The sequence below is a fragment of the Nostoc sp. DedSLP04 genome (assembly GCF_034530775.1).
GTDB lineage: Bacteria > Cyanobacteriota > Cyanobacteriia > Cyanobacteriales > Nostocaceae > Nostoc.
Window position 1 is genome coordinate 1 of sequence record NZ_JAVRCL010000005.1, and the last position, 115343, is coordinate 115343.

General features: G+C 41.8%; 85 protein-coding genes and 5 pseudogenes (1 of these 90 running past the window's edge). 35 read left to right on the forward strand and 55 right to left on the reverse strand.

Annotated features, from left to right (window positions below; genetic code table 11):
• Positions 1-213: 213 nt before the first annotated feature.
• Positions 214-924 carry a ribose-5-phosphate isomerase RpiA gene (rpiA, locus tag RMX89_RS04205; protein ID WP_322688036.1) on the reverse strand — a complete coding sequence of 237 codons (711 nt, stop codon included), beginning with the start codon at positions 922-924 and terminating at the stop codon, positions 214-216.
• A gap of 238 nt (positions 925-1162) precedes the next feature.
• Between rpiA and RMX89_RS04210 the strand changes: the two genes are divergently transcribed.
• A complete protein-coding gene (locus tag RMX89_RS04210) occupies positions 1163-1840 on the forward strand; it encodes an S-layer homology domain-containing protein (protein WP_322688037.1) in 678 nt (225 codons plus the stop codon).
• A 30-nt stretch (positions 1841-1870) separates the two neighbouring features.
• Here the strand turns inward: RMX89_RS04210 and RMX89_RS04215 are convergent, their stop codons facing one another.
• The gene (locus tag RMX89_RS04215; protein ID WP_322688038.1) at positions 1871-3202 is read right to left on the reverse strand and encodes a hypothetical protein; all 1332 of its coding nucleotides are present in this window, start codon (positions 3200-3202) and stop codon (positions 1871-1873) included.
• A gap of 671 nt (positions 3203-3873) precedes the next feature.
• On the opposite strand from RMX89_RS04215, the gene RMX89_RS04220 reads away from it, so the two are divergent.
• The 4 genes from RMX89_RS04220 to RMX89_RS04235 all read left to right on the forward strand — a co-directional run bounded on the left by RMX89_RS04220 (position 3874) and on the right by RMX89_RS04235 (position 10400).
• Entirely contained in the window at positions 3874-6717 is a 2844-nt protein-coding gene (locus tag RMX89_RS04220; protein ID WP_322688039.1) for a DUF3131 domain-containing protein, read from the forward strand.
• 399 nt (positions 6718-7116) lie between these two features.
• Entirely contained in the window at positions 7117-9111 is a 1995-nt protein-coding gene (locus tag RMX89_RS04225) for a glycosyltransferase (RefSeq protein WP_322688040.1), read from the forward strand.
• Positions 9112-9286: 175 nt separating this feature from the next.
• Entirely contained in the window at positions 9287-10000 is a 714-nt protein-coding gene (locus RMX89_RS04230) for a PIG-L deacetylase family protein (RefSeq protein ID WP_322688041.1), read from the forward strand.
• 73 nt (positions 10001-10073) lie between these two features.
• Positions 10074-10400, forward strand: a complete 327-nt coding sequence (locus RMX89_RS04235; protein ID WP_322672423.1) for an STAS domain-containing protein — start codon at positions 10074-10076, stop codon at positions 10398-10400.
• Between the two features lie 42 nt (positions 10401-10442).
• On the opposite strand, the gene RMX89_RS04240 is transcribed toward RMX89_RS04235, so the two are convergent.
• Positions 10443-11630 carry a SpoIIE family protein phosphatase gene (locus tag RMX89_RS04240; protein WP_322672424.1) on the reverse strand — a complete coding sequence of 396 codons (1188 nt, stop codon included), beginning with the start codon at positions 11628-11630 and terminating at the stop codon, positions 10443-10445.
• 150 nt (positions 11631-11780) lie between these two features.
• On the opposite strand from RMX89_RS04240, the gene RMX89_RS04245 reads away from it, so the two are divergent.
• Entirely contained in the window at positions 11781-12209 is a 429-nt protein-coding gene (locus RMX89_RS04245; protein ID WP_322688042.1) for an anti-sigma regulatory factor, read from the forward strand.
• A gap of 20 nt (positions 12210-12229) precedes the next feature.
• Here the strand turns inward: RMX89_RS04245 and RMX89_RS04250 are convergent.
• From RMX89_RS04250 to RMX89_RS04325, 17 genes and pseudogenes are all read right to left on the reverse strand, one after another.
• Positions 12230-13903 (reverse strand): annotated as a pseudogene (locus RMX89_RS04250) (ATP-binding protein); the annotation flags it as partial.
• 45 nt (positions 13904-13948) lie between these two features.
• Positions 13949-14683 (reverse strand): annotated as a pseudogene (locus RMX89_RS34440) (PAS domain-containing protein); the annotation flags it as partial.
• A gap of 5 nt (positions 14684-14688) precedes the next feature.
• The gene (locus tag RMX89_RS04255) at positions 14689-15213 is read right to left on the reverse strand and encodes a Rab family GTPase (RefSeq protein ID WP_322686754.1); all 525 of its coding nucleotides are present in this window, start codon (positions 15211-15213) and stop codon (positions 14689-14691) included.
• 50 nt (positions 15214-15263) lie between these two features.
• On the reverse strand, positions 15264-17444 hold the full coding sequence (locus RMX89_RS04260; protein ID WP_322688044.1) for an OmpA family protein: 2181 nt from the start codon (positions 17442-17444) through the stop codon (positions 15264-15266).
• A 125-nt stretch (positions 17445-17569) separates the two neighbouring features.
• Entirely contained in the window at positions 17570-18205 is a 636-nt protein-coding gene (locus RMX89_RS04265; RefSeq protein WP_322672429.1) for a hypothetical protein, read from the reverse strand.
• Positions 18206-18436: 231 nt separating this feature from the next.
• Positions 18437-23149, reverse strand: coding sequence for a response regulator (locus RMX89_RS04270; RefSeq protein WP_322688045.1), 4713 nt, complete (start codon positions 23147-23149; stop codon positions 18437-18439).
• Between the two features lie 228 nt (positions 23150-23377).
• Positions 23378-24721: a hypothetical protein gene (locus tag RMX89_RS04275; RefSeq protein WP_322688046.1), complete on the reverse strand. Its 1344-nt coding sequence runs from the start codon at positions 24719-24721 to the stop codon at positions 23378-23380.
• 592 nt (positions 24722-25313) lie between these two features.
• Positions 25314-25526 carry a CopG family transcriptional regulator gene (locus RMX89_RS04280; protein WP_094351406.1) on the reverse strand — a complete coding sequence of 71 codons (213 nt, stop codon included), beginning with the start codon at positions 25524-25526 and terminating at the stop codon, positions 25314-25316.
• 56 nt (positions 25527-25582) lie between these two features.
• Positions 25583-26257 carry a response regulator transcription factor gene (locus tag RMX89_RS04285; protein ID WP_322688047.1) on the reverse strand — a complete coding sequence of 225 codons (675 nt, stop codon included), beginning with the start codon at positions 26255-26257 and terminating at the stop codon, positions 25583-25585.
• On the reverse strand, positions 26254-27678 hold the full coding sequence (locus RMX89_RS04290) for a HAMP domain-containing sensor histidine kinase (protein ID WP_322688048.1): 1425 nt from the start codon (positions 27676-27678) through the stop codon (positions 26254-26256). The genes RMX89_RS04285 and RMX89_RS04290 overlap by 4 nt, the downstream gene beginning before the upstream one ends.
• Positions 27679-28480: 802 nt before the next feature.
• A complete protein-coding gene (locus RMX89_RS04295) occupies positions 28481-28936 on the reverse strand; it encodes a VOC family protein (RefSeq protein WP_322688049.1) in 456 nt (151 codons plus the stop codon).
• A gap of 34 nt (positions 28937-28970) precedes the next feature.
• On the reverse strand, positions 28971-29972 hold the full coding sequence (locus RMX89_RS04300; RefSeq protein WP_322688050.1) for a glutathione S-transferase family protein: 1002 nt from the start codon (positions 29970-29972) through the stop codon (positions 28971-28973).
• Between the two features lie 139 nt (positions 29973-30111).
• Positions 30112-32163, reverse strand: coding sequence for an amylo-alpha-1,6-glucosidase (locus RMX89_RS04305; protein WP_322688051.1), 2052 nt, complete (start codon positions 32161-32163; stop codon positions 30112-30114).
• Positions 32164-32348: 185 nt separating this feature from the next.
• Entirely contained in the window at positions 32349-32990 is a 642-nt protein-coding gene (locus tag RMX89_RS04310) for a GNAT family N-acetyltransferase (RefSeq protein ID WP_322672438.1), read from the reverse strand.
• 200 nt (positions 32991-33190) lie between these two features.
• A complete protein-coding gene (locus tag RMX89_RS04315) occupies positions 33191-34009 on the reverse strand; it encodes a PD-(D/E)XK nuclease family protein (RefSeq protein ID WP_322688052.1) in 819 nt (272 codons plus the stop codon).
• A gap of 90 nt (positions 34010-34099) precedes the next feature.
• A complete protein-coding gene (locus RMX89_RS04320; protein WP_322672440.1) occupies positions 34100-34327 on the reverse strand; it encodes a hypothetical protein in 228 nt (75 codons plus the stop codon).
• An 81-nt stretch (positions 34328-34408) separates the two neighbouring features.
• A complete protein-coding gene (locus RMX89_RS04325) occupies positions 34409-34648 on the reverse strand; it encodes a hypothetical protein (RefSeq protein ID WP_322688053.1) in 240 nt (79 codons plus the stop codon).
• Between the two features lie 801 nt (positions 34649-35449).
• On the opposite strand from RMX89_RS04325, the gene RMX89_RS04330 reads away from it, so the two are divergent.
• The 5 genes from RMX89_RS04330 to RMX89_RS04350 all read left to right on the forward strand — a co-directional run bounded on the left by RMX89_RS04330 (position 35450) and on the right by RMX89_RS04350 (position 45485).
• Positions 35450-35998 carry a PadR family transcriptional regulator gene (locus RMX89_RS04330; protein ID WP_322688054.1) on the forward strand — a complete coding sequence of 183 codons (549 nt, stop codon included), beginning with the start codon at positions 35450-35452 and terminating at the stop codon, positions 35996-35998.
• Between the two features lie 64 nt (positions 35999-36062).
• On the forward strand, positions 36063-39527 hold the full coding sequence (locus RMX89_RS04335) for an efflux RND transporter permease subunit (protein ID WP_322688055.1): 3465 nt from the start codon (positions 36063-36065) through the stop codon (positions 39525-39527).
• 327 nt (positions 39528-39854) lie between these two features.
• Entirely contained in the window at positions 39855-40076 is a 222-nt protein-coding gene (locus tag RMX89_RS04340) for a hypothetical protein (RefSeq protein WP_322688056.1), read from the forward strand.
• A 132-nt stretch (positions 40077-40208) separates the two neighbouring features.
• Positions 40209-41555: an efflux RND transporter periplasmic adaptor subunit gene (locus tag RMX89_RS04345; RefSeq protein WP_322688057.1), complete on the forward strand. Its 1347-nt coding sequence runs from the start codon at positions 40209-40211 to the stop codon at positions 41553-41555.
• 402 nt (positions 41556-41957) lie between these two features.
• Positions 41958-45485, forward strand: a complete 3528-nt coding sequence (locus RMX89_RS04350) for an NB-ARC domain-containing protein (protein ID WP_322688149.1) — start codon at positions 41958-41960, stop codon at positions 45483-45485.
• Positions 45486-45548: 63 nt separating this feature from the next.
• Here RMX89_RS04350 and RMX89_RS04355 read toward each other — a convergent pair whose 3' ends face one another.
• The 3 genes from RMX89_RS04355 to RMX89_RS04365 form a co-directional block, all read right to left on the reverse strand.
• On the reverse strand, positions 45549-45752 hold the full coding sequence (locus RMX89_RS04355; RefSeq protein WP_322686769.1) for a hypothetical protein: 204 nt from the start codon (positions 45750-45752) through the stop codon (positions 45549-45551).
• Between the two features lie 10 nt (positions 45753-45762).
• Positions 45763-46326, reverse strand: coding sequence for a peptide deformylase (gene def, locus RMX89_RS04360; protein ID WP_322672448.1), 564 nt, complete (start codon positions 46324-46326; stop codon positions 45763-45765).
• Positions 46327-46952: 626 nt separating this feature from the next.
• Positions 46953-47240 (reverse strand): Mo-dependent nitrogenase C-terminal domain-containing protein, encoded by a 288-nt coding sequence (locus RMX89_RS04365; RefSeq protein WP_322672449.1) that lies wholly within the window; start codon positions 47238-47240, stop codon positions 46953-46955.
• A 383-nt stretch (positions 47241-47623) separates the two neighbouring features.
• Between RMX89_RS04365 and RMX89_RS04370 the strand changes: the two genes are divergently transcribed.
• From RMX89_RS04370 to RMX89_RS04380, 3 genes are all read left to right on the forward strand, one after another.
• Positions 47624-48526, forward strand: coding sequence for an ABC transporter permease (locus tag RMX89_RS04370; RefSeq protein WP_322688058.1), 903 nt, complete (start codon positions 47624-47626; stop codon positions 48524-48526).
• Between the two features lie 438 nt (positions 48527-48964).
• Positions 48965-49774: a DUF3598 family protein gene (locus RMX89_RS04375; protein WP_322688150.1), complete on the forward strand. Its 810-nt coding sequence runs from the start codon at positions 48965-48967 to the stop codon at positions 49772-49774.
• A 72-nt stretch (positions 49775-49846) separates the two neighbouring features.
• Positions 49847-51364, forward strand: a complete 1518-nt coding sequence (locus tag RMX89_RS04380) for a BamA/TamA family outer membrane protein (protein WP_322688059.1) — start codon at positions 49847-49849, stop codon at positions 51362-51364.
• A 105-nt stretch (positions 51365-51469) separates the two neighbouring features.
• Here RMX89_RS04380 and RMX89_RS04385 read toward each other — a convergent pair whose 3' ends face one another.
• The 18 genes from RMX89_RS04385 to RMX89_RS04470 all read right to left on the reverse strand — a co-directional run bounded on the left by RMX89_RS04385 (position 51470) and on the right by RMX89_RS04470 (position 75391).
• Complete coding sequence (locus tag RMX89_RS04385; protein WP_322688060.1) at positions 51470-52147, reverse strand: hypothetical protein; 678 nt, start codon at positions 52145-52147, stop codon at positions 51470-51472.
• A 263-nt stretch (positions 52148-52410) separates the two neighbouring features.
• On the reverse strand, positions 52411-52716 hold the full coding sequence (locus tag RMX89_RS04390) for a site-specific integrase (RefSeq protein WP_322688061.1): 306 nt from the start codon (positions 52714-52716) through the stop codon (positions 52411-52413).
• A 196-nt stretch (positions 52717-52912) separates the two neighbouring features.
• Entirely contained in the window at positions 52913-53662 is a 750-nt protein-coding gene (locus tag RMX89_RS04395; protein WP_322688062.1) for a hypothetical protein, read from the reverse strand.
• A gap of 679 nt (positions 53663-54341) precedes the next feature.
• A complete protein-coding gene (locus RMX89_RS04400) occupies positions 54342-55520 on the reverse strand; it encodes an ABC transporter permease (protein ID WP_322688063.1) in 1179 nt (392 codons plus the stop codon).
• An 80-nt stretch (positions 55521-55600) separates the two neighbouring features.
• Complete coding sequence (locus tag RMX89_RS04405; protein WP_322688064.1) at positions 55601-56872, reverse strand: efflux RND transporter periplasmic adaptor subunit; 1272 nt, start codon at positions 56870-56872, stop codon at positions 55601-55603.
• 75 nt (positions 56873-56947) lie between these two features.
• The gene (locus RMX89_RS04410; RefSeq protein ID WP_322688065.1) at positions 56948-58159 is read right to left on the reverse strand and encodes a glycosyltransferase family 2 protein; all 1212 of its coding nucleotides are present in this window, start codon (positions 58157-58159) and stop codon (positions 56948-56950) included.
• Positions 58160-58300: 141 nt separating this feature from the next.
• Complete coding sequence (locus RMX89_RS04415) at positions 58301-59431, reverse strand: glycosyltransferase family 2 protein (RefSeq protein WP_322688066.1); 1131 nt, start codon at positions 59429-59431, stop codon at positions 58301-58303.
• Positions 59428-60600 carry a glycosyltransferase family 2 protein gene (locus RMX89_RS04420; RefSeq protein ID WP_322688067.1) on the reverse strand — a complete coding sequence of 391 codons (1173 nt, stop codon included), beginning with the start codon at positions 60598-60600 and terminating at the stop codon, positions 59428-59430. Before RMX89_RS04420 ends, RMX89_RS04415 begins: the two co-directional genes overlap by 4 nt.
• 26 nt (positions 60601-60626) lie before the next feature.
• Positions 60627-61766 carry a glycosyltransferase family 1 protein gene (locus tag RMX89_RS04425; RefSeq protein WP_322688068.1) on the reverse strand — a complete coding sequence of 380 codons (1140 nt, stop codon included), beginning with the start codon at positions 61764-61766 and terminating at the stop codon, positions 60627-60629.
• A gap of 69 nt (positions 61767-61835) precedes the next feature.
• Entirely contained in the window at positions 61836-63038 is a 1203-nt protein-coding gene (locus tag RMX89_RS04430; protein ID WP_322688069.1) for a hypothetical protein, read from the reverse strand.
• 2 nt (positions 63039-63040) lie between these two features.
• A complete protein-coding gene (locus RMX89_RS04435; RefSeq protein ID WP_322688070.1) occupies positions 63041-64237 on the reverse strand; it encodes a hypothetical protein in 1197 nt (398 codons plus the stop codon).
• Between the two features lie 5 nt (positions 64238-64242).
• A complete protein-coding gene (locus RMX89_RS04440) occupies positions 64243-65511 on the reverse strand; it encodes a hypothetical protein (RefSeq protein ID WP_322688071.1) in 1269 nt (422 codons plus the stop codon).
• A gap of 16 nt (positions 65512-65527) precedes the next feature.
• The gene (locus RMX89_RS04445; protein WP_322686786.1) at positions 65528-66223 is read right to left on the reverse strand and encodes a carbohydrate deacetylase; all 696 of its coding nucleotides are present in this window, start codon (positions 66221-66223) and stop codon (positions 65528-65530) included.
• 56 nt (positions 66224-66279) lie between these two features.
• Complete coding sequence (locus RMX89_RS04450) at positions 66280-68091, reverse strand: ABC transporter ATP-binding protein (protein ID WP_322688072.1); 1812 nt, start codon at positions 68089-68091, stop codon at positions 66280-66282.
• Complete coding sequence (locus RMX89_RS04455) at positions 68088-69878, reverse strand: ABC transporter ATP-binding protein (RefSeq protein WP_322688073.1); 1791 nt, start codon at positions 69876-69878, stop codon at positions 68088-68090. Before RMX89_RS04455 ends, RMX89_RS04450 begins: the two co-directional genes overlap by 4 nt.
• A gap of 96 nt (positions 69879-69974) precedes the next feature.
• On the reverse strand, positions 69975-70541 hold the full coding sequence (locus RMX89_RS04460; RefSeq protein ID WP_322688074.1) for a hypothetical protein: 567 nt from the start codon (positions 70539-70541) through the stop codon (positions 69975-69977).
• Positions 70542-70565: 24 nt separating this feature from the next.
• Positions 70566-72650 carry a glycosyltransferase gene (locus RMX89_RS04465; protein ID WP_322688075.1) on the reverse strand — a complete coding sequence of 695 codons (2085 nt, stop codon included), beginning with the start codon at positions 72648-72650 and terminating at the stop codon, positions 70566-70568.
• 401 nt (positions 72651-73051) lie between these two features.
• Positions 73052-75391: an NACHT domain-containing NTPase gene (locus RMX89_RS04470; protein ID WP_322688076.1), complete on the reverse strand. Its 2340-nt coding sequence runs from the start codon at positions 75389-75391 to the stop codon at positions 73052-73054.
• Positions 75392-76479: 1088 nt separating this feature from the next.
• Here RMX89_RS04470 and RMX89_RS04475 point away from each other — a divergent pair.
• From RMX89_RS04475 to RMX89_RS04495, 4 genes are all read left to right on the forward strand, one after another.
• The gene (locus RMX89_RS04475; protein WP_322688077.1) at positions 76480-76947 is read left to right on the forward strand and encodes a DUF4870 domain-containing protein; all 468 of its coding nucleotides are present in this window, start codon (positions 76480-76482) and stop codon (positions 76945-76947) included.
• A 169-nt stretch (positions 76948-77116) separates the two neighbouring features.
• A complete protein-coding gene (locus RMX89_RS04480; protein WP_322688078.1) occupies positions 77117-78214 on the forward strand; it encodes a Gfo/Idh/MocA family oxidoreductase in 1098 nt (365 codons plus the stop codon).
• Positions 78215-78221: 7 nt separating this feature from the next.
• Positions 78222-78467: an HNH endonuclease gene (locus RMX89_RS04485; RefSeq protein WP_322688079.1), complete on the forward strand. Its 246-nt coding sequence runs from the start codon at positions 78222-78224 to the stop codon at positions 78465-78467.
• 207 nt (positions 78468-78674) lie between these two features.
• Positions 78675-78896 carry a hypothetical protein gene (locus tag RMX89_RS04495; protein WP_322688152.1) on the forward strand — a complete coding sequence of 74 codons (222 nt, stop codon included), beginning with the start codon at positions 78675-78677 and terminating at the stop codon, positions 78894-78896.
• A gap of 180 nt (positions 78897-79076) precedes the next feature.
• Here the strand turns inward: RMX89_RS04495 and RMX89_RS04500 are convergent, their stop codons facing one another.
• The gene (locus RMX89_RS04500; protein WP_322688081.1) at positions 79077-81818 is read right to left on the reverse strand and encodes a DUF3536 domain-containing protein; all 2742 of its coding nucleotides are present in this window, start codon (positions 81816-81818) and stop codon (positions 79077-79079) included.
• A 532-nt stretch (positions 81819-82350) separates the two neighbouring features.
• Here RMX89_RS04500 and cax point away from each other — a divergent pair.
• Both cax and RMX89_RS04510 read left to right on the forward strand, forming a co-directional pair.
• Complete coding sequence (gene cax / locus RMX89_RS04505; protein WP_322688082.1) at positions 82351-83442, forward strand: calcium/proton exchanger; 1092 nt, start codon at positions 82351-82353, stop codon at positions 83440-83442.
• A gap of 305 nt (positions 83443-83747) precedes the next feature.
• On the forward strand, positions 83748-84884 hold the full coding sequence (locus tag RMX89_RS04510) for a serine/threonine-protein kinase (RefSeq protein WP_322688083.1): 1137 nt from the start codon (positions 83748-83750) through the stop codon (positions 84882-84884).
• Between the two features lie 426 nt (positions 84885-85310).
• Here RMX89_RS04510 and gndA read toward each other — a convergent pair.
• Positions 85311-86732: pseudogene (gene gndA / locus RMX89_RS04515) on the reverse strand (NADP-dependent phosphogluconate dehydrogenase); the annotation flags it as partial.
• 215 nt (positions 86733-86947) lie between these two features.
• On the opposite strand from gndA, the gene RMX89_RS04520 reads away from it, so the two are divergent.
• The gene (locus RMX89_RS04520) at positions 86948-87685 is read left to right on the forward strand and encodes a Ycf66 family protein (protein ID WP_322688084.1); all 738 of its coding nucleotides are present in this window, start codon (positions 86948-86950) and stop codon (positions 87683-87685) included.
• A gap of 55 nt (positions 87686-87740) precedes the next feature.
• On the opposite strand, the gene RMX89_RS04525 is transcribed toward RMX89_RS04520, so the two are convergent.
• From RMX89_RS04525 to RMX89_RS04545, 5 genes and pseudogenes are all read right to left on the reverse strand, one after another.
• The gene (locus RMX89_RS04525) at positions 87741-88160 is read right to left on the reverse strand and encodes a hypothetical protein (protein ID WP_322672479.1); all 420 of its coding nucleotides are present in this window, start codon (positions 88158-88160) and stop codon (positions 87741-87743) included.
• Positions 88153-88371 carry a hypothetical protein gene (locus RMX89_RS04530; protein WP_322672480.1) on the reverse strand — a complete coding sequence of 73 codons (219 nt, stop codon included), beginning with the start codon at positions 88369-88371 and terminating at the stop codon, positions 88153-88155. Before RMX89_RS04530 ends, RMX89_RS04525 begins: the two co-directional genes overlap by 8 nt.
• Before the next feature lie 296 nt (positions 88372-88667).
• On the reverse strand, positions 88668-89249 hold the full coding sequence (locus RMX89_RS04535) for a pentapeptide repeat-containing protein (RefSeq protein ID WP_322688085.1): 582 nt from the start codon (positions 89247-89249) through the stop codon (positions 88668-88670).
• 285 nt (positions 89250-89534) lie between these two features.
• Positions 89535-90560 carry a diguanylate cyclase gene (locus RMX89_RS04540; RefSeq protein ID WP_322688086.1) on the reverse strand — a complete coding sequence of 342 codons (1026 nt, stop codon included), beginning with the start codon at positions 90558-90560 and terminating at the stop codon, positions 89535-89537.
• A 967-nt stretch (positions 90561-91527) separates the two neighbouring features.
• Positions 91528-91679: pseudogene (locus RMX89_RS04545) on the reverse strand (copper chaperone).
• Between the two features lie 272 nt (positions 91680-91951).
• Between RMX89_RS04545 and alaS the strand changes: the two are divergent.
• From alaS to RMX89_RS04580, 7 genes are all read left to right on the forward strand, one after another.
• Complete coding sequence (gene alaS / locus RMX89_RS04550; RefSeq protein WP_322688087.1) at positions 91952-94594, forward strand: alanine--tRNA ligase; 2643 nt, start codon at positions 91952-91954, stop codon at positions 94592-94594.
• A 435-nt stretch (positions 94595-95029) separates the two neighbouring features.
• Entirely contained in the window at positions 95030-96265 is a 1236-nt protein-coding gene (trpB, locus tag RMX89_RS04555; RefSeq protein ID WP_322688088.1) for a tryptophan synthase subunit beta, read from the forward strand.
• A gap of 31 nt (positions 96266-96296) precedes the next feature.
• Complete coding sequence (locus tag RMX89_RS04560) at positions 96297-97454, forward strand: class I SAM-dependent methyltransferase (protein WP_322688089.1); 1158 nt, start codon at positions 96297-96299, stop codon at positions 97452-97454.
• A gap of 135 nt (positions 97455-97589) precedes the next feature.
• Positions 97590-97871, forward strand: a complete 282-nt coding sequence (locus tag RMX89_RS04565) for a hypothetical protein (protein WP_322672486.1) — start codon at positions 97590-97592, stop codon at positions 97869-97871.
• Positions 97872-98305: 434 nt separating this feature from the next.
• Positions 98306-98836, forward strand: a complete 531-nt coding sequence (locus RMX89_RS04570; RefSeq protein ID WP_322688090.1) for a CAP domain-containing protein — start codon at positions 98306-98308, stop codon at positions 98834-98836.
• A gap of 627 nt (positions 98837-99463) precedes the next feature.
• Complete coding sequence (locus RMX89_RS04575; protein WP_322672488.1) at positions 99464-100012, forward strand: CAP domain-containing protein; 549 nt, start codon at positions 99464-99466, stop codon at positions 100010-100012.
• Between the two features lie 89 nt (positions 100013-100101).
• Positions 100102-100731: a ribonuclease H-like domain-containing protein gene (locus RMX89_RS04580; RefSeq protein ID WP_322672489.1), complete on the forward strand. Its 630-nt coding sequence runs from the start codon at positions 100102-100104 to the stop codon at positions 100729-100731.
• Between the two features lie 577 nt (positions 100732-101308).
• Here RMX89_RS04580 and RMX89_RS04585 read toward each other — a convergent pair.
• Positions 101309-101755 (reverse strand): annotated as a pseudogene (locus RMX89_RS04585) (rhodanese-like domain-containing protein); the annotation flags it as partial.
• A gap of 1084 nt (positions 101756-102839) precedes the next feature.
• Positions 102840-102977, reverse strand: a complete 138-nt coding sequence (locus RMX89_RS04590; RefSeq protein WP_322672490.1) for a hypothetical protein — start codon at positions 102975-102977, stop codon at positions 102840-102842.
• A gap of 36 nt (positions 102978-103013) precedes the next feature.
• On the opposite strand from RMX89_RS04590, the gene RMX89_RS04595 reads away from it, so the two are divergent.
• Entirely contained in the window at positions 103014-103721 is a 708-nt protein-coding gene (locus tag RMX89_RS04595; RefSeq protein WP_322672491.1) for a response regulator transcription factor, read from the forward strand.
• 193 nt (positions 103722-103914) lie between these two features.
• Here RMX89_RS04595 and pdxA read toward each other — a convergent pair whose 3' ends face one another.
• Positions 103915-105048 (reverse strand): 4-hydroxythreonine-4-phosphate dehydrogenase PdxA, encoded by a 1134-nt coding sequence (gene pdxA / locus RMX89_RS04600; RefSeq protein ID WP_322688091.1) that lies wholly within the window; start codon positions 105046-105048, stop codon positions 103915-103917.
• 205 nt (positions 105049-105253) lie between these two features.
• Here pdxA and RMX89_RS04605 point away from each other — a divergent pair, with 205 nt between their 5' ends.
• The 6 genes from RMX89_RS04605 to RMX89_RS04630 all read left to right on the forward strand — a co-directional run bounded on the left by RMX89_RS04605 (position 105254) and on the right by RMX89_RS04630 (position 110098).
• The gene (locus tag RMX89_RS04605; protein ID WP_094344256.1) at positions 105254-105358 is read left to right on the forward strand and encodes a PetM family cytochrome b6-f complex subunit 7; all 105 of its coding nucleotides are present in this window, start codon (positions 105254-105256) and stop codon (positions 105356-105358) included.
• 281 nt (positions 105359-105639) lie between these two features.
• Positions 105640-106638 (forward strand): SDR family oxidoreductase, encoded by a 999-nt coding sequence (locus RMX89_RS04610; RefSeq protein WP_322672493.1) that lies wholly within the window; start codon positions 105640-105642, stop codon positions 106636-106638.
• Positions 106639-106767: 129 nt separating this feature from the next.
• Positions 106768-107685 carry an NAD(+) kinase gene (locus tag RMX89_RS04615; RefSeq protein ID WP_094352564.1) on the forward strand — a complete coding sequence of 306 codons (918 nt, stop codon included), beginning with the start codon at positions 106768-106770 and terminating at the stop codon, positions 107683-107685.
• A 331-nt stretch (positions 107686-108016) separates the two neighbouring features.
• On the forward strand, positions 108017-108703 hold the full coding sequence (gene nblR, locus RMX89_RS04620; RefSeq protein WP_099103317.1) for a response regulator transcription factor NblR: 687 nt from the start codon (positions 108017-108019) through the stop codon (positions 108701-108703).
• Positions 108704-108854: 151 nt separating this feature from the next.
• Positions 108855-109361, forward strand: coding sequence for a DUF192 domain-containing protein (locus tag RMX89_RS04625; RefSeq protein ID WP_322686806.1), 507 nt, complete (start codon positions 108855-108857; stop codon positions 109359-109361).
• A gap of 509 nt (positions 109362-109870) precedes the next feature.
• Positions 109871-110098 carry a DUF2949 domain-containing protein gene (locus tag RMX89_RS04630; protein ID WP_292736094.1) on the forward strand — a complete coding sequence of 76 codons (228 nt, stop codon included), beginning with the start codon at positions 109871-109873 and terminating at the stop codon, positions 110096-110098.
• Between the two features lie 311 nt (positions 110099-110409).
• Here the strand turns inward: RMX89_RS04630 and RMX89_RS04635 are convergent, their stop codons facing one another.
• From RMX89_RS04635 to leuS, 4 genes are all read right to left on the reverse strand, one after another.
• On the reverse strand, positions 110410-111564 hold the full coding sequence (locus RMX89_RS04635; RefSeq protein WP_322671398.1) for an alanine--glyoxylate aminotransferase family protein: 1155 nt from the start codon (positions 111562-111564) through the stop codon (positions 110410-110412).
• 1213 nt (positions 111565-112777) lie between these two features.
• Positions 112778-113119 carry a DUF5615 family PIN-like protein gene (locus tag RMX89_RS04640; protein ID WP_322688092.1) on the reverse strand — a complete coding sequence of 114 codons (342 nt, stop codon included), beginning with the start codon at positions 113117-113119 and terminating at the stop codon, positions 112778-112780.
• Positions 113120-113122: 3 nt separating this feature from the next.
• The gene (locus RMX89_RS04645) at positions 113123-113449 is read right to left on the reverse strand and encodes a DUF433 domain-containing protein (protein WP_322688093.1); all 327 of its coding nucleotides are present in this window, start codon (positions 113447-113449) and stop codon (positions 113123-113125) included.
• Positions 113450-113632: 183 nt separating this feature from the next.
• Positions 113633-115343: the 3' portion of a leucine--tRNA ligase gene (leuS, locus tag RMX89_RS04650; protein WP_322688094.1), read on the reverse strand. 935 nt of this gene lie beyond the right edge of the window; only the last 1711 of its 2646 coding nucleotides appear in the window; the start codon falls outside the window, past its right edge; the stop codon is at positions 113633-113635.

Genomic DNA, 115343 nt, shown 5'->3' on the forward strand with positions numbered 1-115343 from the left:
AGACTCTTGTGGGTCTTAGTTTCTAGCCAACGATTCGCACATCATCTTCAAAGTCAAGCGATATTAGACATTTGGTGAAAAAGAACGTAGAGCCGTAGCAGTGCTACGTCTCTACAAGGGTTATGGATAAAACATAATTGATTTGTGGAAATATCATTGCTTAATTTTGGATTTTAGATGTCTCTAAAATCCAAAATCTCAAATCCAAAATTATTACAGTTGCCGCACTAATGGCTGACCATCTTTGACTTCGCCAATTAAAACTAAATCGACACAGTTAACGAAGATACCATTTTCCAGAACACCGGGAATGTTATTCAATGTCTTTTCTAGTCCGGCTGGATCTTCGATGGAGTCAAACCTGACATCTAAGACAAAGTTGCCTTGGTCAGTGATTACTGGCCCAGCTTTTTTTACACCCATGCGGAGTTCTGGTTTACCACCGAGTTTTTTAATGGCATTGGTTACAGGAGTAATTGCCATTGGAATCACTTCCACGGGCACAGCAAAACTAGAACCTAAGCGGTCTACTAACTTGCCACTGTCTACCACGACGATGAACTGTTCTGCTAGGTAGTCTACGACTTTTTCGCGGGTATGTGCTGCACCACCGCCTTTAATCAAATTCTTTTGCGGATCGACTTCATCTGCACCATCAATGGCAATATCGATGCGGTCAATAGCATCCAAGGTGGCGAGAGGGACACCGTACTGCTTCGCCAGCACTTCTGACTGAAACGAGGTAGGTATACCAATGATATCTTTGAGTTCGCCCGACTTGAGGCGATCGCCTAAAAACTGAATCGTATATGCTGTAGTTGACCCCGTACCCAATCCGACAATGGAACCCGATTTGACCAGGGCGGCGGCGGCTTTGCCAACTTCTTGCTTCATTAACTTTACGGGATCTGCTGTCATTCCCAAAACTCCTGAAAAACTGACTATAGTCCATAGTAGTGGGCGGATAACGCCAAAACATCAAAGGTAAAAAACAAGTTTTTGCTGATTTCCACTCTTTTGATGATGAAAACCAGCTCGCGTATTACGTAGCTATGCAACATCGCCTAGCCCAAATTCGTCATTAATTAACTGAGATTAAGTTTTACGTTCACCTCAGTAACGTAGTTTTTTCAATTCCCGTTAGCAGCTACAAGTGGTTATTATGATCCGTCAGCTTTCAATTACTCTCTCTTTAATGGCAGTACTACAAAGCTTGCCAGCAATTGCTCAAGTACCAGAATCTACTTCTGAAATACCAGCTGATTCCATTCAACAGGTAACTGCTGTCAAATGGATGACAAATTTTCCCGATGGCAAATTTTATCCCGAAAGGTTAGTGAGTCGGGCAGAATTAGCCTCGATTATGGTAAAAGCCTTTCGCCTAGATAAAAGAGAAGCTGTTACCAAAGAAAATTTAACTATTCCAGATGTTCCTCGTTCTTATTGGGCATTTAATGATATACAGACAGTCCTAAAAACTGACATCATGAAAGGCTATCGGGGTAATGAATTCTTTCCTAACCAAAAAGTGACAAGGGCAGAAGCTCTGGCTATTTTCGCCCAGGCTTATGGTGTATTTCAATTTCCTGATGCTGCTGTAAATGAGATTCTGGCTTCACATCCAGATGAAAAGTCTATCCCAACTTGGGCAAGAAAAGCGATCGCGACAGTAGCTACTGAGGGATTTCTGAATACAGATGCTCAAGGTAATATTTCTCCATTAAAACCCGTAACCCGTGGGGATATGGCTTATGTATTGAGTAAATATTTGCAACGACAACAGCAACAACCCGAAACACCAGAAGTTCCGATGATTCCAAATAGCCCACAATCACCCTAGCTAGACTTTTTCTAGCCGACGTACTTAAAATCAGTTTTGACCCGGATTTTTATACTTGTCTCGAAGTTGGCGAAGAAGATATACGGAATTAGACTGTGTTGGTTGCTGCAACACATTATTCCCATAATTAGTTTGTGGTGGTTGTGTAGGTTGTTGCAAGCCATAATTCCCATAATTAGACTGTGGTAGTTGAGTTGGTTGTTGCAACACATTATTCCCATAATTAGTTTGTGGTATTTGGGTCGGTTGCTGCAAGCCATAATTCCCATAATTAGTTTGTGGCAGTTGGGTTGGTCGCTGCAAGCCATAATTTCCATACCCTACAGGATTTGTGGGTGTGACAACACTTTGACTCGGACTTTGGCTAGAGTAAGGTACAGTATTACTTGGTGCTACATTAGGGACTACTTGACCGTTATTTAAATTAGTGTAGGTATTGTAGGGATTTTGCGGTAAGTTCGTACCCGTACTTAACCCATTATTAGGGACTACTTGACCGTTATTTAAATTAGTGTAGGTATTGTAGGGATTTTGTGGTAAGTTCGTACCCGTTGATGTGTTACCTGTCCCAGTAGTTAACCCAGTGTTTGGTAGAGAATTCTGACTGGTTAAGCTATTGCTGGGTGGCATTAAGGTTGTTCCTGGAGCGGAAACTTGCCCTACAGCATTTGTCTGAGTTGCAGTGGTACCACTGAAGCTAGACAATTTCTGGTTTGTCGATTGATTAAGCGCTGCTTGCAGAGGGTCGATAGAGAGAGAATTTTGATTCTTATTGGTTTGATTAGTGAATCCAACACCCAGGTTAGAAGATGTTTGGTCTCCCCCTGTTGGTTCAGACGCCGTATTTAAGGTTTTAAGACCTAGAAACGGGTTATTACTATCAACTGTTCCAGTACGCAATAAATTGTCTGTTTGTTGAACAAAGGGATTTTTTGCGGCTGGGGAGCTGTCGCCGTTAACACTTAAACCAGGATTTAATTTGGTATTATTAGCAGACTTTTGTTTGTTGATGACATCATCTAATAAGCCTTTGCTCTTTTTTGCCTCAGTCTGTTGTTCAGGCGCATTTGCCGTTGATGAAAGAGTTCCTTGCTCAAAGTCATTAAATAAAGCTGGCAGGTTATCAATATCTGCTGCAATAGCTTTGTTTTCTTCTGACAGGGAGGAATCAGCAGACTTTTGTAAAACGACTGGTTTTTTTTGCTTATAAGCGAAAATATCTGGGTTTGACCAGTATTCCCAGGTTGCTAGCCCAACTACAGATAAAAAAATCGCAGTTCCCCAAAAACCAGGCCGCCCTAGATTCCATAACCTGGCTTTGAGATAGCGTAAGTAGGCGGGAGGATAATGACGATGTGGCATGGGATTTGCTAAGTGAGATTTACTATAAATTGGTAAAATTCAACGGAAGAGGCATTGCTGTTTGATGCTTTTATTGCCTGGGAAGGAAATATCTCAACTAAAGTTCGATTGTGATTTCATCGTAACTTCTCAAGAAATTATTAGTTATAAGTAAGTCAAAAATTTACTAATCACTATTTTAAACTAAACGGTTTAGTCTAAAAATTAATTTTGAGTATCTTAGCTGCGATCGCCCCAACTTTCATTTTCCCTATTTTGATTTTCTACAGGACTAGGACTAACAACTCATCGATGGTGCTTACCGAAGAATGGATAGCTACTGCGATATCTACAATATTCACCTTGGGCAGCAGAGGTGGCATCTCTGCGGTAGAAATATTTAAAATAGTTAATTACAAATAATTACTAACTGTAATTATTTGTAATCTATACATATAGAAATAAATTTTCTCTATAAAATCTCTTTTTCGGCAAAATACAAACTTCTTCCGTATATAGTCCCCATTTAAGGAAACAGTATAGAAAATTTCCGTATAATTCACCCTGATTTCCAGAATTTTTCCGAATATCATTTACTAGCGCTACTTGACTCATTCAATACATCTCTATTTATGAATATAGCTGTACAGATGTGCTATGACGTTGCTAAGTCCTAACTCTTTCTTTGCATTATGATATACAAACCCCCTCAACAAAAGCTGTTGAGATGGATTGCATTGTTCCTAATTGGAACATTTCTGCAATTTTTGTTTTACATCCCGACACCAGTCTTATCTCAAAATTCCAATAGCTGTAGCAATATTACAACCCCGCTCACATCTGAAGAACAAACTTATGCTCGTGCGGCTTGGCAGTATTTTGTCAAAAATTATCAGCCAGCAACGGGATTTACCAATTCTACTGGGGGTTATCCTTCAGGTACACTCTGGGATATGGGTAACTACCTGATGGCATTGAATGCTGCACGATGGTTGAATCTTACCGATCAAGCAGACTTTGATTCCCGCCTCAATAAGTTTTTGACGACTCTTAGCAGTCTAAAGTTATTTGAAGATGCTTTGCCCAATAAAGTCTATAACGCAGCCACTGCACAGATGGTTGATTATGGTAACAATCCACTAGAGCGTGGTCTTGGCTGGTCTGCTTTGGATGTTGGGCGGATATTGGCTGCGTTTGATGTCATCCGTACCTGCCATCCGCAATATAATGACTGGCTCAAAGGAATTATAGCGAAGTGGCAGGTGGCGCGATCGCTCAAAGATGGACAACTTTTCGGCGCGACTGTTCTCCCTGACAACAAAACCTTACTAGTGCAAGAGGGACGACTCGGCTACGAAGAATACGGCGCTAGGGGTTATCAACTTTGGGGTTTCTCTGCACCCAAAGCTATTGCTTTAGAACCATTTAAGTTAGTTGAAATTAATGGTGTGCAAATCCCTGTTGATAGCCGTGACTTTCAAAGTACCAACGCTAATAATTACGTTGTGAGTGAGTCTTATATCCTTGATGGGATTGAATTTGGCTTGCAAGGTGAATTAGCTGATTTTGCTGCTAGGGTTTTAGATGTACAAAAACGGCGTTTTGATACCACAGGTCAGTTAACTGCGGTAACAGAAGATAATATCGACCAAGCACCTTATTTTCTCTACAACACCGTTTACGCCAACGGTACAAACTGGGCAACTATTACCGATACCAATCAACCTTATCCACAGTTTCGCAGCCTCAGTACAAAAGCTGCTTTTGGCTGGCGCTATCTATTTCCAGATAATGCTTATGCCCAAAAAGTTTTTGATGCAGTCAAGGATCTTCGCAGTCCTGATGATAGCGGTTACTATGCTGGCATCTATGAAGAATCAAAACAACCCAACAAAGCTTTAACAGGTAATACGAATGGGTTAATTTTGGAGATTTTATACTATAAGGCTAAGGGAAATCACCCTTTAATTGCTTCGGCTTCTGCGAGTGTGTCTACTAGCAAGCCTAGTGAAAATACCTCTGGTGCAACACCTGTAAATCAACCGAATTCTACTGGCAAACCTAGTGAAAATGCCTCTGGTGCAACACCTGTAAATCAACCGAATTCTACTGTTACGACTCCGATCGCAACTTCTAAACCTACAGAAGTTGCTGTTGCACCTATTCCACCAGTGGATAGTCCCCAGTCATCATCTAACCTGAAACTAGAGCGATCGCTAACGCCTGTTGAACGACGCTATGCAGAGGCGGCTTGGCGATACTTTCAAGCGAATTATCACGCCAAGAGTGGGCTGATAGACGATCGCAGTGATTTTAAAGGTGCAACCCTCTGGGGATTGGGAGATTATCTGGCAGCACTCCATGCAGCGCGATCGCTCGATACAATTACCCCTAAAGAATTTGACCAGCGCACCCGCCATCTCTTAGGAGCTTTGACAAAATTACCGTTATTTGCTGGGGAATTGCCAAGTCGGAGTTATGATACGCGATCGCTCCAACCAATCGATTATGGTGGTAATCCAGTTCCCGAAGGAAACGGTTGGTCAGCTTTAGATTTGGGTAGAATGCTGGCAGCGCTTTACAACTTAAAAAGCTGTCATCCAGAATACACGGCTGCCGTAGATAAAATTGTCCTGGATTGGTCATACTTGCGTGTGGTGCGTGAAGGTATTCTCTCCAGTGCCACCGTTACCAAAGAAGAAGATGGGCGATATCTCACCCGCGTTAACCCCGAAATCCGCTTGGGTTATGAGGAATATGCCGCTCGTGCTTTTCAATTATGGGGGTTTAATCTCGATCGTTCTGCTATTGGAGGTGAATATCAAACTGCCTCAGTGGAAGGATTGAAAGTCCCAATTCAACGCCATCGCACAGATACTAATTCTAAAGTTAACCAATATACAGTTAGCAATCCTTTTGTACTCTATGGATTGGAGTTTGGATTAGATCCAAAAATGCGATCGCTCTTTGAACCAATTTTTCAAGCGCAAGCTGAACGTTACCGTCGCACGGGCACTCTCACAGCCTCAGCCACCACCTTGATCGATCGTAAACCTTACACTGTCCACAGTACAATTACTGGACAAGGAGAGTCTTGGGTGGCTTTAGGAGATGATGGTCAACCAGTACCAAAGGGGCGATTGGTAAGTACAGCAGTAGCTTTTGCCTATAATGCCCTGCTTCCAGACAATAAGTATAGTCAACAGTTACAGGAAGGAACGACTGACTTATATAATCCATTAGTTGGATTTTATGAGGGCTTCTACGAAACCACCGGCAAAACGGCAGTTGGTTTTACCAGCAGCACCAACAGTATGATTTTGCAATCCTTACTATACAATGTGACAAATCGACAACCCTTAATTCGTCCGATTACTACTATGAACTCCCTTTGGTGGCAGACAGTTACTAAGGGAAATTCTGGGCGAGGTCTACCAAACAGCGCCACACAACAAACCAAGTTAACTTCTGATAGTTCTGGAAGTTACTGGGTTTCAGATAGTGAAAAGACTCATCTAGTAACTGGCACAAAATAACACAACCAAAACCCTGATTTTCAGGTAAGAGCAATTCATAAAATTGCTCCTACAGTCTGTAGTTTTGTATAGGACTCATATTTGATTGCGTGAAAAAAACTCAGTACAGCTTTATTCCTTCTTCCCAGTCCCCATTACCCCTTATCCCCAGAGGGGGCCCCACCATCCCCAGTCCCTAGTCCCTACGATTAATTCAGAAATCAAATCAGATTGCTATATAAGTCCTAGTAATCCAAAATCCTTGTAGAGATGTAGCAATGCTACGTCTCTACATCTAGATTTGTAGCTCAATTCAGCAACGCTAATTTTGGATCGAGCGAGAAAATTTGTTAGTCGCAAATTTAACTAGGGAATACTTATGTTGATGAGGATGCAGATACATTAACTATTGGTACTAAGATGGCTTCAGTTTCTCTAACAAACTTTCCTGGTAACAGCCGCTCATTACTCAAAAAAAGAACGCTGTTATTTCGTTATTTAGCAGAAATCAATTTAATTTTTGGTATCTGGTATTTGCAATGGCGCGTCACCCATTCGATCAATTTTGATGCCCTCTGGATTTCTATTCCTTTGCTGATAGCCGAGATTTACAGTTATTTCGGTGGCGTCATGTTTGTAATTGGGTTGTGGCGACCTTTAGTCAGACAAATTAAGTCTCTCGACCAGATGACCCCACCTATACCCAGAGCCGACTGGCCAACAGTGGATGTATTTGTAACCTGTTACAATGAGCCGTCGAAAATTGTCGAAGAAACTGCCAAAGCTGCCTTAGCAATGGATTATCCGCCCATCAAGTTACGCGTTTATGTGCTGGATGATGGGAACTCGGCTGAGATGCGAGCGATGACAGAAAGATTGTGTATTGAAGATTTGCAGTCCCCACAATTACAGCTAGAAGCGGAACGGATTGATGCAGAACATGCTGGATTGTTAGAGCGTTTGAAGCAACTGGAAAATCTGACACCTAATACTCAAGCTGCCGAACAATGGCTGCAAACATCATCAGAATCAGTGGTGAACCAGCCTGCGGTTGGATTTGTGCAAAGTTTGCGATCGCTGATTCTTTGGCTACCTCCGGCTCACCCCAATATTAGCGATTCTCTGACAAAGACGCTACGCGATCGCCTAATTATTGAACGGAAAGCTTTAGAAGAAGCTATTTACAAAAAAGAACTAGAACTAGTTGATCTGGCTCGTTTTCGTTACATTGCTCGTCCGAAGACGCCTGGTGTTGCACATCATGCCAAAGCAGGCAACATCAATTATGCAATTTTTTCTGGAGAAACGTCAGGAAATTTTATTGTTACTCTAGATGCTGACCACATTCCCAAGCGAAATTTTCTCAAGCGAGTTCTGCCTTATTTCTACACCTATAATCTTTTAAACGGAAAATACGACCAGAATCAAATTGCTTTTGTACAGACCCGCCAGGATTTTTACAATATTCCTCCAGGCGATCCTTTTGGACATCGAGCAAATTTATTTTATGGGCCACTTCAACAAGGCAAAGATGGCATGAATGCTGCGTTTTATACAGGTACAAATGCGATTCTCAGACGTGAGGCATTAGTTAGTGTAGGACTGCAAAATTTTGCTGATGATTTTGCTAAAGATGAAAAACGTTTAGATGAATTTGATTTAGTTGGTGGGGTATCCAGTAATAGCATTACGGAAGATATGAATACAGCCATGCGTCTGCATAGTGCTGGCTGGAAATCTATTTATCACAATGAACTTTTGGCAGAAGGTTTAGCACCAGACGATCTCAGTTCTACTCTTAAACAACGGCTACGCTGGGCACAAGGAACTATCCAAGTGCTAGTGAGGGAAAATCCTCTAACCAAATCAGGGCTAACGTTTTGGCAAAGGTTGCAATATTTCAAGACGATGTATAGTTATTTCTCTGGTTTTGCAACTCTGGTTTTTATTTCTTGTCCAATTATCTATTTTTTTACGGACATTGTTCCAGTTAGAAGCTACGGGTCTGACTTTGCCATACATTTTTTTCCAGCTTTTATTATTAACCGTCTGACTTTCCTTACAGCTACTTGGGGCATTCCAGCTAGAGAAGTATGGCGTTCTGAACAATATGCGATCGCTTTATTCCCCTTATTAATCCAAGCTGTATGGAGTGTGTTCACAGGACAAAAACTCAATTTTCAAGTCACACCTAAGCAGCGACAATCCGGGATTTATCTCCGGCTTGTTTGGCCGCAGTTGGTTGTTTTTATCCTTACCATTTTGGGGATGTTATGGAGCCTTTACCAATTCGCTATTGGCCATTTAAATAATCCTGATGTTCACCTGCTCAATAGTGCATGGGCTATTTATAATTTATTACTTTTGTGGGCGATCGTCCGCGCATCTGTTTGGCAGCCTCCAAAAGAGGTTTAAAAGTTAAGTAATACCATTTTGGATTTTAGATTTTAGATTTTGGATTGTGAAATCTCCATTGGATAAGTGTTTCAGTTTTCCATCTGTCGCAATCATTTTTAAAATTGGTATAAGAGGAGTGAGCAGAAGGAAGAATGACTAGTGACTTATAAATCCAGCCTAGAAAAAAACAGCTATGAACACTCATTCAGACTCAAAAAATTTTGGTCAGCGAACTGTCTTAACAATTTATGCTCATGCTGATGATGAAGTTCTACCTGCTGCTGGTACTCTCAGTCTGATGTCCAAAGCAGGATGGAATGTTCGTTGCTTAATTTTGACTGATGGTGGTCTTTCTAGTTCGCCTGTTAAGGGTACACGTCATCAAGAAGCAGATGCAGCTGGCAAAATCATCGGTGCAACTTACGAGTTTCATGCACTTGAGGAGTGCAATTTCTCCACACAAGTAGTGATTAAAGTTACTGAAGAAGCTCTTGGGCGTTGGCAACCGGATCTGATTATTACTCACGCACCACAACCTGAAAAATATGGGCATAGAGATCATGAAGTGTGTGCGATCGCAGTTTCTAATGTTGCTACCCGCAAAAATATACCCTTGTGGTATTCAGCACCACCTGTTTTTTTGCGAGGTTTTGAACCCAACTTTTTTGTGGATATCACCTCTGTAATTGAGGAAAAAGTTGCAGCGATCGGTTGTTATGAATCAGAGTTAAATAAAGCATTTATGCAACTTGATGCCATACTTGTTCTGTCTCGCTTCTGGGCACGTGAGTTAGGTCAAAAAGACGGCTATTTTGAAGCTTTTGAAATTTCTCGGCAATGGGTTGATGCTAGCTTTTTTATGGCAATCGCAAATAATAGTCATCAAAAAGTATTAAAACAAAACTAATTGTAGATTTTATCTATTGCAGTTTGCCTTAATTCAATGCCAAAATATAACTACATAATAAGGTAACAAAACCATGAATTTGAGTGTGAAAGTCCTAGAAATATCGGGAATTTTAGATGGTATTAGAGGTAACGAACTACGTCGTGAAGTTAGCGGTATGCTGGCAAATGGCGCTGATATTTTGTTAATCGATATGAAAGAAGTAAAGTTTATTGATAGCTCTGGTTTAGGTGCTTTAGTATCAGCAATGCAAATGGTACGAGCTGCTAAAGCTAAACTGTTTGTTTGTTCGATCAGCGATCAAGTCAGGATGTTATTTGAACTGACGAAAATGGATAGAATTTTTCAAACTTTTGCTGACAAAGATGACTTTTATCGTCAAGTATTAGCAACACAATAAGGTGTTAAGCAATCCAAATTTAAGTATGTATAGCTGACTATTTTAACCAAAGTTAACTTTTACTAAAGATAAGTCATCATCAAGATTATCTTGAGTACTTAAGGTGAGAATCTTTGTTAAGAGTTGATTGAGGTTGCAGGTATTTCCAGTAGATTTACTTAATAAGTCAATGAATGCATCGATTCCCCAAATTTTACCATCTGGCTGATTAATTTCATAAGCACCATCACTAAAAATGTATAAAGTGCTGTTTTCTTCAACCTGAAAAACAGCATCCTCAAATTTAACTTCAGGCAAAAAACCAATTGGTAAATCTAAAGAAGTTAGCTGTTTAACTTCAATGTTGTTTGTGGAGGTATTAGATAACAGTAAAGCTGGGGGATGTCCGGCGTTGGCATAAACGAGTTGACGTTTCAGGCGGTGATAAACTCCATACCAGATTGTAAAGTATTTATCACCGTGCTTACTCATTTGGAAAGCATGATTGAGAGCTTTTAGGACTTCACTTGGTTGACAAAAGTTAGTGTTTGGTAGAGATTGCGATCGCAAAACATTCTGTACGGATACCGATAGGAGGGCAGAACCCACCCCATGACCAGATACATCTAACAAATAAATTGCCAAATGATCCTCGTCAATCCAATAATGGTCGAAGCAATCGCCTCCTAGCTGCGCTGAGGGAATAAACAGATTTTCTGTAGTTACTGCTCCTACAAGCGGTGAGGGTAAAAGCGATCGCACATAATCAGCGGCCTCAGCCAATTCGGCTTCCAAAATTTGCTTTTGAGTTTGCAAATCCTGATTGAGTGTCTCCAAAGCTTGCTTTTGACTTTGCAAATCCTGATTTAGCTGGTGTAACCTTAGTCCTGCTCTTACCCGTGCTTTCAATTCATTCATCTCTATTGGTTTGGAGATAAACTCATCCGCTCCCGCATCAAGTCCTCTAACTCTATCTTCTTCCTCTCCTCGAGCTGCTCCCCTAGCTGTCAATAGAATAAAAAAAGTAGTTGCCAATTCTGGATCTGTTCTAATTCGACGACACACTTCTAACCCATCTACCTGTGACATCATCCAATCACAGATAATCAGGGCAGGATGTAGCAGTTGTGCTTGGATAATTCCTTCTTCACCATTGCTAGCTACAGTAGTCTCATAACCCTGCCTTTGGAGTGTGCTTTTCAGTACTGCTCGCACTGTCGGGTCATCATCAATAACTAGAATTTTAAACATAAATTACAGTTTACTAAGTAAAATGATTGATAAATAGTTGCTTTAATTTAAGTTATATGCAATTTAGTTTTTAATGTATAGTAAAAATACTCAAATTAAATAATCTAATTAACGAATATGATGATTCCACGATATTTTATTAGTTAAGAAGTGAATAATAAAATTTATCTCAAAGTCAACACAGACCTGACAGTTTCACCTCAAGTTTTGTCTTGGTTCGAGCAGATGAATCAACCACCTATTCTCGATCAAGAAATTTGGTGGCAATGTCAAACGCTGATGATGGAAGGCTTTACTAACATTGTCGAACATGCCCACAAAAATTTACCTATTGAAACTCCAATTGAGATGGAAGCTGTGCGGTTAGATGAATACATAGAAATTCGCATCTGGTCTCAAGGCGAACCATTTGACTTAGAACAGCAATTGCGCCAAACATCTGAATTTGAGGATAACAATCGAGAGCGCGGCCGGGGTTTAAAAATTATGTCCGCCATTGCCGACAAATTGAGTTATGAGCCGACAGTAGATAATCGTTACTGTTTATTTATTAGTAAATCTTATAAAAAATGTCTATGATTGCAGTAGGGAGATCGTGACTACTGACTGATGATTAAAAACTCTTGGATGCGTTTAATAAAATCTTCTAACTCTACAATTAAGTTAATAGTACCTCGACGCTCTTGATTGCTCGCTAATTGTTCTAGTTTTTCTGCTGCCAGATACATAGGTGTAACTCCCATATTGGCACTAGAACCTTTAATTTGATGGACTTGGAGCGCTATTTGCTCAAAGTCATAATCTGCGATCGCTATTTTAATGACTTCTAGACGAGGTTGAATATCTTCAACAAATATTTGTAGTAGTTCTAATTCAAATTCTGGGTTATTTTCTGAAAGTTGATGCAATCGTTCCCAATCAATTGGGAGTTCAACTGAACCAACATTTGTTGTCGAAACTGTCTGCTTTGTGGCAGCTGTTTCTTTTGCCTTGAATATTACATTTCCCCAATACTCTAACGTCGCGGCCAAAGTTTCTTTCATCACCGGCTTGCTCAAATAGTCGTCCATTCCAGCATCTAAACACATTTGTTTGTCTTGTTTCATTGCATTAGCTGTCATTGCAATTACTACAGGACGACGACCACTAGCAAAGCTGCTTTCTTGGCAACGATGAATTTGTTTTGTGGTTTCTAAACCGTCGAGAATCGGCATTTGACAATCCATCAGAATTAAATCATAAGGAATCTTTTCTAATAGTTGCAACGCTTCTTTTCCATTATTAGCAACATCAGCACTATAGCCTATATTTTTGAGTTGCTTCAAGGCTATTTTCTGATTCACTAGATTATCTTCAGTTAAAAGAATTCTTAATTTATATAAATCAGGAGACGGGGAAGCAGGGGACGCAAAGACGCTCTTATGCGGAGATAATAAGAATAATTTCTGACTTTTGAGAGCCAGTTGCTCCATATGTGAAGACTCGATCGCTTTTGGGATCTCTTGTTGGGAGAAGACCACACTGGCTCCTGCTGACTCCTCTGGAATAACAGAAGCGGCAATCGTAAAGTAAAATGTACTACCTGCATTAAATTCACTTTCAACCCAAATTCTGCCACCCATTAACTCGCACAGTTGCTTACAGATAGCAAGACCTAAGCCAGTACCGCCATACTGTCGAGTAATGGAAGAGTTAACTTGACTGAAAGCTTTAAATAAACGCTCTAGGCGATCGCGTGGAATTCCAATGCCTGTATCTTTAATACTAAACTGAATTTCGTCAGGATTTGCAGCAGAAGAATGATTGATATCGCTATTATTGCGGATTCTAACTGAAACTTCTATACTTCCAGTTTCGGTAAATTTAATCGCATTACTGATTAAATTAATCAAGACTTGGCGCAGTCTGGTGATATCTCCCACAATCATAGTAGGAAGTTGAGGACTATCTAAAAATGTGAGTTTTAAACCTTTTTCTCTAGCTGTAGGCGCAAGCAGATAAAAAGCCTCATGAATGCAATTTCGCAAAGCAAAAGGTTCCTCTTCAAGTTCTAAGTTACCCGATTGGATTTTGGATAAGTCAAGGAAATCGTTAATAATTTTAAGTAAGGAATTTCCACTGGTGTAAATGGTTTCAACAAAATCTTGCTGTTCAGCAGTCAATTCAGTATATTGCAACAAACCGGCCATACCAATTACCGATGCGATGGGAGTCCGAACTTCATGGCTAATCATCGCTAAGAATTCCTGTTTAGCAAGTTCTGCCTGCTTTCGTTCAGTCATATCTCGCAAAATGTAAACGTAACCTTGAAAATGTTCAATTTCTGTCTTGACAATTGAGGATGAAAAAGCTATTGGAATTGTTTTACCACTTTTGGTATAACAAACGGTTTCTACTTCTTTTACTAAAAAATTTATGTCTTGACTGTGAGATATATCAATATCATCAATTATCAATGGATATTTATTGGCTTCTTCAATAACTTTTGCGATCGGTTGACCGATGAGTTCTATTTCGTTGTATTGCAATAAGATTTGTGCGGCATAATTCATTTTTTTGATCTCGCCTGATAGTGTTGTCACTAACAAGGCATCCGCCATTGATGTCACAATTTGGTCAATGTATTGTTTAGAAGCCTTTAAGTTACGTAATAAAAGATTTGCTTCATTTGCACCTTGAAATAAAGATTGTTCAAGCACCATCCGTTCTGTCGCATCTTCGACAACAATGGTTAGTCGATTTCTAGAATGGTCTTCTTGGAGATTATTAGTAATACAAATGTCAATATATAAAGGAGAAGGCGTATCTTGCGATCGCATAATTCCTTTTAATTCAAAATTATCTTGTTCTCCCTGGATAATTGCATCAAAAACATCTTCCAGTCCCTCTAATTCTGGAAACACAATCCGAACATCCTGACCTAGCTTTACTTCATTAGGAAGCTCGGCAAAATGATTTAATCCCAAAGACATCTCTAGAATTTTGAACTTTTCATCAATTATCAAATATTCAATGCCACATACAGCTAATAGGTTTGTAAAAAATGAATTCATCTTAATTAAATTAAACGAGTGGCTAAAGCTTGAAATATTTTATCAACATTATTACCAGTTTTAGCTGAGGTTACATAAGTGTCTAATATATTAGCTTGATTAGTAAATTGATGCATTTCCCGAATTTTTTCTAAATATTCGGCTGCAATCATATCTGATTTGTTCAGTGCAACAACAATATAGCTGTTAGGATTAACAGCTAAAAAAGTTTGAATATGCTCTTGGATATGATTGAGGGTTTCTGCTTGTGTCACATCACCGACTATCACAGCACCTTTAGAACCTTGAAAATAATTTTTAGCAACTGCTTTAAACTTATTACTACCTTCAATATCCCAAATTATTAACTGTAAATTTGGTTCAACAAGTAGCTCTTGTTTTGAAATAGTAACCAATTTACGAGAGATTTTTACTCCTACAGTTGAAAGGTATTCATCACTAAACTGACACTCTACAAATTGCCGAATCAGACTAGTTTTACCAACACCAAAATCACCAAATAAGCATATTTTTTTAGAGATTGTAGACATAATTTAAGGAAAGTAGAGAATGTTTTATCAAAATCATAACTACTATAAACTTAAAATTGCTTGTTTATCGCTTCTAGAGCGACACAACGACTTAACCACAAAGGTTGAGTTTCATCAATTCCTGGTGGTAAATTTGTCCTACCAATGACCTGTAGGCGAGATGGCTTGATGCCTAATTTAATCAGTGCTTGTTGTACAGCCTTTGCTCGCGCCAGTGCCAATTTTTGAGATTTGTTCGCGCCAGTACGGTCACTATAACCAATGATTTTTAAATGCTTATTTGGGTGCTGTTCGAGGAAAAACTTGACCTGTTGAACCTTGTACGCTAAATCTACTCTCATTAAATTAGCTGAGTTGGGTTGAAAGTAAAATCGAACTTCAATCTGTGGGGGTTCTACTCGCACCGCACTAGACACAGATTTTACGCCGGGAATTTGCGCAAATGCATTCGCAATAATCTGAGCATCTGCAATTTGGTTGACAGTTCCTTCAACAGCTACTTTACCAGCGATATATTGAGCGGAAATTGCTATATCGTTAGTCTGATTTAAAACTGCTGTAACTCGTTTGACTTCAGCAGCAGCTAATACGGGATCTGCTGGTACTTCTACCAATAAAATTTGATTGTCAATCAACCAATTAGGAGAAGTGATTTTGACAGTTTGCTCGGCTTTTTGGCGAAGAAGTTGATTAGGTAATCGTCCTGTTAGTTTTATTTTGTTGTGTTCTACTTGTACAGTGAGCCGATATACGGCTAGTTCTGGAACAGAAGTTAGAGCCAACGAAGTTTGATTTTCAATGGAATGTATAACTGCACTACGGTATTGCCAAATACCCCAAGGAATGAAAATGGTACTTATAAATGTTAAGATTAATAGCTGTAGTGGCGAGATTTTCGCTTTATTTTTATCCTGAATATCTGAATTCTTTAGCTTTTCTAGAAGTGTATGAATTTCAATAGGAATTAAATCAGGATCGCCGTCAAATTTTTTAATTAGATTACCATAATTTTTAACAATTTTGCTGAATGCTTGCCGCATTTTCCAAATAAAGTTTTTGCTTGGCTCTCCTCGTACAACAATCGCTAAATAACAGTATCCGGCAACTTCTAAAATTATTTTGGATGTTCCATATTCAATTGCATCTAATTCTGTTATGCTTCCAGATTGATTGATACAATCATTGGCAAAGCTACGAATTGCTGTCAGCATTCCTGCTACCATTTCAGCCTCTAGCTGCTCTACATGAGAGTGCTGAATATCTGAGATAACTAAACCAGATGTTTTATGAATCAAGAAAATGGCTTGAATTGTAAATGGCAGAGCTTCTTTAAGAATTAATTCTGCTTCCGAAACTCCCTGGAGCTTGGCACGAATTTTACGTTTAATACCTTCAACGCTGAGGGTTTCTTCAACTTGTCGGTTAATGGCACGGATTGTCTCTGCCATATATTTGGCTATGGTACTACCAATAACTGGGTAGAGTGCATCCACGACAATATTCTGCTCAATTTCAATTTGCTTTTTTATGGCTCGTCCCATTGCCGGAGCGATCGCATCTGAAACTTCTTCTGGAGCTATAATAATTTGCTGGGAAATAGCTAGAGGAATTACAGGTGCGATCGCTGTACTCATGCTAAATTTATCTTGTTCTGTGCGATTGCGGATAGTCTCATCAATGATCGGAGCAATTATTTGAACAATTTCCTCTCTTGACTCTGTAATCTTCAGCTTTAAAAGTTCAGAAATCCACGGTAGTAATAGATTTATTAACTCTTTAGGGTCATAAATTTGATGCTCTATTTTTGTTAATTTTTGTTCCAACTTATCGGTAATATTGTTTATTTCTGTTAGTTCATATCCGACTAATATCTCCCGTAATTTTTGCAATGCATCTTCTGAGTTGTCTAATTTTTCCTCAAATTCTGTAAATATTTCAATAGATTCTTCTAATTCTTCTTGATTAGTTTGTGAGTAATTAGATATATCTTGAGGAAAATTAAAATCCGATTCTAAATAAGCTTCACATACTTCTAATGTTACTGGAGGAAGTTGCATTAATTCAATTTCTTCTGGAATATACTCATTACTATTATCAGTTTCTGATGGTAATAAAGGAGATTGCTCAGGGGATTCGATAATGTTGAGATCGATAAGCAAATGCAGCAAATTGTCAAGCTGCACAGCTGTTTCTGACTTCAACTCAACAGATTGAGAAACCGAATTTTCCACCTGAGTTATCCTTTTTAGAGTGCTGAGTTAGAGGTTGTGAGTTAGAGGTTATGAGTTTGGAGTCATTATCTCCTTCATATCTCTTTACTTTCTGACTTGATTATGAATTTAATTCTGCTGTACTGTTAGAGTGAGTTAACACTTACTTTTGATAACTTTGTAGTTTCTAAAAGCGGTACAGCAGTATATTCATCGCTGCGTTCATTGGCTGCTTCTCGCAATTTAGGAATAAATTCAGTTTCTTTCAGACGCATTCCCAAGGCAAACAAAGTTTCAGCCATATCGTCTTTAGAAACTTTCGTATCTGTCAGCTGTGAGAAGCGCCGATCTATTTCTTCTAAAATCAGATCCCGTAATGCCGTAACATCATCTTGTAATTGGACTTTAGTTTGAAAGATTTCATCTCGAATCGAGGTAGTTTGGCTATCTAAGGTTTCATCAAGCGACTGAACGCTGCTAGAGAACTTTTTATTAAGTCTATCAACCTGTTGCCGTAAGTCAAGAGTTTCTTCTTGAGTTGCGAGGTTCAGTGATTTCAGCTTTTTATCCAGCGACTCAAATCCCGCTTTTAGTTCGGCTGAAAAGTTGGACTTGAGTTGCTCAACATGCAATCGTGTCTGTTGTTGCAGGAGAGATACATCTGACTCCAGCTTGCTAAATCGATTTTCGTACTCTCTTAGCTGGGTTCCAAGAATAATATCGCGGATCTGATCGATATTACCAAGTCTTTCTCGTACATCGTCTCTACTCATCTGACTCATTAGGAAAACCTCACTTTTTGGGAATCAATTGGGAATAATAGATAGATGATGTATTTAACTGATATTTAGGCTAAAAATTCTTAGCTTATGATGCAGCTAACTCACCGAATATACTTTGTTATTATTCCCAATCGGTTAGAATTTCTATCTTTAAAATAGAAAATTAATAATGAGGAATGTAAAATAAGTATTTTTCATAAGTTACTCAGAAAAAGCGATCCAGTGAATTTATTAAGAAATATTATTATTTAAGGTTGTGGCGTTACTATCTTGACAATTAAAAAAATCTTGGATGCGTTTAATAAAGTCTTCTAACTCTACGATTAAGTTACTAGAACCTCGACGCTCTTGGTTATGAGCTAGTTGTTCTAGTTTTTCTGCTGCCAGATGCATGGTTGTAATTCCCATATTGGCACTAGAACCTTTAATTTGATGACCTTGGAGTATTATTTGCTCAAAGTCATGAGCTGCGATCGCTATTTTAATTAACTCTAGACGGGGTTGAATATCCTCAACAAATATTTGCAGTAGTTCCAATTCAAATTCTGGGTTATTTTCCGATAGTTGGTGTAAGCGTTCCCAATCAATTGGGAGGTTAACTGCACCGACATCTGTTGTCGAAACTGTTTGTTCTATGGCAGTTGTTTCTTTTGCCTCGAATATCACATTTCCCCAACGCTCTAGTGCTGCCGCCAATTTTTCTTTGATTACTGGCTTGCTCAAATAGTCATCCATTCCGGCATTTAGACACATTTGCTGGTCTTCTTTCATGGCATTAGCTGTCATTGCAATTACCACCGGACGATAACCACTAGCAAAGTCGCTTTCTTGCCAACGATGAATTTCTTTTGTGGTTTCTAAACCATCAAGAACTGGCATTTGGCAATCCATCAGAATTAAATCGTAGGGAATTTTTTCTAATAGCTGCAAAACTTCTTTCCCATTACCAGCAACATCAGCACTATAACCCAGACTTTGGAGTTGCTTCAAAGCAACTTTCTGATTCACCAAATTATCTTCAGCTAAGAGAATTCTTAATTTGTGGTAGTTAGGAGAATAATAGTTGCGGTTGTTTTCAGAATTTTTCAGTTTTAAATCCTGACTTCTGACTTCTAACTCCTGAATTATGACTTCTGTCTCCTCTTCTGGCTGCGTTCCTAAAATAGTCATCATGGTATCGAGGAGTCGGGACGGCTTAATCGGTTTGACTAAATAAGCCGCAAATCCTATTTTTAGCGCTCGTTGGATTTCATCGCGTTGATTAGTAGAGGTAAGCATAATTAAAGGTAGCCCAGCGATCGCTGAATTTGCTTTAATTTGTTCTCCTAAAGTCATGCCATCTATTTTTGGCATCTGCATATCAATCACAGCTATGTCATAGAAATTTTTTTGCTTGGCGGCTTCTTGAATAGCTTTGAGGGCAGTAGTAGCCGAGGCTGCTTGATCCACCAGCATTCCCCAACGAGTAGCTTGATGGTAGATAATTTTGCGATTAGTAGCATTATCATCCACCACTAACAAGCGGCGATTGAGCAAAAGTTCGCGTTCGCCTTCTAAAGAAATAGGGTCGAGTTGCTTGGCGAGAGTTACTTCAAACCAAAACTTAGATCCTTTCCCCAAGCGACTTTCTACGCCCATTTCTCCTCCCATCAAGCTTACCAGTTGCTTACAGATGGCTAATCCCAAACCTGTACCGCCATATTTGCGGGTGGTGGAAGCATCTACTTGGGTAAATGGCTTAAAGAGTTTGGATTGATCTTCAGGGGTAATGCCAAGACCGGTATCTACGATCGCAAAATAGATGGTGGCTGTAGTCAAGGAAAGCGTACGCAATTCTGCTCGTAATACTACCTCTCCCTTGCTGGTGAACTTGATTGCATTGCTAATCAGGTTCATAAGAATTTGTCGCAAGCGGCCGGCATCGCCTTGGAGGTGGGTGGGGACGTTGCTGTAAATTAATCCTGCAATTTCTAATCCCTTATCATGGGCTGAGGGAGCCAATAATTCCAATACTTCTTCTACACAGGTAGATAAGTCAAAATCTAGAGTTTCTAGTGCCATTTCCCCAGCTTCTAGTTTGGAAAGATCCAAAATTTCGTTGATTAGGCTTAAGAGAGCATCGCCACTAATACGAATTGTCTCCATAAAATCTCGCTGCTCGGAATTTAGGGGAGTTTCTAACATTAAGCTTGTCATCCCCAATACAGCATTCATGGGAGTCCGAATTTCATGACTCATGTTGGCCAAAAAGGCACTTTTGGTTTGAGAGGCTAATTCAGCTTGGTGACGAGCAATTTCGAGTTCTCGTCGTTGTTGAGTTTCTGCATCTAACATTTGGGCTTGGGCTAAGGCAATACCTACTTGATCGGCTATTTGGCGTAAAAGATGAGTTTCAAAGCTAGACCATTGGCGGGAACTGCCGCACTGATGGACAATCAGCAAACCGCAGAGTTCTTCTTTGACAAGAATGGGTATGACTAAATTACACTGGACTCCAAATTGTTGCAGTAATTCGAGATGATTTTTTTGGACTTCAGCTATATCCAAGTCAGCAAGTCCCAGATTCGGTTTTTGACGGTACTGTTGTAGATAGTACTGCTGGATGTATTCGGCTTGAAAGTAAGCATTGACTAGCTGTTTCTCTTTAATTGCTAGCCAGCCAGAAATTACTGCCTCAACCACGGTAGCTCCAGAGCCATCAGCCAAAGGCTGATAAATCAAAACTCGATCGCTATGGAGAATTTTTTGAACCTCGGTGACAGTAATTTGGAGAATTTCTTTGATTTGCAAAGACTGACGAATTTTGAGGGTAATTTCAGTAAATAGTTGCGATCGCAAGTTTTGACGTTGGAGTTGTTCTTCTGCCTGCTTGCGCTCAATAAACTGCCCTACTTGCTCGCCAATCAAATTCATGACTTTTGCCAAATCTGGGTCAGCTTGCTGGATTTTATGGCTAAAGCAGGTAATCACACCGATGATTTTTTTACCACTACAGATCGGAAAACCGAAAGCTCCGTGCAGTTCTGCTTCGGCAGCGATTTGAGAGCGGATAAAATTCCGATCTTTAACGACATCAGCGATCCAAACAGGTTCAAGACTAGCCCAGACACGGCCAGGCAGCCCAATTCCTGGTGCAAATGTAATCAGCCGACTGAGGATGTCAAACTCTTGCATCTCAAAGGAGATTTTATACCATGAATTTAGCAAAGACAGTAGATTTGCTCGCCCATCTACTATCCAAAATTCACTAAAATCCCATCCCAAACTTTCGCAGATTCCTTGCAAGATTTGGGGCATGGCTTCGTTGATTGTGGCTGACTCTGCTAAGATCCGGGTTGTAACATACTCTGCTTTCAGATGCTGTTCAGTTCGTTGGCGTAAGCGAAGTTCTTCAAAGACATCGCTGATGTCAATACCTGTAGCAACAATGTATTCAACGTGCCCCTCATAGTCTTTCAAGGTAGTGTTAGTCCAAGAAATGAGCCGCCGGCTGCCATCCTTAGTTACCCAATAGTTTTCGTATTCTTTGGGCGCTTCACCAGATCGCAACTGCTCAAAAACTGCTTTCACCAGCTCTACCTGTTCGGGAAGTAGAAATAGGTTCCAGAAATGCCTTCCTTTCACCTCATCAAATGAGTAACCAGTAATTTGTTCGCAAGCTTGATTGAAGCGAACGATTTGCCCTTTCGTGTCAAGAACTATTACTAAAGCGCTGGTTGTATTCAGGACTGCTGAGATAAAGTTGCGCTCTTGATTCAGTGTTTCCTCTGTTAATTTCCGCTCTTTTCCTTCACGGTAAATAAAGTAGTAAACTATAGCCAGAATCAAAAAACTTAGACAAATTGCGATCGCCAGTGTCAAAACTGTGTTGTTAGCACTGGCTTTTGCAGCTTGTGACTGTTGTTGAAGCAACCTTCTATCCTGATTTTCTATCTCATGAACGATCTTGCGGATATCATCCATGAGATGTTTTCCTTGATTTGTCTGGATTACCTGCAACGCCGCCTCAAATCCCTGATTTTGACGCAGGTATATAGTCTGCTTGAGTATGGCAAGTTTTGCAGCTATCAGAGATTCAAGAGTTGCGAACTGCTTTTGTTGGTTAGGTTGATCTGCAATTAAATCCTTCAGTTTTACAATTTTGCGATCGATGTTTCCAATTACTGCTTGATAAGGTTCTAGATAACTTTCTTGTCCAGTGAGGATGTAACCGCGTTGTCCAGTCTCAGCATCTTTCATCTCAGACAGTAATTCTTCTAGTTGATTGATTTTCTCTTGGGTTATTTGTACTTGCTTATTCGTATCAATCAATATATGTGTGTTTTGATAAGAAATCACGCCAATCAAAACTAAAACTGCCGATGCTAACCCAAACCCTCCAGCTATCCTTTGAAAAAATTGTTTGCGTGTCTTCTGGGACTGTTTGCGTGTATCACTTGCCAATACCAAACTTGCTAAATTGCGGCGCATTTCTAATTGCTTAATTACCTGGCGACCAATAATTCGTAATGCTTCAACTTGTTCTGGAGAGAGGTTTCTTGGTACACGATCGATTACACAAAGTGTTCCTAGTGCATATCCTTCAGGGTTAGTTAGCGGTACTCCAGCATAAAACCGAATATTTGGGTCAGAGGTGACAAGGGGGTTTGTTGCAAACCTTTCGTCAGCTGTTGCATCAGGTACAACAAAAACTTCAGGTTGCAGAATAGCATGGGCGCAGAATGCCAAATCACGGGGTGTTTGTAGGGCATCCAAACCGACTTTTGACTTGAACCACTGACGATTAGTATCAATTAAGCTGATTAAGGCAATGGGAGTTCCACAAATATATGAGGCTAAACGGGTGAGGTCGTCAAAGGCTGCTTCCGAAGGAGTGTCGAGTATTTTATACTGCAAAAGAGATTCAATTCGCTGTGTTTCGTTATCAGGTAATGGTGCTTTCATTCTCCAGCCTTATACCATTTTGGATTTTAAAAACAGAATTCAGAATGATGAATTCAGAATTCAGGAGTTAGAAATTAGAAGTTAGAAATTAGAAGTTAGAATTAAAAATACTTTAATAGTCAAAGTTTGTAACTTTCAAAAAATCAAAAAATCAAAAATATATAGAGCTTGATTCTATATTCATTCTGAATTCTGACTCCTGAATTCTGACTCCTGAATTCTTTTTTGTTAAAATTTGACCCGCAACTGTCCTGTGAAGGAATTACCACCGTAGGCGCTTCCACCAGTTTCTTGATTGCGGACATTACTAAAGCTATAGCCCAAGTCTGCTTCTATACTGGGCGACAGTTTTACCGTACAGCGCGTTTGATAGGTATTGGCGTTGTCAAATTCTCCTTTAAGTCGCTGTCGTCCTAAATTGGCAGCGAGGCGACAGCGTAAGAAATTAGCAATATCTCCTTCCCAAGCTACCTCACCGTTGTAAACTAGGAAATCTGGTGGAGAAAAATAACCGCTTGTGCGTTCTAAATCGCGATCGTAACTCCAAGTAAATAAGTTAGCTGCCAAAGAAAATTGTCCGAACTTGCGCTCTAACCTACTAAAAGATTGCACCTCGGAATTACCATCGTTATAATTACCCAAACGCAATGACGAAAACAAGCTGGTATTACGGTCAATCTGCCAGTATAAATCAGGGCCAAATCGCCAAGCAGTAATTTGATTGTCTAAAGTTCGAGCGTTAGATTTATAAGGCCCTTGTTCTAAATTACCTGATATTATTGCTGCCGATAGCAATCGACCTGATGACGAAACTCGCGGCGGCGAAATGGGAGCATCCACTTTAACATTGAGATTGATCGCTGTGGGTAAACGATTGAACACATCGACTCCGGCTGCTGTTTGTAGAGTTAGTTGTCCAATTTTTCCTTGCCATCCAACTTGCAAAGGAAAATTGGTAATTGATTCAACACCGCGTTGCTCAAAGAAGTTAAAACCTGTCTTGAAAAATATTTTATTGCCATTTCTCAATCGAAACTGAGCTGTTGGTTCTAGGAAAAAATTTGTTTGGCCAAAGTTGTCTGTCTCATAGTGATAGTCTGTATCAATACTTTCCAAAACTGCATCCGGCGTTTTTGCTTCAGTGGCAGTTGTTGGCGGACTAGAATTCTGCTGTGCTGGTTCGGGTAGCGATCGCGGACTAGAATTCTGTGCTGGTTCGGGTAGCGATCGCGGACTAGAATTCTGTGCTGGTTCGGGTAGCGATGGTGGTAATCGCAAATCAGGATTGAAGTTTTCCGGTGCTGCCAGCAAAATAGGTGTTAGTTTTAATCGATAGGGGAGTGGTTTTGAGTATTGTGCTGACTCAGAATTTACTGTGGTGACTTGCTCAGTCAATCCTAAAGGTGATTTCCAGGTCTGATGTGCTTGGGCTGCTTGTAATTTAGCTTCTGATAATATCCAAATACCTACGCTACAGATTACTCCCAATTGAATCTGTAGGCATCCCAAAAGAAATACAGCGTACAAACTATATCGAGAAACAAAGAGATAAGGTCTTAAACTATATACCATCGGTTAATACTATATTTGTAAATGCAAAACTTGCTGCCAAATAGTTTTCTGGCTGCTAGCTGATGTATTCGGGCTGGAATTATGATGCCCATAATCGATGCTTGTTAAGACATAAGAAAGGCAAAAAGCGTAAAGGCATTAATTTGGCGGGATATAGAAGTTCCCAGGTGCATAAAGTACATATCAAAACCCCACCCCCAACGCCTCTCCTTGGTGAAAAGAGGGGTTGGGGGTGAGGTTAAGCTGTAGCTGATTCTGATTAGGAAACGCTAGACATCTTGCAAAAGTAAATTTTGCAAGATGTTGGGGAAAGATTAAAGGGAAAGGGAAAATTCCATCCTTTCCCCTTTAGAGGATGTCTGAAAAGTTTTTTTTGTATACATCTAACCCTTGGAGATCCCCATAAATCCCCCTTAATAAGGGGGACTTTAAGACTCTTATTCCCCCCTTTTTTAAGGGGAGCCAGCGCGGTCTTGGGGGTTTCCCCCATGAGCGACTGGCGTGGGTTAGGGGGGATCAAGAAATATTTGATACTTCTCAGACATCCTCTTACCCCACTTCTGCAATAAGTCTGCTATATTCGAGTCGATAGTTAGTGTGATTTTGACGAACTGCCAACAGTGATTTTTGAGTCTGCTGTTCCCATCTCAGAGTTTTCAGCATTGTCAACCTCAAGACTTCGGAGCAATTCTCGAATTACATCTGTTGCTGGTCTTCCTGTGAGAGTACAGTATTGTTCAAGTTTCTTCATTTCCTCGGTTGTGAGATTTACTGTCAGTCGTTTAACCGCCCATTTTTTCTTCATAATTTTCTTTTATCTTGAATATGTTGCTTTTTCTCGAAATCACCAAGTCATTACGATTACTCCCGTAGTGCATAGCCTACACCACGGACTGTATGAATCAAACGTCTTTCATTATTTTCTTCTAACTTGAGTCGCAAATAACGAATATATACTTCAATAATATTAGAATTACCCATGAAATCGTAACCCCAAACTTTCTCTAAAATTTGATCTCTAGTAAATACTTGACGAGGATGTGAAAGGAGATATTCTAATAAGTCAAATTCTTTTGCTGTTAACTGAATGCTTCGTTTTTCCCGAAATACTTCACGAGTGCGCCGATTTAAGCTTAAATCTTCAAATTGCAACAAATCCTCGTCTGTTTCTTGCGTGCGCCGGAGATGAGCGCGAATTCTAGCTAATAGTTCCTCAATGCTGAAGGGCTTAACTACATAATCATCGGCTCCTGCATCTAATCCGGCGACGCGATCGCTAACTTCATCTTTTGCTGTCAACAAAATCACTGGTACTGTACTACCTGTTGTTCGCAAACGCCGACAAATTTCTAAACCCGTCAACCCTGGAAGCATCCAATCCAGAATTGCTAAATCTGGTGAGGAGTCTCGCGCCAGAGTCAAGCCTGCAATGCCATCATGAGCAACACTTACTCGGTATCCTTCGCTATTAAGCTCTAATTCGACAAATCGCGCCAGTTTGACTTCATCTTCTACCAAAAGGATATGTGCTGTCATATATATATAGGTAAACTGATTGTAAACATACTCCCTTCTCTTAACTTTGATTCCACACTGACACTACCCCCCATCCCTTCTACAAGTGTCTTAACAATCGATAAGCCCAAACCACAACCCCCAGTATTATGAGAACGAGATTCATCTACACGATAAAATCTCTCAAATATCCGTGCTTGCTGTTGCAAAGGAATGCCATAACCTTTGTCACAAACTTGAATAATAGCTCGATCTTGAAGCCGAGCTAACTTAAAAATTATGGGTGTGTCAGCATTAGAATACTTAATGGCATTATCAATTAAATTTAATAATACTTGTTTAAAGCGACTATAATCTGCTTTGATCTCAATTGGATAAATTTCTGATTCGATTGTAATTGTGCGATCGCTATATTTTTTTGCCATCATGACAACTTCTTCAACCAAGTCATTCAGCACATAAGATTTCATTTGAAAATATAAGTAACCACTATCTGCACGTGCTAGATCGAGTAAATCTTGTAGTAGGCGGATAGTGCGTTCAGCTTCCGATGCCGCAGTTTCTAAAGCTTCTTGTTGAGTTTGGGTTAAGTTATTCTGCCTTCGCAAGACGCTTTGCAAATAACCATGTACAATCGTTAAAGGTGTGCGTAATTCATGGGAAACATTACTCACAAATTCTCGCTCTTGCTCCCATGATTGAGAAAGGCGCGATAACAGCATGGTTAAAGTTTGAGCTAATTCTTTAACTTCACTGGGTGCATTATCAAGATATAGCTGTGCTTGTCCTAAATCTTCAGCAGAAATCACAGAAGCCATTTGATTTAGCTGGCGCAAAGGTTGCAGAGAACGCTTAATGTACAATGCGATCGCAGCAGTTAAAACAATAATTGCCAAAGCACTAGTAATACCTAAACTCTGCACCATTACGATAAACATTTTCTGTTCGCGGGTAATATCCTTGACTACAAATAACTCACCCAATAACTTACCCTGCACTTGCACATAACTACCACATAAAACAAAATAGCTTTGGTTTACTTTGTAAACTTGTGGTTTAATCGGCATCTTTGTCAGAGTCATTAACTCAGCTATCGTAGCATCAGATAATAAATCCAAAGTGGTAGATTTTGCTAAAATTTTATTATCAGGACTTTTTAGCCATAATAATATATTGGTATTTGCTAAATTATTAATAGCCTTTTGCAACCCAGTTTCAGGTTGCATCATTTCACTATAAATTTGCACATCTTGCGGCAAACGCTTGGCAATTTCTTCTATATTAGATTTATGACTATCAACTAAAATTTGCTGCATTTTCCAACTAGTCCATGTAGCAAGGCTACCTAATACCAGAGCGGAAAATGATGCAATACCAACCATCAGGCGTGATTGTAAGGAAAATGGATCTATATTTATCCCAAATTTTATGATTTGCTTCACTGTTACGGTTGTGTTTAAATGTTTAATAAAACTTAAAAAATAAAATCATATTGGTAAATGTAAAGTTACTGTTAGAGGTTGTTTTAAAAGTGGTTGCCTGTGATTTTAGGCACTTATTGATCCCCCTAACCATCCTTAAAAAAGGGGGCAAAACCTTTCAAAATTTCCCTTAAAAAGGGGGATCTAGAACATTTCGCTACCAAGAAGAGAATTTTTCAAACATCCTCTTAACAGCTATATTTTTAGTTATAGCTGATTTTAACTTACCTCTGTTGCATACTGACAGTGAAAAGTGCAGCCATTCCCAAAAGATTGCTAAAATTTTTATTTAATTGCCATCTCAAATCCGCTAATTTTTGTCTAATAATAATCTAAACGCATTTACTAGTAATTAAATTAATTTCTGCTGAGAATTACCTGAAATTTTTAATCCTCGAAATTGATTTCGAGGCAGGATGGTAACAACAAACCTTTTTCATGAAGGCGAGAGAGAATCAGATTTGGATATATTTATAGAAATTTGGCAGGTTTGTTTTGCAAGTCGATTTCGACGATTTCAAAAGGAACACCTTTTTCGCTCAGGATTAAGCGAAGAAGGTGTGCAGAGACACAAAGCTGCACTGTAAATTTGGATTTTAGCCACAGAGACACTCTTTATATTGGGCAAAACAATTGGCTGCGATCAAAATATGATAAATCATGATTATTTTCTCTGAATGCGATCGCAAGTTGAAAATAAGCAGACGAAATCGACACTATTAATTAACTACAAACAGCGAAGGGGACTAACGCTAACTTCAACCTATTGATTGATAGTCTCTAGATATGGCCGCGGTTGGTGAAAACCCTGGAGTGAAGCATCGACGATGAGGCAAACTTCGATATGCATACCATCAGGATCGGAAAATGATAAGTTAAGTACTGGGCCAAGGTCAGCGATCGCGCCATCACTCACACCTCGATCTATGAGTTTGCGGCGGATAATCTGAAATGCTGATTCTGTTGGGGCATTCAAAGCTAAGTGGTCGATGTGTCCCCGTGCAAACATATCCGGCAATCCAGAACTATGAATATTATTAGGCATCTCTGCTACGTGAAGCACACTCTGCGATCCAGCTAGCAGAAGTGCGTGACGAAAGGCTGGAGTCGTCTCTTGAAAGATTACTGGCATCTCGAATACATCAGTATAGAAGTCGATAAAGCGGTCGATATCTGCTGTCACCACTGCAACATGGTGGATACCTGATACAAGGCTCATGGTGTTACTCCAGTTAGATTGTGCAATTTCTTTTCTATGAATAGGGAGCGATAACTTCTCTACGAAACGCCTTAGTGAAGCGCTGGCGATCGTGCTGTTGGTCAAAATCAACGATCGGCCCCTTCGGCACAATTCGATTTGGATTAATATCAGTCATACTCATGTAATAGCTGCGCTTGGTATAGTCTAGATTGCAAGTCGCTTTGAATGGCTGACGCTGATATAGGTCTAGTAGATAATTCCAGAGATTTGGATAGTCAATAATTCGCCGCAAATTGCACTTAAAGTGACCGTAATACACTGAGTCGAACCGATACAGAGTAACAAACATACAAATATCGGCTTCGGTGAGTTGATTGCCACATAAATACTGCTGCTTGCTCAGAATCACTTCCCATCGATCTAAACTCTCGAAGAGTTCAGTTACCGCATCTTCGTAGGCTGCTTGTGAAGTCGCAAAACCAGCGCGATATACACCAGCATTGATTGGCAGATAAACTGCATCAATCGTTTCATCAATCTGATGCTGTAGGTCGCGTGGGTATAAGTCTATTTTTTGTGTTGCCAATTCCCCAAACTCTACATCAAACATCCGCATGATTTCGCGAGATTCGTTATTGACGATTGTTTGAGTTTGCTTATCCCACAACACGGGAACAGTAACTCGTCCTGTGTATTTAGGATTGGCTTTCAGATAAATCTCTTGCAAATATTGAGTGTGATTCACCCAGTCAGGAATAGCTCCCGGTGCTTCAGAAAACATCCATCCCTTGTCGCTCATAATCGGATCGACGATAGAGACTGAGATTACATCATTCAAACCTTTGATTTCTCGCATAATTAAAGTGCGATGCGCCCACGGACAGGCTAAGGAAATGTAGAGGTGATAGCGCCCTGCTTCTGCCTTAAACCCACTAGAACCATCGGCGGTGACGCGATCGCGAAACGTTGTCGCCGTTTCCTTGAACTTACCGCTAGGATCTGATTTATTCCTATCGGTTGTCCATTTGCCTTCGATCATCATTCCTGACGGCATATTTTCCTCTTAACACTAAAGCGTGTCTATAAACTTTTGAGAATTACTTCAGCATTACGTCTTGCCTTTTCTGAAGGATGTTAATTTCTTAAAAATTCTTGACAAAATCGACTTTGCAGATAGACCACGGTTTCCCGTATCAACTCGCTGTCGCCAACCAAGCACGCAAAACCTCTGCCACTGTCCACGCTTGGGCAATACATCCCCGTGGAGTCATCGGGGCATCACCATCAAAAATTTCGCTGAGACTGCCAACACCGTGCGCGTTCAGGTGATTAGCCATTGGTTCCAAAAATTGACGAGCCTGTTCGGGATTTTTGTAGACACGCAGGTGTGCTAAGACGAATGGCCCCAACAACCAACCCCAAACCGTTCCCTGATGGTAAGCTCCATCACGTTGATACTGATTGCCACCATATTTACCCTGAAATTGATAATAATCGGGGGCAAGCGATCGCAATCCATAAGAAGTCAGCAGCGATCGCCCGCAAGCTTCCACCACACCCTTCTGCTGGACAGGTGTGAGCGGACTTTCTGGTAATGACACAGCAAATATTTGGTTAGGACGTAGCAACCCATCATCACCATCAGGACTGTCTAAAACGTCATAGCAATAACCTGTCTCTTCATTCCAGAAGCGAGAAAATCTATACTTTGCCCGCTCTGCCATTGCTTCATACTCTTGGTGTGGTTTACCAAGCTGACGGGCGAACTTTGCCATTGTCCGTAAAGCATTGTACCAGAGGGCGTTAACTTCAATCGGTTTGCCAATTCGGGGCGTAACTACCCAATCATCAACTTTGGCATCCATCCAGGTCAGTTGTACGCCTGCAACGCCTGCATAAAGTAAGCCATCGGCGGCATCGAGATGGATGTTGTAGCGTGTACCGCGACAGTGCCAATCAATGATGTCTGCAAGTATGGGAAAGAGTTCACTTAGCAAAGTATCATCCTCTGTAGCGCTGTAGTAAGCGCGGACTGCTTCAAAGTACCAAAGTGTGGCATCGACTGTATTATATTCTGGTTGCTCGCCTGCATCGGGAAAGCGATTAAGTAACATTCCCTGGTCTACGTATCTGGCAAAGGTGCGAAGAATTGAGCGTGCTACCTCTGGACGACCAGTGGAAATTGTCAAACCAGGTAAACTAATCATGGTGTCGCGTCCCCAGTCGCTAAACCAGTGATAACCAGCGATGATGGTTTTGCCGTAGGGGTCTTCTGGCAATGAGCGATCGACAATAAACTGGTCAGCAGCTAGTACTAGATGGTCGATCCAGCTAGGTGATTCTTTAATTTTCAGGGGTCGATTAGTTTTCCAAAATCCTGTTAACTTCTGCTCTTGAGCGCGACGTAACTTTAGTGCAGCTTCACCGTTGAGATTTGGTTGTTTTTCTGTGCTGGCTACAAAGGCGATCGCTTCCCCAGGATTCAGTGTAACTTCAAAAGTGGCGGCGTGGAGGTGGTCTTCTCGATCTCTCAATCCCCGATAGCGTTCAACTGCCAAGTCAAAGCCATGATACCAATTATGAACAACAGATGTACTAACACGTGAAATGCTGCGTAGCTTGCCGCCGTAGGCATCGCCTTTAGGTGAATCACTCAGTAGATATAGTGGTACAGCACCCGGATAAGCAGTTACACAAATCCCCTGTTCCACCTCCTCAACAGACATCTGCCAACCATTGCTTTGAGTATCGCTGTGATAATCGCGGTAGTTGACTATTGCTTTGAGCGTCAACTTTAGCGGTTGAGTGGCACGACGCAAAGTATACTGAACATAAGTTGTATTAGCGCCTTGTTGCATCCACACCCGTTTTTCTAATAAGGCATCGGCAATAGCAAAACGCCATACAGGAATTGTACCTTCTAGAGAAAAACGTTCAATATGCTGATAACCGTGCGGACTGACAATACCATCTGCCCAACGATTAGTGTCTAGAGAATAAGAGCGAGCCTCCTGCAAAGGAGCTGCGCTAACGCCATACAATACAGTTTCATCTAGTTTTGTCAGCATTAAAGTGCGACCCAAAGGTGGTTTCAATGCTGCTACCAATAGTCCGTGATAGCGGCGAGTCAATAAACCAGCCACAGTCCCAGAAGCGTAACCACCAATACCGTTAGTAACTAACCACTCCCGCGATTCTGCAATGTCAAGATTGCCGCAGATTTCTCGCCCAAATTCTATACACATAAGTCACACCACTTTGCTCTAAATTCAAAATTCACAATCGCCATCATGCTTTTCTCTCTGCGTTTTCTATGCGTCTACGGTTTAAAAGTCATTTATTGAACTACAGAGGCGCAGAGAACACGGAAAAAAGAGGAATTCTTGTCCAAAAATTTTACCCAAATTGAAAGGGCTACTCCTAACTTTTGTTAGATTGGGGATTGATCCTCAGTTATTTGAGATTCACTCACTAGAGGATTGAGGACGACTTCATTTGCTACACTATCAGCTTTACGGGCACGAATTGCTGGACGCGATCGCCTGTAACCTGCTCTTTCAGCTTTTTGGTGTTCGTAATCAATCAATCTGCCATAATATTCATGCTTGCTTAAATTCATCGACAAAAAAATATGCTGGCGGATATTACCAAAACCTTTGCGATTAAAAAACTTTAATGCTGAAGTATTGGTGGGGTCAGTATCTACCAGCATAAACCGCGCCCCATCTTCAATCATCCGAGCGACAACTTTATCAACCAACTTGTCTGCAACTCCCCGACGCTGATATTTTGGACTAACTCCCAGCCATAAAATATATCCATAAGTCCAGGATGCTTTGGTGATGATAGTTCCCAAAACGAATCCTGCTAGTTCCCCGTCTGTTTCAGCCACAAGACAGTATTCTGGATCGGTGTTATAAAGTCCAATCACTTCCCATTCATCCCAGGTGCGGTATAAATAAGGATATAAATCGCTGGTAAATAACCCTTCTCCCAAGTGATAAACGGGAGCAATGTCATCAATTCCTAATTCGCGTACATAAATTGCTTCAGTTTCATCAAAAGTTGACATAAATTTAGAAATTGTGATTTATTTACTATAGATATGTTGTTGAATGAAAAAAAAGAGCATTTACCGAATCTAGCTTTTTAAATCAAAATGCTTTCAAATGTTTTAGAGTTAGAAAAAGGACTTTACATTACTTTTTAATTTTCCACAAGACTCTACAGATATAAGGAATCTGTTTTAGCAACCAAATCCTGCGGATAAAATCAAAGTGAGACTTCTTGAATACTGTCAAAATTTGGCAATGAGTCTTTCACAGCTTCTTCAGTTGCTTGTGTGCGTAGTTTACCGTCGTAGGCATCGCACCGTTTGGCAAACTGACAATAATCACAGTTTTTGCTACCCTCCACCACTTGGGGAAACTGCTGGTTATTTTGATAATTTTCCAACCAATGAGTTAACTGACTTAATAGTTGATTAAGTTTCTTTCCTGTTTGTGCGTGTTGAGCAGTACTGTAATTAAATTTAATATTTTGCGGTTTGCCCTCAGATTGGACAAACCAATAAGTCATAGAAATCTTTTCTGGCAAATAATCGCTAGTTTCTGCCAAAACATACATATAAAGCCGTGTTTGCCAGTTTGATTCTAACTTGCGTTTGTTGGGTGGTTTAGGATAAGTTTTCCAGTCGAGAATTTGCGCTTGTTGGTTATCTGCAATCAATAAATCATAGATAACTGTGAGCAAATAATCCTGAACTTGCAGAGTCCGGTAGTGTTCGCTTTCACGGAAAGTTTGATTATCAGATGCAGCCGTTAAAATTTCTGGCGCTGCATCAGCAAAACCTAGCATCCAGCTTTGCAGTTGAGCATCTGCTTTCAGGAAACTATCAATTGGCAAACCCATTTCTCGCTGCTGCATTAGCAAGTGAAAACGACTACCCAAAGTTTGCCGTTCTTCTTGTTCTGGATTTGAGGGAGAATTAAGTTTTTCGAGATAGGTATGTTGAAATTTACGCGGACAAGCTTCTAGTAGGTTAAGTTGTCCTTGAGAAAGTCGCAATAGTTGAGTGGGAGTTGACAGCATTCTTCTATTTTAGAAGTAAATTATAATCTGCAACTCACCTTTGGCAGACTATCTGTAAAAAACAGGTATTTTTTACTGCCTTTACATCTGCTATTTCAACTCGTCTCGATCTACCTCATCGTGGCGATCGTCGGAATGTTTACTTTTTTCTTGAGACTTGATTGAGCCAAAGCTGTAGGCTATAGCTATTTTAACGATGTCAAAATATGCTGGGTGATTAGCTTTGTTAACGATCGCCAAAGAAATTGACCCTGCCACTAAGATTACTAAAAGTGGCGAAAATGTTTCTACTCCAGAGCCGTTGTTGTTGTTAGACATGATACGATCTCCAAGTGAAAAGTTACGAAGCCTTTGGCTGACCTTCACTCAGCTAAAGGCTATTTATGGTCAGTATGAGCTTTAACCCCAAGACTCGAACATCATGGCGATCGCAAATAGACAGACTAGGAAAATCGCTATCTTCGCAACCCACGATCGTAAACTTGCGGATAAAAGCATCCCAACTATTGCATTTGCCCCAAAAGTGTGAGACACAACAAAGGCTATTCCCAGCCCCAGCAGCCCCAGCAGAAAATATTTGAGTCCTATACAAAACCACCTGAACAACAGATTATCGTTATCTTTGAGACTGGGTTTCATAGTTTTTTTCCTGTTTTGAAAGTTGAATCTAGGTAGCAGTTTGCGCTCCCCCGACCACACTAAAGAAACAGCAAATCTCCACAGCTTTGCTCCCACCAAGTCAAGGTAGACAAAAGTCCTACTCCTGAGTGGAGTGGGAATACCAATCAAAGGTGGTCTTGATATTTGCAGATGATGAAAAATTAAGCTCTTTGATGAATTTCCAGGGCATCTGGATATCAAAAATTAGGCGCTCAATGCGCGTAATTGCATAGAAGGCGTACTACGCACATTGAACCCTCGAAATTCCTACAGGTAACTTGTATACAAATTGCCTGTTTCAGAATTTACAGCTCCAGTCTTTGCCTTTATGTCTTACTCACTAAGTTCCTTTTAATTCACCCTTAACCTACTAGGTTACCGCGGTTTCTACTACTAACTATAAAGTCACTTAGTTTCTAAGTCAAGTAACTATCAGTAACTAAGTTACTTAGTCAAACTGTAGAGAAAATTATTTAAACAGCTGGGTATTGGGGACTGGGGACTGGGAAAAAGTTTTTTAAAATTTGGTGGTGAGAAAAAGCCCCCACCATAATTTTTCGATTTGACACCCAATCCCTAATCCCTAATCCCCAGTCCCCAGTCCCTTTTACCTACCTTTTGTGAGGTGCGCATCTCACTCGCTCGTAACTAGCCCACAGGTAACTTATGCGGCTTGGCCTTTACGGTATGACAGAGAATGCTGACAATTGAACCTTGGGTACTTGGCTAAAAAAGCTCAATTTGATATTGTTGATCGACATATCAGATTGATATATCAAAATGCTGAAGTTGGCAGTATTAGGTTTATTACAGCGAGAACCATTAAACGGTTATCGGCTCAAACAGCAACTAGAGATGTTTATGAGTTGCAGTATTTGTGTCAACTATGGCGCGATTTATCCTTTGCTGAAGCGCATGGAAGAACAAGGTGAAGTGATTTTATGTGCAGAACAAGGAGAAGAAGGTGGGCAGTGTGGAAAGGTATATGAGATTACACCCCTCGGCAAAAACACTTGGTATCAAGAGATGTTGGCATATCCTCATGAAAGTTGGGTGAATATGCGATCGCGATTTCTAATCAAATTTTTTTTCTTTGGTCATTTATTACCTGAAGAACGAGTGCGGTTAATTGAACATCGATTGATGTCATGTCAGTTACGCCTTGCAGAGAAAAAAGCACTGGAAGTTACTGATGATTTATATCAAGGGAAAGTGCGAAGGCGTGCGGTTGAAGTCATCAAATCAGAAATTGAGTGGCTAGTTGAGCAACTCCAAACAGAACAACTTCAATTAGCTCAAACGCCAACCTCAATCAAGAGTGCTGAGTGATGAGTGATGAGTGATGAGTAAAACAGCCATAACACCAAAAACTTTTGAAGTATCCTAACTAATTATGTGGATCGTCAAAATTGCTTTACGTCTTCCGTATACATTCGCGATCGCAGCTTTGATGATTGTGATTCTGGGTGTAGTGACGATATTTAGTACACCAGTTGACATTTTTCCTGCAATTAACATTCCGGTTGTCAGCGTAGTTTGGACTTACACTGGAACCACATCTGAGGAAATGGCACAGCGGATCGTCACCATTAGCGAACGCGCCATGACAACAACTGTTGGTGACATCGAACACATTGAGTCTCAATCTTTGAGTGGTGTTAGTGTCGTCAAGGTTTTTTTCCAACCCAACGCTAATATCGCCTCAGCAGTTGCTCAAATTACATCTGTCAGCCAAACAATTCTCCGCCCTTTGCCACCTGGGATTACACCGCCATTCATCATTCAATACAACGCTTCTTCGGTGCCGATTATCCAGATGAGTGTCAGTAGCAAAACCTTGCCGGAAGAAGCACTCTTCGACTATGCTACCAACTTCGTTCGCACCCAATTAGCAACAGTGCAAGGAGCGAGTATACCTCTGCCCTATGGTGGTAAACCTCGGCAAATTATGGTTGATATCGATCCCCAAGCGATGTTGGCTAATGGCATTTCTGCCCAAGATGTGACTAATGCTGTCAGTGCCCAAAACCTGGTTTTGCCGGCAGGTGATATGAAAATAGGCGATCGCGACTTCGCCGTACAAATCAACAATAGTCCAAATGTGGTGGCAGCCCTCAACGACTTGCCAATTAAGCAAGTTAATGGTACTGTCATTTCCATTCGTGATGTCGCGCAGGTAAGAGATGGCTTTGGTGTGCAATCGAACATTGTACGTCAGAATGGCAGGCGATCGAGCTTACTTAGTATTCTTAAAAGTGGCAATGCCTCAACCATTGATGTGATCGAGCGAGTCAAAAAAACTTTGCCTCGCATCCAATCCACCTTGCCCCCAGAACTGAATTTATCATTTTTGTTCGATCAATCTATATTTGTGAAAGCTTCTATCGAAGGCGTTCTTAAAGAAGGATTGATTGCCGGGTGTCTCACTGCGTTGATGATTTTAATTTTCCTGGGAAGTTGGCGCAGCACTTTAATTGTAGCCGTATCGATTCCTCTCTCGATGCTAGTTTCAATTATTGTGATGAGTCGTTTGGGACAAACTTTCAACATCATGACTTTAGGTGGTTTGTCCTTAGCTGTTGGGATTCTGGTAGATGATGCCACAGTCGAAATTGAAAATATCCACCGAAATCTCGGACAAGGTAAACCCATCAAGCGAGCAATTTTAGATGGGGCACAGCAAATCGCTACTCCAGCACTTGTAGCAACATTATGTATTTGTATTGTCTTTGTGCCGGTCGTGTTTCTCAGTGGAGTAGCAAAGTACCTATTTGTCCCCCTAGCGATGGCGGTAGTATTTGGGATGCTTGCTTCTTATGTGCTATCTCGGACTGTAGTCCCGACAATGGCAAGCTATCTTTTACCATCCGAAGCAGACTGGCATAGAGAAAACGAGGAGCATAATGGTAATAACAACCATCATCTAGATTCACCAGTTCAAAATAATAATGGTAACAACAGCCATTATATAGATTCGCCAGTTCAAAATAACAATGGTCACGGCGATCGCCACAGCCATTCGCTAGTCGAAATCCATGATAATCGCGATCGCCACACCCATTCGCCAGTCCAAAATAATAATGGTCACGATAACCACCACCAAACAGAAGAAGCAGCAACGACAACTGCCAAACCTGTGAAGAAAGATTGGATATGGCGGCTACACGAAAAATTTAACCAACAATTTGAGAAATTTCGCAGTTGGTACTACAACGTCCTAGCCTCAGCATTAAGTCACCGCCGCATAGTCTTTGTGCTATTTGGTGCTTTTATCGTCAGTGCAGGAGTTTTGTTGCCATTCGTCGGTCAAGACTTTTTCCCGGAAGTCGATGGTGGTCAGTTTAGCCTCCATGTTCGAGCCTTACCTGGTACTCGTTTGGAAGAGACAGAAAAAATTGTTAGCCAAGTTGAAGGGGTTATCCGCCAAACTGTACCGAAAGAGAATCTCTCTCTAATTCTGGATAACATCGGCTTACCCACCAGTGGCATTAACCTTACTTATGGCTACAACGGCGCGACAATTGGACAGGCTGATGCTGATATTCTTGTCTCCCTAAAAGAATCTGGTGAAACTTTTTCTTACGTCAAGGAACTCCGCCAGAAATTGAAAGCGACATTTCCCAGCTACACCTTCTTTTTTGAGCCGGCTGATATTGTGACTCAAATTCTCAATTTCGGTTTGCCTGCTGCTGTTGATGTGCAAATATCTGGCCCTCTGAAAAACTCAAAAGCCAACTTTGAAATTGCCCAACAAATCGCCGCGCGGATGACGCGTATTCCTGGGGCTGTAGATGTACATCTCCAACAAGTTGTTGATGCTCCCAAATTACGTCTTGATGTCGATCGCACCGAGGCTCAACAATTGGGTATGACCCAGCGTGATGTTGCCAATAGCGTCCTCACTTCCTTAAGTTCAAGCGGTCAAGCTGCAATCAACCAATGGCTCGATCCCAAAAAAGGCGTGAGTTACACCCTGGCTGTACAAGTTCCCCAATATAAACTTGACTCTATTGATAGTCTAAAAAATACGCCAGTTGGCAACAGTCAAACTGCACCCCAACTTTTGGGTAATTTGGCTACTGTCAAACGCGACACAGTGATGCAAGTTGTGAATCACTACAACATTCAACCAGTTTTCGATATCTACGCTAACTCCTCTGGTCGTGACCTTGGGGGAGTTGCCGGCGATGTCAATCGAATTATCGCTGATTATCAGAAAAAATTGCCTAAGGGAAGTCAGATTAATGTCCGGGGGCAAGTGCAAACGATGAACTCTTCCTTTCTGGGACTTGGTTTAGGACTTGTGTTTGCAATTGTGTTGGTTTACTGCTTAATGGTAGTGAACTTCCAATCTTGGCTCGATCCCCTGATTATTATGATGGCACTGCCAAGCGCCTTAGCAGGGATCGTTTGGATGTTGTTTGTCACCCGCACCACCCTGAGCGTCCCTTCCTTAATGGGTGCAATTATGAGTATAGGTGTGGCAACATCGAACAGTATTTTAATGATTACTTTTGCGAATGAGCAACGTGTAGAAGGAGAAAATGCCTATAAAGCAGCCCTAGCAGCAGGTTATACAAGGTTGCGTCCGGTGTTGATGACTGCCTTAGCCATGCTGATCGGGATGGTGCCAATGTCTCTAGGTCTTGGTGAAGGTGGCGAACAGAATGCACCCTTGGGTCGCGCTGTAATTGGCGGTTTGTCAGCTGCAACAGTCGCGACTCTAATCTTTGTACCTGTTGTATACAGCATTATGCGGCGTCAACCACCTCGTCTTATTGATGAGGATGATGACGATTTAAATTTCTCCGATTCACGGACAGCATATTCGTTGTCATCATCTCAAGGCAAGTCATAGACATATTTTAGGAGCTACGGTGTACACATAAATCTTTTAAAGTTAACGTGAGTTCGACGAGTGCTATTTTGACCTCTCCCCCAGCCCCTCTCCTTGGAGGAGCTACGGTGTACACACAAGTCTTAAATAGCTGAAAAACCCAAGGTTTTACCCCACCCTAACCCTCCCCTTGTAAAGGGGAGGGAACAAAATATCTGATTTCCCCCTTTTATAAGGGGGGATTAAGGGGGGTAATTCGACTTGTGTGTACACCGTAGCCTTTTAGGAGAGGGAGAGGTTTGTCGAACTCACGTTAAAGTTACTACGTAACGTAGGGAAGATTAATTTTTGCAGATCAATGCAACAAAGGTGCAGGTCAATGCAATAAAGGTGCAGGTCAATGCAATAAAGGTGCAGGTCAATGCAACAAAGGTGCAGGTCAATGCAACAAAGGTGCAAGTCGATGCAATCAAAGGTGCAAGCCAATGCAATAAAGGTGCAAGCCAATGCAATAAAGGTGCAAGCCAATGTAATAAAGGTGCAAGTCAAAAACTTGTGTGTACATCGTAGCGGAAAGGGTTTTTTCTAAGCTGCTTTCCCCTTTACCCCTTACCTGAATGGCACTTCTGCAAGAAGTCTAATAATGGTAATGACTCTAGCTGCTAAATTTCTGCAAATTAGATAATACAGGACAGTTTACCTATGGATTCTCAGCATCGTCCATCTCCTGATTCTGAACAACAAACGACTTCTAGAAAACACAGGCGCGGCATCGGTGGTATTGGTTGGGGTATAATTGGTGCTGTTTTTTTTGGTAGCTTACTAGCGATAGGTATTCTACCCCGATTAAGCCAAAAGTCAGAATTACAAGCAGCAGTCAAGGAAGCAAGCACAGTACCCTCAGTTAACGTAATCGCTCCCCGTCGCGCTACTGGTGCTACGAAACTGGAACTACCTGGCAGTGTTGTAGCCCAGAATCAAACGACCATCTACGCTCGCAGTACTGGGTATTTACGGCGGTGGTATGCAGATATTGGCGATCGCGTCCGAGCCGGTCAGTTGTTGGCAGAAATTGATTCACCAGACACCGATCAGCAAGTTCTGCAAGCGAAGGCAGAGGTAGTGCAAGCACAAGCCAATGTATCTCAAACTCGTGCTAATTTAGCTAAAAGCGTTTCTGATTTGAAGCAAGCCCGCGCTAATTTATTGATCGCCCGTCAGAGCTGGCAGCGCTGGCAAGTTCTTGTCAAGGAAGGTGCAGTACCTCAACAAGATGCAGATACAAAATATGCTACATATCAAGCTAATCTTGCCAGCGTTGAGGCAGCACAAAACACTATTAATTCTGATTCTGCCAACATCAAAGCAGCACAAGCTAACGCCTACGCAAGTCAAGCAAACTTCCAGCGTAATACCGTCTTGCAGTCTTATAAGAAAGTCACTGCTCCTTTTGCAGGAGTGATTACTGCACGTAATGTCAATACAGGTGTTTTAATTTCAGCAGGTAATGGCAACACCAGTACCAGCAACACTAACACTAACAATAGCAGCCTTTATACTATTGCTGCTTATGACAATCTAAAGGTAAATGTGAGTGTTCCACAAAGTTTATCACAGTCACTTCAAACTGGACAAACAGCACAAATTACAGTCAGAGAGTTACCCCAACGAGTGTTTACGGGTAAAGTAGTGCGTACTAGCAACGCTATAGATCCAACTACTCGCACTTTACTGACACAATTAGAAGTACACAATTCAGACGCGACGCTGCGACCTGGGATGTATGCCAATGTCAAATTTGCCATTAACCGCACTAATCCTCCTTTTGTTGTGCCGGATAGTGCCTTAGTTGTTAATGCCGGAGGTACGCAGGTAGCAACTGTAACCAAAGACCACACAGTGCATTATCAAAAAGTTGCCGTTGGGCGAGATTATGGTACTGAAGTTGAAATTACATCAGGTTTGACAGGAAATGAATCGCTCATTGCCACTCCTACGGTTGATGAGACAGAGGGTTTACGCGTGCAGCCAGTTGCAGAAAAAAAGTAGGTCGGCGTAAGGATAAGGCAGGGAGCAGGGGGAGCAGGGGGAGCAGGGGGAGCAGAGGGGCAGCACTTCGGCTTCGCTCAGTGACCAGGGAGCAGGGAGATGACGGGACAAGGGGACAAGGAGATAAACAAAACTCCTAACTGCTAACTCTTAACTCCTAACTCCTAACTGCTAACTGCTAACTGCTAACTGCTAACTCCTAAACTCAGCACTGTTTAAGTGAGGTACACTAAACTCAGCCACGCGATCGCTCACCCCGTCAAAGAAAAAACGACAAAGCCCAAGAAAGCATTCCCAGAGCAGCAAATGTCTACCCCCAAATATTGAAGGGATACTGGATTGGCAGTAATGTTATCTCACTGTGTGAGATAACATTGGTTTGTAATGTGTCTTTGTGTGAGTATGAGTGTCATTCCCGAAAACGTTCTTTTGGCTTTAGCCGAAAAACGGTGCTTGTCTAACAGCGAGATCGAAGTGTTTTTATATGCTGTTGAAGGACAATCGCCAAATGCGATCGCGAAAGAATTGGCAATCAGTGCCGAAGCAGTACGCAAAAGATTAAGCGAAGTTTACAAGAAATTTAATGTTATTGGTAGCGGCCCAGGTAAGCTCACTAAGTTACAGCAAGTTATAGAATCTGAGTATCAAGCATCTTCAGAGACTGAGAAATCGATTACCCAAAACCGTCAAGATTGGGGTGAAGCGCCTGGTGTCTGCTTTTTTCGGGGACGCATAGCAGAATTGTCTGGGCTAACGCAGTGGCTCATTAAGGATAACTGCCAACTAGTGGCAATATTGGGAATGGGGGGAATCGGCAAAACTGCTTTATCTGTGAAACTCGCAAAGGAAGTTCAGGAGAATTTTGAGTATTTGATTTGGCGGAGTCTCCGCAATGCGCCACCCGTCGCAGAGATGTTGGCAAGCCTAATCGGGTTTTTATCTGATGAGAAAGAAACAAATTTGCCAGAAAGCGTAGATGGTAAAGTAACGCTGCTGATTCATTATTTACGAGAGCATCGTTGTCTTGTGGTATTTGACAATACAGAGACAATTTTACAAGAAGGCGATCGCGCCGGACAATATAGACAAGAATATGAAGATTATGGTCAACTACTTAGGCGGGTAGGGGAAGAACTACATCAAAGCTGTTTGGTGCTGACATCTCGTGAAAAACCAAAAGAATTTGCTTTTTTAGAAGGAGAAGCATCACCAGTCAGAACATTATTGTTAATTGGCTTAGGAGAAACAGAAGGTCAAGAAATTCTCCAAGATAAAGGGTTATTTGGCTCACAACAGGAATGGGCCAAGCTAGTTGAGAAGTATTCAGGTAATCCTTTAGCGTTAAAACTAGTTTCTGAGCCTATTCGGGAGTTATTTGGTGGTGATATCGCTGCTTTTCTAGCTGAAGGAGAGATCATTTTTGGCGACACCCGAAATTTACTAAACCAGCAATTTGAGCGGTTGTCAGAGATCGAAAAAGAAATAATTTATTGGTTAGCAATCAAGCGCAAGTTAGTTTCTCTAGACGAGTTGCTCAATGATATTGCGCGTCCTTTGCCCAAAAGAGAAGTGATGGAGGCGCTAGAATCACTGCGGAGGCGATCGCTAATTGAACAAAGAACAGCACTTTTCACCCTCCAATCTGTGGTCATGGAATATATCACCGACCAACTGATTGAACAGATTTGTGACGAAATTACCACTCGTAATATTAGACTATTTACGAGCCATGCTTTAATGGAAGCGACGGCCAAAGATTATATTAGAAACACTCAGATTACCCTGATTATTAAACCAATTATAGATAGGTTATCAACTATTTTTAGATATGCTAAAAATATTGAACATCATCTATATCAAATTTTATTGTCCCTGCGACAGATTCCCCAAACAGCAGGATATGCAGGTGGAAATCTGTTAAATATTCTTTGTCAATTACAAATTGATTTTAGCGGCTATGACTTTTCAAATCTGACCATTTGGCAAGCATATTTACAAAGTGTGAATTTGCATCGGGTAAATTTTGCCAATGCCGATTTAGCTAAATGCGTTTTTGCAGAAACATTAGTTAGTATTTCGTCAGTAGCATTTAGCCCGAATGGAAAACTTTTGGCTACGGGTGATGCTGATGGCAAGACTTACTTGTGGCAAGTTGACGATGGAAAGCTACTGTTTACCTGTATTGGACATAGCAGTTGGGTAAAATCAGTTGCTTTCAGTCCCGATGGTCAAACTTTAGCTAGTGGTAGTGATGACCAAACAGTGAAATTATGGGATGTTCCTGATGGTAAATGCCTGAAAACCTTGCAAGGACATAGCAATTGGGTCAGGTCGGTTGCCTTCAGTCCCGATGGTCAAACTTTGGCTAGTGGTAGTGAAGACCAAACAGTAAAGTTATGGAATGTCCACATCGGCAAATGTCTGATAACTTTGCAGGGGAATACCAATCGAATTATGTCAGTTGCCTTCAGTCCCGATGGTCAAACTTTAGCTAGTGGCAGTGAAAAGCAAACAGTGAAGTTATGGGATGTCCGCAATGGTGAGTGCCTGAAAATCTTGCAAGGGCATAGCAATTGGGTAAGGTCAGTTGCTTTTAGTCCCGATGGTGAAACTTTAGCTACTGGCAGTGACGACCAAACCGTTAAATTATGGGATGTTCGTGATGGTAAATGTCTGAAAACCTTACAGGGACATACTAATCGGGTTTGGTCGGTTGCCTTTAGTCCCGATGGTCAAACTTTAGCTAGCGGTGGCGACGACCAAACCGTTAAATTATGGGATATTCGTGATGGTAAATGCCTGAAAACCTTCCAGGGGCATACCAATCGGGTCAGGTCAGTTGCTTTCAGTCCCGATGGTCAAACTTTAGCTAGTGGTAGTGAAAACCAAACAGTGAAGTTATGGAATGTCCAGGATGGTAAGTCCTTGACAACCTTGCAAGGACATAGCAATCGGGTAAGGTCAGTTGCCTTCAGCCCCGATGGTCAAATTTTAGCTAGCGGCAGTGAAAAGCAAACAGTGAAATTATGGGATGTCCGTAACGATAAGTTTCTCAAAATTTTGGAAGGGCATAACAGTTGGGTACGGTCAATTGCCTTCAGTCCTGATGGTCAAATTTTAGCTAGCGGCAGTGAAAAGCAAACAATTAAATTATGGGATGTTCAGACGGGACAATGCCTGAAAAAATTGCAGGAACATACCAATAGAATTAGATCGGTTGCTTTTAGTCCCAATGGTCAAATTTTAGCTAGCGGCAGTGACGACCAAACGGTGAAATTATGGGATATCTACACCGGAAAATGTCTCCAAACCTTGAAAGGGCATACCAGTTGGGTAAGATCGGTTGCCTTTAGTCCCGATGGTCAAACTTTAGCTAGTGGCAGTGAAAACCAAAGAGTCAGGTTATGGGATGTTTATACAGGAGAATGCATCCAAGTTTTGGAAGGACATAGCAATCGGATCAGATCGGTTACTTTTAGCCCAGATGGTCAGACTTTAGCTAGTGGCAGTGATGACCAAACAGTGAAGTTATGGGATGTTTTCATGGGCAAGTGCTTGACAACTTTGCAAGAACATACTAATCGAATCTGGTCAGTTGCCTTCAGCCCCGATGGTCAGACTTTAGCTAGTGCCAGTGAAGACCAAACGATAAAATTATGGGATGTCTATAACGGCAAGTGCTTGAAAACTTTGCAGGGGGCTAATTGGGTAAAGTCAGTTGCTTTTAGTCCCGACGGTCAAACCCTGATTAGTGGTAGCCAAGATGAGACAATTAAGCTTTGGGATGTATCGACGGGTGAGTGCTTAAGAACACTGCGATCGCCACGACCCTATGAAAAAATGAATATCACCGGGGTTACAGGGTTAACCACAGCGCAGTTAGTGACGCTAAAAGCTTTAGGGGCAGTGCAAAATGGAGAGCAAAAATAAAAGGTAAAAGAATGAACTTTGCCTTTTTGCTTCATCCTTTTACCTTTTTTATGTACCTGATGCTTATTTCATGTTAGCCCTTGCGTCCTTAACTGCGGCAAAGAAAAATAATCCTGTGAGTGGAATGCTTAATACCAGGATAATTGCCGTGGCTGTAACACCAAAATCTGGATGTCCGTAACCGAGTTCAAAAACCGAACCGACAGCTGCGATCGCACTTACACAAGAACCACCGAGAAATAAACTACTTTTTGGAGTTAAATACACTACTGCCCCCCTATGCTATTGGTTTCACCGCTTGATACGAGAAGCCATTCTTAGATAGCTCCTGGGCTAAAGTCAAGGAGTTTTCTACACGGTCTACAAATACCACGCCGTTAAGGTGATCCATCTCGTGCTGAATGCAACGTCCCAGGAGGTCATTAGCCTTTAATGTCCGGGGACGACCGTATTCGTCTTTATAGGCGATTTCTACGACTTCGGGGCGCTTTACGTCTAAATATACGTTGGGAATACTCAAGCATCCTTCTTGGGCAACAGAGATGTCGCGGCTGACTTGTTTAATAGTGGGGTTAATCAACACTAAAGGCTGATTAGCTGCGTTCTCTGGTTCCAGGTCGATGACAACTAGTTGTTTGTGAATTCCCACTTGGGGTGCAGCCAAACCAATGCCATCTTTGCTGTACATAGTTTGCAGCATTTCGCGCACTATTTGGCGAAGTTCGTCATCAACTTTAGAAATCCGCTTTGCAGCTTGACGCAGCACGCGATCGCCTAAATAATGAAGCTCCAAAGGTGGATTTTTTAACTTTTTTTTCTCGACAGCAATTTCAGAGGGCATGAGTCTCGATGGCTAGATGGTGAAAATTCCTACTGTTTTCATTCTATCAATCTCAGTTAGAGGATGTTTAAAAAGTCCTGCACTATACCAAAAACCCATCTGCCATTCCTCTTTTTGCTTGCTTAACGGCAGGCTGATGCCAAGAGTGAGAGGCTGTGAAACCCTTATTTTATCGTCAGTAAGGTTTGCTAGGGGTTAGGTCTTTGAGGTTCTATTGTTAGCAATAATACTTTTTAAATATCCCCTTAGACGTAGTACCAATCTCCAAAATAATTATTGTGAAGTCACGTTGCACCATACTTGCAGCGATCCTTTTATCAAGGCTGACATCATTAAACAGTACTTTTAAATGTGAAATCGATTATCATAGCAATTCTCTATGAAGATGCGCCTAATTATTTTGGGACATAGCGAATTATCTTCAAAAAACCTCTGTGTACCTTTGCGCTAACCTCTGCGTACCTTTGCGTTGAAAAAAAGCTAGGATTTGGCCCAGCATTACAAAGAAACGGGATCAATCGTTTATCAGCCTATTTCTGACGCTCTGATTGCAACTAGGATTCCTATACAATTTTTCTTAGTAAAAAGATTTTTTCAATCTATTTTTGATTGATAGAAACCTATGTTTAGCAATATTTTCTGGCATCTTCACCACATTCATTAACTAAATATAATAAACACTTAAAACGAAGACCAACTATCTGTTCATAAAGGGGGTTTAATTTACACATAGGTGGAATGCGAAGTAGAGTCCGACCGAAAACTTTAACAGTTCTTTCAAAAGGGCAATTGGAAGGAATTATTTTGCACAATAGTCTGGCCAGATTAGAATTATGTATTTCTACTGACTCAAGCCGATCGCGAATCTGGTTTAATAAGCTATTGTCCAAATTGGCTTTGTTTAAGAAGTTCATAACTCAACTTTCCTTTAATTAATCTGTTGTTCCTATAAAATTACTCCGATATTCAGAGAAAAACATAGTATAAATACCAAAGTATTTCCCCACTTTTTGAGGTCAAGTTTAAAGAACAGTAGAATTGCTGAGAAACCAGAACAGCTAGCCAATTATTATCAATAACTGTTAGAGGCAATAGTGAGTATATCTGTGGCAAATAGTATGAAGGATCGGGTGAATGGTCAAGGCAGCAGGAGGACAGAAGAAGGAAATAGCAATAGATAAAAGCTGATATATTGGCAAACTTTGCACCATTGACTATAAATAGTGGTGTTATTGACGCAAAGACGCAAAAGCTGAACTTATTGCTTTGGCGTTAAGTTCAAATTTTGAGGTGATGTGTGTTTAAATCTTTCACGAAACTTGATTATCTGCTGAAAGAAACTTTCCTCGGTTTATTGCGGGGAGGTTGGATGAATTGGGCTGCTGTCAGTACTGTGACGGTGTTACTGTTTTTATTCGGCTTGAGTCTGCAAACCTCTTGGCAAGTCGAAAAACTTCTTTATCAGTTTGGTAGCCAGCTAGAAGTCTCAGTTTATCTCGAACCGGATACACGGATGGAAAGTATTGAGCCACTAATCGCTAAAATGCCAGAGGTAGCGACGATAAAAACCATTACCAAAGAACAAGCTTGGACTAAGTTAGTTAAGGAAATGAGAATTTCTGATATTGAGGGTGCTACCCAGCAGCTAGGTGAGAATCCTCTGGTTGATGAGATGAAGGTGAAAGCACGTAATTCTCAAGTTGTACCAACCTTAGCAACACAGTTGGCTAAATTACGAGGAGTTGAGACGGTGCAGTATGTCGATGAAGCAGTGAAACGCATTGCCCAGTTGCACCGGGGTCTGAACTGGATTACTTTAACAATTACGATGATTCTGACTTTAACAGCGATCGCAGTTACTACTACCACAATTAGGCTGATTGTCACGGCGCGACGCCAGGAAATTGAAATTATGCAACTAGTGGGAGCGACTTCTGTTTGGATTTACCTCCCGTTTATTTTACAAGGAATTGCCTTTGGTTTGGTTGGTGGTGCGATCGCTTGGAGTTTCATTTCTGTGATTCAACAGTTTCTCGGTAAGTTGCTAGTCAATCAACCTGAGTTTATCCAAGTCATCACCAACAGAGTGCAACTCACTCCAGCAGAAATTTTATTATTGCCTCTGATTCTTTTGAGTTTCGGTGCAGGTGTAGGATTAATGGGGAGCTTATTTGCTGTCCAACATTTTGCTAAAAGATAGTCATTGGTCATTTGTCCTTTGAACTCGGAACTCCGACCTCTGAACTCGGAACTCCGACCTCTGAACTCGGAACTTCGACTTCTGAACTTGGAACTTCGACCTCTGAACTCGGAACTTCAACCTCTGAACTCAGAATTTTGACCTCTGAACTCGGAACTTCGACCTCTGAACTCAGAATTTTGACCTCTGAACTCGGAACTTCGACCTCTGAACTCGGAATTTTGACCTTTGAACTCAGAACTCCGACTTCTAAACCCGGAACTTTGACCTCTGAACTCGAAATTCCCAAGATTTTAAAAGAATAACTGAAGTTTTGCTTGAACGAATATGAAATTAAACCTATATATCAACTTAACAAGGCTAATCAAATGACAAATGACCAATGACAAATGACCAATGACAAATGACAAAAGACCAATGACAAATGACAAAATAACTATGAAATCACAATGGGAATGTTTTTTGCAGAATCTCGGTGTTTGGGAAGGTTCATTTACTAATTTTTCTCCCCAAGGAACACTTTTGAACGATACTCCTAGTTGTCTTTCCCTAGAACATTTGAACAATAGCCAGAAAGTGCGCCTAACTCTGAGCCGTTCGGGACAAGATATAATCAGAGAATTTAATTCTGTGGGAGGGGGTCTGCTGTTTTTTGAAAATGGTTCATTTTCTGAAGGTTTAATTCAGCTAGGGCCATTTTCAGAATTTGGTGGAGAACTCGCTTTTGTTCATGAAAATCGCCGCTTGCGTCTGGTGCAACTGTTTGATAATACTGGTCAGCTAAAGGAATTAATCTTAATTCGAGAACATCTAGCTGGAACCCCAGCAGATGAACGTCCAACTTTACAGATAAATGATTTGTTGGGAGAATGGCAAGGTCAAGCAGTAACAATATATCCAGATTTGCGATCGCCTGATACTTACTCTACAATCTTCAAATTACAACTTGATGATGCTGGGCGATTAATTCAAAGTACCTCTTTTGCAGAACGCACAATTACCTCAACTGCTACCATCAAAGGTTCCATTGTTCTCTTTGACCAAAACCCAGAAAAGCAGGTGCAAGTATTATTTTTACCAGATGGCGCTTCTGCAACTTCACCTGTCAAGGTGCAGTTACGCCAACCATTTTTTCTGGAAGTGGGGTGGTTAATTCAGCCAAACCTTCGCCAACGGATGATTCGCAGCTACAACGAGAAAGGCGAATGGGTTAGCTTGACATTAGTCACTGAAGAAAGGAGGCTTTGATCTCATGTCCGCTTGATTACTTATCAAATATTTAACTGTTGCCAAAATGTGGGTAATGACAAAGCTTTATTTATGTATATTCAAATAGCTGTAGTTGCGATCGCATTCATCTTAATAGCTGGAGAAAATCTAGAGGCCGTTGCAGACTCGCAATCTTCTACTGAAGATAGTCCTAGTAGTATTGTGGCAACATCGACATTAGAGATAGAAGGAGAGTATGCAAAATATGGTGACTATATCGGATTAACTCCAGTAGATAACCAGTCTGCCGAGTTTTCCCAAATTTCTCAAAGAATTGTCAAAGATATCCAGATTCGTTTTGTTAACAACAAAGATCGATTACTCGATGAAAAAGGTCAGCCGATCAAAGGACGTACCCGAAAAGATTTTATCATTGGTCTGCTGAAACTCAAACCTGGTGAGGTATTTCGTGAAGATTTACTAGCAGCAGATTTGCAACGATTGCGGAGATTAGAGTCATTTAATGAAGTCAATGTTTATCGCCAAGAAGATGCCAATAGCGTTAATCTCATTTATGAAATCAAAGAGCGTAACTTCCCTTCTCTAATTTTCGGAGGCGGTAATAACGACGATGTTGGATTATACGGTCGGGTAGGTTATAGAGATGAAAATATCAGCGGTGTTAACGATAAATTAGATACAATTGTACAAATCAGCGGTCAAGATGTCCAATTTAATGGTCAGTTCATTAGTCGTTATCGTCCTCAAGAACCAAACCGCTTAGGCTACAGCATCAGAGCTTTTCGTACTCGTAATACATCGGGAACTTTCAACGACGATATCAGATTGTCTAACGGTGACAAAGTACGCGAGGGAAGGTTTGGCGGTTCTGTAGGAGTTTTAAAATCTTTTGATCGGTGGGATGCAGCTATAAGTTTGAACTATACCAGAATTAGCTTACGCGATCGCGACTATAACGTTACACAGGTCGATAGATTAGGGAGTCCTTTATCTCTTAGCGGTACTGGCATTGATGACTTATATACAGTATTATTTTCTGTATCCAAAGATCAACGCGATCGCCGAGAAAATCCGACTCAAGGATCGATTCTCACTCTCAGCACAGAACAAGCAATTCCGATTGGACTGGGTAATATTTCTAGCAACCGCCTACGGGGAGATTATATTCAGTATTTACCAGTCAGTTGGATCGGTAATGGTAGACCAACTGACAATCCAGAAATGTTGGCGATTAATTTCCAAATTGGTACGATTCTGGGAGACTTTCCACCAGCTGATGCTTTTAATATTGGTGGACTAAATTCTGTCAGGGGTTATGGTTATGGAAAAGTTGCCAGTGGTCGGAGTTATGGTTTAGCTTCTGTGGAATATCGTTTCCCAATTTCTTACTCAATCGGAGGAGTTGTTTTTACTGACTTCGCCTCAGATTTCGGGTCTAGCGAAACCGTGCTAGGAGAACCAGGAGTGCTACGAGATAAACCCGGAAGTGGCTTTGGTTACGGCTTAGGATTGCGCGTCAAGTCATCCTTTGGACTGATTCGAGGTGACTTCGGAATTAGCGATCGAGGTGAACTTAGATTTGAGCTGACTACAGGTCAACGATTTTAACGGGTGGCAAAAAAGTTCTAGAAAACTACTAGAGATTGCTTAATAACACACTCAGGGCTGCTTGAGTGTGTCTAGTCCAAAAGGACATAATCAAGACATTGGAGATTACTTACACATTTGTAACGTGCGGCGATCGCTAGCTGCGATCGAATTTAACCGATAAAAGTCTTGCAGAGCCAGGGAGTAAGCATAAGAATTTGACTCATCCTCACCAACCTTGGGCAGTCTATTGCTTGTAGCTACCTGATTCGATTGTTCAGAACTGGCTTCATTTGACGAAGTATTAACCGTCATCGCCAACTCTCCTGATGGGTTGATTGTACCCTGAAAGCAATTTAACTCTGATTGGGGCATATACAACGCACCCCTTACCTTGTCTTGCTGCTTTTGAAATATGATATAACCTTGACCAAGCTGGTTTGGCTTTGGGGATTGACCATAAAGGTAAATCCCATCTTTTACAGGAAAACTTCCTTTTGGTAAAACTCTGGCGCTTTTTGTAGTTCCCCCATCGCCTGGAACCAGCGCTGTGATTGTAGGTACTGTGTTTCCGCCTCCAGAAGCCGCATTCAGTTGACTTCTTTGCTCTCGAACTTTTCTCAGCTGCGACAAAAGAGAGTTTTCGGAGGTTTTGTGAATCTGAGCCGATGATAATCGAGAATCTGTAAATGATGTTACTTGAGTTTGCTTGGCTAGAAAGCCCAAACCGAGAAGTAAGCCTAAGCCCGCGAGGGGAATTCCCCACTTTCGGGGAGATAATAACTGATGAAGGTTGTTAAGCACCCTACTTCTCCTGTTAAAAAACTAATTAAGTTCTCTAGAACTTACTTAAATCATAACCAAGTCTTAATTGTTAAAGACTTTATTCACGACTTATATTACTGTTGTCCAAAAAAGAAAACTGTCAAAAACAAAAGTTTTTATTGGATTTGGTTCTACAATCTTAGATTACCATCAGTTAGAGTCTTTATAACAGAGGGTAGAAGGCAGTTTTTGCTGGGGCAGGAGTCAAAAGGCAGGAGTAACCCACCTTTAAAAGCATGAGATTAAAGTAAGGGACTTCCAGAAAATAAAATATACAGGCTATAAGAATGATAATCATTCCGAGGGTTAGTGCTTGACTTTCTGATGACAAACTGCGGTCTAACGTTACCCTTGGGTGTGTAGATATCTTGAGTTTGTAGCGTACAGCATTCACGGATTCTACAGGCACTAAACAGGCAGACACCGAACAAAGCGCGTAGGCGTAGCCCGCCGTAGGCATCGCGCCCGTTGTCTAAGCCATCGCTAAAAATTAGCTGTATCTTTTGCTGTGTTAGAACCTTGGCGCGACCATGACGGTTTATTTTCATCGTTAGACTGTAGACCCTGCGATTCACAGCCTACAACGATTTAACACAGATTAATCGGAATTATTTAACCGAGATTAGCGATCGCAAATTAATGAATAATTTTGAGTGCAAAGACGACCCAATTTCTCGCATCAGCCCACAAAAGTTACATATCTCTTTGTGAAAAAATCCCCATAGCGATCATTAAAAACGTCATTTAGAATGTCATACTAAAAATTTTACTTAGGTCTAATTCTCCCGCATAAAGCTCAGTTGGTTGGATAGAAGCTTGGGGTAATCCCCACGGTTGAAACTGTGTCGAAGTGGGAGAAGTTTGGATTTTGAATACTTGCGGACTTGAACTTACTGTCGGAGATAAAGTTATATTAAATACATAGTTTGGGGCGCCGAGAACATCAGTGCTAGGGAGGGTATTTACAGTAAACGTTTTTGCCAAGCCATATATTACATTAGTTGTAGTAGGAGGATTAATATAGCTTGGACGACTGCCTTGATAAGAAGCAAAACTAGGATAGTAAGTTTTAGTGGTAGTACTGTATTCATAAGTAGCAAAGGAAATTGCTACCACCTTTTTACCGATTACTCCCATCAACAAAGCTAACTGCGCCTTATTTGGGGTCGAAATACGCCCTGTAAGGAATATATCTCCCACTGGCGAACCATCCCATTGAACATTACTAAGCACTGCTACAACAGGGTAATTATATATCCCGGTTCCGCCAGGACTTGGGCGACTGGTGGGATCGATTACGTATTGATCTGCGACTAGAGCTAAATCACCAATGCTTAATGTCTTAATAAACCCAAGAGGTTTATAGGTATTTGGCTGGAAATTGTAACCTTGTTGTACATCTAAAGATTTGTTAATACTAACAGCGAAGACCGGAGTAGTAAAACCTATTGAACACGCTATACAGCCTAGTAATAAAGCTTTACTCAACAGCATAAGTTTTTCCAAATAGTAAATAGATGGTTTGAGTCTTTTTTAAGGTATAAACTCATAAGATTTATACTTGCATGAATCATGCTACAACTCCATATTTAAACAAATTTTAATAGACATGATGTGCTACGGAATGTAGCACCAGGTTTTGTTTTTAGTGTTGAAAAAAACGTATTTAAAACAGTGATTATCGCCAAAAAGAAGGCCGAGGATTATTTGAAATAACTATTAGAAAACAGTGCAAATAAGCAAGTCGGTACAATAAAACCAAACTGTGTAAATAAAAGTAAATAACGCTCAAACTCTTTCTCCCCCTGCTAAAAGCTCTCTGCTTTTGTCTTATGCCAACAATATTTATTTACGCTGACTTACTTAAACCCGACTCTACTAACTGTAAAAGCGGATAATATTCGCCGTCTACGCGAGTTGATGAATAAGGGACTTCCAAAGAATAAATTGTTCCAGAAAACTAATCTTTTGGCAGAAAATTCAATCATTATTACTGAATTTACTACAAAAAGGAGGGGAGAAAGCGGCAGCCATCGGCTGCCACTTTCTCCCCTATAATAATGATTATCATTATTTTAAATGGAATGTTTTATTTTTTGGAAGTCCCTAAGAAGAATTGTATCTGGCTACACTCTACTCAATATACTTCCTGCCTCAAAATGTAGAAAAAAACTTATGAGCGCAAGGCTTTTACTGGATCGATCTGGCTAGCACGCACGGCGGGAAGCAAACTAGCTCCCACCCCCACCAGTAGCGCTGAACCCACTGCTAGGACTGCAATTCTGCTATCAAATTTATAAGGCAAGCTAAAGGTATCGGTAATTACAACAGTCAATCCATGCACTACTCCTAGAGCCGCTGTTCCTCCTATTAGACTTAAAAGCATCGCCTCTAAAATAAATTGCAGCATGATTTCGCGTTGGGTTGCACCTATAGCCCGTCTCAAACCTATTTCAGCAGTTCGTTCATTTACAGAGGCAATCATAATATTCGCAATTCCAACACCGCCAACCAAGAGCGCGATCGCTCCTACTGCTGTAAGACCTTGAGAAGCCATCTCTAGAGTTTTCTGCTGCTGTATAATATCTGATACATTATTCCAAAATTTAAATTTGTAACCTGGAAATCTTTGTAACAGTAACTCCTCTGCCTGGTGACTTAAGTCTTCGATATCTGCAAGTGCATAAGGGCGCATTTGGATGCTCCCGATGTCGCGGCTACCAGTCGAAGCGTTGTAAATAGACATCGGCACATACAGTTGACCCGCCGGAGGTGCATTTTCACTTAAAATAGTTGCTACCACCCCGATCACGATATAGGGTCTGTCCCCAGCATAAATCAGCTGCCCTACAGGTTCTTGCTTTTGAAAAAGTTGTTCTGCCAGCAATCGATCGATTACGATTACCGGGCGGTAGTTGGCAAAATCTTCAGACGTGAAAAACCGTCCTGATACTAAAGATATCCCTGAAGTCAACAAAAAATCTTGGGAAACAGGTGACAAAGTTGGAGTAAATTCCTTGTCCCGAAATATAGTTGGTGTAGAACCAGCCCAATTAAAAGAACTGATCGCTTGCAAGCCTACCATTCGCTGTCGCAAGAATTCCATATCTTCCAACTTGAGTTGGGTAGCTTCACCACCAGAATCCCAATTTGGATAAACTGAAACTTGAGGCGCGCCTCGTTTTGCTAATTGTTGAGCGATCGCATCTCGGCTAATATTACCAACCTGAAGTGTAGCGCTGACAGCAGCCACACCCATAAATACTCCCAGAGTAGTCAGAGCAGAACGCAAGGGGTTTCTACCTAAAGAGTGAAAGGTAATATTTAATAAGTCAAAACCTGAAAGAGCCATAATAGTTGCTTTGCTCTAGCTTGGGGACAAGGGGCAGAGGGGCACAGGGGCAGAGAGGCAGAGGGGCAAAGAGGAAAAATTTACTGCAACTTCTCCTCTGCTCCCCTGCTCCCCTGCTCCCCTGCCTTAACTGGCGTTCCTGGCTTGAGTTCCGACTCAACGGGGGGCAGTATAACTTGTTCGCCGGGATGCAAACCAGAGGTTACTTCTACATTCATTAACCCTTCCAATCCCAGATTAATGGTGCGTTTTTGGGCTTGATTTTGGCTATCCAGAACCCATACAAACGGGCGTGGTTGCGATCGCACAATTGCCTCTGTCTTCAAAACTACTACGTTCTGGCGTTGCTGCAACACAACCTCGACATTTACCCTGCTACCAGGGAGCAGTGTGCGAGTCGGGCTATCAAGCTCAACCGTTGCGGGTACTGTTGGTTGCTCTGATTGTTTTGAACTACTACCATCTTGTTTTTGGGCTTCAGGGCTGAGTGCTTGAGGATACAAGCTTTTTACGCGTCCAGAGAATCTCCTTGCATTCGGCCCGATCGCATTAATGCGGGCAAGTTGGTTGATGCGAACTTGAGCAGCGTTGAGGGTAGAAAGCTGGAGTTTCACTAAGACTTTTCTGGGATCGCCCAAAGTGAGCAGATTGGTACGCAACTCGACCCCATCACCATTTTCTACATTCACACCCAAGACTACGCCATTCAATGGTGCAGTCACAATATTATCTTGGAGTTGCTGCTGAATAAGTTGGCGCTCCAATTGCAAAGTCTGAATTTTCAGGGCGGTTGTACGTGCCTCTGCTTGACTATCTCGCAGGCTAGCACGAGCAACGCGTACAGTATCTTCCTGCGTTTTGGCTTGTTCTTGGGCAATAGCTCCCTCTCGCACCAAGGGAGCAAGCCTCTGGAGTTGTTTTTCTTCAGCTGTTAGTCGTTCTTGAGCTTCAATAATTTTCTCGCGACTACGTGCTAGGTTGAGTTGCTCTTGTTGAATTTGTAATTGCTGATTGGTAAGAGCAACTTTTCGTTCGGGGTAGCGCAGGGTCAGCAGCACTTGACCAAGTTTTACCCTCTCACCAGGTTTTACCATGACTTGTTCTACTGCACCCTCTTTTGGGGACTTCAAGATTCGCTGTTCGCGTAACTCAACAGTACCGCTCTCATTAATTGTGGTTTCAACATTACCTCGCTCCACGGTTAACAAGCGTACTGCTAATGGTTCGGGAGGTTGATTTAGAGCTAAAAAGTAGGTTAGCCAACCGCCAGCACCAGCTAAAGCCAAAACTCCTGACCAGGCTAGCCATCGACTTGGGATATTAAATTTAGCTTTTTCATATTTCCAGTTCATGACAACTCGATCCAGTGAGTTTGCAGTTGATTGCAAGTGAGGCTTTCACCGCAGATTAATGTTGGTTGAAGAATCTCATAGCGAGAGATCGAACACGATAAGGCGACTGTTGTCCAAAACGCGGCAAAAATTTGAACTGAGATAATTTCGTAGACCAGAGTAATAATCAAGCCACCAGAAAGCGGGCCAGGCGATGACCATGAAACTTGCTCCCGCTTGACGCATTCGTTCCAGTTCGCGGATGGCGATCTCGTCATTCAGTGGCGCTCCCCAGTATTGACCCTCATGTTCTAAAAAGGGTAGAGCATCGAATTGCGGCAGAATCTCGCAGCCCAATTGATTTTCATCGACCAAAATCAAACGCTTCCCGGCGGGAATCACAGATGTAATTTCCTGCATCGCAATTCGCAGGCGTTCTGACCAGCTCAAATTAAGTTCAGGTATCAATTCAGACGTGAACTGACTGCGACGCATACTTATATGCAACAGGCGCTCTGCTAGCCACTGACGATAAGATGCATCCTCTGCACGTGGCGACTTTAACAAATAAGCGATCGCATCAGTACGTTCTGCGATCACACCAAGTGGGCCTGTTCCTCCAAGACTAAAATTAATTTGGGAATCTTGTTCAATGTGATATCGGACTTGGGCTAATTGTTTAGCAATAAAGAAGAGATCGAATTGCGCCGCCATACGTAAGTATAAGTTCAAATCAAGCATATACTTCGAGTGCGGTGCGTCGATTCCCCCAACCATTGCCAGGGCATTAGCGCGAAACACGATCGCTGAACATAGCAAAATCCATTTCCGCCCATCAGCAATTTGGTGGATGAACTCTAGACCATCAATTGACCCTTCTGGAAAGTTATCTGAAAGCTCTCTGCCTGTCATATGCACTGGAACACCATTAGTGTCGATAATTTCAGCTTGCGCAACCGAAAAACCAGCATCTGGATGGTTGTCTAATGCTAAAACAGATTCATGGATGAAGTTGGGCAGCAGAATGTCATCGTCCGACAAGAGAGCTAGATAGGGACTAGAATTTACCTCAATAGCTCGCTGCCAATTGCGAAACATTCCAATATTCGTTTCGTTGCGTATATAAGTGATGCGCGAATCCGCAAATGAACATACAACTGCCTCTGTATCATCGCTAGAAGCATTATCTAAGACAAGAACTTGAAAATCTGGATAGTCTTGTGCCAATGCGCTCTGCAAGCTAGTTTTTAATAACTCCGAGCGATTGTAAGTTGGAATTACAATGCTAACTTTGGTTTTAAGTGCCATGTTTTTATAATTACCGCCTTTTTAACTAAAAATTTTTAAATATAGCAAGGGACTGGGGACTGGGGATTGGGTGAAAAGTCTTGTTGTGTCTAAGTTTTATCATCTGTTAATCTCCTAACCACGAAGGCTTGTGCTATAAAATTAAACAGACATACGTAAATCAAAGACAACTAAGCGCTCATTATCTAAAACACAGCGAAACTTAGTACGTAAATAGCAAGCGAACTCAGCATAATAATCAAACCACCAGAAAGCTGGCCATCCAAACACGATGAAACTTGCTCCTTTCCGGTACAGTCGTTCAAACTCCTTAATGGCAATGGCATCATCTTTTGGCGCTCCCCAATACATCCCATCTTTTTCTAGAAAGGGAATTGATTGGCATTTGTCCAGAAGCTGACCAGATCCCCATTCGTTCATGTCAACTAAAATGTACCCTTGCCCGATTGGAATTAAGGGAGTTAGTTCCGGCTCCAACGCGCCCAGACGTTGGATAAACTCATACTCAGAACCCTTCCAACGCTCAAAAGCATCTTCGATTTGAATGTCGTGCTTGTGTAAAGACTCGCACAAAGCTTTTATATGATTGTGATATTGGCTAAGTTGCCAACTATAAGTAAGCTTGCTAGTGCCATTATCACCATGAATCCGATATAGGGCTTGGTACTCAGCAATGCGCTTGATGCTACCGAAAAAAGGAGACAAAAAAGTTAAGTACGCATCAGCGTTAAGAGAGTAGTAAATATCGTGCAGGGGAAAAATTTTCTCTAAATAGCTACGCGACCAGGCATTGCCGCTCGTGGGTGAGAAGACATAGCTTTCAATGCTACCTTGGAGATGCGCCTCGCGTAAATCTCCTTCTGGCAGAGGTCGATCGGGAATCAATTTTCCCAATGGCTTACCATCAGCATCTATTGCGGATAAAGGCCAGTGTACCTGTACTATATTCGGATCGCCCAGCAGTTCAACGGCTCTGGCGATCGCATCAGGCAGCAAAACATCATCTGCATCTAAAAAACAGACAACCTCACCACGGCTTGCGGCAAAACCGACGTTGAATGCAGAACCCTGTCCGCCATTTTCTTTTAGCAGAGGGATAATCTCTTCCCCATAATTGGCAATGATTTGCTGTGAGTCGTCTGTTGAACCATCATCAACCACAATCACTTCTAAAGGCTGATAGTTTTGATTGAGAGCGCTATCAATTGCCTCCTTCAGAAAACGTTCATAGTTGTAGTTGGTGATGACAATACTGGCTAGAGGCTTGTTCATGAGCGTAGGTCAAATACAATCAGATGGTCATTTTGTAATACACAGGGAAACTTTTGCCGTAAATATTCATCAAATCCGGTGTAGTATTCCAGCCACCAAAAGGTGTGCCACAAGAAAACGATCGCACTAGCACCAGTTTGGTATAGGCGATCGAATTCTCGAATAGCTGTGTCGTCATCTACTGGACGTCCCCAATACCAACCATCGCGTTCAGTAAAGGGGATTGTTTGAAAACCTTTGATGATTTCGTTACCGTTCAGGCGGTCTTCATCGACCAAGATAAAAGATTCCTGTGGCGATATCAGAGTTTTGAGTTTTTCTCTTACCTCGTACAGATGACCAATGTGATTTCGCTCTATGGCAAAACTTAAGTCTCCGTACAGTGAAACCAAGTTCCATTTTTTTTGAATACGCTCGAGGCTCTTGGCGGATTGTTCAAGATCCCATCTCATGAAAAAATAATCGAGGTCTTCTGGATGAGGAGGATAAGGGTGCCAGAAATGAACAACAGATTTCGGCTCAAAGACAACTGGAATTTTGGCATTATATAAAGCCAAACTAGAATCGAAATGATCTAGAAAAATAACATCTTCATCGAAAGGAGAGACTCGATCAAAAACACTTCGACGGTAGAGCCGACAGTGAGCCTCTCCAGCTAACTGTATCGTCCGGCGATAAGTTCCGCGATCGAGTTGCTGCTCGCTCGTGGCTGGAAGGACTTCCCATTTAACGCCGTTAGCTGTTTGTACTGACCGAACCTCGCCCTGGTTTGGGTCCCAATGAACGTTTGTCGCTCCTAAAGGCCCCTCAATAATCCGGGGCACAGCTACATCAGCTGGTTGTTCTTCGCAGGCAGCGATCAGATGGGATAACCAACCTTCCTCAACAAGAACATCATTCTCAACGAAGCACAAAAAATCATCGTTAGCTTCCTGAATTACCAAGTTTCTTAATTGGTTGGGCTGCAAATAACAATCTTTGTAAATGACTTTGACATTACTGCGACCTTCTAATACCTGTTCCATCTGCTGCCAATACACTTTCGGAGTATTGCAGTTTACTACAATCAGGTTAAACGGGATGTGGGTGTAGTTGAAAATTCGCTGTAAAGATTCAGCTGCTAAGGTAAATTGTTCGCGAGGAAAGAATCCGATAGTTACTGTTGGCATAATATATCTCCTATACTCAATGACAGTTAATTCATTGCCGCCTCTAGCAGAGACGAAAGAACTTTATCTGAGTCAAAATATTCCTCTGCTAACCTGCGTGCTGCATACTTGTGTCGCTCGTAGTCAGCGTTGATGGCTTCTACACCTTTGACTACCTCCTGTTGGTCGCAAAAAGTTAAAATCCCTTCTTCGATCGGCAACCAATCGCTTAAACCTGTGTCTTGAACTAGAATTGGCTTACCGGAAGCGAGATAACAAACGCTGCGATCGCTAAACCAGCCACCTTTGGTAGCAACATAACCCTGTTTTGCGACTCCAAACTCAGCGCGGGATGCTTGGACAAATTTCTGGTAAGATTCTGGTGTAAAGGAGGCAATCCATCCGGGAATCACCTCCCAGCCATACTGTGATAGTTCATCGGGAAAGCCACCGCTTAAGGCAATCCGAAATTGCTGTTTGGTAAGTTGCGGTATATCTATAAATTTTAAGAACTCTTTATCCTTATTGCCGTAGGTGACTCCTTCGTATACCACCTCTCGATAACTGTGCCACTGCATAATCGAACTGAAGTGAGTGGTATGATTGTCTTCAATTACTGGCCAGTAAGGCAGTGCTACTGGAGGTAATGTCTTTTGCCAATGCCTACCGTTTGTGGGAATAAGACAGTCCTCAGCACCAATGCGTTGCCCAATCGTGAAGAGGCGATCGCAACGTTCAATTGTCTCTACTAATTCCGAATTACCGCTAGCAATCTTAATCTGCGTAAAACCTGGATCGGCGTCAATGTAGATGCGGCGCTGCGGCCATCCATACTCATCTCTCCAAACAGAAAGTGGAGAGCCACGAACAATCATTAAATCAGCTTGGGAACAAACATCGTTAAACTCGTCAACTGCCATCCCTATTGAGCGAGAGCCAGCGCGGTAAATCCATTGGTTTGCAAAGCCAAGCGGTTCCAGGCAGTTTGTCACATAATTGCTGGGATAGTCTAACTCGGTTGTGAATTCTTCAGTCTGCCAGTTATAAACCCACGACTCTAACCCGCATTCTTCTAAGTAGAAGATATCATGTCCAAGCGCACGCAGACCCAGGAGGTATTGCAGGTCAGACCAGGCGTTGCCTCCTATGGGAAACCGACCAATAGCACTAGCAAAAATAATAATCATCCTATTTTAAATTTGTTATATGTTTTCATTAGATTTATTAGCTGATGATTTTTCCTTCTCCATAGCCAGTCAGGCTCGAAATTGAGATAGATGGGCTGTGTTCTTGCTTAAAACTGTTTCCAGTAGTCGAGGTAGCACCACTTTGTAACTAAAGAATTGTTCGGCTAATTCCCTTGCTGCCTGACAGTGAGCTAGATAATTTGTATTGACGCGCTCGATGCAATCTACCGCTTCCTCCAAAGATGAAAACGCCAACACACCTTGCCCCGTTGGCAGCCAATCGCTAAATCCGGTATCTTGTAAGATGGCGGGACGACCAGCAGCGAGATAACAAACACTGCGATCGCTAAACCAACCGCTACGGGTTTTGACATAAGCTTGTTTGGCAACGCTAAATTCTCCACGGGAGCCAGTCAGGTAAGTTATGTAGGTTGACAGACTAGCGCTAATTTTTTTGCCATCTCGAACTAACCAACCTGCTGCCTTTAAAGATTTCGTAACCTCTGCTATTTCTGCGTCCTTGCCAGCAAGAGCAAGTTCGAGTTTCTGCGAACAGTGGCTAGGGAGTTCCAGCAAACGCATGAATTCTCGATCTTTCTGCCCATAATCCTCACCTTTGTAAGTCACACCTCCATAAGCATTCCAATTGGCAATTGTCGTGAATGGTAAATCTGCGCGTTCTTCGCCACTATCTTCGGGAATAAGTATCGAACTTTTCCATATCTCTGGTACAACAGGCGGTACGGTAGGGAGCCATTCAATTCCATCACTCGGTATGCCGCAATCGGGTTGTCCAATATTAACGCCATAACTAAAGTAGGCGTGATAATCGTTACGACCCTCGGCAGCGAACGTCCCAATCTGGGTAAAGAATGGGTCCATATCGATTAATACTCGATGTTTGCATAAAAGAAATTCAGATAACCAGCAAACTCCACCGATATTTAATAACAGATCCGCCATCCTGAGCATCTGCTTTATTTCTTGCCAATCTGCACCGTAGACATCTCCTGTATCCCGATTTACATAGCAGACTGTGGCATTCACGCCATAACTATGTATTAGCGTTTGGACTGCGTGAAGTCCAAAGCCTGGATCATCAGTGTAATTGTGGGCGATGGGATTATAGCAAGACCCAGCCCAGCCGCTTTCCTCCAGGTATAAGACTTCATGTCCCAAATGATGTAGCCCTAAAACATAGTGAAAGTAGGCTAAGAGATTGCCAGCTACTGGATGTCGAATCATATATCCGCAAACAACAATGCGTGCCATGCTTAGAACCCCGCTCGTTCCATGAGACTGCCAATCACTTTCTCTGCGGCAAAGTACTCTGAGGCAATTTCGCGGGCTGCCCGACAATTGCCTTCGTAGTCGCTTTCGATCGCGTCTACTGCTGCGAGAATATCTTCCATAGTGTTGAATGCAAATAATCCCTTCCCTGTAGGCAAGAACTTGCTAAATCCTGTTTCTTGTGTTATTACAGGACGACCTGCTGCCAGATAGCAGGCAGAGCGATCGCTGAACCAGCCAGTGCGAGGACGAACATACTGATCCTTTGTCACAGTGAACTCGCCTAGAGAGGCACAAATATAGTTACGATAGGCGATCGGATCGGATAATGCCCTAGCACAAACAATCCGCCAACCGTGATTAATCATTTCAGCTTCCTCTTGAGCATTAATACCTTCAAGAGCAAGCTCAAGCGGTAGCAAAGATTTTGTTGGAAGGTCTATGAAACGCCGGAATTCTCGGTCTTTGCGCCAGTAATACTTCTCCCCCTGCCAAAGGATATCATTGTCCCAATGCTCCCAGTTTGAGATAGTTGTCAGAGCTGAGTCCAAAATTGGTGGACTATCGGTAAACCACCAATCGAGGCAAACTGGCGGTCGCGTAGGATGCCACTGGTATCGATCGACGGGTACAAGACAGTCGGGCGCTTCAAGATTCTCGCCATAGGTGAATAAGTAATTGTAAGCATCAAGTTGCTCAATCTTTTGAGCGTCATTCTCAGCTACTTTAATCTGATCGACCATCGGATCGGTTTGTAAATATATAAGACAGGCTATATCGTCGTGCTCACTACGTAGGGGATGGTATCCACATAGATTGATGACTGCATCCGCTTCCTTGTATAATTTTGCCAATCCCATTAAGTCACGTGCTCCCAGGGTTGCATCTCGCACTCCTGGAGGACGGAAAATCCAACGATCGCCCAAACCGATACTATTCATGTATTGGGCAAGATAGCGCACATTTGCTGAATATTCTGATGTATGCCAGCAGAAGGTAATGGGATCTAATAGTTCGCTATCAGTATCCTCGACGTACCAGACATCGAAACCTAATCGCCGCAAGCCTGCTAGATAGTGGAGCACTTGCCAAGTCATGCCTCCAAATGGGAAGGATGCTAGCATTCCCCAGACGACGACTATTCCCCGATTAGCAGGCGGATAGTCAAAAGAAAGGATCATTGGGTTCACTCCATCGATCGTTGAAATTTAAGAGCATAGTTGAGGATGCCATTCAAAGTTTGTTTAGCTTCAAAATATGTTTCAGCAATTTCCCTTGCTGCTCGACAGTGCTTTTCATAATTGGTATTTATTGTTGCTAAAGCATCAGCTGCTTCACTAAGCGTCGAGAACCGGAACATCCCCTCGCCATTAGGTAGGAAGGAACTCGGCCCAGTATGTTGAACAACAACAGGTTTCCCGCTTGCTAAATAGCAGAGGGTGCGATCGCTAATCCAGGCATTTTGAAACTTCATGCATGAAGGTTTAGCGCAACTAAACTCTCCTCGCGACATTTGGATGTAAGATTGATACCTATCTGGACTGCTAGCCATTTTGTAGGCATGACCCACCCGCCAACCATAGCTCTCCAGCACTTCTCGATCCTCTGCATCTCCTTTATAATCAGTAACATCAGACGGTACGGTATTGTTAGCTTGCCAGCTTTGCTCTTTTCTGCTTTGGTCATCTTCCACGTCTCCCTCACCCAGGCACAGCGCCAGCTCAAGCACTTGGTCGGTTAAGCGCGGTAGTTCCACAAATTGCATGAAGGAAACTCGCTTGTTGTTCTCGTAGCAGATATCCTGCCCGTCCGTAATCCATTCCCCTTTGCCACCATTGCCCCACCAACCGGAGACAGTCGTAAATGCTTCGCTGTTGGGATTGTAAACGTATGGCCACAATTCAAGACATACTGGTGGTCGAATTCGCATCCAAGTCAAACCACAATCCGAAAACTTAGCGCTAGGTGTGCCGACAGTTTCACCAGTACTAAAGTAATAATCGTGTGGGGGTACGACGAGCTGTCCAACTGTTATCCAAAATTGTAATAAACCTGGATCGATATCTATTAAAGCAGTCCGTCGAAAACATGAAAGCAAAGCTGGATGAATACCATAGTAAAAATTTAGTAAAAGGTCTGCTTGCCGAAAGATTGCCTGTGCCTTTGATGACCAAACTCCGACGTATTCATACTCGCTGCCACGATCCGATATCGCCTTCTGGTCTGAATAAAGGATGACCTTTCCACTCAGTCCATAGCGTTCCATACGTTGATAAAACGTAGAAAGCATAAGTTTATCCTGCTCTCGATCGCCGCTGCTGTGGAAGCGCTCTAGCCAATACACCTCACATCCCAACTGGCGCAGCCCCTGCACATATTGCATATAAACCCAGAAATGACCCCCTCCTTCTGGAAAGGTCACGACGTTTGATGGGGAGATGACAACGACAGACATAATACTTCCCTCCCAACTAAGCTGATAGGTTTGCTAGAAAATTGGCGAGTTCTCGAAAGCCTATAAGTTGGATCTGGAGTTCTGTGAGCTTGCTTCTGATGATTGGGCTGCAAAGCGTTTGTAATTCCGTTTCTCGCTCGATCGCATAGGTTGATGAAAACTCTGGATCGACGTAACCTGGATGGCAGCTCAATTCAGTAAACCCTTCCTGAACTTCGGTTTCTAGCATTTGGACTAAATTTTCCACACTAATCTGCTCCAGGTGCGTCTCTCCATCCCATTGCCCATAAAAGCTGGGGAAATAACGAACCGGAGAGTGTTCTCTTAGTGGCAATCGATATTGCTGCGCCAAATTAAGGAAGTGGGGCAGTAATTGAGGAGAGCGATGGATGTTATGATGCGAGTCAAGATGAGTCGGTAGACGCCCTGTTAGCTCTTGAAAGCGTTCCAATTGGCGATTTAGTTCGGCACGGCATCGATCCAAAGTCGTGAGATCGAGTGCTAATTCTCCATCCTCGGTTGTGATATTTATATGCAAACCAACGCTCAGTTCGGGTAGTTTACGGCTTAAGATAGCTGCTTCCTCACTCGCTGGCATATTCACCATTAAGCTCGTGCTAGTTAGGACTCCCTTACAGTGGGCTTCAACAATGCCACTGTTAATTCCTTGACTAGCACCAAAATCATCTCCATTAACAATGCAATACTTCATGGATCAAACTCTTTAAACAGAAATCTTGCTAGTTTTCTAACCACCTGTTTGCGAATTCACGATCGCAGATCGCATGGTTGAGTTGAGCCGAAGTGTAATTTATACAGCTTCTTGTAATAACCATTTACCGCTAGCAACTCCTCGTGAGTTCCCATCTCTACTACTTTCCCCCGATCCAAAACTACGATTCGGTCAGCTCGTTGAATTGTCGAGAGGCGATGGGCAATGATAAACGTAGTCCGTCCTGCCATCAGTCGCTCTAATGCCTCCAGCAGCAGAAACTCTGTTTGAGCATCTAGGGCGGAGGTGGGTTCATCCAGAATTAGCACTGGAGCATCCTTGAGCAGGGCGCGGGCGATCGCTAACCGTTGTTTCTCGCCTCCTGAAAGTGTCGCTCCGCGTTCACCAATTACCGTGTCATAACCTTGAGGTAATCGTTGAATAAAGCTGTCAGCATTGGCAACTTGAGCGGCTTTGACGATCGCTTCCCGGCTAGCATTAAAGCAGCCATAGGCAATGTTCTCAGCAATAGTTATCGGCAGTAAAAACGGCTCTTGCAGTACCAGGGCAATCTGCTCGCGCAAGTTTTTGACTGGCACGCTTTGGACATCCACCCCATCAAAGAGGACTCGTCCCTGCCAAGGATCAAAAAACCGGAGAATCAGGGAGACTAGGGTAGTTTTGCCAGCACCCGTTGCGCCTACGAGTGCGATCGTTTCTCCCGGTCGCGCTTCTAGGGTAATTTCTTGAAGGACGGGATAGTTCGGTTCGTAACCGAAGGTGACTTTCTCCAAACACACGTGTCCGCGTCCTCCTGCCCCATGAGTAGGCAATTGTCTGGTGCTAGGGGCATCCTGCACACCATCTTGAGCATCCAAAACCTCTAACACTCTCCTAGCGCTAGCAGCTGCCGCCGCAAAACTCGACGACATATAAGCTAGAGTTGCCATCGGCACGTACAAGGAGGCGAGATAAGAGAGGAAGACCAGTAAAGAACCAATTGAGAGCGATCCATCCAAAACCTGGAAGCCACCATAAGCCATGATTGCTGCTGTTCCAACTGCGGTTACGGCACCCACCCCAACTTTGAATTGCATTTGGGCAAGGATAGAGCGTACATAAGCTTGCAGGGCTTTTTGAGACAGGTAGCGAAAGCGCTGATCTTCGTATGCTTCACGTCCGAATGCTTGAATAATCGGTATTGCTGTCAAGGTTTGCTCGCTGAGTGCGACGATCTCACCTTCAAATTGTTGATACTGATAGGTTCGTTCAGTCATGGGCTGGTTAAAGACCCAAATTAGTAAGACTATTAAAGGAGCGATCGTCAGCGAGAGCAGTGAAAGCAGTTGATTAATCTGCCACATCACGCCGAACATTGCGACCAAATTCACCAGAGAAGTAAGCACGGGCAGAAAAACCCCCATTGCCAGATTCTGAATACAGATGCTGTCAGTCATTACCCGCCTGACCAGATCGCCGGCGCGCTGTTGGTTGTGGAATCTCAAAGAAAGATGCTGTAAGCGATCGAATAGTGCTGCTCCCAAGTCATAAACCATCTGGCTGCCAACACCAGCTCCAACATATTCCTGTATCAGCCGAACTCCCTCACTGGATAAAAATAAAACGATTGTGGCAGCTGCTAACCAACCGAGCAACTGCATATCGGATTCACTACCAGGCAAGGTTTTGAGCCAAACAACGTTATTTGGTAGCGATTGATTGTTCAAGACGCAATCAACGATCAACTTCAAAGGCCAGGGTTTGAGTACATTTAGCCCGACATTAATCAGCATTAGCAGCATGACAAAGGTGAGTTTGCGCCAACGAACCAGGGCGTAACGCGCCAGTCGCAGCCACCACAGTTTCATAGAACGGCCTCCTGCGGCGGTTTGGAAAACTGCAAGGAGTGCAAACGCTGGTAGAAACCACCGATAGCCAGCAACTCTTGATGCGTTCCCATTTCCACAACCTTTCCCTGCTCCAGAACTACAATCCGATCTGCTCGTTGAATCGTGGAAAGTCGATGGGCAATGATAAATGTAGTCCGACCTTCGATCAGGCGATCTAAAGCTTCTAGGAGTAAATTCTCAGTCTGGGCATCCAGGGCAGAAGTGGGTTCATCGAGAATCAGTACTGGCGCATCCTTGAGCAGGGCGCGGGCGATCGCTATTCGCTGTCTCTGTCCCCCAGAGAGGAGCGCTCCTCTTTCACCGATCGGGGTATCATACCCTTGGGGCAACTGTTGGATGAAGTCGTCTGCCTTAGCCGCTTTGGCTGCTGCGACAATCTTCTCTAGGCTTGCTTCTGGACATCCGTAGGCAATGTTCTCTGCCACCGAGAGCGGCAGTAAAAACGGCTCTTGCAGCACCAGGGCAATTCGCTCGCGCAAGCTTTTGAGTTGCACATCTCGGACATCCACCCCATCAAAGAGGACTCGTCCCTGCCAGGGGTCAAAAAAGCGGGGAATCAGGGAAACCAGCGTACTCTTACCAGCACCTGTCGCGCCTACGAGTGCGATCGTTTCTCCCGATCGCGCTTCTAGGGTAATTTCTTGGAGGACGGGATAGTTCGGTTCGTAACCGAAGCTAACTTTCTCTAAACATACGTGTCCGCGTCCTTCTGTTGGACGAGCTGGCAATGGTCTAGCACCAGGGGCATCCTGCACTCCATCTTCAGCATCCAAAACCTCTAAAACTCTATCTATATTGGCATCTACAGACTTCAGGCTCCCGTAGATGCCAAATAGACCCTTAAATGCTCCTTGTATAGATTGTAGGTATGCTAAAAAGACAAGCAAGCTACCGATACTCATAGCCCCCAATAACACCTGCTGCCCGCCCACATACAGAACGATCGCAGTACCAATCGTTGTCACAGTACCATTGGCCACACCGTAAACACTCTTGAGCAGAGTTTCGCGTTGTGAGAGAACAACTGCGTCTGCCGCTAAATGCTCAAACTGCTGGGTATTGTAACTCTCTCTACCAAATGCCTGAATCATCGGGATTGCTGTTACCGTTTGGTGGACAAAACTGGTGAGGCGGGACTGGGCTTCCCGGTTAAGTTTTGTCCGGCGCTTGAGTCGGGAACCAAAAACAAGGGCTGAACCGCCCATTATTGGGGCTACGAAAAGCGAAAGCAGCGTTAGTAGAGGACTTAGATTCCAGGCGACGAGGCTAATAGTTGCTAGCGTCAGCAGGTATTGCACAGGTGAAATCAGCAAAGCACCGCTTAAGGTATAAACGCAATAGGTATCTCCGGCTAGACGGCTGAGGGAATCACCCACAGTCCGTTGGCTATGGAACAACAGTGAAAGGCGTTGCAAACGATAGAACAGTCTTTGGGCTAGTTCGTAGACCATACCTTGCCCAGCAGCGCTCCAGGCCCAGCTAAGGCTAGTTTCCAAGGTAGCGTTTAAAGCATAAAGTCCAAGACTACAAACAGCGGCGACAACAACCAGCAACGCTGGTGTGAGCGCCAAGTTAAAAGTCTCCAGGAATGAGCGAACCAGGGGGGGGATGACTGCCTGACCGAAAGCATAATCCACCAAGATTTTCATTGGCCAAGGTTGAAGTGTGGCGGTGGCACAAGTGCCAGCCGTGAGACCGAGGATTGCGATTAAGGTACGCCACTGGCGCAGCGGATATCGGAGCATCTGCCCGTATCGATGCATTATTAATTCGATCTCTTGCCTCACTTGCAGATTTACCTCTCGTCTGGTCATTTGCTTACTGGAGTACCAAGACGTTTGTCATGGCTGTAATATTACACTTTCTGCGACAGACTGGTTGTTGGTGGTTTGTATTGGCAGCAAGTAAACTCTTTTAGCAACAATCTCCAGTACTTGGTAAAGAATACGTCCCAACTGGAAGTTCTGATATAAAATGACAATGGTGTTTAATATACTTAGTGAAATTGTAAGTTTTGCTACTTCTGGCATTTCCAGAACGATCGCCACAATTGCCAAGAGACAATAGCCAACCATCGCCATCATGGCTAACTGTGACATTCTCAAGGCACACCGCACCCGCAAAACTCTTTTGTTACCTCCATGATTTTCAGCACATACTTTCAGCTGAATTTTTGACCAAATCCCCTGGTAAATCTCTAAATCCCAGTCGCTCCAGCCTCGATCCATCGCAATGAAATACTTGCAAGGCAAGAGTAAATCCATCACTTTTTGCAGCAGATTCTCCTTCTCTATTCCTGCATCTGTCCAATAGGACAACTCATAGGCGCGATCGCGCCAGGAAATATTTACTTTGTGCGCTGGCGAATCAAATTGAATTAAATCTGCTTGAGTTAGTGTTTGAGTCATTTTTTTTAATGCTTCTATTTTTATTTACAGTTCATCAAACTTTATCGGCTCGGCTTTCTTAAGTTCTTTGATTCGCCATTTATAGCGTTCTATACTACGTACAAGCGGCCCCAGGTAAATCAGTAGTGCCACCAGCAACCGTGCCCTTCTTTTGAGAAAGCGAGAGTCAATCCGCGCTTGTATAGCACCAGCTACACACCAGCTAAAAGAGATAAGGAACATTGCTGCACCCAACCAGGGGCGATCGCCAGATAAAAGCGCAGACACCAAGAGGATAAAAGCTGCGACATTCCACTCCAGTGTCAGTGGCAGGTAAGAAATCAGAGACGAGGAAGGCTCGTACAAGGTTTGAAACAGACCGCGACCAAACACCCCAGAGTAGATAATTGGTTGACCAATACGAAGAAATGCCGATAAATCTCCATAGATTCTCCCCAACCAAGAAGGCTGTCCCAGAAGGTTAAAGCGGTAGGGATGCTGAAAATAAACGAGCGCTTCTGCCTTGCCATAACCTTGCTGCTGTTTGAGATAGGCTGCTACTGTATTTCGGCGAAAATGCCATACGATTGCCGTTGGGCTAAAACCAATGGTGTAACCTCGATCTTGCAGTCGCCAGCAGATATCGACATCATCCCCAGCAGTACGAAATATCGGGTTGAAGCCGTTAATTTCTTGTAGAACCTCCCGACGAAAAGCCATGTTACAGCCAGCAATATGTTCGGCTACTTCATCACTCAAAAGTATGTGGGTAGGTACGCCAGGTGAGACAGCAACGCAGGCGGGAACAAGAGAGTCTTCCGGGGGAGATAAGTTTGGCCCGCCTACGGCAGCTACACCAGAGGAGAGATTGGCGACCAGATAGGTGAGCCAGTCTGGATCTGCCATACAATCAGAATCGGTATAGGCGACAATCTCGCCAGTTGCGGCGGTCATACCAACGTTGCGGGCGACGCTTAGTCCTTTATTTTCTTGGCTAATTAGCCGTACATAGTCGTAACGCTGAGTAATTTCTAAAGTGCGATCGCTCGATCCATCATTAACTACAATGACTTCATAGTTGGGATAGTTGAGTTCTTTGAGAGAAGCTAGACAACTATCCATCGTGCGTTCAGCATTGTAAGCGCAGACAATCACTGAGACTTTCGGATACTCAGGTAGCGCTGGCGGTAGAGGCGCTGTGTAATACTGCTGAACTGTCTCAAAGGCAGGCTTTTTGAGCCGTTCGGCGTCAACTAGACCAAAAGCCCAGTCCTGTATGGCATATCCGCCGGTAAACCATTCATCCGTCCAAGAAAATATTATTGTCCCGGCTGCTCCCATCTCAAAACTAGATGACAGCTTTTGAGAGAGAATTTCGGCTTGGGCTTGGGCTCCTTCACGCATTGAGTCAACGCCAAACTCACTCAGCACTAGAGGTTTATCCTCGGCTAGGTTATGGAGTCGTGAGAGGTAGCGGCGAAAATCTGTTTCCCGATGCAGGTAAACGTTAAAGCATGAGAAATCAGTAAAGTCAATATTTAAATACTCTGTAGAGGGGTAATTGGCATAGCTCACCAAACCTTCGGAATCGCAGTCTTTTGCTACCGCCATTAACTCTTTAATAAAAGCTCGAACTGGTTTTGCTCCATGCCATCGGACAATATCTGGAGGAATTTCATTGCCCACCAAATAGGCAAAGGTAGCGGGATGATTCCGGCAAACTTTAACTCCTTGAACAATGCAGTTACGGATTTCTGCTTTTACAGCAGAAGAGTTAAGGAAGGCAATATGCTGAGACCAAGGTATACCAATTAACAGCCTCAGACCAGAGATTGCAGCTAGATCCAACAGCCAATCAGGTGGAACAGTATAGGTACGCACACAGTTAGCCCCCATTTCTGCCATCATGGCGAAATCTTTTTCCACAACTGATTTTTCTGGAAAAGATTCACCGTGGCTACCAATGGAGAAAGGGCCGTAACTAACTCCTTTAAGAAAAAACTTTTTATCCTTAATAAAGAAAAACTTACCTTTTGCTGTGACTACCTCGCCTTGTGCAAGTGGTTCAGCACAGAAGCCAGAAGGTGTTGAAGTCAAGTTTCGCAAATTACCCCCGACAATTCCCTGCAAATTTATTTCCTTGTTACTGAAACGCTACGTCAATTGGCTCAAAAAAAGAAACACACATATACTTAGTTCAATGCATTGGCAGCATATTTTGCGTTAGTACCACCACAATCGCTATTAATTAACAACATTGCAATATTTAATACTGTGTCAGAAGTACGTTTGCGATCGCGTTTACGAAAATGTATGAATTAACGTATACTTTTAGTCCAGTTTTGTATCCAGTTGGTCGATCAAACTAGCAACGTTAGTTACTGAGTCAGTTCAAAAATGTGTAGTTGAATACATAGATTCAGGCTTCAATTTCAGCCAATGAACGAAATTTTGCTAAAAATTTTATACTACACATACTAACTCGGAAAAGAGTAGTTTAAAACTTGTTACTACTATCCTTCATAAAGCTGCTAGCTGCCGTATCTCATCAATATTTTAGGGGTGGGTAACAATAACGTTGCTAAAAGACTCTCTGGTACGGTGGGAGTTACTTTACAAGCACTATTAAGACAATCTACCAATAACTGACTGGCAGTGTAGTACTGCTTGAGTATTTCTTTGTGCTCCTCGCTGAACTGCCATTGATGACCAATGTTGCGACACTGAACTATCGTCAACCTCAAATTATTAGCCCAAGTTTGACCGTTAGCATTCCACCATTCTTTTAACTTTTCTCTGCCTTGAACTGGGGTTGGTAATTGTTCTTTGAGTTTTTGCAAAGAATGCTGTAACTCAGGGTGACAGACAAGAATTCGGTCATCAGAAAGAGCAAAGTTTAAAGCCAAAACTCGATCTAAAGTTGGCTCGTTAGAGAGGGCAACGCTTAAGTGAAGGGCACACTGAAGAGTTATATCTAGAGCTAAATCAGGGGTAAGATTGCTAGTAAGTCTGAGATCGATGCCAAGAGAAAAAGCCAAGTCATTAGTCAAGCTCAAATCGTCGAGAAGTTCTAGGGTTAGATAAAAGGCACGAATAGCTACTCTTTTATGAGTAGACTGAACTGAAAGAGACTTATGGTTAAGCCAGTTGAAGAAATTTTCTAATTGCCGATCGAAGGCGACAAGCCGATCGATATGTTGCTTCATTAATTGCAACAGACAAGTGGGATTATCTAACATCCCAACGGTTAGTAAAAAAATTTTGCGCCAACGTGGTTCAGTTAAATGACTAACCAGATCGATTAATTTTTTTTCTAATATTTGGGGGTTAGCCCTAGTAACAATATTTTTAGCTGTTAAATACTCCTGAAAAGCTATATGCGAAAACGAGTAAATTCCCTGCGCCTGCTCTATTAGTAATCCATGTGTCTCAAGCAATTTTAGCACTGCTTCACTGTTGAGTTGCAGCATACCAGGCTCAGTTTGGGCTATGGGTAAGTTACAGAGGTAGTCCGTAATGTATTGCTCGACAATACTTTGTGTGAAAAAGTAATGACCTTGTTTAAACGTACTAGCAGCAATTTGACTCAGCAGTTCAATCTTCTGAGCTAAAGACAAATGAAGATAAATTTCATCTCGTTTAATATTCCTCACTTTATCCCAGCGATTGAGCAAAATGTCCAATCCTTGTCTGTAAAATTCGACCCTTCTAATTGGAAAGTCCGAGCCAGCTTGAAACACACAACAAGCCAAATTAAGCAAAAGTGGTCTGACAGCTAGTTCTCGAATTTGTTGATTCTCTAATAACTGTAATTTTTGCACGAACTGACAAGCTAAGGCTTTTCCTTTTTCGATGGAATTTTTGCTAACGTTGACAAACCAATTTTGCACAAAAGCCTCAATTTGATAACAATTAAAATCAGCAATTTCAACATCGCTAAATTCTTCAAACTGATACTGTTGATAACCGATACGACATGTTAGAATTAATTTATTTTGGTAATAAGTTGCAGCAAAACTGCGAATTTTAGTTATGATTTTGGCGTTATCATCTTCTGGAATTTCATCTAAGCCATCCAGTAGAATTAATATTTTGCCACTAACTAGTAATGTTTGAATTTCTTGGTCTGAAGCACCGCAGTTGGCAAGCTCTTGACTAATATAGTTCAATAAACTGTAATTTCCGGATTCTCTAGCATCCTCGGCAAAGTTTTTCAAGCGAATAAAAATTGGTATCCGGTCTGATAGTAATTTGCCTTGATTGCATTGCATAGCAATATACTGTAAAAACGTGGTTTTACCAGACCCTGGTTTACCTAGTACCATGAGTTTGGGATAGGTGATAACTGCTTGGATTGCAGAAACTCGTTCTTGATAAAGTTGATTAAAAGCAAAACAGTCGAACTCTTCGGGAATGAAGCTTTGGAGATCGAGGATATCTACCCATCTTCGACTTGTAATATGATTCAGAATATTGGTGCTGACATAAATTTCTTCTAGTTGAATTGGTCGATCGATATCCAACAACCGCGTAGTGCCACATTGGGATTTAATCTTATCACTTAGACGCGATCGCAACATTTGCACTAAGCTTTCGGTATCTTGGCAGTTTTCCCATTCTTGGTTGTTTTCTGTCAGTAGCTTCTGATTGGGTAGTTCAGCAATATCTTGCCAATCTAAACCGAGTCGAAAGCATATTTCCATAAAGTTCTGACGCTCAATCGGCTTGCCTGTAAAAAATTTCCAGATTGGTTGCCGAGTCTCAAGTCCTATCTCGCTAGCTAAATATTCTTGCGTCCATTCTCTAATTTTAAAAGCCTTTTTTGCTTTCTCAATACCTACAATAGATGCTTTCAACGAACGTCGTGCCATAAACCAGTTTTTTAATCTCCAGTTATTAACTTAAGGAAATATTTAATTAATTAATTATTGATTCATAATTATGTCACTTTCATGTTTAAGTTTTATCAATTTTTTTTGATATATTTAAATAAAAAATTGTAACCAACGTAATCGATGTAGTTGCACTGATATTTATTAATACGATCGGTTTAATTACTGGCTTTTAAAACTAACTAATTTATTTCGGGGCTTTCTTCCCTCTTATGGCTTATATTTTACCTTTCTTTTGAAAAAAATGTTTTTTATGATTCGTGATTTTAAATACGAATTAAAACAATTTAATTGAAAGTAGGAAAAGTAGGAAAGGTAGGAAAAGTAGGATAGATATACAAATTCAAGCAAACTCATCTGATATAACTTATACGTTAAGTCATACATCCTCCTGAACGCGATCGCAAACAGATTTATTGGATTCATCCTTTATTTAGAAAAACCTTGCTATTAGGTATCCCAAAAGACAGTTGCTATTTTCTCCAGTACTGAATGTAAACTTTCAGATTATTTTCAGATTGCGATCGCCTTGATAAAATTATCAAAGTTTTACCTTAAAAAGCGACACCAAGGCCATCTTTAGCAGTGCTATCTGCGAAACTTTATGCCAAAAGGGGGAAGCAAAAAGTCCAAAAACCTCTCTTATCTGCATCTCTGCGATCTCAACGATCAGTTTTTAAGCGGACACGGTATCAACTAGCTACGCCTACGCAGGTATACTTTAAAAATTGTGAATTATACCACAATCTGAATAAAACAGTTGTGTTTGCTATTTCGAGTTGCTTAACCTAACTATGATAGAAGTTGCACTATAGGACTCATATTTGATTTCTGAAAAAACTCAGTACACCTTTATTCCTATCTTCCCAGTCCCCAGTCCCCGCTCCTTACGAGTAATCAGGAATCAAATAGGATTGCTATATTACCAGGAGAAAACATAACCTGGCAAATAAAACCTCTTTTCGTCAATTATGACCGAGAAATACTAAGATTTTAAATTTGGTGGCTTTTTTATAGATAATTATAGTGGGGAATTATCAGCTAAATCCGCTTACAAATAAAAAGCCATGAAAGAAAAACCTAAACAACAAATCCGTATATGGGCGATGTTGTGTCATCTCTCGGCTTTTCTAGGGTGGATATTATTGGGTTTTTTGGTATTTATTGGCATTCCTTTATATATACCTTTAAATATTTTGCCTCCATTCATAATTTGGCACTTTAAAAAATCTCAATATCCTTGGATTGATTTACAAGGTAAGGAATCCTTAAATTTTCAAATTTCTTTAACTTTTTATACTTTTATTGCGATTGCAATATCCTTAATTTTAGTAGTAACTAGCTTGAGTCTAGCAGTGACTACTAATGGTTCAATTAATCAAATAAAAAATACTTTAGATAATTTATTAATTATACTTATGTCATTAATTTTATTCAAACTGTTACTACAATCCTTTGTAGTGACTTTTGCTGCTGTTAAAGCTTACAATGGCGAGCATTATCGTTACCCCTTTACAATTAGAGTTTTACGATAAGCCTATCTGATAGTATACTAGATTCAAAAGAGCGATCGCTAGATATTATCAACTCAATATCAACCGCAAAGCAGGAGGAAAATATTGCCAATAAACTTTGATATAACTACATATTAGAGATAAATTATAAGTAAACAATAAGTTGCATAAATATGAGGATAAAAATTAGATGATTGGAGTTGCGATCGCCGGCACTGGATTTGGTCAAAAAGTCCATATACCCGGATTCCAAGCACATTCTCGGACTGAGGTAGTTGCTGTTTATCACCGCGATATAAATAAAGCCAAAGCCATAGCAGAATCTCATAATATTCGTCACGCTTTCGACTCACTTGCAGATATTGTGGCATTACCAGAAGTGCAAGCTGTCAGTATTTCGACACCGCCTTTTTTGCATTATGAAATGGCAAAAACTGTACTGCAAGCTGGCAAACATTTATTACTAGAAAAACCAACAGCTTTAAATGCATTTGAAGCGAAAGAACTTTATCAGTTAGCTAAAGCAAAAAGTGTCATTGCAACTGTAGACTTTGAATTTCGCTTTGTACCAGCATGGCAATTGTTTGCAGAATTATTGTCAGAAAAATATGTAGGTGAGTTACGCCTCATTAAAATTGATTGGTTAGGTTCTTCTCGTGCTGATGTTTCACGCCCTTGGAATTGGTATTCTGAGAAAGAGAAAGGAGGCGGTGCATTGGGATCTTTGGGTTCTCACGCCTTCGATTATATTCACTGGTTATTCGGACCAGTGCGTAGATTAAACGCTCATTTAACTACTGCTATTCCTACACGAGTTGACCCGATTAGCGGGGAATCTAAAGCAGTGAATACAGATGACAACTGTATATTAACGCTGGAATTAGCCAATGGTACACCTTGCCAACTTTCTATCAGTGCGGTTGTTCATGCAGCAAGAACGCATTGGGTAGAAGTATATGGCGATCGCGGTACATTAATTGTAGGCAGTGAAAATCAAAAAGATTATATACATGGTTTTCGTGTTTGGGGTTCCCAGCCAGGTAAATCTCTAACAGAAATAGAAATACCGAATCGGTTAATTTTTCCCAAAAATTATGCTGATGGCCGGATTTCAGCATTTATCCGCGTAGTAGACCAATGGGTGCAAGGAATTGACCGCAATCAGGAAATTACACCATCACTACGCGAAGGAATTTATTCTCAGCTGTTGATGGATTTATCTCATGAATCGCATCAAAAAGCAAGTTGGGTAGACGTACCCAGCTTGGAAAGATTTCTGAGTAACTAGAAAACAAATGAGCAAAACTCCCCGCATTCGTATCCCACCGGAAGTCAAAAAATATGTTTTTCAACGCGACCAATATCAATGCCGAAGCTGCGGTAAAACTAATGTAGAAACTAACCTCAGCATCGACCATATCATTCCCCTTGTCCGTGGGGGTCAAAATGATATCAGCAATTTACAAACCCTCTGTTTAACCTGTAATCAGCAGAAAACAGACAATATCGATCTCCGCTTCCGGCGATATTTTGAACTTTAGGTTACGATGGTATGAGCTATTAGTTTCTCCTCATTTCTATGCCTCAAAATCAAAATAGCAATTCCCTAATATTTCTCAATATTAGAACTACCCTTTTTTACTTCTTCACTATCATAGCTATTTTTGCAGTAGCCTTTCCCTGGTTATATGAGATTAAAACGAAAGCTGGGATCGATATATCACCTGGACGCCACGCAGGAACATTTTTTGAAAAACATACCCGTGGAATCTTTAAGTGTGAGTGGCTTTATCCCTACCATTGCGATCGCTCTCACGTTAGGTAATATCATTTCCGATTCAATACTTGTCATTGCGATCGCAACGTTCGCAAAGCGTCTCGTAGAGAAGAGAAGCAATCCCAACACCCTTGCGATTGCTTCTCTACACTTCGTTCCGTACCCTACGGGAACGCCAAGGCGAACGCAATGACATATCAAAACTAATTTCCCGGACATGGATTATATAATATCATGTCCAAGAAATCAAACTGAATAAAAATGTTCTTTCGTAGTAAAGACTTTAGTCCTGGCTTTGGGGACTGAAGTCCTCACTACAAACTGCTTATTATGGCTGAAGTTGACATCAATGTAGCGCTGTGAGTCCCTACATCTATTTCAACTGATTTGAGATCGAGCTAACATCAACGGCTAACTTTTTACCCAACTTGAGCAACTGAAGACACTGATTATCTGCTTCATTACCAAGGGCAGTTATACACACTGGTGCTATTTGACTTTGCAGACAACTAAAGTATAGTTCCTGCGATCGCTGTAGGGAAATATGAATATTTAGTTGATCCCCGACATCAATCAATCGCTCCAATAGTTGGATATCTGCATTAAAGCTATCATTGGCATCGTGCAACAATTGCCAGAGCGATCGCGCAATTAACTGTTCTAACATTTGCTTCCCGTCGGGAATATTCAGCCGACAACGCAGATGTTTTGCTTCAGTAGCGATCGCCTCTAATTCTAAGATGTGATTCCAACTTTTTTGGGGATCGGCAATCTCTTGCTCAAGCGATCGTAATGTCATCAAACAGCGATGCCCTAAAGCAATATCTGCTGCCACCTGCAATTCTTGCGGTACTGCGATTTCATCGCGATGAAACGCCATCAGCACACCGTAATTATCACGATAGGCTTGAGTATATAATTGTCCTAAACGTGCCAGTGTTTCCTGGCTCAACAACCGCATAATCCGGTGGCGTTCTTCAGCAAATAGATTTTGCAAGTTAAAAGCTTCTTTTCCAAATAGCTGTGTCATCGCCAAGATCGTATGAGCCGCACTAGCTTGTTTTAGCGCTCCAAACAGCTTTTCTTTTAATTTGCTGTAGTCACGCCGCCCAGTAAATTGTTGAATGCCACAGTGGAAATCCCAGCCTCCCAAATGTAGAACTGCAAATACCAAATGCTCACTTTCCCAAGTAATCTCTGATACTAGCTTTAAATTTCCCACAGCCAGAGTTAGCGATCCCATCCGTTGCAGTTGGTAATCTAGCTCATTGGCAGCATAGCAATAAACCCGCTTCTGGTAACGCTGAGACTGTTTGTCAGCAGCATCTTTTCTCGGTAGAGAATTATGTGTTTCTGCTGGTTTCTGATTGGTAAACAGGGAAGTAATGGCGTAATGGGCTGCAACTTGCTTAAAGCCAAGTTGGGCAGTTAACACTAGTTGCCGATAAATTTCCGCACCGTGTTTGAACTGATCCACATTACTGGGGGCTAAACCTAGATGTTTGACGAAGCCTTTTTCTAGCTGCACGCCGGCCACTTCCCCTGCCAATTCCAAAGCACGGGCGGCATAGCGCAGAATTTGTGTCCCTTCTGGACGGGAAATTTCTTCAAAAAACCAGCCACAACTAGTGAACATCAACAAAGCATGACGCTGCATTTCTAACAAGCGCAAAGCGTCTACTTGTTCGGCTGCGGTTAGTTTGTGAGTTTGATGACGGGCGAGAAAACGGTTGACATTGCCAGCAGAGCGATCGCGTATTACTTGGATATATTCATCTCGCGCTAGCCAGGGATCGCGAAATAACTGTCTACCATGTTCTGCATACACTTCAGTTAGCCGATCCCGCAGCCAATTTAGAGCATCCCGCAGTGGACGACGCCATTTCTGATGCCAAACTGAGCCTTCCCCACCGCAACCACAGTCATCCTCCCATCTGCCGACACCGTGGGCGCAACTCCAGGCTGTGACTGACTTTAATTCCACTTCCCAACTGGGAGAATTTAAGCTCAGGTAGTGGGCGAAGTTCGTCACCGTCCAACCCTGTTGAGGAAAGTCTTTGGTAAAGGCGTAGGCTAAAGTTTTCTCAGTTCCCTTTTTGTGATGTCCGAAGGTTTCTCCATCTGTCGCCACAGAAATCAACTGTGCCAGACGATGATCCCCACGTACTGCCGAACCAATACGTCCGGCAAAGTGACTGGAATTATAAACCACATCACTAAAACCCATATCCCGCGATATCGGCCCGTCGTAAAAGAAGATATCAATGTAGGGTAATTCTTCTGTACTACTATCGTTGGGGCTAGTGGCGATCGCCTCCGGCGGGGCGTAGCCCATCGCACTCAGAGGTGAAGATGAAGTGTCTAGTGTGGGCTTCAAATAACAACGGTAGGGACGGGTGGAATCAATCTGACTACCGCCGACTTCGATCCATTCAGGATGGGGACGATCTGGAGTCGGGAGGGGACGGCAACGCAGCGCTTGAGATGGTGCCAGGACAATGAAGCGAATACCTTCAGCAACAAGAGCTTCTAGGGTGGCGTAGTCTACAGCCGTTTCTGCTAACCACATCCCTTCGGGATCGCGGCCAAAGCGGGAGCGGAAGTCTTCTTTACCCCAGCGAATTTGGGTATATTTGTCGCGCTCGTTCGCCAGAGGCATGATGATGTGATTGTATACTTGCGCGATCGCATTGCCGTGACCATGCAAGCGTTGGCTACTCTTGGCATCCGCCTCTAAAATGCGCTGATAAACCTCCACATCGTAGCGTTCTAGCCACGACATCAGCGTTGGGCCAATATTAAAACTGAAATACTCGTAATTATTGACGATCCCCACCACTTCGCCTTGGTCATTTAAGACTCTGGCAAAGGCGTTTGGACGATAGCATTCCCAATGAATCCGCTCATTCCAATCATGGAAAGGTGCAGCGCTCGGTTGGCGTTCAATTGCGTCCAGATAAGGGTTTTCCCTTGGTGGCTGGTAAAAATGACCATGCACCGTCACATAAACACCATTAGCCTTTCTCAGGGGATCGGTTTCGTGAGCGTTTTTGGGATCTGAATGTAATGTTAACGTTGAGCCAGAGCTAGCTGGCATTTCAGCAGCAGAAGTCATGTATATTTATCCAAAACAAAAAACTTACAGTTGCACCGAAAACGTTGTGCGTAAACCTTTCTCCAATGGTTTGAGCGCAAAATCCGGTATAAACAACAACTATGAAATCTAACTAAATTTTTGACAAATCTTCCTCATTGTAGTGGCAAATCTGCGTTATCGCACAGCCCTTTCCCTAAAGGCTTAAATGTAATTAGCCATTGAACAAAGACTCAGTTAGGGGTTTCCTCGTTAGTAGCGCCAATTAAAATTTTAATTGTCTTTTAATATATTAAACCCCATTTTTGGTGTAATATTTTGGCTCAAATTCATAGTTTTGCAACAAAAGATTACGAAAACTCATTATATCGCAATTTTGCTTTACACAACATCTGCAACGGTGAACGGAAAACAGTACAATTTCTGAATTGCTCTACAGGCGGTTGAGAGTATCCTATGGGAGTGCTGAATGAAAGTGATTGTTAATTCAACACTCCAAATTTGAAACTTAGGATTGCTCGCTGTGAATGATACCCTCAACTTAAGACAACAAATGTCAACCAAAAACATTATTCTTTTCGCTTTACTTCTGTTTATCCCAGTTTCCTTAGCAGCCCACTTTCTGGAGTGGGGAGAATTGGCAGTTTTCATTACAGCCGGATTAGCCATTCTGCCCTTAGCAGCTTGGATGGGTACAGCGACAGAAGAAATTGCTGTCGTAGTTGGGCCATCGCTGGGGGGCTTGTTAAACGCCACCTTTGGCAATGCTACAGAATTAATTATTGCCCTAGTAGCGTTGAACGCTGGGTTAATAGATGTAGTCAAAGCTAGTATCACGGGATCGATTATTAGCAACTTACTACTAGTGATGGGTTTTTCCATGCTTTTGGGAGGACTGCGCTACAAAGAACAGACATTTCAGCCAATTGTGGCGCGGGTGAATGCTGCTTCGATGAATTTGGCAGTGATTGCGATTTTGATGCCAACAGCAATGAACTATACTTCTCAAGGAATTAACGAACAAACATTGCAAAATCTTTCTATTGCTGTTGCCGTAGTTTTAATCTTGGTTTACGCCCTAACGCTGCTATTTTCGATGAGAACCCACTCCTATTTATATGATGTGGGTGTTGCGGAAACAGAAGAAGAGGAGATTCCTCATAAAAAACCAAATATGATGTTGTGGGTTGGCGTGCTGCTAGTATGTACCTTACTAGTAGCACTTGAGTCAGAAATGTTGGTCGATTCTCTGGAAGTGGCTACATCTCAGCTAGGTTTAACGGCGCTGTTTACAGGGGTGATATTAGTTCCCATCGTCGGTAACGCGGCAGAACACGCTACAGCAGTCACCGTGGCGATGAAAGACAAGATGGATCTTTCTCTTTCGGTAGCTGTGGGATCGAGTATGCAGATTGCCTTATTTGTTGCACCCGTGTTAGTTATAGCAGGGCGGGTATTGGGGCAACCAATGGATTTGGATTTCAAACCCTTTGAATTAGTCGCTGTAGTTGTGTCAGTGTTGATTGCCAACAGTATTAGTTCCGACGGAAAGTCTAATTGGCTGGAAGGCACTTTGTTATTAGCTGCTTATACAGTGTTGGGGTTCGCCTTTTACTTCCATCCAGTTATGGAAGGTATGGGGTAGTTAGCAGGGCGGAAGTTAGAAAGAGGAAAAGGGGCAGGGGGCAGGGAGCAGGGGGAAACCCTATAAATAAATTTACTTTCTCTGTACCTTTTTATTTCTCCTAAAAAGTTCGTAGTAAGGAATTTAGTGCTTATCTTCTAAGCACGCTTTGTGCTTAGTACAAACCCTCAAAACGAGCTTATTGTACTAGTTAGTAGTGCGACGCCGAATAGCCCGTCGTAGAGATCGCTCATATTTTAACGGATTCGTAAAAGTCTCCACCCTTAACGCCAGTAAAATAAAGAGATATAAGAGCGATCGCCTGTATGAGCTACTGCCTTAACCCTCATTGTCCTAAGCCTGAAAATCCCAATCATGTCAATTTTTGCGTGACTTGCGGTACCAAGTTACTCCTCAAAGAACGTTATCGTGCTATCAAACCAATTGGACAAGGTGGTTTTGGCAAAACTTTCTTAGCTATGGATGAGGATAAACCCTCAAAACCACGCTGCGTAATTAAGCAATTTTATCCTCAATCTCAAGGCACTAGCACTCTGGCAAAAGCCGTAGAGTTATTTAATCAAGAAGCGGTGCAGTTAGATGAATTGGGCAAACATCCCCAAATTCCCGAACTACTGGCATATTTTACCCAAGAAGCTCGGCAGTATCTTGTACAAGAATTTATCGACGGGCAAAACTTAGCTCAGGAATTGGCACATAGAGGTGCTTTTAGTGAAATAGAAATTTGGCAACTATTAAACGATTTATTATCAGTTTTACAATTTTGTCACGCCAAACACGTAATTCACCGCGATATTAAACCAGAAAATATTATTTTACGCGAGAGCGATCGCAAACTAGTATTAGTAGATTTTGGTGCTGCTAAATCTGCCACTGGCGCTGCCTTAAGTAAAACTGGTACTACTATTGGTAGCCCAGAATATGTTGCCCCGGAACAAATGAGAGGTAGGGCTATTTTTGCTAGTGATATTTATAGTTTAGGTGCGACTTGTATTAATTTATTAACAGCGCGATCGCCCTTCGATTCTTATGATACCAGCAACGATACTTGGGTTTGGCAGCAATATTTACAAACTCCTGTTAGTAATCAGTTGAGTCGCATTCTCAACAAGATGCTAGAAAGTATTCCAATTCGGCGTTATCAAACAGTAGATGAAGTTCTCAAAGACTTAAATCAACAGCCACAAGTAGCAGCACCAGCGATTGCACCAAAGCCTATCTCTCAATCACCACCAAATTCTCCACCCGCTTTTTTATCGAAATCTCCTAGTCAACTTGAGAAAGAATTAGAAGAAATGAAAACCCAATTTATGGGTAGTAGTAAACCTCAACCAAATAAAATACAGCCACCAAACCCGACACCTCAGCCTTCTAGTAAAAGCAAAATAGATGAAGAATTAGAAGAATTAAAAACCAAATATCTTGGTAATAATAACTCTTAATATTAAGGTAGTGAAAAAGACATAAGCTGTTATACATCTAAGAAAGCACATTTAGGCAGCAGAGAGGCAGAGGAACAAGAGAGAAAGATTGATGCCTTTTCTCTAAAATGAAAAATATGCAAGTTAATTAGACCTCTTGCATAAATCAAAAATAAAGAACCCCACCCCGCATTTGAGTAAGACAAACACTCCCCTCCTCGCAAGCAAAGAGGGATTGGGGGTGGGGTGTTAAGGACTTTTGCAAGAGGTCTAATGTGTATTAGCTTAACAATTAACAGTGATAACTGAACAAAAAAAGTGGCTCTTTACAGAGCCACTTTAAAATTTACAATTTAAAACTCTCTAAACTTTTGGAGAAGTTGTAGGTGTTGTAGGTGTAGTTGGTTCTGAAGTTTGCAGCTCTCTTGGTGTGGAAGTTTGCACTGATGCTTCAGAAATCGGTGTCCATTCGGTGTGGAAAGCTCCGGGCTTATCAAGTCGCTCGTAGGTGTGCGCCCCGAAGTAGTCGCGTTGAGCTTGAGTGAGGTTTTGGGGCAAGCGATCGCGTCGATAGCTGTCAAAATAATCTAATGACGCACTGAATGCTGGCACTGGAATTCCCAGTTTTGCTGCTGTTGCCAACACTTCCCGCCAAGCTGTTTGTCTGTCGAGAATCGTCTGCTTGAATTCCGGGGCTAATAGCAGGTTAGGTGGCGCTGGATTTTCGTTAAATGCCTTCTTAATCTTATTCAAAAATCCAGCACGAATAATACAGCCACCCTTCCAAATCCGTGCCATTTCACCTAAATTCAAGTTAAAATTATAGGTTTTTGAAGCTGTAGCTAGCAGTGCCATGCCCTGAGCGTAAGAACAGATTTTAGAGCAATACAGGGCATCCCGCACCATGTTGATAAAGGCTTTGGTATCTCCCTCATACTTGCCAGAAGGGCCTGTAAGTATCTTGGATGCTGCTACCCGTTCTTTTTTGAAGGAAGACATGATCCGGGCGTTCACCGCTGCAATGATTGTTGGTACAGAAACACCCAAATCCATTGCAGTTTGCACTGTCCAGCGTCCGGTTCCCTTTTGCCCTGCGGCATCAACAATCAAATCGACTAAGGGTAGATTTGTTTCTGGATCAATGTAGGGGAAAATCTTTGCCGTAATTTCAATCAAAAACGAATTGAGTTCGTCGGTAGTGTTCCATTCGGTAAAAACTTCGTGTAGCTGATTATGGTCTAGTCCAGCAACATTTTTCAGCAAGTCGTAGGCTTCAGCAATCAGCTGCATATCGCCATACTCAATGCCGTTGTGTACCATTTTGACGTAGTGACCGGCGCCACCAGGACCACAATAGGTTACGCAAGGACCATCGTCAACTTGGGCAGCAATTTTATTAAAAATTGGCGATAGATACTCGTAGGAGCTTTCTGTACCTCCTGGCATGAGTGAAGGCCCATTTAGCGCACCTTCTTCACCACCGCTGACACCCATCCCGATAAACCGAAGTCCAGCCGGTTCTAGTTCCTGAGTGCGTCGTTCCGTATCTTCAAACCAAGAGTTGCCACCGTCGATAATGATATCGCCTTCGTCTAACAAAGGTTTGAGTTGAGCAATCACCGCATCCACTGGCTTACCAGCTTGCACCATCACTAGAATTTTGCGGGGACGTTCCAATAAGGCAACGAATTCTTCTAGAGTAAAGGCGGCTTTGACGTTCCGTCCTGGCGCACGCTGCGCCATAAACGCATCCGTTTTTTCTCGGGAGCGGTTGTAAACTGCAATTGGGAAGCCATTGCGCTCTACGTTTAGAGCGATGTTCTCACCCATAACGGCTAATCCAATCACACCAAAGCTTTGTAGTGTCATAAAAAATTTCTGGCTAACTCTTGCAGATCCTTTTACTTTAAGGGTAGTCCGATATTTTCCCTTCTCTCCTAAAGAAGACCTTAAGACTTCAATAAATGACAAAAATCCACAACTAACAGGGATAATTAATTTTAAATTGTATCTAAATCAACAATTGACTGGCAAAATTTGCAAAATTGAAATAATTAAAGGACGTAGTAAGGAGTAACCAAATAATGCTGGCATATGTCCTAGCTTTGGTGGTCGGTCTTGGTAGTTTAGCCATTTACATAGCAGCTTTCTTTTTCCCAGAAATCCACCGCAAGAATGACTTTATCTGGAGTGGTGTAGGATTATTCTACGCCTTAGTCTTATGGGTGTTTGCACCACGCATTACTGGGGGTTTGTTGCTCGGTCATGTGGCTAGTGTGGCTCTTTTGGTCTGGTTTGGCTGGCAAACTCTATCATTACGTCGGCAATTGACCCCGCAGGTACAACAAACCCAAGTACCCAGTGCTGAGACAGTAAAAACTGGCATTCAGGAACAGGTGAATAAGTTGTCGCTTCAGGAACGGCTGGGCCAGTTGCAAAAAGGTCTGGGTAACACTTTCAGTGGCGCGAAAGACAAGGTGCAGCAGACTGTGAGTAAAAAGACACCCACAACCCCTAAACCTGAAGATATTATCTCTGTAATGTCAGAGAAACCTGCTGTTGAGATTATTGACAAAACTATTGTCATACCAGAACCACCAGCAGAGGAGACAGTTACTACCGACACCGAAGCAAAAACCGAGAGTGTACCGGAAGCGATTCCCCCACATCCCCCATCTCCTGAATTGGTGGAAGCAGCGCAACCAGATTTTGAAATTGAGGATAAGCAACCGATTCCTGTAGAAGAAATTGCGCCGGATGCGGTACTCACTCCCCCAGCAGAAACGCCACCGGAAGCAACACCGCCGAATCAAGGTAGTTGAATGCTGTGAAACCCAACATTAACCTAATATATGATGTTGGGTTTCACTATTTCCATCAGACTATTTTAGAGCTAATTTCAAACGCTAATTCAGAACGATAGAAGCACACATCAAACGCTAAAAAGAAATTCATGTGTCCTAAAATCAATGGGGCATTTCTATCTTTTGTCCAAGCAAAAGCTAACTCTACTGTCGGAAATTGTTCAACATTCGCCATCAACACCAATGCCCTCGCCTCAAACCTAGCCAGATTACCACCCAATGGAACGGAGAGTCTTTGACGTTCCCAAACTGCTCCCAGCCTTAACCCGATTTCGTAGGGCAATACGTTGACAGTAGAACCAGTATCTAGCAAGCCTGATACACTTACTGAACGATTTTCATAAGTAAGAATTAGAGGTAGATAAGGCAACGTACTTAATGCACCAAGTTCTGGATTTACCTCAGTAAATGCAAATCTAACTTTATCAACCATGTGTTGCCGCTTTTTCTTCTGCTAATGCCTTCGCTAAAACAGCAGCAGCTTCAAAAGAATCATATAAGCCAAGACTAGCTATTTTGTCTTGAGCATCCAATGGGACTAAACTTGATTCCTTTAACAATTCGGTTGCCAGTAAATGCATTAGTAAAAGTTTATCAGTGTGGGATAATTCTTTAAGTAGCGGTATAAGTTCGGTAAGAAGCATAAGTTAAGGCTTTAATGAATTTAGATAATTAGATAAATTTTAGAGCATAGTTTGGGGGATGCTTGCAAGATACTGTTCTAATTCTGGTGGCAAGTTCAGGGTTAAGGTCATAAGTCTCTTTTGAGTGACACCATACATTTATTCAAGAAAAGATTGAAAAAAACAGAAAAATATTTTGGGATGAGAAAGGCGATATACCTGATGACTTTGCTGCTGGATTGTCTGCTTCTCTCATGGCAGAAGAAATTAGCGATTCAAAAATTTCTGACAAATTTTTACTGAATAATTTTTACTCCTTACCCACTCCAACGGTTAGCAGTGATAATACTGCCGTCTGGCATAGTGGTGTTATGGAGAATAACAGTATCATGACTGTCAAAACTCATATTGGTGACATTCATCAAATTGGTATTGGTAAAGTCAACATTCCTGAAAGAAACGTTAGTTAAATCGGCACCAGTCAGGTTAGCATCCCTCAAGATAGTATCTTCCAGGCAAGACCGATACAAATCAGCACCACTGAGGTCAGCCCCCGTCAGATTAACGCCCTCGAAAAGAACAGTCAGGGAGGCATCTCTGAAGTCAGTCCCAGCGAAGTTAGCACTTCCTCTTACGTAAACACTTTCCAACTTGGCTCTTCTCAAATCAGCCCCAGCGAAGTTAGCACCAACCAATTCTGCATTATCCAACCTGACTCTAAACAAATTAGCACCACTCAAATTGGAACTGATGAGATTAGCACTACTCAAATTGGCAAAACTCAAGTTAGCTCCAGTAAGATTGATACCACTCAAGTCAGCCCAACTCAAATCAACCCCAGTAAAATCTCTTTCCCCAGCAGTATATCGCTGCAACAACTCTTCAGCAGTTATCCTCATGTATATACCTCCGCACTAATCAACACATATAAAGATAACCCACTCAACCTGTGGCAATCACTATTCGACCCCACCTTCAACACCACTGTTTAGACTATCTTTAATTCTCAGTATTCCCAAACAGAGAACGCCGTCTAACTAACACCAGGATATTTATGTAGACTTAAATGTATGAATAAAAACTTTAATTCAGGCGATCGCACTTTTGAAAGTAAGATTAGTACCCAAATAAATTGTTAATTTGAGCCGTTCATGACTCAATGTCTGATTAGACGTTCTTAACTTTCACGAAGAAACAACTTTCAAATGTGAGCCATGATGAGATAGGTAGCTGGAGTTAATCACCCGATTACGCCCAGAGGTTTTAGCCTGTAACAAACATTGATCGGCACGATGCAGCAGACTCTCTCCTTTCTCGTCATCCTCAGCTTGCAGAGAGGCTGTACCCAAACTAATGGTGACATTAATTGTCAGTTTATTGTTGAGTGCAAATGGTTCGTCGCTGACTACGCGATTGAGACGACGGGCTACTAATAGTGCTTCGTCATCGGTAGTGTTAGCTAGAAGAATTACAAATTCTTCGCCACCATAGCGGAATGCTGTATCTTGGCAGCGCAGATTGTGGCGCAAACGCTGACATAATATTTGCAAGATGCGATCGCCTATTAAATGCCCATGAGTATCGTTAACTTTCTTAAAATGATCTACATCCAGAATAATCAAGCTCAAGGAAGTTTTTTGAGTTCTCGCTCTTTGAATTTGCCTTGGTAAGTCCCATTCTAAAGCACGACGATTATTTAATTCTGTCAAGGAATCGGCTAAGGCGATCGCAGATAACATATCATTTGTCCGAATCAAATCTCGGTATTTTTGTGCTTTCCGCAAACCAACTGTCAATTGAGCAAGTATTAGTCCATGATTGGCAGTCAACTCTGCCAAGCTATAGTCTGTTTTTTCTTCAATAAGATGCCAAATATATGCATCGGCTCCTTGCTTTAGTGCCGCAGCACTCATTTCCAATTCCCTATGCCAACCTTTATTTCGATCGGTAAGCTGCTGGGAACGATCCTCGAAAAGAATACAATATATCCACGATAGTTTTGTTTGATCTTTCAACCAACCGCAGAGTTCCATACTACTATCCAGGCTAGCCTGCACCAGGATTATATCGGGGGGTGTTGTTTTAATCCGCGCCACTGCTCGATCCAAATTGTCTATAACTTCTACACTAAAAGCAGTCGCATAACGGATCTGATCTGGAAGTGTGGCGATAAAATTATTTTTTCCAAAGATCAGAATAGAAATATTCATTGCTTTATTTTTTATCCTATTTAAATTTTAAATAAATTCACTTGGGTAACTACTGCTTTTGTCGTCTAATACTAAATATTATGTTTTAGGCTCAATTATATTTTTTCATCTTGTTTTTTAAGCATCGATTAGATAGTGAAATTCCAAACTTAATCTCATTTGAAGACTTTATGTTTACTACTACCGTTTCGGAAAGATTCCTCTCTAATAACTAATGTCTTCTTTACAGTTTATTTTTAAAACAGTAAAAATACTGAATATTATTTAAATGTATAAAAACTATAATTGTGGGTTCTTAAGTACTATTCACATGATGAAAATACCGAAACAAATAGTTTGTAATAACCATTGCATTAGGTAAATAAATTTATTTTCAAGTAAAAAAATAAAGAAAATATAAAATTTTTAATTGAGTTATAAAATCCGAAATTCTATTATGCAATTCAAAATATTATTTCCCATAAAAATTTTTAGCTTTTTTATTTATAAGCTAGGGTTAGATCGCATATTAAGAAAGTGTTGAAAATAATATATAATATACACCGCAAAACTATATCCTGCTATGTACAGGAGCTTTTTGGGGCTTACCTCCCATCGAAATAAAGACAGAAGTTGTTGGGTAAAAATTTATAATTTAATTAAAATTTTATCCCCAAAAAACAATGCGTTAGCAGGAGAAATAAAATATTTATGCCGAGGTCTTATCTAGATTTGCCTATTTACTTAATTCACGTCTTTTTTATTTGCTGTAACATCATAAATTTAGAAAACAAAGCTAAATAAAAAAATTATGTCAAAACCTGCTACTAATTTGGGGAAGTTATTTCTATTCCGCCTTTCTACAAGCGGAAAATATAAAAAAATTTTGTTAGTCTCGCTTGAGATATTAAAGTCTAAACTTCTTCTGTGAAAAGCTGGAATCCGATCGATAACCTTCTCCAGCGTAACCACCAGCAGCAACAATTACCTATTTCATTGACTCCTCAGAAGCTTCGGACTCCACCGTGACAGTTTTAGCGTTAATATCGACATCCACTTTGACTTCAGGTTCTGTAACCTAGTAATTATTTTTGCACATCCCTCAAAAGCAATATTTGATACTTTCAGTTTTAGTGCCATTTGCTACCTCAGTATGGGATTTTTAAAGTATTTCTTAATGATTAATTTTAAGCCTTGAAATGCGATGTTTACGACGGGCTACGCCTATGGACATCCTGCCAAAGTGAGATAGTAGCTTAATAGCATCCTAGTAACTGCATATATATCGCCCAATGGCAGAATTCGCTGGCAGTAATATGAAACAAAATGCAAGAATATATAAAGCTATTTATGAAAATACACCTACCTAGTGCCGCTACGCCTAAGTCTCAAGTCTAAAGTTAAAAACACCTATGTCTTCAAATCCCCAGTACCTAAGCGGTAACGAAATTCGCAACATATTTCTCGACTTCTTTGCCCAACGGGAACACCAAATTCTCCCAAGTGCCTCCCTAGTGCCAGAAGACCCAACTGTGCTGCTGACGATCGCGGGGATGCTACCATTTAAGCCAATATTCTTGGGGCAGCGCACACCAGAATTTAAACGGGCTACGACTTCGCAAAAGTGTATCCGCACCAACGACATTGAGAATGTTGGACGCACCAAACGGCATCACACCTTTTTTGAGATGCTGGGTAATTTCAGCTTTGGTGATTATTTTAAAGAACAAGCGATCGCTTGGGGTTGGGAAATCTCCACGCAAGTCTTTGGCTTTTCCCCCCAAAATCTCGTCGTCAGCGTTTTTGAAGATGATGATGAAGCCTTTGGAATTTGGCGCGATCGAATCGGTGTGCCGATAGCGAGAATTAAACGCTTGGGCGAAGATGATAATTTTTGGGTATCCGGGCCGACTGGGCCTTGTGGCCCTTGTTCCGAAATTTATTACGATTTCCACCCAGAACGCGGTGATGAAAATATAGATTTAGAAGACGATTCCCGGTTCATCGAGTTTTACAATCTCGTGTTTATGCAATATAACCGGGATGCGTCAGGCAATTTAACGCCACTGCAAAACAAAAACATCGACACTGGCATGGGTTTGGATAGAATGGCGCAAATTCTCCAAAAAGTGCCGAATAACTACGAAACTGACCTAATTTTCCCAATTATCCAAACAGCAGGGAAAATTGCTGGCATTGATTACCACAAAAGCGATGAAAAAACCAAAACTTCCCTAAAAGTCATTGGCGATCATATTCGGGCTGTCATCCACATGATTGCTGATGAAATTCGCGCTTCCAACGTGGGACGCGGTTATGTACTGCGGCGATTAATTCGGCGGGTAGTGCGTCATGGGCGATTAATTGGAATTTCTGGTGAATTTACTACCCAAGTTGCCGAAACTGCGATCGCTCTTTCCGAATCAGCTTACCCCAATGTGCGCCAACGAGAAGCAGCAATTAAAGCTGAGTTGCAACGGGAAGAGTCTAATTTCCTCAGAACTCTGGATAGAGGCGAAAAACTCCTAGAAGAAATCATTCAAGAGGTGAAACAACGAGGGGAAACTCAAATTAGCGGTGAAAGTGCATTTACTCTTTACGATACCCACGGTTTCCCCTTTGAACTTACTCAAGAAATTGCTGAGGAAAACAACTTAACAGTTGATGTTGATGGATTCCAGAAAGCAATGGAAATCCAACAACAAGGAGGTAGAGGCGCACATGAAACCATCGATTTAACTGTACAAGGTTCCCTCGATAAATTAGCAGAACACATCCAAGTCACCGAGTTTTTAGGTTATACCCAATCGGCAGCGACGGCAAAAGTCGAAGCGATTTTGGTAGAAGGTGTTTCTCAAGAGGAAGCAGAAGCGGGGACAGAGGTGCAAATTGTCCTTGACAAAACGCCATTTTATGGTGAATCTGGGGGACAAATTGGCGATCGCGGTTATATCTCCGGTGATGGTATTGTAGTTCGCGTAGAAGACGTGAAGAAAGAATCTGATTTCTTTGTTCACTTCGGACGCATTGAACGCGGTACACTGCGCGTAGGCGATCGCGTCACCGCCCAAATCGATCCGGCTTGTCGCCGTCGCGCCCAAGCAAATCATACCGCAACGCACCTATTGCAAGCGGCATTGAAAAAAATTGTTGATGAGGGGATATCTCAAGCAGGTTCTCTGGTTTCCTTTGATAGGTTGCGCTTTGACTTCAATTGTCCCCGCGCATTAACAGCAGAAGAAGTCCAACAAGTTGAAGAACAGGTGAACACTTGGATTGCTGAGGCTCATGCTGCGAAAGTGGAAGTATTACCAATAGCCGAGGCAAAAGCTAGAGGTGCTGTTGCCATGTTCGGCGAAAAATACGGTGAGGAAGTGCGCGTGATTGACTTTCCTAGCGTATCAATGGAACTATGCGGTGGGACTCACGTAAGTAATACTGCTGAAATTGGCGTCTTCAAGATTATCTCGGAAGCTGGCGTGGCTTCTGGCGTGCGGCGGATTGAAGCTGTTTCGGGGCCAGCAATCTTAGATTATCTGAATCTGCGGGATAAAGTAGTTAAAGATTTGAGCGATCGCTTTAAAGTTAAACCCGAAGAATTACCAGACAGAATCACAAGTCTGCAAAGCGAACTGAGAAATAGCCAGAAGGAACTAGAAACCTTAAAGGTACAGCTAGCGATCGCAAAATCAGACAGCTTGCTACAAACAGCCCAAACCGTAGGCGATTCTAAAATTATTGTCGCTCAATTAGAAGATGTCGATCCAGAATCATTGAAAACCGCAGCCGAACGCTTATTGCAAAAAATTGGTAACGGTGCAGTGGTGCTGGGTTCTGTTCCAGAAGTTGGGAAAGTGAGTATAGTTGCAGCTTTTAGTCCAGAAGTGAACAAAAAAGGACTGCAAGCTGGTAAATTTGTGGGTGCGATCGCTAAAATTTGTGGTGGCGGCGGTGGTGGAAGACCAAATTTAGCCCAAGCTGGCGGACGCGATGCAAGTAAATTACCAGATGCATTGGCACAAGCGGAAAGTGAATTAAAGTCCGCATTGGGTTAATCTCTTGCTGACTTTTCGCGTCATCTGGAAAAGAAGAGGGCGAAACCTAATCCCATTCCCGACGCAGGAAGAAAACTACAGTTTACTCACAAGTTCTTTGACCTGCAATGCCATTGTTAGTCGAAACAATGGCATTACTCTCGTTCCCATCTTCTGCATGAGAATATAGCGGTTCTCAATTGTATGAAATACAGACCTAACCCCCAGCCCCTTCCCTACTAGCGTTGGGGAGTAAGATTCAAAGCCTCTCTCCTTTTAGGAGAGAGGAATGGAAGTGAGGTCAAACTGTATTGCATCCAAGCGAGAAACGCTATAAGCAAAGCTTCACCAAGCTAAGTCTTTAGGACTATTATTCTCCTATTCCCAATTCCCCATTCCCCAGATATGCTTCAGACTTTTCTATAATTAAGTGATTCCCGTCATCAAAAACAGCCTGTGACTACCACTCCCCTATCTCCAAGTTCAACTGCTCAGGTTCCAGATACACTCGGCCGCTTCGGACGCTTTGGCGGTAAGTATGTACCTGAAACGCTCATGCCTGCGCTTGCTGAACTAGAAACAGCTTATCAGCAATACCGCAATGACCCTGGTTTTCAAGCAGAACTACAGCAGTTGTTACGAGACTATGTAGGACGTGCGACACCATTGTATTTTGCTGAACGCCTGACTGCTCATTATGCTAGACCCGATCGCACCGGGCCACAAATTTACTTGAAACGTGAAGATTTAAATCATACTGGCGCTCACAAAATCAATAATGCTGTTGGTCAAGTATTGTTGGCTAAACGCATGGGTAAGCAACGGATTATTGCCGAAACGGGTGCTGGACAACATGGAGTGGCTACAGCTACAGTTTGCGCTCGTTTTGGGCTGGAATGCATAATTTACATGGGCGTTCAGGACATGGAACGCCAAGCTTTAAATGTGTTTAGAATGCGGTTGATGGGGGCAGAAGTGCGTCCGGTGGAGGCGGGAACCGGAACTTTGAAGGATGCTACTTCTGAAGCAATCCGCGATTGGGTGACAAATGTAGAAACAACTCACTACATTCTGGGTTCGGTAGCAGGGCCTCATCCTTACCCGATGATGGTACGTGATTTCCATGCAATAATCGGCGAAGAAACTCGCGCTCAAGCAATCGAAAAGTGGGGTGGATTACCTGATATTCTCTTGGCTTGTGTGGGTGGTGGTTCCAATGCGATGGGACTATTTTATGAGTTTATTAATGAGTCTTCTGTACGCTTCATTGGGGTTGAGGCAGCCGGCGAAGGTGTCAATACCGAAAAACACGCCGCAACCTTGACAAAAGGACGAGTTGGTGTATTGCACGGAGCAATGAGCTACCTGCTGCAAGATGAAGATGGGCAAATCATTGAGGCACACTCAATTAGTGCGGGGTTAGATTATCCCGGTGTGGGGCCAGAACATAGTTATTTGAAAGATATTGGTCGCGCTGAATACTATAGCGTGACGGATGCCGAGGCTTTGGCGGCATTCCAGCGATTAGCGAAATTGGAAGGAATTATCCCGGCATTAGAAACAGCCCATGCGATCGCTTATCTCGAAACTCTCTGTCCTCAACTAACCGGCAGTCCTCGGATTGTAATTAACTGCTCTGGACGTGGTGACAAAGATGTACAAACGGTAGCCAAATTATTATATCCAGCGTAAATATAGCTCAAATTTTTGGGAGGAAGCAATCATGGCTCAACAATTCCAACACCCAATGTTACCGCAACCTACTCACGACGAGTTGGCACGCCAAAACTTTGTGCAAACTATGAAAATGCACATTTTCAAGAATGTCACTCCTGGTAATAAAGAAATTTATGAAAAACTAGCCAAGCCGAAGTTTGAACAAGAACATCAGCGCCCTCCCGAAAATCGTTATGAAATTCGGGAAGTAATGCAGCACGAACCCTACTATCGCTGGACTAGTGCCCTGAAGCGCATCAACCAGGAAATGTTATGGGATGCTGTAAATGCCAACGTTGACAGAGAACTGCCTGAGTTGATTGAGCGTGCCAAAAATAAGGGTGGTGAACTGGGTACTTTAACCCTCGACCCAAATTTTCAAATACCTGCTTATCAAAAGGCTGTAGACATTCACTGTATGCCCGGAGGATATCACAGTGAATTCACTGCTGATGATGTCGCAGCCGGTGCAACCTACGATCGCGGCGCTTACGTTTATGGACTAGGTTGGTTGGGGCCGCTCAACGATGATATGGGGCTATCTTTAGTCCAAAACTACCTTTTAGCAGAGTTTCCCAACTTTCGACCGAGAAAAATCCTCGATATGGGATGTTCTATTGGCAATAGCACATTACCTTATGTCGATGGTTTCCCAGATGCAGAAGTCCATGCTATAGATATAGGCGCATCTATACTGCGTTATGCTCATGCAAGAGCCGAAGCCTTGGGAAAACGGGTACACTTTTCTCAGCAAAATGCCGAACATACTAACTTCCCTGATGAATCATTTGATTTAGTGGTTTCTCACATTTTGCTGCATGAAATCCCTCCGTCATCTGTGCGTAAAGTTATGCAAGAGTCTTATCGTCTACTGGCTCCTGGTGGCATGATGATTCATCTAGAAGCACCCCTTTATCGTCACATGGATGTTTATACACAGTTTATTTATGATTGGGAAACCGCTAACAACAACGAACCTTTCTGGAGTGCTGTACGCGATTTAGATTTGGTGCCGCTAGTTACTGAGGCTGGTTTTGCAGCAGATAAGACATTCGAGAAATTTGTCCCGAATGGGGCATGGAAAGCAAAAGAAACTAATGGTATGTTTCAAAATCGTAACTCAGCCACCCAAGGCACGTGGTTTGTGGTTGCTGCAACTAAGTAAGCAGAGAAAATTTTGTAATTCGTAATAGGCTATGGCCTGCTACGAAGACAATAATTTGTAATTGGGAAAGTCAGATTTTTTCTGGCTTTCCTCATTTTGTATGTCTAGTCTTATTTTTGGAGAGTTGGTATCAGGATGACAAAAATAGCCAAGGGTAAACGACCTGTTTACTTAGAAAATCCGCAAACTGATAAATTGTTAGCGATCGTCATGGCCTTGACTGGTGAGGTGTCCGTGCTGCATGAGCGGCTAGACACCATCGAACGGTTGCTAGAGGTGAAAGGTATTTTATCGACTAGTGAAATTGAAGCTTATGAGCCGGATGTCAAAGTAACCAAGGAACGGGAACAGTGGCGTGCAGAATATATTGCACGAGTGTTGCGTGTGATACAGGAAGAGGTAGAAACCTTGAAATAAAGCTAGTTAAAATTACGTAGAAAAATGGCTGAATAAATCCAGCCATTTTTTATGCGACATTCCGCATATTCAACTGCCACAATCGGTTTTTACTGTTTTTGTCACATAAATCAGCTATTTAATATACTTAGGTACAGTAAAATAGCTGAATTTATGAAGATGAATAAGCATAATCTAGAACTAATAAATTCAAAAAACTCTAGTAATTACACTAGATAACAGTTTAAATGCGGAATCTTGATTAAAAATAATCATACTAATGGTAGAAGACAAATATTGATTAAATAGCACTAATTTTGCGTCAAATCATGCAGTTAAACGTTTGCTAGTAGTTTTTGAGCAAAAAAGCCCACAATTAAAGCAATTTAGACTTATAAGCAATTTGTCACATTGATATTCATTGGTTACATTGTCTAAAACTTTACTGAAAACAAATGATCAAACAAATAGTTTACAGCGTTGTTTTAGGCACTCTTGCTCTCAGTAGTGGAGCGATCGCTACTTCTGTAACAAATCCAACTTGTACGCCTGTGACTTCAAACGTATCGAATAATACTAATCAGATTGCAGCATCTAGTACGGACATTGCTGCTCTAGAACAGTCGATTTTTAACCAAATCAATAACTACAGAGTTTCCCAAGGGCTACCAGCGCTAACTCGTAACTCTGCTATGGATAATCAAGTTAGGCTTCACAGTAAGAACATGGCTAATGGTACTGTTCCCTTTGGACATAATGGATTTTCACAACGTCTTAATGCAACCGGTGTTTCTTACAGATCGGCTGCTGAAAATGTCGCTTACAACCAGGGATATGGCGATCCTGCCACAATGGCTGTTCAAGGCTGGCTCAAAAGTCCAGGGCATCTTGCTAATATCAGAGGTAATTATAATCTGACGGGGATTGGTGTTGCTAAAAACAGTCAAGGCGCAATCTACTTCACACAAATGTTCATTCGCCAATAGGTTGGACGCGATGTGCAACTTAATAGTTTGACCTAACTTCCATTCCTCTCTCCTGCAAAGAGCTATCCATTACCCGGATCTTTTTCAAAATTTATGAGAGTATTCACTCACGTTTTTTATAACCCTGATTCGTTCGTCGTTAATTCTCAATAAAAACCTACTTTTAGCGAGAAGATTAAGAGCTAACTTGTCAAGTATGCCACACACCGAGTGTGTCAAGATTGTAAAGAAAGATGTGACTAATGGATAGCCTGCAAAAAGAGAGAGGCTTTGAATTTTACCTATTTCTGATTGTTAGGCAAGGAGATTAGGTTTGAGTAAAAATTGTACATAGCGTTAGATTTGGTAAAGTTTAGGTTTTTTCGTAAATTCCCCAGACTTTAACCTGTTAGTAAAGCTTTTGCTAGATAATTCATGAAAATCTGAAATTATTAGCCAAATTAACCATGATTTTCATGAAGCTGACCTATTGAAGTACTGACAATTGGAAATTATTGTTTGTGTTACTTGTAAAGGATGTAGCCAAATTGCCGAAATTCATCATTACTTAATAGTATTGTGGTATATATCCTTGGAACAATAGGGTAGAGTAGAAGTCTTATATCTCTACACATTACGCAATTCTCCATGTTCCGACAAACTGCTTTTGGCATCGCTTTAAGTGCGCTTGTCCTTGCTAGTGGATTAACGACTGCTCCGATACCAAATCATACTTCTACGAATACATCCACCCGTAATAAGCTGTTGTCGCTTTTTTCTAGTCAAGTTGCAATATCGACTCCTACTTTTAAAACTACTGAGCTAGAAAAATCAGTATTTGACCAAATTAATCGATATCGGGCTTCTAAAGGGCTGCCAAAGTTGACTTTAAATGCAAATTTAACTCGACAGGCAAGAATTCATAGTCAAAATATGGCTAAAGGTAAAACCCCATTTAGCCATCAGGGATTTGAAGGGCGAGTCAAAGCTATTCCGATTCGCTACAACAGTGCAGCAGAAAATGTTGCTTTTAACCGGGGATATAGCAACCCCGTAGAGGAAGCTGTTACTGGTTGGATCAAAAGTCCCGGACACCTAAAGAATCTTAAAGGAAATTACAACTTGACTGGAATTGGCGTTGCTACTAATAATCAAGGGGAAGTCTACCTAACACAGATGTTTTTTCGCACTAGGTAGATTTAATTTTTGATTTTTTTGCACAATAATAATGTAGTGTCTGACAAGACTTTTTTCTGCTGGACACTGCTATTATTTTTGAACAATTGATGACATTACTAGATTTTCAGGTGAGCGATCGCGATCTCAGTGACGCAGCCCTTAGCGAGTATTTAGAATCTACAGCGATCGCAGTTGATACAGAAACGATGGGATTGCTGCCGTTGCGCGATCGCTTGTGTCTCGTCCAGCTGTGCAATCTTGAAGGGAAAGTAACTGCAATCCGCATAGCTAAAGGACAAGCTGACGCCCCCAACTTAAAAAAACTCTTGGAAGCAGTCAATGTCGTGAAAGTGTTTCACTTTGCTAGATTTGACTTGGCCACTTTGCGAGCCAATTTGGGTATTCAGGTACGGCCAATTTTTTGCACTAAAATTGCCAGTAAATTAGCCCGTACTTACACAAATCGCCACGGACTCAAAGACGTGGTACAAGAGTTAGAACAAGTGGAACTAGATAAAAGCTCTCAAAGTTCTGATTGGGGTAACGCCGTTAGCTTATCTGAAGCTCAACTAAGCTATGCTGCCAACGATGTACGCTATTTACTTAGTGTGCAGCAGAAGTTAATACAAATGCTGAAACGAGAAGAACGTTGGCAAATTGCTCAAGAATGTTTTGAGTTTCTACCAACTATAGTTTCCTTAGATTTATTGCAATTCAAGGATCTATTTGAACACTAATTGAATAGGGAATAGTGACAAGAAATTTTTATTGATCGTCAATTCCTACTAGTTATATGTCAAGTTGAAATTGATAGATAAGCAGGTTCGTAGTAAGTACTAAAGTCGTTATTTTTTCCCAGGCACTAAAGTGCTTACTACAAACCCTTATACTAAATTACAGCAGATTTCAAGTTAGTGGAATACACAAAGGTTAGTCTCAAAGCCAGGTATATATAAAGCCTCTTTTACTTTTGGATTCTGACGCCTTGGCGGAGCGTCTTTGGCTTTGCTCCCGAATTCTGAATTCTGCTGTATTTTTTACCTAAGAGCCAACATTGGAATCATTGCTGTCTCTAGAAGTAGATTCACTAATGCCTTCCTTGAGGTTACTTGCTTGCTCTTGAGCGCCTTCCTTGAGCTTACTTGCTTGCTCTTGAGCGCCTTCCTTGAGCTTACTTGCTTGCTCTTGAGCGCCTTCCTTGAGGTTACTTGCTTGCTCTTGAATGCCTTCCTTAAGGTTACTTGCTCCTTCTTGAATGCCTTCCTTAAGGTTACTTGCTCCCTGTTTAATGGAATCCGTGACGCTAGTACCGCCCTTTTGCAGATTTTCTTCGTGGTTTTTTAGCCGATCTACAACATTGTACTCATCTGCACCTGCGGCAGTTTTTGATTCAACAATACCTTCTGTTGGGCCGCCGATCGCCTTCCATGCGCCAAGACCACCTTTGAGTTGGGAGACATGCTCAAATCCATTAGAACGCAGTTGTTGTGCGGCTTGGGCAGTGTCTTGTTCATTATCACCGTAAAGGTAAATGTCACGGCTCTTATCTAAAGAAGCTACTGCACGCTCTACCAATTCATCTGCTGGCATTGGCATTGCCCCCATGATGTGACCTTCGTTGAAGGTAGCGCGATCGCGCACATCCAGGATTGTAAAAGCTGGTTCGCCCCATTCCAGACGACTCTTTAGGATATGAGCATCAGTTTGTGCTTCTATTGGTGGTTGTGGAGGAATGATGCCGCCTACTAAGTTATTAACCATAATTTTTCCTTGTTGACGATGTTAATAGTAATTTAGCGAACTGAAGATATTCAATTGATCTTTCTCTGGTATGAATATTTTCAAACTCTCTCCTCAGATAGACGAGTATTTTTCCGAAAATCAACCAATTAATCAATTGTAAATAATGCCCTTTGAGAGTATAAAGAGACAATATTTTCTTTAAATCTAATTTAATATATTTGAAGTTTATCTTTTTTTGATATTTTAGTTATTTAGATATTTGAGATTTTACTGAATTCCTCATCAATTGATAAAATATTAGTTTTAAATAAAAAATATTTAGCAATAAAATAGTAATTGATACCTTTTTACTAACAGCGATCGCTAATAATCATCTCTCCTCATTTCCTGCCAAACTTGTAGAGTTATATACAGCAGATTAGAAGTTTGTGAGGTACATAAGTTAAATCTGTTAAATAGGTAGACATAATTAAATATAAAATAAACTCCTAGTTTGTAGTGAGCAATTTATTGCTCAGAGCAAGGATTATTAGGACTAAAGTCCTTACTACAAACTTTAAATTTATTTCTGCCTAGATACTTACCCAAATACAAAGGGTTTTTACTTCTTAATTCTGCTGTCAGCAGTACTATTGAAACAAGCTCCTAGCAAGTTATTGACATCATAATATTGCTAGAGCAATTCTTGTTGCTATTGTTTTTGTCTGTTAAAGCTGGTTTTGACGCCCTATATACCTTCTGGTGATGCTTTCAGTCTTTTTGTCATAGCTCAGGCTGAAACTTGTAGTATAGTATATGCTTAAGAGGGCAGCTACATGTAAATGCACCAGGGTAGATTTTCGTAGACCTTCTTCAAGAGAACATACCTATTGGTTATAGTACAGTCGAGTAAGTAAGAGTTGAGAATCTAGATTGGCTGATAAGTTAGTTTCTCAGCCTTTGTAGAGACCTAATTAACCAGGGAGTGCGTTACTCTTTTAAATTTGTAGCAATTACCGTCGCTTCTGGATGTGTCATTTGACTATTTGTGGTTACGGAGATAGTTTTTAATTACACTTATTCCAAACGTAAAAATCTAACATTATACAATACAAATTCAAAATTATGCAAAAATCATGCCATAATTATAAATTTTATTGGCACTATCGTGGCTGAGGTTGCGATCGGCTTCATGGAAAATTAAATGTACACAAGTACTACAGTAGCGGTGGTACTCAACAGAAACACGTAAAGCTGGCACAACAGCAAATCGCCCAATCTACAAATAGATAGCATTATGGTTATGGTTACTGCTACTACTACTCCCAAAATTCTGATCGTTGATGACGACTTCGGCGTCCGAAATCTTGTCTATCGTTTTTTAAGTCGGAAATATCAAATAGAGTCGGCAGCAGATGGTAGGACTGCTTTATCATTGTTTGAGCAATTCAACCCAGCTTTAGTAATTCTGGATTGGAATTTGCCGGATGTTACTGGTTATAGCCTTTGCCAAGAAATGCAGAGTCGTACTAATGTTTTAGTGCTGATACTAACTAGTAGGACTGACGAGGCTGATAAAATTAAAATCTTAAGCGCAGGTGCTGATGATTTCATGACTAAACCATTTAGTCTTGCAGAAGTTGAAGTTAGAGTAGAAGCTCTTTTGAGGCGGATACGCTACATCAATCCCTCCCCAACACAACGTATCGTTTTCAAGCAGCTAGTAATTAATCCAGAGGGTCGCGAGGTAACACTTAACGATAAAACTCTTCCCTTAACAGCACTAGAATTTAATATCTTACATTTTTTGGCAAGTCATCCTAATCAAGCTTGGAGTCGTCCACAGCTAATCCAAAAAATCTGGGGTTGCGACTATGTAGGAGATGGCCGGGTAGTTGATGTACATATTGGTCAACTTCGCAAAAAGATGGAAGTCGACCCCAGCATACCGGAGTTTATCAAAACTGTGCGAGGCTATGGTTATAAGTTTGAAGCACCCGACTAGAATACTAGTTTTTATGGCTACCACAAAAGTGCAAATAACACTGAAATAAAAAAGAAATGCTTAACTGAACCATATTCAGAACTGATTTGGTCGTGTCTTGAAGATTTTAAGCAAAGCTGCACTTAAAGATTATTTATTATAGCAAGGGACTGGGGACTGGTGACTGGGGATTGGGTGAAAAGTCTTGTTGTGTCTAAGTTTTATCATCTGTTAATGTCCTAACCACGTTGGCTTGTGCTATATTTTTCTTAGCCAATCTTTGACTAATTAACTCAGCGGCTAAATGTATTGCTGCTTTCATACTCGTAGCATCAGCAATTCCCCTACCCGCAATATCAAACGCTGTTCCATGATCGGGTGAAGTGCGAACGAAAGGAAGACCTATAGAAGTATTAACTGCCCGATCGAACGCCATTAGCTTTACAGGAATTAAGCCTTGGTCGTGGTAAAGTGCCAAGTAGCCATCAGCAGGATTTTGTACTAAAGAATTTCCATACCAAGCTTGACCAGGTTTAACCCACATTGTATCTGGCGGTATCGGCCCATCTAACTGCAATTGCGGTCGATTTTGACGCTCTTGCTCCAACCAGGGAATTAACCAATCTTGTTCTTCGTGTCCAAGTTGTCCCTGTTCGCCACTGTGGGGATTCAAACCGGCGATCGCAATTCTCCCTCTATATATACCAAAATCTTTCTCTAAACACTCCACCAGCAAATCCAGTTTTTGTGTCAACAACTGCGGTGTCAATACATCGGCTACTTGACGTAGGGGGATATGTGTGGTTGCAAGTAAGGCGCGGAGTGTCCAATTAGTATGAGGCGATCGCGCTACAAATAACATCCCAAAACGGTCAACACTTGATTTTTGTGCCAAAAGTTCTGTTTGCCCTGGATAATTATATCCTGCGGCCTTCCAAGCAGATTTAGCGATCGGCCCTGTGACAATACCATCAAATTTACCAGCCAGTGTTTGAGCGATCGCATATTCCATATACGCAAAACTAGCCGCACCACTGGCTGCATTACCTATTCCTGAAATAATTCGATCTTTAATTTTTCCATCCAACTGCACATCGCTGACTGACAACTCATCTGGATTTGCCAAAGCTACTAAATTCTCAGTTAAATTCAGTTTGTAATAAATCTGTGCCAGCAAATCTCCGTTACCCACTACTGTAACGTCATATTTTTGACGAATTTCTGGATCGGCTAAAGCTTTCAAAATCACCTCCGGCCCAATTCCCGCCGGATCTCCGAGCGTCAGCGCCAAACGCGGACGATTCTTTTTCACAAAATTTATTAAATCACCTTGATTATTTTGATACATAAAAATTCTTCATAATTATTATCATCAAAATGTTCCAATTTACCCATTTTCCCTTCTACCAAGAATGGGGATTACCCCCCAAGCTAGTAAGGATTAGCTGCTAAACTAGTTTAAAATTGTTTACACAGGTCTAATCCTAGCAACTGTTGAAAAGCTTCTGGTAGACCTAGTTTACACACCAATTTGCATAAGGAGAATCACACTAATGGGCGGCGAAATTTTGAATGCAGCTCTATTGTCTTTCGGTTTAATCTTCGTAGGCTGGGGCTTAGGCGCGTTGTTACTGAAAATTCAAGGCACAGAAGAATAATTGAGTGCTGTTAGCGGAAAGCTAAGGTTTAGCCCGTGCTGAGTTAGAAGTAGAGACGCGATTAATCGCGTCTGTACAAGAGTTATTATTCTCCCCATTCCCTACTCCCTACTCCCTTTTTCATCGAAATGAGAAAAAAGCTTGTCCGTTAATCGGACAGCTATTTTTTCATGAGTCCATCCAAATAAATTGATTTTCTGAGAAAAGATGTAAACTTTTGTTTGCATAGGTTATTCTGATAACATTCTTTTCATAAAACATTAAAATTTATTACAACCCTGATGACTTTATTAATCGTCGGTGCCACTGGCACCTTAGGAAGACAAGTGGCTCGTCGTGCTATCGATGAGGGATATAAAGTACGCTGTCTTGTCCGCAGCAGTAAAAAAGCAGCTTTCCTTAAAGAATGGGGAGCAGAACTCGTCCCTGGAAATTTACGTTACCCCGATACCCTAGCGGAAGCTTTAGTTGGTGTAACCCAAGTTATTGATGCCTCAACCTCTCGCCCTACAGATTCACTAAGTATCAAACAAGTGGACTGGGAAGGCAAAGTAGCATTGATTCAAGCAGCAAAAGCCGCGGGTGTCGAGCGTTTTATCTTCTTTTCAATTTTAGATGCTGATAAATACCCAGAAGTGCCGCTAATGGAAATTAAGCGGTGTACAGAACTATTCTTGGCTGAGTCAGGGTTGAACTATACCATCTTGCGGCTAGCTGGGTTTATGCAAGGTTTAATTGGTCAGTATGGGATTCCCATTCTGGAAGGACAGCCAGTTTGGGTAACAGGTAATTCTTCTCCCATCGCCTATATGGACACTCAGGACATTGCTAAGTTTGCAATCCGAGCATTGAGTGTACCAGAAACAGAAAACCAAGCTTTTCCTGTAGTCGGTACTCGTGCATGGAGTGCAGAAGAAATTATCAACCTGTGCGAACGCTTATCTGGAAAAGATGCCAGAGTAACGCGGATGCCAATAAACTTACTGCGTGCTGTACGGGGCATAATGCGGTTCTTTCAGTGGGGATGGAATGTAGCAGACAGGCTGGCGTTTACAGAAGTATTGGCTAGTGGTAAACAGTTAAATGCTTCAATGGATGAAGTATACACAGTGTTTGGTTTAGATCCGCAACAAACCACAACCCTAGAAAGTTATCTCCAAGAGTACTTCAGCCGAATAATGAAGAAACTCAAAGAAGTAGACTACCAGAAAAATAAAAATAAAAAGCAAAAACCTAAAAAAACTCCTTTTAAACAGTCTTCAAAAGCTAATAGTCAATAGTCATTACGAAACAGACATTAGTCGTAAAACCCTAGACTCTGGATCTTTGACTCTAGATTAATGACTACATGACCAAAATGTGTAACGATTACATAATACAGAGCATCGCCTAAACTTGGATATTTGAGTGTGCCGAAAGCAGGCATTATCTACAATGACGTTAAACCGATAGCGGGCCGTGTCGCTATTGAGTTGAAAGACAAGCTAACCGCAGCCGGTTGGAATGTATGTATCACATCGAGTATCGGTGGGATATTGGGCTACCCTAATCCGGAGAGTCCTGTGTGCCACACCCCCATTGACGGTCTGACACCCCCTGGTTTTGATTCAGATATGGAGTTTGCAGTGGTATTAGGGGGAGACGGCACTGTTCTCGCAGCGTCTCGTCAAGTAGCCCCTTGTGGTATTCCACTGCTAACAGTGAATACCGGCCACATGGGATTTTTGACGGAAACTTTCCTGAATCAATTGCCCCAAGCACTAGAACAGGCAATGGCAGGTGAGTATGAAATTGAAGAACGAGCAATGCTCAATGTCAAAGTGTTTCGGGATGATTCAGTGCTATGGGAAGCCCTATGCCTGAATGAAATGGTGCTACACCGGGAACCTTTGACCTCTATGTGCCATTTTGAAATTGCCATAGGGCATCATGCGCCAGTAGATATTGCCGCAGATGGTGTGATTGTTTCTACGCCTACTGGTTCTACAGCTTACTCATTGAGCGCTGGTGGCCCGGTGGTGACTCCTGGCGTACCTGTTTTACAATTAGTACCCATTTGTCCTCATTCCCTAGCTTCTAGAGCATTGGTCTTTCCAGATACTGAATCGGTCAATATCTACCCAGTCAATATTCCTCGGCTGGTGATGGTGGTAGATGGCAATGGGGGGTGCTATATCTTACCAGAAGATCGAGTATATATGGAGCGATCGCAATATAGTGCCCGATTTATTCGCCTGCAACCGCCTGAGTTTTTCCGAATTTTGCGAGAAAAATTAGGTTGGGGTTTGCCACATATCGCTAAACCAACTTCGGTAGAATTGCCATAGTTCTTGAGCGTTGGGCATTGGGCATTGGGCACAAGAAGCAGAGGGGCAGAGGGGAAAAACTTAGTGTAACTTCTCCTCTGCTACTATGCCCCATGCCCAAGAAAGCTGATTTCCTTCCAGAATTACTGGTATGGATATGGAATTTGGAGTTAGTTATTAAGATTGCATCCGAGAATTCGATAGCTGACACCTGAACGTGCTAAAACATCCTTAACATCGCGTCAAATCAGAATCGCTACATCACTAAAAGCTCGTAATTGCACTTTATAACTGATGTAAAGATTTTCTCTGGAATATCTTTACAATCCCAAATCCAATATCCCAAATTGTTATGACAGTTGCTCAAAGTCCTTGTGTTTTGGTGATTGAAACCGATGAGAGCCTTGCAAATCAGCTTTCTTGCGATTTGCAAGAAGCCGGTTATGAATCAATTTTGGCTCATGACGCAACGAGTGGTTTACAACACTGTCGCGATCGCCAACCTGCTTTAATTGTTTTAGACCGGATGCTAGCAGGAGAATCAGGACTCTCATTGTGCAAAAATATGAGAAGCACTGGTATGCGATCGCCTGTATTGATTTTAATGGCAAGGGATACAGTTGACGATCGTGTAGCTTGTCTAGAAGCTGGAGCGGATGATTACATCCTCAAACCTTACCGCTCAGAAGACTTTTTGAAGTTGATTCGCCTCTACTTAAAACCCGATGTAGATACCACAGAGCAATTACGCTTTGGGGATTTAATTTTAGACATAGCAACTCGCCGTGCCATACACAACGGGCGACCAATTGACCTGACAATGAAGGAATTTGAACTATTAAAATTCTTAATGGAACATCCCCGTGAGGTATTAACCCGCGAACAAATTCTAGAAAATGTTTGGGGTTACGACTTTCTGGGTGAGTCAAATGTAATTGAAGTGTACATCCGTTACTTGCGGTTAAAAATCGAAGATGAAGGTCAAAAGCGCCTGATTCAAACAGTGCGAGGCGTAGGGTACGTTTTAAGAGAATCCTAGTATACTATAGCGGGAGTTTGCCTATCTCCTTGCCTCATTCCCAGTTTCGGATTGGGAATGTAAATTTGGGTGCTAGTGCCTTCCAGCCAAGGGGTTTTTCTGCCTACAACACTGTAAAATTGAAGTCTAAATAACAAAATCGAAAAGCTATATGACTCGTCGGCTAAGTTTGCTCTCGATAGTGCTGAGTATTTTTCTGATGGGTTGTTCTGTGCCAACAACTGCTAAATCTCCTAGCCCCACCTCTGATTCTAAAACTCCAGCACCAGAGAGTTTAGGTCAAAAACTACCAATTTCCGCTAAAGCCATTGTGCCGAATGGTACAACGATTCAATTAGAGGTAGCGCAGACGCCACAACAGCAAGCGATGGGGTTGATGTATCGACCAGCTTTACCAGATGACCGGGGGATGCTGTTTGGATTCCCTTCAGCACAACCAGTCAGTTTCTGGATGAAGAATGTACCTGTACCCCTGGACATGGTATTTCTACATAAAGGTGTAGTTAAATATATTCAGGCTGCTGCGCCTCCTTGTACAAGTGAGCCTTGTCCTACCTATGGCCCCAATACACCAATCGATAAGGTGATTGAACTTCGTTCTGGAAGAGCTGCCGAATTGAAGTTGAAAGTGGGCGATATTCTCAAAATTGAGTTTTGAAACTTTAGTGCTTTGCGGAGATAAAAACTTGGGTAATTACTCGGTTGAGAGCCTATACGGTCGAAATATATGTTTTTTTTGTAAAAAATGTCACTGTATGTGGTCAAATAGCACTTGTAACGCTACTATTTAAAAACTGTGGTAATAATGTAAAATTCTACTGTCTCAAACCGGAAATCGCAGTTTTCAGGTTTAGTCTCAAAAATATTCCCTTGGGCGTAAGTGTAAATAGTCGCCAATAAGAGAGTATAGGCTATGGAATCTTTATTACTACCTGTGTAATTAAATAAAACACAAAGGTAAATAAGATGAAGCCAATTTAATTAAGTAAAAATACTGCTTAATAAGCTAACGAATGATTTGTATGAGAATTTTATTTCTCAGACCATCTATAGGAAGCCTCTGTTGAAGGCGGATTAACAAAAACTGTGCTGGGGTGTATGGCCGAAAACGGCACAGTCACAGATGAAATACTAGCTACTGTCTACCGAGTAATGGTGAACTGATATATGACAATACATTCTGCACAAGGAGGTGAGATACAAATGTCACCATCAAAATATTCTCGGCTGATTCATTTTTTGCAAGAAGATTTGGCAATTTCCACAGCATCACTAGCGGTGGCACTTCGGCATCGGGAGCAAGACCCAGGTCCTTTGGCAATGATTCTTTGGCAATATGGGTTAGTTACTCTAGAGCAATTAGAACAAATTTATGATTGGCTAGAGACGGCGTAGGTTATAGCAATTTTGGCTTGTAGTTTTTAGACTTTGACTTAAAAGTTTCTACCAAATGCATATTAGCAAAATCTCAAACAATACTATTTATGCCAATTTTGGATGATACTAAGTTGCCAAAGTTAGTCTTGTTTGGTGTCAAAGATACAGTACGACTTTCTTCAAAGCAAATAATACTATCTAGGGCAACTTGGTGTTATTTAAAAGGATTGAGGTATGTGACATCAACTCTACCTTATGCAAAGGTTTCTACTCTATATACAAATCAAAAGAGCGAGTTGATAATTTAACTCGCTCTTTTGATTTATTACTCAGGACTGACTAAACACTTTAACTGCTGCTGCTATGCCAGAACCAGGGGTGAAATCTTCGTAGCCAAGTTCTGTGAGGGTAACTTCTAAGGATGCTATACAGCTAAGGATATCGCGATCGCTCACAAAACCCAAGTGACCAATACGGAAAATTTTATTGCTCAAATGATCTTGACCACCAGCTAAAGCAATATCAAAGCGTTTTTTCATCAATGACCGAATTTTATCGGGTTCAATTCCTTGTGGTGCTACAGCTGTAATCGCCGGACTAGCAGAATTATCTGCTGCAAGCAAAGGTAAATTTAACCCTTTAATGGCGGCGCGGGTAGCATTTTTCAGCCGTTCATGTCGAGCAAATATTGATTCCAAGCCTTCCTCTTTCATGATTCGTAACGTGGTGTGTAACGCTACGATCAAGTTCACAGGCGGAGTAAATGGAGTTGTATTTTTGGCTGTAGCTTTGCGATATTTGCCTAAGTCCAAATAATATTTCGGTAGCTTCGCAGTTTTGTAAGCTTCCCAAGCTTTGGCACTGACAGAAACAAAACCCAATCCCGGCGGAATCATATAACCTTTTTGGGAACCAGAAGCGACGATATCCAAGCCCCAAGCATCCACGGGTAGATTGAATGCACCCAAGCTAGTAACGGCATCAACGATAATTAAAGCTTCACCGTGTTCTTTAACGTGGCGGTTGATGGTTTCTAAGTCATTCAACACACCCGTCGAGGTTTCACTGTGGGTAATAATTACAGCTTTGATTTGCTTTTGGGTATCTGCTTGGAGTTTTTCGGCAAATACTGCGGGGTCTAAGGGTTTTCCCCATTCCACCTTAACTTCTTCTACATTCAAACCGTAGGCTTGACCGACTTCTACCCAGCGTTCGCCAAATTTACCATTAGAACCAACTAAAATGCGATCGCCTGGAGAAAGAAAATTAATTATTCCCGCTTCTACAGCACCCGTACCACTAACATTCAGCGTCAGCACATCACTTTGAGTTTGGTGCAGCCACTTGAGGTTTTCTGTCACCTCTGCCAATATGTTGCTAAATTCACTAGTACGATGCCCAATCGGATGCTTGGCTAATGCCAGTAAGGCAGCTTCTGGCACCGGTGTAGGGCCTGGAATCATCAGCATCAGCTTATCGTTCATGTTTCTATCCTAAAAGTCAAATAAAAGTCAAAATTGTGGGAAGTCGGTTAAGTCTGATAGCAAATCCTAGATATTCATCTACAAATTCCACTCAGATTGTCACCAGCATTGTTGTATATTTTCCAAATTTATAGGAAAAGTATCGTGGGAGTTAACGATCGGTCAGCTTGACCTTTGCAATTTATACCAGACTCCAACTCAGATAAAACTTTATGTTCCAGGCAATCTTACCACACACCTAGACGCCAGGTTAAGGTGTCTGCTCATAGGCGAAGGGCTATTTTAGCCAAAGATGAAACATCTATCTAGATGAGGCACAGGTACGATAAATTCTTAAAATCTACCCATAATCCACCTCAGTTGTTTTTATAGAAAAACGCGAAATCGTTTTGAATATCGCGGTAATTACCGCTGAAAAAGTTGTGTTTTGCTTCCATGAAAGAAGTAACTCCCTACACTATACAGAAGACTTGGATGTTACCGTTTGCTAAGAGATAAAAGATACCCAACCCAAACTTTTCAATCTATTTGGATCAAACATTTGTTCTTGGGTTGCCATTCTCTAAACAATACCTTCGTTTATGATTTATTTGAGTCAAAATCGCTTTGATACCAATATCCAAGCCTTTTCTAGGTTATTTGATAGCGACTAATTTGACACAGAAGTTGAGATATCTATGCTACTAATTGCTGCACTTTTTGATACTGCACTTAGTAGTAAGCAATGTCGGCGGCGGGTAATAATAAACTATAAGTTTTTATACTATACTTACAAAATTGCTACAATCGTGCTTAGTCTCCTTAGTTACTATTCACGGTGAGTCGTTTTTAACTAGTGTTCAGTTCATAAAGTGTCACTCACCAGATCCCCGGTATTCTTACAAAAGAGATATTCTTAGTTAGTGCAAGGAGTGATACCATTTCACCACATGTTTGTCACAAGTTATCCCCGTAATACTCTCTCAGTAGGGAGTGTTGCAGATTTCAAATGTTGCATCAAACGAGTGAGTTGGTATAAGCTTTTACGGAAAAGCGCTTGAGTAAGCAAAATTCTCAAGCGCTTTTTTGTGTATAAATAAAACAGTCCAACTCTCTGGACAATCGGATAGATGTTTTTAAATACACATATACCAGAGAAGGAACCTACTGTTATAAAAATTGTTGCAACATATACTTGATAACTCAAGCATTTGTGCGTACCATCAAAACCTTGTTAAGTTACTGGACGTACCACACGAATTAGTTTTCCTTGCAAAGGTTCTTCTTTTGCCACAGCCTCATCTATCCGTGCTGCAAATTGTTGCCAATTACGATTATTCGTGCAAACAAAAATACCGAAGTGGTTAGAATCACGACGATGCAAACGGATAAAATCAACTCTGTTGATAGTTAATATTGAGCGTTCTTGACTTATGGCAAATGCTAGCACTTCCTCATCAGGTATACCTTGGTCTGCATTTTCTGCTTCTTGAACTGTCGAAACATCATGCCCCAAATCGCGTAATAATTCCACAACTGGAAAGGGAAACTGCTCATCTGCGTAAAACCGTGCCATTGATTAGGCTACCTCATTACGCTCAATTGCCAATTCGATTTCATCGGGATGAGCTTCTGCATATACCCAAGCATTAGCTAAATCTGTAGCTGTAATAGTTGGATAGCTCGTCAAAAGGTCAGCATCACTATATCCAAGACCGCGAGCTTCCACAAGTACCCAAACAGGAATACGAGTTTTAGCGATGCGAGCCTCTCCACCACAAACTCTAGGAGTTTTTTCAATTCCTTGCCAATTGTTGCTGAGACTTTGAGCAAGTAACTGTATAGCCTGCAATTTTTCATCAGGACTGAGGGCAAGAAGTTGTTGTTCTAACTCTTTGAGTGTCACGGATGTAAATCCTCTGATGTTTTGTCAGGCTAAATTTACAATCTTATCAATTGCTAAGTACAAGATTTCATTAATTCGTAGCGAATTCCCTATGGTAAGGCGTTCGCGTAGCGTCTCGTAGAGAAGCGCATCTGCGTTTAAATTTCAACTCTCAATTTGCCACGATTTTATGCAAAACTGTACTTAGCTAACTACAAAATTCACTAACTTTCCAGGCACCACAATTACCTTTTTAATCTCTTTACCTTCGATGTAACGCTGGGCAATTTCTGATTCACGAGCATATTTTTCCAACGCTGCTTTATCTGCTTGTGCTGGTACTTGAATCGAGCCGCGAGTTTTACCCATAACTTGAATCACTAAAGTGATTTCATCAGCTATTAAAGCAGCTGGGTCAAATGATGGCCAAGTTTGAGTATGAACTGAATCACTTTCACCCAATAAATGCCACAATTCATCAGCAATATGTGGTGCAAATGGTGCTAGTAAAACCACCAAAGTGTGAATACCTTCTGCGTAAATTGGTGAATTTTTGCCGTCAGCATCAGTTAAGGCATTACTCAACTTCATCAATTCTGAAATAGCGGTATTGAATTGATATTCGTCTTCCACGTCTTCTGTCACTGCTTGAATCGCCGTGTGAATCGCCCGCCGCAATTCCTTTTCTACCTTAGTTAAATCAGATTGGGGTTTTTTATGGGATACCCCAGCCGCAATATAATCTGTTACCAAACGCCAAACCCGATTTAAAAACCGGAATTGTCCTTCCACATCGGCTTCATCCCATTCCAAGTCTTTTTCTGGCGGCGCTTTGAACAAGATGAACATCCGCGCTGTGTCTACACCGTATTTGGAAATTACATCTTCTGGCGCTACACCGTTGCCCTTTGATTTAGACATGGTAGCGTAGAGGCGTTGCAGTGGTTCGCCTGTTTGGGGGTCACGGGGGTCGGCTGAATTTACCAGATTAGAAGGAATCCATTTATCTTTCCCACCCTTATTAGGATTTAGATAAGTTAAACCCTGTACCATACCTTGAGTTAAGAGGCGTTGGAAGGGTTCATCAAAGTTTAACAAGCCTCTGTCCCGTAGTACCTTAGTAAAGAACCGCGAATACAACAAATGTAAAATTGCGTGTTCAATCCCACCCACATACTGGTCAACTGGCATCCAGTCGTTTATTTTACTAGAATCGAAAACTTGTTGTTCATTCTTAGCGTCAGGGAAGCGCAAGTAATACCACGAGGAATCAATAAAAGTATCCATCGTGTCAGTTTCCCGCTTTGCTGGAGTGCCACAAGTTGGACAAGGTACATTTACCCAACTCTCTAACTGAGTCAAAGGTGAACCACCACGTCCAGTAAATTCCACCTCTTCCGGTAACTGTACTGGCAAATCTCGATCGGGAACTGGTACTATCCCACAGTTGGGACAGTGAATTACAGGTATCGGTGCGCCCCAGTAACGTTGCCGTGAAATCAACCAATCCCGCAAGCGATATTGCACCCGTACTTTACCAAAACCTTGTTGTTCGGCGTATTCAATTATTGCTTGTTTAGCCTCTGTGGAAGTCATACCAGTAAAAGCCCCAGAATTAATTAAAATTCCTGGTTCAGTGTATGCCTGGTTATATTCAATTTGGATGAGTTGAGTGACTTCATCATTCTCTGATGTTGGAGTTAAGTCAAAACCTGCAACATCATCTGGGGAAGCTATGACAAAATCAACTGGCAAATCATAATTTTTGGCAAACTTAAAATCCCGGACATCGTGTGCCGGTACACCCATCACTGCTCCAGTACCATACTCATACAGTACATAATCAGCAATCCAAATCGGCACTTCTTCCCCTGAAAATGGGTTAATTGCCTTACCACCTGTAGGTATACCCCGC

Excerpts from the sequence above, each read along its gene's own strand:
- RMX89_RS04390 (WP_322688061.1), bottom strand. The coding sequence starts at position 52,716 with ATGAAAATAAACCGTCATGGTCGCGCCAAGGTTCTAACACAGCAAAAG.
- RMX89_RS04535 (WP_322688085.1), bottom strand. The coding sequence starts at position 89,249 with ATGAGGATAACTGCTGAAGAGTTGTTGCAGCGATATACTGCTGGGGAA.
- cax (WP_322688082.1), top strand. The coding sequence starts at position 82,351 with ATGTCAACCAAAAACATTATTCTTTTCGCTTTACTTCTGTTTATCCCA.
- RMX89_RS04565 (WP_322672486.1), top strand. The coding sequence starts at position 97,590 with ATGACAAAAATAGCCAAGGGTAAACGACCTGTTTACTTAGAAAATCCG.
- RMX89_RS04460 (WP_322688074.1), bottom strand. The coding sequence starts at position 70,541 with ATGACTCAAACACTAACTCAAGCAGATTTAATTCAATTTGATTCGCCA.
- RMX89_RS04435 (WP_322688070.1), bottom strand. The coding sequence starts at position 64,237 with ATGATCCTTTCTTTTGACTATCCGCCTGCTAATCGGGGAATAGTCGTC.
- RMX89_RS04500 (WP_322688081.1), bottom strand. The coding sequence starts at position 81,818 with ATGACTTCTGCTGCTGAAATGCCAGCTAGCTCTGGCTCAACGTTAACA.
- RMX89_RS04320 (WP_322672440.1), bottom strand. The coding sequence starts at position 34,327 with ATGTCTAACAACAACAACGGCTCTGGAGTAGAAACATTTTCGCCACTT.
- RMX89_RS04215 (WP_322688038.1), bottom strand. The coding sequence starts at position 3,202 with ATGCCACATCGTCATTATCCTCCCGCCTACTTACGCTATCTCAAAGCC.
- RMX89_RS04395 (WP_322688062.1), bottom strand. The coding sequence starts at position 53,662 with ATGCTGTTGAGTAAAGCTTTATTACTAGGCTGTATAGCGTGTTCAATA.
- RMX89_RS04560 (WP_322688089.1), top strand. The coding sequence starts at position 96,297 with ATGGCTCAACAATTCCAACACCCAATGTTACCGCAACCTACTCACGAC.
- RMX89_RS04475 (WP_322688077.1), top strand. The coding sequence starts at position 76,480 with ATGAAAGAAAAACCTAAACAACAAATCCGTATATGGGCGATGTTGTGT.
- RMX89_RS04375 (WP_322688150.1), top strand. The coding sequence starts at position 48,965 with ATGAAATCACAATGGGAATGTTTTTTGCAGAATCTCGGTGTTTGGGAA.
- pdxA (WP_322688091.1), bottom strand. The coding sequence starts at position 105,048 with ATGTATCAAAATAATCAAGGTGATTTAATAAATTTTGTGAAAAAGAAT.
- RMX89_RS04605 (WP_094344256.1), top strand. The coding sequence starts at position 105,254 with ATGGGCGGCGAAATTTTGAATGCAGCTCTATTGTCTTTCGGTTTAATC.
- RMX89_RS04575 (WP_322672488.1), top strand. The coding sequence starts at position 99,464 with ATGTTCCGACAAACTGCTTTTGGCATCGCTTTAAGTGCGCTTGTCCTT.
- RMX89_RS04350 (WP_322688149.1), top strand. The coding sequence starts at position 41,958 with ATGAGTGTCATTCCCGAAAACGTTCTTTTGGCTTTAGCCGAAAAACGG.
- RMX89_RS04225 (WP_322688040.1), top strand. The coding sequence starts at position 7,117 with ATGGCTTCAGTTTCTCTAACAAACTTTCCTGGTAACAGCCGCTCATTA.
- RMX89_RS04415 (WP_322688066.1), bottom strand. The coding sequence starts at position 59,431 with ATGAACAAGCCTCTAGCCAGTATTGTCATCACCAACTACAACTATGAA.
- RMX89_RS04305 (WP_322688051.1), bottom strand. The coding sequence starts at position 32,163 with ATGTGTATAGAATTTGGGCGAGAAATCTGCGGCAATCTTGACATTGCA.
- alaS (WP_322688087.1), top strand. The coding sequence starts at position 91,952 with ATGTCTTCAAATCCCCAGTACCTAAGCGGTAACGAAATTCGCAACATA.
- RMX89_RS04270 (WP_322688045.1), bottom strand. The coding sequence starts at position 23,149 with ATGAAAGCACCATTACCTGATAACGAAACACAGCGAATTGAATCTCTT.
- RMX89_RS04410 (WP_322688065.1), bottom strand. The coding sequence starts at position 58,159 with ATGGCACTTAAAACCAAAGTTAGCATTGTAATTCCAACTTACAATCGC.
- RMX89_RS04380 (WP_322688059.1), top strand. The coding sequence starts at position 49,847 with ATGTATATTCAAATAGCTGTAGTTGCGATCGCATTCATCTTAATAGCT.
- RMX89_RS04520 (WP_322688084.1), top strand. The coding sequence starts at position 86,948 with ATGCTGGCATATGTCCTAGCTTTGGTGGTCGGTCTTGGTAGTTTAGCC.
- RMX89_RS04265 (WP_322672429.1), bottom strand. The coding sequence starts at position 18,205 with ATGAGTCAGATGAGTAGAGACGATGTACGAGAAAGACTTGGTAATATC.
- RMX89_RS04455 (WP_322688073.1), bottom strand. The coding sequence starts at position 69,878 with ATGCTCCGATATCCGCTGCGCCAGTGGCGTACCTTAATCGCAATCCTC.
- RMX89_RS04610 (WP_322672493.1), top strand. The coding sequence starts at position 105,640 with ATGACTTTATTAATCGTCGGTGCCACTGGCACCTTAGGAAGACAAGTG.
- def (WP_322672448.1), bottom strand. The coding sequence starts at position 46,326 with ATGCCCTCTGAAATTGCTGTCGAGAAAAAAAAGTTAAAAAATCCACCT.
- RMX89_RS04540 (WP_322688086.1), bottom strand. The coding sequence starts at position 90,560 with ATGAATATTTCTATTCTGATCTTTGGAAAAAATAATTTTATCGCCACA.
- RMX89_RS04595 (WP_322672491.1), top strand. The coding sequence starts at position 103,014 with ATGGTTATGGTTACTGCTACTACTACTCCCAAAATTCTGATCGTTGAT.
- RMX89_RS04635 (WP_322671398.1), bottom strand. The coding sequence starts at position 111,564 with ATGAACGATAAGCTGATGCTGATGATTCCAGGCCCTACACCGGTGCCA.
- RMX89_RS04440 (WP_322688071.1), bottom strand. The coding sequence starts at position 65,511 with ATGTCTGTCGTTGTCATCTCCCCATCAAACGTCGTGACCTTTCCAGAA.
- RMX89_RS04300 (WP_322688050.1), bottom strand. The coding sequence starts at position 29,972 with ATGCCGTCAGGAATGATGATCGAAGGCAAATGGACAACCGATAGGAAT.
- RMX89_RS04480 (WP_322688078.1), top strand. The coding sequence starts at position 77,117 with ATGATTGGAGTTGCGATCGCCGGCACTGGATTTGGTCAAAAAGTCCAT.
- RMX89_RS04295 (WP_322688049.1), bottom strand. The coding sequence starts at position 28,936 with ATGAGCCTTGTATCAGGTATCCACCATGTTGCAGTGGTGACAGCAGAT.
- RMX89_RS04580 (WP_322672489.1), top strand. The coding sequence starts at position 100,102 with ATGACATTACTAGATTTTCAGGTGAGCGATCGCGATCTCAGTGACGCA.
- RMX89_RS04405 (WP_322688064.1), bottom strand. The coding sequence starts at position 56,872 with ATGAACTGGAAATATGAAAAAGCTAAATTTAATATCCCAAGTCGATGG.
- RMX89_RS04445 (WP_322686786.1), bottom strand. The coding sequence starts at position 66,223 with ATGAAGTATTGCATTGTTAATGGAGATGATTTTGGTGCTAGTCAAGGA.
- RMX89_RS04230 (WP_322688041.1), top strand. The coding sequence starts at position 9,287 with ATGAACACTCATTCAGACTCAAAAAATTTTGGTCAGCGAACTGTCTTA.
- RMX89_RS04285 (WP_322688047.1), bottom strand. The coding sequence starts at position 26,257 with ATGACAGCACATATCCTTTTGGTAGAAGATGAAGTCAAACTGGCGCGA.
- RMX89_RS04345 (WP_322688057.1), top strand. The coding sequence starts at position 40,209 with ATGGATTCTCAGCATCGTCCATCTCCTGATTCTGAACAACAAACGACT.
- RMX89_RS04275 (WP_322688046.1), bottom strand. The coding sequence starts at position 24,721 with ATGGTATATAGTTTAAGACCTTATCTCTTTGTTTCTCGATATAGTTTG.
- RMX89_RS04530 (WP_322672480.1), bottom strand. The coding sequence starts at position 88,371 with ATGCTTCTTACCGAACTTATACCGCTACTTAAAGAATTATCCCACACT.
- RMX89_RS04630 (WP_292736094.1), top strand. The coding sequence starts at position 109,871 with ATGACAATACATTCTGCACAAGGAGGTGAGATACAAATGTCACCATCA.
- RMX89_RS04640 (WP_322688092.1), bottom strand. The coding sequence starts at position 113,119 with ATGGCACGGTTTTACGCAGATGAGCAGTTTCCCTTTCCAGTTGTGGAA.
- RMX89_RS04210 (WP_322688037.1), top strand. The coding sequence starts at position 1,163 with ATGATCCGTCAGCTTTCAATTACTCTCTCTTTAATGGCAGTACTACAA.
- RMX89_RS04335 (WP_322688055.1), top strand. The coding sequence starts at position 36,063 with ATGTGGATCGTCAAAATTGCTTTACGTCTTCCGTATACATTCGCGATC.
- RMX89_RS04485 (WP_322688079.1), top strand. The coding sequence starts at position 78,222 with ATGAGCAAAACTCCCCGCATTCGTATCCCACCGGAAGTCAAAAAATAT.
- RMX89_RS04310 (WP_322672438.1), bottom strand. The coding sequence starts at position 32,990 with ATGTCAACTTTTGATGAAACTGAAGCAATTTATGTACGCGAATTAGGA.
- RMX89_RS04330 (WP_322688054.1), top strand. The coding sequence starts at position 35,450 with ATGCTGAAGTTGGCAGTATTAGGTTTATTACAGCGAGAACCATTAAAC.
- RMX89_RS04325 (WP_322688053.1), bottom strand. The coding sequence starts at position 34,648 with ATGAAACCCAGTCTCAAAGATAACGATAATCTGTTGTTCAGGTGGTTT.
- RMX89_RS04525 (WP_322672479.1), bottom strand. The coding sequence starts at position 88,160 with ATGGTTGATAAAGTTAGATTTGCATTTACTGAGGTAAATCCAGAACTT.
- RMX89_RS04425 (WP_322688068.1), bottom strand. The coding sequence starts at position 61,766 with ATGATTATTATTTTTGCTAGTGCTATTGGTCGGTTTCCCATAGGAGGC.
- RMX89_RS04450 (WP_322688072.1), bottom strand. The coding sequence starts at position 68,091 with ATGAAACTGTGGTGGCTGCGACTGGCGCGTTACGCCCTGGTTCGTTGG.
- RMX89_RS04315 (WP_322688052.1), bottom strand. The coding sequence starts at position 34,009 with ATGCTGTCAACTCCCACTCAACTATTGCGACTTTCTCAAGGACAACTT.
- RMX89_RS04430 (WP_322688069.1), bottom strand. The coding sequence starts at position 63,038 with ATGGCACGCATTGTTGTTTGCGGATATATGATTCGACATCCAGTAGCT.
- RMX89_RS04400 (WP_322688063.1), bottom strand. The coding sequence starts at position 55,520 with ATGGCTCTTTCAGGTTTTGACTTATTAAATATTACCTTTCACTCTTTA.
- nblR (WP_099103317.1), top strand. The coding sequence starts at position 108,017 with ATGACAGTTGCTCAAAGTCCTTGTGTTTTGGTGATTGAAACCGATGAG.
- RMX89_RS04510 (WP_322688083.1), top strand. The coding sequence starts at position 83,748 with ATGAGCTACTGCCTTAACCCTCATTGTCCTAAGCCTGAAAATCCCAAT.
- RMX89_RS04625 (WP_322686806.1), top strand. The coding sequence starts at position 108,855 with ATGACTCGTCGGCTAAGTTTGCTCTCGATAGTGCTGAGTATTTTTCTG.
- RMX89_RS04255 (WP_322686754.1), bottom strand. The coding sequence starts at position 15,213 with ATGTCTACAATCTCTAAAAAAATATGCTTATTTGGTGATTTTGGTGTT.
- RMX89_RS04240 (WP_322672424.1), bottom strand. The coding sequence starts at position 11,630 with ATGTTTAAAATTCTAGTTATTGATGATGACCCGACAGTGCGAGCAGTA.
- RMX89_RS04570 (WP_322688090.1), top strand. The coding sequence starts at position 98,306 with ATGATCAAACAAATAGTTTACAGCGTTGTTTTAGGCACTCTTGCTCTC.
- RMX89_RS04235 (WP_322672423.1), top strand. The coding sequence starts at position 10,074 with ATGAATTTGAGTGTGAAAGTCCTAGAAATATCGGGAATTTTAGATGGT.
- RMX89_RS04280 (WP_094351406.1), bottom strand. The coding sequence starts at position 25,526 with ATGAAGAAAAAATGGGCGGTTAAACGACTGACAGTAAATCTCACAACC.
- RMX89_RS04470 (WP_322688076.1), bottom strand. The coding sequence starts at position 75,391 with ATGGCACGACGTTCGTTGAAAGCATCTATTGTAGGTATTGAGAAAGCA.
- RMX89_RS04220 (WP_322688039.1), top strand. The coding sequence starts at position 3,874 with ATGATATACAAACCCCCTCAACAAAAGCTGTTGAGATGGATTGCATTG.
- RMX89_RS04365 (WP_322672449.1), bottom strand. The coding sequence starts at position 47,240 with ATGAACTTCTTAAACAAAGCCAATTTGGACAATAGCTTATTAAACCAG.
- RMX89_RS04420 (WP_322688067.1), bottom strand. The coding sequence starts at position 60,600 with ATGCCAACAGTAACTATCGGATTCTTTCCTCGCGAACAATTTACCTTA.